General features: G+C 60.1%; 87 protein-coding genes, 2 tRNA genes, 1 pseudogene and 1 riboswitch (2 of these 91 running past the window's edge). Of the genes and pseudogenes, 52 read left to right on the forward strand and 38 right to left on the reverse strand.

The genetic code is table 11. From position 1 onward, the window contains the following. The 5 genes from OW493_RS02505 to OW493_RS02525 form a co-directional block, all read left to right on the forward strand. Positions 1-83, forward strand: partial view of a YqaE/Pmp3 family membrane protein gene (locus OW493_RS02505; protein WP_043334518.1) — the 3' portion only. It extends 79 nt beyond the left edge of the window; the window shows 83 of its 162 coding nt (coding positions 80-162); its start codon lies beyond the left edge, outside the window; it ends in the stop codon at positions 81-83. 432 nt (positions 84-515) lie between these two features. Further along, a complete protein-coding gene (locus OW493_RS02510) occupies positions 516-1,655 on the forward strand; it encodes an ABC transporter ATP-binding protein (protein ID WP_307722833.1) in 1,140 nt (379 codons plus the stop codon). Between the two features lie 100 nt (positions 1,656-1,755). Further along, the gene (locus OW493_RS02515) at positions 1,756-2,913 is read left to right on the forward strand and encodes an extracellular solute-binding protein (protein ID WP_240499558.1); all 1,158 of its coding nucleotides are present in this window, start codon (positions 1,756-1,758) and stop codon (positions 2,911-2,913) included. A 158-nt stretch (positions 2,914-3,071) separates the two neighbouring features. Continuing rightward, complete coding sequence (locus tag OW493_RS02520) at positions 3,072-4,373, forward strand: ABC transporter permease (protein WP_077372703.1); 1,302 nt, start codon at positions 3,072-3,074, stop codon at positions 4,371-4,373. Between the two features lie 3 nt (positions 4,374-4,376). Beyond that, on the forward strand, positions 4,377-5,228 hold the full coding sequence (locus OW493_RS02525; protein WP_077372706.1) for an ABC transporter permease: 852 nt from the start codon (positions 4,377-4,379) through the stop codon (positions 5,226-5,228). A 147-nt stretch (positions 5,229-5,375) separates the two neighbouring features. Here OW493_RS02525 and OW493_RS02530 read toward each other — a convergent pair whose 3' ends face one another. Further along, positions 5,376-7,439 (reverse strand): sigma 54-interacting transcriptional regulator, encoded by a 2,064-nt coding sequence (locus OW493_RS02530; RefSeq protein ID WP_289863140.1) that lies wholly within the window; start codon positions 7,437-7,439, stop codon positions 5,376-5,378. Positions 7,440-7,865: 426 nt separating this feature from the next. Between OW493_RS02530 and OW493_RS02535 the strand changes: the two genes are divergently transcribed. From OW493_RS02535 to OW493_RS02565, 7 genes are all read left to right on the forward strand, one after another. Beyond that, positions 7,866-9,032 (forward strand): ABC transporter ATP-binding protein, encoded by a 1,167-nt coding sequence (locus tag OW493_RS02535; protein WP_084209007.1) that lies wholly within the window; start codon positions 7,866-7,868, stop codon positions 9,030-9,032. After that, positions 9,032-10,246 (forward strand): ABC transporter ATP-binding protein, encoded by a 1,215-nt coding sequence (locus OW493_RS02540; RefSeq protein WP_289863141.1) that lies wholly within the window; start codon positions 9,032-9,034, stop codon positions 10,244-10,246. Before OW493_RS02535 ends, OW493_RS02540 begins: the two co-directional genes overlap by 1 nt. Beyond that, a complete protein-coding gene (locus tag OW493_RS02545; RefSeq protein WP_077372715.1) occupies positions 10,246-11,115 on the forward strand; it encodes a sugar ABC transporter permease in 870 nt (289 codons plus the stop codon). The genes OW493_RS02540 and OW493_RS02545 overlap by 1 nt, the downstream gene beginning before the upstream one ends. An 11-nt stretch (positions 11,116-11,126) precedes the next feature. Beyond that, a complete protein-coding gene (locus OW493_RS02550; protein ID WP_289863142.1) occupies positions 11,127-11,927 on the forward strand; it encodes a carbohydrate ABC transporter permease in 801 nt (266 codons plus the stop codon). Between the two features lie 73 nt (positions 11,928-12,000). Beyond that, positions 12,001-12,273 carry a DUF2160 domain-containing protein gene (locus OW493_RS02555; protein WP_043334560.1) on the forward strand — a complete coding sequence of 91 codons (273 nt, stop codon included), beginning with the start codon at positions 12,001-12,003 and terminating at the stop codon, positions 12,271-12,273. 210 nt (positions 12,274-12,483) lie between these two features. Further along, positions 12,484-14,520, forward strand: a complete 2,037-nt coding sequence (locus OW493_RS02560) for a DUF4955 domain-containing protein (RefSeq protein ID WP_289863143.1) — start codon at positions 12,484-12,486, stop codon at positions 14,518-14,520. 317 nt (positions 14,521-14,837) lie between these two features. Next, positions 14,838-16,490 carry an ABC transporter substrate-binding protein gene (locus tag OW493_RS02565; protein WP_240499748.1) on the forward strand — a complete coding sequence of 551 codons (1,653 nt, stop codon included), beginning with the start codon at positions 14,838-14,840 and terminating at the stop codon, positions 16,488-16,490. A gap of 156 nt (positions 16,491-16,646) precedes the next feature. On the opposite strand, the gene gcvP is transcribed toward OW493_RS02565, so the two are convergent. Both gcvP and gcvH read right to left on the reverse strand, forming a co-directional pair. Beyond that, positions 16,647-19,541 (reverse strand): aminomethyl-transferring glycine dehydrogenase, encoded by a 2,895-nt coding sequence (gcvP, locus tag OW493_RS02570; protein ID WP_289863144.1) that lies wholly within the window; start codon positions 19,539-19,541, stop codon positions 16,647-16,649. 208 nt (positions 19,542-19,749) lie between these two features. Then, positions 19,750-20,142 (reverse strand): glycine cleavage system protein GcvH, encoded by a 393-nt coding sequence (gene gcvH / locus OW493_RS02575; RefSeq protein ID WP_077372729.1) that lies wholly within the window; start codon positions 20,140-20,142, stop codon positions 19,750-19,752. A gap of 871 nt (positions 20,143-21,013) precedes the next feature. Between gcvH and OW493_RS02580 the strand changes: the two genes are divergently transcribed. Then, the gene (locus OW493_RS02580) at positions 21,014-22,381 is read left to right on the forward strand and encodes a sodium:alanine symporter family protein (protein WP_077372732.1); all 1,368 of its coding nucleotides are present in this window, start codon (positions 21,014-21,016) and stop codon (positions 22,379-22,381) included. Between the two features lie 145 nt (positions 22,382-22,526). Continuing rightward, complete coding sequence (gcvT, locus tag OW493_RS02585) at positions 22,527-23,660, forward strand: glycine cleavage system aminomethyltransferase GcvT (protein WP_077372734.1); 1,134 nt, start codon at positions 22,527-22,529, stop codon at positions 23,658-23,660. Between the two features lie 298 nt (positions 23,661-23,958). Here the strand turns inward: gcvT and OW493_RS02590 are convergent, their stop codons facing one another. From OW493_RS02590 to OW493_RS02600, 3 genes are all read right to left on the reverse strand, one after another. Then, complete coding sequence (locus tag OW493_RS02590; RefSeq protein WP_077372737.1) at positions 23,959-24,165, reverse strand: cold-shock protein; 207 nt, start codon at positions 24,163-24,165, stop codon at positions 23,959-23,961. Positions 24,166-24,751: 586 nt separating this feature from the next. Beyond that, a complete protein-coding gene (locus OW493_RS02595; protein ID WP_084209001.1) occupies positions 24,752-25,414 on the reverse strand; it encodes a 3-oxoacid CoA-transferase subunit B in 663 nt (220 codons plus the stop codon). Between the two features lie 92 nt (positions 25,415-25,506). After that, a complete protein-coding gene (locus OW493_RS02600) occupies positions 25,507-26,208 on the reverse strand; it encodes a CoA transferase subunit A (protein ID WP_289863145.1) in 702 nt (233 codons plus the stop codon). A 427-nt stretch (positions 26,209-26,635) separates the two neighbouring features. On the opposite strand from OW493_RS02600, the gene OW493_RS02605 reads away from it, so the two are divergent. Continuing rightward, entirely contained in the window at positions 26,636-27,559 is a 924-nt protein-coding gene (locus tag OW493_RS02605) for a LysR family transcriptional regulator (RefSeq protein ID WP_136938128.1), read from the forward strand. Here OW493_RS02605 and OW493_RS02610 read toward each other — a convergent pair. The 5 genes from OW493_RS02610 to OW493_RS02630 all read right to left on the reverse strand — a co-directional run bounded on the left by OW493_RS02610 (position 27,551) and on the right by OW493_RS02630 (position 32,246). Further along, positions 27,551-28,312, reverse strand: coding sequence for an alpha-ketoglutarate-dependent dioxygenase AlkB (locus OW493_RS02610; protein WP_279854933.1), 762 nt, complete (start codon positions 28,310-28,312; stop codon positions 27,551-27,553). The genes OW493_RS02605 and OW493_RS02610 overlap by 9 nt on opposite strands. 75 nt (positions 28,313-28,387) lie before the next feature. Next, positions 28,388-28,939: a phosphatase PAP2 family protein gene (locus OW493_RS02615; protein WP_077372749.1), complete on the reverse strand. Its 552-nt coding sequence runs from the start codon at positions 28,937-28,939 to the stop codon at positions 28,388-28,390. Then, a complete protein-coding gene (locus OW493_RS02620; protein WP_084208998.1) occupies positions 28,911-30,068 on the reverse strand; it encodes a glycosyltransferase family 1 protein in 1,158 nt (385 codons plus the stop codon). Before OW493_RS02620 ends, OW493_RS02615 begins: the two co-directional genes overlap by 29 nt. 338 nt (positions 30,069-30,406) lie before the next feature. Further along, positions 30,407-31,357, reverse strand: a complete 951-nt coding sequence (locus OW493_RS02625) for a LysM peptidoglycan-binding domain-containing protein (RefSeq protein WP_289863146.1) — start codon at positions 31,355-31,357, stop codon at positions 30,407-30,409. Continuing rightward, the gene (locus tag OW493_RS02630; RefSeq protein ID WP_289863147.1) at positions 31,344-32,246 is read right to left on the reverse strand and encodes an acyltransferase; all 903 of its coding nucleotides are present in this window, start codon (positions 32,244-32,246) and stop codon (positions 31,344-31,346) included. Before OW493_RS02630 ends, OW493_RS02625 begins: the two co-directional genes overlap by 14 nt. A gap of 274 nt (positions 32,247-32,520) precedes the next feature. On the opposite strand from OW493_RS02630, the gene nhaD reads away from it, so the two are divergent. Further along, entirely contained in the window at positions 32,521-33,828 is a 1,308-nt protein-coding gene (gene nhaD / locus OW493_RS02635; protein WP_077373243.1) for a sodium:proton antiporter NhaD, read from the forward strand. A gap of 363 nt (positions 33,829-34,191) precedes the next feature. Here nhaD and OW493_RS02640 read toward each other — a convergent pair whose 3' ends face one another. After that, positions 34,192-34,962: a DUF1338 family protein gene (locus OW493_RS02640; RefSeq protein WP_077372760.1), complete on the reverse strand. Its 771-nt coding sequence runs from the start codon at positions 34,960-34,962 to the stop codon at positions 34,192-34,194. A 149-nt stretch (positions 34,963-35,111) separates the two neighbouring features. Between OW493_RS02640 and OW493_RS02645 the strand changes: the two genes are divergently transcribed. Continuing rightward, a complete protein-coding gene (locus tag OW493_RS02645; protein ID WP_169477155.1) occupies positions 35,112-35,978 on the forward strand; it encodes a DMT family transporter in 867 nt (288 codons plus the stop codon). Between the two features lie 92 nt (positions 35,979-36,070). Here OW493_RS02645 and OW493_RS02650 read toward each other — a convergent pair whose 3' ends face one another. From OW493_RS02650 to OW493_RS02660, 3 genes are all read right to left on the reverse strand, one after another. After that, positions 36,071-37,825, reverse strand: a complete 1,755-nt coding sequence (locus tag OW493_RS02650) for a monovalent cation:proton antiporter-2 (CPA2) family protein (RefSeq protein ID WP_077372766.1) — start codon at positions 37,823-37,825, stop codon at positions 36,071-36,073. A 274-nt stretch (positions 37,826-38,099) separates the two neighbouring features. Further along, positions 38,100-38,366, reverse strand: coding sequence for a GrxA family glutaredoxin (locus OW493_RS02655; protein WP_077372769.1), 267 nt, complete (start codon positions 38,364-38,366; stop codon positions 38,100-38,102). 178 nt (positions 38,367-38,544) lie between these two features. Continuing rightward, positions 38,545-39,597: a YeiH family protein gene (locus OW493_RS02660; protein WP_240499556.1), complete on the reverse strand. Its 1,053-nt coding sequence runs from the start codon at positions 39,595-39,597 to the stop codon at positions 38,545-38,547. Positions 39,598-39,765: 168 nt separating this feature from the next. On the opposite strand from OW493_RS02660, the gene OW493_RS02665 reads away from it, so the two are divergent. From OW493_RS02665 to OW493_RS02675, 3 genes are all read left to right on the forward strand, one after another. Further along, positions 39,766-40,674: a LysR substrate-binding domain-containing protein gene (locus tag OW493_RS02665; protein ID WP_077372772.1), complete on the forward strand. Its 909-nt coding sequence runs from the start codon at positions 39,766-39,768 to the stop codon at positions 40,672-40,674. 148 nt (positions 40,675-40,822) lie between these two features. Further along, a complete protein-coding gene (locus OW493_RS02670; RefSeq protein ID WP_289863148.1) occupies positions 40,823-41,659 on the forward strand; it encodes an alpha/beta fold hydrolase in 837 nt (278 codons plus the stop codon). A 41-nt stretch (positions 41,660-41,700) separates the two neighbouring features. Further along, positions 41,701-42,951, forward strand: a complete 1,251-nt coding sequence (locus OW493_RS02675; protein WP_289863149.1) for an MFS transporter — start codon at positions 41,701-41,703, stop codon at positions 42,949-42,951. Positions 42,952-43,066: 115 nt separating this feature from the next. On the opposite strand, the gene OW493_RS02680 is transcribed toward OW493_RS02675, so the two are convergent. The 3 genes from OW493_RS02680 to OW493_RS02690 form a co-directional block, all read right to left on the reverse strand. Then, positions 43,067-44,254 carry an ABC transporter substrate-binding protein gene (locus OW493_RS02680; RefSeq protein ID WP_289863150.1) on the reverse strand — a complete coding sequence of 396 codons (1,188 nt, stop codon included), beginning with the start codon at positions 44,252-44,254 and terminating at the stop codon, positions 43,067-43,069. 65 nt (positions 44,255-44,319) lie between these two features. Beyond that, positions 44,320-45,087: an ABC transporter permease gene (locus OW493_RS02685; protein ID WP_077372781.1), complete on the reverse strand. Its 768-nt coding sequence runs from the start codon at positions 45,085-45,087 to the stop codon at positions 44,320-44,322. Beyond that, on the reverse strand, positions 45,084-45,836 hold the full coding sequence (locus OW493_RS02690; RefSeq protein WP_205700454.1) for an ABC transporter ATP-binding protein: 753 nt from the start codon (positions 45,834-45,836) through the stop codon (positions 45,084-45,086). The genes OW493_RS02685 and OW493_RS02690 overlap by 4 nt, the downstream gene beginning before the upstream one ends. A gap of 61 nt (positions 45,837-45,897) precedes the next feature. After that, a riboswitch (TPP riboswitch) is annotated at positions 45,898-46,011 on the reverse strand. A 125-nt stretch (positions 46,012-46,136) separates the two neighbouring features. On the opposite strand from OW493_RS02690, the gene OW493_RS02695 reads away from it, so the two are divergent. The 3 genes from OW493_RS02695 (at position 46,137) to OW493_RS02705 (ending at position 50,256) form a co-directional block, all read left to right on the forward strand. Continuing rightward, on the forward strand, positions 46,137-47,096 hold the full coding sequence (locus OW493_RS02695; RefSeq protein ID WP_084208992.1) for a hypothetical protein: 960 nt from the start codon (positions 46,137-46,139) through the stop codon (positions 47,094-47,096). Between the two features lie 121 nt (positions 47,097-47,217). After that, positions 47,218-48,927 carry a potassium/proton antiporter gene (locus tag OW493_RS02700; RefSeq protein WP_255303023.1) on the forward strand — a complete coding sequence of 570 codons (1,710 nt, stop codon included), beginning with the start codon at positions 47,218-47,220 and terminating at the stop codon, positions 48,925-48,927. A 198-nt stretch (positions 48,928-49,125) separates the two neighbouring features. Continuing rightward, on the forward strand, positions 49,126-50,256 hold the full coding sequence (locus OW493_RS02705; protein WP_289863151.1) for a GGDEF domain-containing protein: 1,131 nt from the start codon (positions 49,126-49,128) through the stop codon (positions 50,254-50,256). A 77-nt stretch (positions 50,257-50,333) separates the two neighbouring features. Here the strand turns inward: OW493_RS02705 and OW493_RS02710 are convergent, their stop codons facing one another. The 3 genes from OW493_RS02710 to OW493_RS02720 form a co-directional block, all read right to left on the reverse strand. Next, positions 50,334-51,545, reverse strand: coding sequence for a DEAD/DEAH box helicase (locus tag OW493_RS02710; RefSeq protein ID WP_289863152.1), 1,212 nt, complete (start codon positions 51,543-51,545; stop codon positions 50,334-50,336). 174 nt (positions 51,546-51,719) lie between these two features. Continuing rightward, a tRNA-Ser gene (locus tag OW493_RS02715) sits at positions 51,720-51,810 on the reverse strand. Positions 51,811-52,007: 197 nt separating this feature from the next. Beyond that, positions 52,008-52,098 (reverse strand) — tRNA-Ser (locus OW493_RS02720). 254 nt (positions 52,099-52,352) lie between these two features. On the opposite strand from OW493_RS02720, the gene OW493_RS02725 reads away from it, so the two are divergent. From OW493_RS02725 to OW493_RS02750, 6 genes are all read left to right on the forward strand, one after another. Beyond that, on the forward strand, positions 52,353-53,021 hold the full coding sequence (locus OW493_RS02725) for a Bax inhibitor-1/YccA family protein (protein ID WP_065392578.1): 669 nt from the start codon (positions 52,353-52,355) through the stop codon (positions 53,019-53,021). A 197-nt stretch (positions 53,022-53,218) separates the two neighbouring features. Next, on the forward strand, positions 53,219-53,608 hold the full coding sequence (gene tusD, locus OW493_RS02730; protein ID WP_077372797.1) for a sulfurtransferase complex subunit TusD: 390 nt from the start codon (positions 53,219-53,221) through the stop codon (positions 53,606-53,608). A gap of 10 nt (positions 53,609-53,618) precedes the next feature. Then, positions 53,619-54,047, forward strand: coding sequence for a sulfurtransferase complex subunit TusC (tusC, locus tag OW493_RS02735; RefSeq protein WP_255317648.1), 429 nt, complete (start codon positions 53,619-53,621; stop codon positions 54,045-54,047). A gap of 160 nt (positions 54,048-54,207) precedes the next feature. Next, positions 54,208-54,498, forward strand: a complete 291-nt coding sequence (tusB, locus tag OW493_RS02740; protein ID WP_084208989.1) for a sulfurtransferase complex subunit TusB — start codon at positions 54,208-54,210, stop codon at positions 54,496-54,498. Positions 54,499-54,576: 78 nt separating this feature from the next. Then, positions 54,577-54,930 (forward strand): TusE/DsrC/DsvC family sulfur relay protein, encoded by a 354-nt coding sequence (locus OW493_RS02745; RefSeq protein WP_077372803.1) that lies wholly within the window; start codon positions 54,577-54,579, stop codon positions 54,928-54,930. 210 nt (positions 54,931-55,140) lie between these two features. After that, positions 55,141-55,869: a YebC/PmpR family DNA-binding transcriptional regulator gene (locus OW493_RS02750; RefSeq protein WP_077372806.1), complete on the forward strand. Its 729-nt coding sequence runs from the start codon at positions 55,141-55,143 to the stop codon at positions 55,867-55,869. A 223-nt stretch (positions 55,870-56,092) separates the two neighbouring features. Here the strand turns inward: OW493_RS02750 and OW493_RS02755 are convergent, their stop codons facing one another. Further along, positions 56,093-56,779: a DUF4396 domain-containing protein gene (locus OW493_RS02755; RefSeq protein ID WP_084208988.1), complete on the reverse strand. Its 687-nt coding sequence runs from the start codon at positions 56,777-56,779 to the stop codon at positions 56,093-56,095. 312 nt (positions 56,780-57,091) lie between these two features. Between OW493_RS02755 and OW493_RS02760 the strand changes: the two genes are divergently transcribed. The 9 genes from OW493_RS02760 to OW493_RS02800 all read left to right on the forward strand — a co-directional run bounded on the left by OW493_RS02760 (position 57,092) and on the right by OW493_RS02800 (position 67,270). Next, on the forward strand, positions 57,092-57,721 hold the full coding sequence (locus tag OW493_RS02760) for a RimK/LysX family protein (RefSeq protein ID WP_084208987.1): 630 nt from the start codon (positions 57,092-57,094) through the stop codon (positions 57,719-57,721). A gap of 115 nt (positions 57,722-57,836) precedes the next feature. Then, positions 57,837-58,220: a DCC1-like thiol-disulfide oxidoreductase family protein gene (locus OW493_RS02765; protein ID WP_077372815.1), complete on the forward strand. Its 384-nt coding sequence runs from the start codon at positions 57,837-57,839 to the stop codon at positions 58,218-58,220. 129 nt (positions 58,221-58,349) lie between these two features. Next, the gene (fhuF, locus tag OW493_RS02770) at positions 58,350-59,216 is read left to right on the forward strand and encodes a siderophore-iron reductase FhuF (protein ID WP_289863153.1); all 867 of its coding nucleotides are present in this window, start codon (positions 58,350-58,352) and stop codon (positions 59,214-59,216) included. A 251-nt stretch (positions 59,217-59,467) separates the two neighbouring features. Continuing rightward, complete coding sequence (rlmF, locus tag OW493_RS02775; RefSeq protein ID WP_136938115.1) at positions 59,468-60,658, forward strand: 23S rRNA (adenine(1618)-N(6))-methyltransferase RlmF; 1,191 nt, start codon at positions 59,468-59,470, stop codon at positions 60,656-60,658. Between the two features lie 253 nt (positions 60,659-60,911). Then, a complete protein-coding gene (locus tag OW493_RS02780; RefSeq protein ID WP_289863154.1) occupies positions 60,912-61,883 on the forward strand; it encodes a glycosyltransferase family 2 protein in 972 nt (323 codons plus the stop codon). Continuing rightward, the gene (locus OW493_RS02785; protein ID WP_289863155.1) at positions 61,883-62,356 is read left to right on the forward strand and encodes a lipid-A-disaccharide synthase N-terminal domain-containing protein; all 474 of its coding nucleotides are present in this window, start codon (positions 61,883-61,885) and stop codon (positions 62,354-62,356) included. The genes OW493_RS02780 and OW493_RS02785 overlap by 1 nt, the downstream gene beginning before the upstream one ends. Continuing rightward, complete coding sequence (locus OW493_RS02790; RefSeq protein ID WP_289863156.1) at positions 62,353-64,146, forward strand: glycosyltransferase family 39 protein; 1,794 nt, start codon at positions 62,353-62,355, stop codon at positions 64,144-64,146. The genes OW493_RS02785 and OW493_RS02790 overlap by 4 nt, the downstream gene beginning before the upstream one ends. After that, the gene (locus OW493_RS02795) at positions 64,143-66,098 is read left to right on the forward strand and encodes a hypothetical protein (RefSeq protein ID WP_289863157.1); all 1,956 of its coding nucleotides are present in this window, start codon (positions 64,143-64,145) and stop codon (positions 66,096-66,098) included. The genes OW493_RS02790 and OW493_RS02795 overlap by 4 nt, the downstream gene beginning before the upstream one ends. Then, positions 66,095-67,270, forward strand: coding sequence for an NAD-dependent epimerase/dehydratase family protein (locus OW493_RS02800; protein WP_347882038.1), 1,176 nt, complete (start codon positions 66,095-66,097; stop codon positions 67,268-67,270). Before OW493_RS02795 ends, OW493_RS02800 begins: the two co-directional genes overlap by 4 nt. A 71-nt stretch (positions 67,271-67,341) precedes the next feature. Here the strand turns inward: OW493_RS02800 and OW493_RS02805 are convergent, their stop codons facing one another. Both OW493_RS02805 and OW493_RS02810 read right to left on the reverse strand, forming a co-directional pair. Then, complete coding sequence (locus OW493_RS02805) at positions 67,342-68,505, reverse strand: NADH:flavin oxidoreductase (protein WP_077372832.1); 1,164 nt, start codon at positions 68,503-68,505, stop codon at positions 67,342-67,344. A gap of 431 nt (positions 68,506-68,936) precedes the next feature. Further along, positions 68,937-69,377, reverse strand: a complete 441-nt coding sequence (locus OW493_RS02810; protein ID WP_279855693.1) for a hypothetical protein — start codon at positions 69,375-69,377, stop codon at positions 68,937-68,939. Positions 69,378-69,695: 318 nt separating this feature from the next. On the opposite strand from OW493_RS02810, the gene OW493_RS02815 reads away from it, so the two are divergent. Further along, positions 69,696-70,127, forward strand: a complete 432-nt coding sequence (locus tag OW493_RS02815) for an OsmC family protein (protein ID WP_077372838.1) — start codon at positions 69,696-69,698, stop codon at positions 70,125-70,127. Between the two features lie 170 nt (positions 70,128-70,297). Here OW493_RS02815 and OW493_RS02820 read toward each other — a convergent pair whose 3' ends face one another. Genes OW493_RS02820 through OW493_RS02830 form a run of 3 tightly spaced genes read right to left on the reverse strand, consistent with a single transcriptional unit; the run spans position 70,298 to position 72,688 of the window. Next, positions 70,298-71,320: a YihY/virulence factor BrkB family protein gene (locus OW493_RS02820; RefSeq protein WP_077372841.1), complete on the reverse strand. Its 1,023-nt coding sequence runs from the start codon at positions 71,318-71,320 to the stop codon at positions 70,298-70,300. Positions 71,321-71,357: 37 nt separating this feature from the next. Further along, complete coding sequence (rarD, locus tag OW493_RS02825) at positions 71,358-72,338, reverse strand: EamA family transporter RarD (RefSeq protein ID WP_176502661.1); 981 nt, start codon at positions 72,336-72,338, stop codon at positions 71,358-71,360. Then, positions 72,335-72,688, reverse strand: a complete 354-nt coding sequence (locus OW493_RS02830; protein ID WP_169477152.1) for a DUF1904 family protein — start codon at positions 72,686-72,688, stop codon at positions 72,335-72,337. Before OW493_RS02830 ends, rarD begins: the two co-directional genes overlap by 4 nt. Positions 72,689-73,092: 404 nt before the next feature. Here OW493_RS02830 and OW493_RS02835 point away from each other — a divergent pair, with 404 nt between their 5' ends. The 6 genes from OW493_RS02835 (at position 73,093) to OW493_RS02860 (ending at position 80,436) form a co-directional block, all read left to right on the forward strand. After that, positions 73,093-73,986, forward strand: a complete 894-nt coding sequence (locus OW493_RS02835) for a nitrilase family protein (protein WP_141391867.1) — start codon at positions 73,093-73,095, stop codon at positions 73,984-73,986. Beyond that, the gene (locus OW493_RS02840; RefSeq protein WP_176502660.1) at positions 73,986-74,687 is read left to right on the forward strand and encodes a pseudouridine synthase; all 702 of its coding nucleotides are present in this window, start codon (positions 73,986-73,988) and stop codon (positions 74,685-74,687) included. The genes OW493_RS02835 and OW493_RS02840 overlap by 1 nt, the downstream gene beginning before the upstream one ends. Before the next feature lie 293 nt (positions 74,688-74,980). After that, a complete protein-coding gene (locus tag OW493_RS02845) occupies positions 74,981-75,970 on the forward strand; it encodes an ABC transporter substrate-binding protein (protein ID WP_289863158.1) in 990 nt (329 codons plus the stop codon). 319 nt (positions 75,971-76,289) lie between these two features. Next, positions 76,290-77,612: a dicarboxylate/amino acid:cation symporter gene (locus tag OW493_RS02850; protein ID WP_289863159.1), complete on the forward strand. Its 1,323-nt coding sequence runs from the start codon at positions 76,290-76,292 to the stop codon at positions 77,610-77,612. 136 nt (positions 77,613-77,748) lie between these two features. Continuing rightward, on the forward strand, positions 77,749-79,299 hold the full coding sequence (locus OW493_RS02855) for an amino acid racemase (RefSeq protein WP_289863160.1): 1,551 nt from the start codon (positions 77,749-77,751) through the stop codon (positions 79,297-79,299). Between the two features lie 213 nt (positions 79,300-79,512). Beyond that, positions 79,513-80,436, forward strand: a complete 924-nt coding sequence (locus OW493_RS02860) for a LysR substrate-binding domain-containing protein (RefSeq protein WP_289863252.1) — start codon at positions 79,513-79,515, stop codon at positions 80,434-80,436. 104 nt (positions 80,437-80,540) lie between these two features. Here OW493_RS02860 and OW493_RS02865 read toward each other — a convergent pair whose 3' ends face one another. After that, a complete protein-coding gene (locus OW493_RS02865; protein WP_240499551.1) occupies positions 80,541-80,894 on the reverse strand; it encodes a hypothetical protein in 354 nt (117 codons plus the stop codon). Positions 80,895-81,870: 976 nt separating this feature from the next. Then, positions 81,871-82,215 carry a transposase gene (locus tag OW493_RS17195; RefSeq protein WP_354670118.1) on the reverse strand — a complete coding sequence of 115 codons (345 nt, stop codon included), beginning with the start codon at positions 82,213-82,215 and terminating at the stop codon, positions 81,871-81,873. 304 nt (positions 82,216-82,519) lie between these two features. Between OW493_RS17195 and OW493_RS02870 the strand changes: the two genes are divergently transcribed. Then, a complete protein-coding gene (locus OW493_RS02870) occupies positions 82,520-85,495 on the forward strand; it encodes an ATP-binding domain-containing protein (RefSeq protein WP_289863161.1) in 2,976 nt (991 codons plus the stop codon). 546 nt (positions 85,496-86,041) lie between these two features. Then, the gene (locus tag OW493_RS02875) at positions 86,042-87,121 is read left to right on the forward strand and encodes a hypothetical protein (protein ID WP_289863162.1); all 1,080 of its coding nucleotides are present in this window, start codon (positions 86,042-86,044) and stop codon (positions 87,119-87,121) included. 216 nt (positions 87,122-87,337) lie between these two features. Here OW493_RS02875 and OW493_RS02880 read toward each other — a convergent pair whose 3' ends face one another. The 8 genes from OW493_RS02880 to OW493_RS02915 all read right to left on the reverse strand — a co-directional run bounded on the left by OW493_RS02880 (position 87,338) and on the right by OW493_RS02915 (position 107,330). Further along, on the reverse strand, positions 87,338-88,447 hold the full coding sequence (locus OW493_RS02880; protein WP_289863163.1) for a hypothetical protein: 1,110 nt from the start codon (positions 88,445-88,447) through the stop codon (positions 87,338-87,340). Between the two features lie 138 nt (positions 88,448-88,585). Then, on the reverse strand, positions 88,586-89,557 hold the full coding sequence (locus OW493_RS02885; protein ID WP_289863164.1) for an Abi family protein: 972 nt from the start codon (positions 89,555-89,557) through the stop codon (positions 88,586-88,588). Positions 89,558-89,572: 15 nt separating this feature from the next. Next, positions 89,573-91,684, reverse strand: a complete 2,112-nt coding sequence (locus OW493_RS02890) for a UvrD-helicase domain-containing protein (RefSeq protein ID WP_289863165.1) — start codon at positions 91,682-91,684, stop codon at positions 89,573-89,575. Positions 91,685-91,814: 130 nt separating this feature from the next. Next, entirely contained in the window at positions 91,815-98,522 is a 6,708-nt protein-coding gene (locus OW493_RS02895; RefSeq protein ID WP_289863166.1) for a DEAD/DEAH box helicase, read from the reverse strand. Positions 98,523-98,571: 49 nt separating this feature from the next. Beyond that, the gene (locus OW493_RS02900; RefSeq protein ID WP_289863167.1) at positions 98,572-99,801 is read right to left on the reverse strand and encodes an HNH endonuclease; all 1,230 of its coding nucleotides are present in this window, start codon (positions 99,799-99,801) and stop codon (positions 98,572-98,574) included. Further along, on the reverse strand, positions 99,798-100,523 hold the full coding sequence (locus tag OW493_RS02905) for an OmpA family protein (RefSeq protein ID WP_289863168.1): 726 nt from the start codon (positions 100,521-100,523) through the stop codon (positions 99,798-99,800). Before OW493_RS02905 ends, OW493_RS02900 begins: the two co-directional genes overlap by 4 nt. Next, complete coding sequence (locus OW493_RS02910) at positions 100,523-102,382, reverse strand: hypothetical protein (RefSeq protein ID WP_289863169.1); 1,860 nt, start codon at positions 102,380-102,382, stop codon at positions 100,523-100,525. Before OW493_RS02910 ends, OW493_RS02905 begins: the two co-directional genes overlap by 1 nt. Before the next feature lie 142 nt (positions 102,383-102,524). Then, on the reverse strand, positions 102,525-107,330 hold the full coding sequence (locus tag OW493_RS02915; RefSeq protein ID WP_289863170.1) for a hypothetical protein: 4,806 nt from the start codon (positions 107,328-107,330) through the stop codon (positions 102,525-102,527). On the opposite strand from OW493_RS02915, the gene OW493_RS02920 reads away from it, so the two are divergent. Then, a complete protein-coding gene (locus OW493_RS02920; RefSeq protein ID WP_289863171.1) occupies positions 107,292-107,705 on the forward strand; it encodes a hypothetical protein in 414 nt (137 codons plus the stop codon). The genes OW493_RS02915 and OW493_RS02920 overlap by 39 nt on opposite strands. A gap of 81 nt (positions 107,706-107,786) precedes the next feature. On the opposite strand, the gene OW493_RS02925 is transcribed toward OW493_RS02920, so the two are convergent. Then, positions 107,787-110,678: a DEAD/DEAH box helicase gene (locus tag OW493_RS02925; protein ID WP_289863172.1), complete on the reverse strand. Its 2,892-nt coding sequence runs from the start codon at positions 110,676-110,678 to the stop codon at positions 107,787-107,789. Positions 110,679-111,353: 675 nt separating this feature from the next. Here OW493_RS02925 and OW493_RS02930 point away from each other — a divergent pair. The 4 genes and pseudogenes from OW493_RS02930 to OW493_RS02945 all read left to right on the forward strand — a co-directional run. Next, a complete protein-coding gene (locus OW493_RS02930; protein WP_289863173.1) occupies positions 111,354-112,046 on the forward strand; it encodes a hypothetical protein in 693 nt (230 codons plus the stop codon). A gap of 413 nt (positions 112,047-112,459) precedes the next feature. Further along, the gene (locus OW493_RS02935; protein ID WP_289863174.1) at positions 112,460-113,233 is read left to right on the forward strand and encodes a hypothetical protein; all 774 of its coding nucleotides are present in this window, start codon (positions 112,460-112,462) and stop codon (positions 113,231-113,233) included. Between the two features lie 134 nt (positions 113,234-113,367). Beyond that, positions 113,368-114,384, forward strand: a pseudogene (locus tag OW493_RS02940) (IS30 family transposase). A gap of 78 nt (positions 114,385-114,462) precedes the next feature. After that, a protein-coding gene (locus OW493_RS02945; RefSeq protein WP_289863175.1) for a hypothetical protein crosses the window boundary here: on the forward strand, positions 114,463-115,343 show its 5' portion. Its footprint extends 166 nt past the window's final position; the window shows 881 of its 1,047 coding nt (coding positions 1-881); the start codon lies at positions 114,463-114,465; the stop codon falls past the right edge of the window.

A 115,343-nucleotide genomic window follows, 5' to 3' on the forward strand; every position in this document is an offset into this window, starting at 1 on the left:
ATTTCTGGATCAACATCATCCTGACCTGTTTCGGCTTCCTGCCGGGGATCATCCACGCCGTGTGGGTCATCACCAAGTTCTGACCCGGTCTGGGCGACCCGATCCGGGCGGTCCGGGCCCCGTGTGGCGGGTTCGCATCCCGTGAGGCATTGCGAACTTGACCGGCTGATTCGACCGGCTGATTCGATCAGTGCCGCCACCTGGCCTGGAAAGTTGAAAGACCTGAAGCCCCGTCTGACATTCGTGCAGGCGGGGCTTTCTAGTGGGCGCTCGCCGGGCAAGGCCCTTGCCCCGTGAGTCCCGCGAGAGAGGTTCGCGGCGGGAAGCAACGTGCTCATAGTCCAATGTTCAGACTTTCGCATAGCCTGCTTTCAACGCTATTCAGCGGGAGTGCCGCTTGTCGCCTTTGGTCTGCCACCGTAGGGTCAAATGGGAGTGAGAGCAGTGATCACGGGGCGGGTGAAGCCCGGTCGATCGCGGGCTTCGCGATAACAACAACATGATGGATACCACGCATGGTCATGACTGCAGAGCCCGACGCGCCGCAGGAGACCAGCTCCTGCTTCGCGATCTTCAATGATGTGCAAAAGAGCTATGACGGCGAAACGCTGGTGGTCAAGGGCTTCAATCTTGAAGTTCGGCGCGGCGAGTTCGTCACCCTGCTGGGGCCGTCCGGTTCCGGCAAGACCACCTGCCTGATGATGATGGCGGGCTTCGAAACGCCGACTCATGGCGACATCCTTCTCGACGGTACCCCCATCAACGACTTGCCACCGCACAAGCGCGGCATCGGCATGGTCTTCCAGAATTACGCCCTGTTTCCGCACATGAGCGTGGCCGAGAACCTGGCATTTCCGCTGGAAGTGCGCGGCATGAGCAAGGAAGAGATTTCCACCAAGGTGGCCAATGCACTGGACATGGTGCGGCTCGGCGAATTCGGGGATCGCCGCCCGGGGCAACTCTCCGGCGGACAGCAACAGCGGGTCGCCCTGGCGCGCGCGCTGGTCTTCGAGCCGGAACTGGTGCTTATGGATGAGCCGCTGGGGGCGCTTGACAAGAATCTGCGTGAAGAGATGCAGTTCGAGATCAAGCGCATCCACCAGCGTCTCGGCGTCACCATGCTCTACGTGACCCATGATCAGACGGAAGCGCTGACCATGTCGGACCGCATCGCGGTCTTCAATGATGGCATCGTCCAGCAGCTGGCGACCCCCGAGGCGCTATATGAAGCGCCGGAGAATGCCTTCGTCGCCTATTTCATCGGCGAGAACAACCGCCTCAACGGGCAGGTCACACAGCTGGCAGCACAAGACGCGCATTGCACCGTGACCCTCGACAGTGGCGAGCAGGTGCGGGCACTCAAGGTCGCCGTCAATGAGATTGGCGAGCGTACCCAGCTGTCGCTCCGCCCGGAGCGGGTGCGTCTGCTGTCCAGCGAAGAGGCAGGTGTTTCATCCCCTCCCGACAATGTCTTTACCGCCGAGGTGCTTGAGGTGATCTATCTTGGAGATCATCTGCGCACGCGAGTGGCGGTATGTGGCAGTGACGAATTCATCATCAAGACACCCAATGCCGAAGGCTATCCACCCTTGCGGCCCGGACAGACATTGCAGGTCGGGTGGGATGCCTGCGATTGCCGAGCACTGGATGCCTGACGACAGCACAGGAGACGAACGCAGGCCTTACCCGAGAGAGCAACAGCACGATTCGCGACAAGAGTGCAGTACAACAACAAGAATTCAGGGAGATTCACCCATGTCAGTGATCAATCGATTCATCTCTTCACGTCGCATCGCCCAGGTGTCGCGTTCCTGCGCAGGGGCCAGCATGCCACTGCGTGCCGCTCTGGTCGTGGCGGTCGCCACGGCAAGCCTTGGCGCCACCGCAGCTCAGGCCGAGACACTCAATATCGTGTCGTGGGGCGGGGCGTACAGTGAAAGCCAGCTCAAGGCCTATCACGAGCCATGGGAAGAGAAGAGCGGCGATACCGTCGTCAATATCGACAAGTCGTCCAATGCGCTCTCGGGGCTGCGTGCCCAGGTACAGGCAGGCAACGTCACCTGGGATCTGGTCGACATGTTGCCCAGCGACGCGCTGATCGCCTGCTCCGAAGGGCTGATCGAGCCGCTGGACCCGGACACCCTGTTCGCGGCAGCGCCGGATGGAACACCGGCCAGTGAGGATTTCATCGAAGGCTCGCTCAGTGAGTGCTTCGTGCCGCAGATCGTCTATTCCAACATCGTGGCCTTCAATACCGAGATGTTCCCCGAGGACAAGCAGCCGGATTCCATCGATGATGTCTTCAATCTCGAGGAGTTCCCCGGCAAGCGTGCGTTGCAGAAGAAGCCGATCAACAACATGGAATGGGCACTGGTCGCTGATGGTGTGGCACCGGAAGAGGTCTACGACATGCTGGAGACCGATGAAGGCATCGAGCGTGCCTTCGCCAAGCTCGATACCATCAAGGACAGCGTCATCTGGTGGGAGGAGGGTGCCCAGCCGCCGCAGCTGCTGGCGGACAAGGAAGTGGCCTTCGCCTCTGCCTACAACGGCCGTATCTTCAATGCCGAGGTCAACGAGAAGCAGCCCTTCGCCATCGTCTGGGATGCTCAGGTGTTCGAGCTGGACGGCTGGGTCGTCCCGACCGGCAAGCTCGACAAGGTCAAGGATTACCTGATGTTTGCCACCGACACCCAGCGTCTGGCGGACCAGGCCAAGTACATCTCCTACGGCCCGGCACGTACCTCGTCTGCGGCGCTGGTCTCGACCCACGCCGATACGGGCATCGACATGAAGCCGCACATGCCGACCTATGGCCCCAACTTCGAGACCGCCATTCCCAAGGATGACGAGTTCTGGGCCGACAACCTCGATGAGCTGAGCCAGCGCTTCAACGCCTGGCTGGCACGCTGATTCCGCACTGACCCGATGGCCCCGGTGGCGCACGACCGCGCGCCGGGGCCTTTTTGATCATGCCTGATCGCCCGGCAGTTCGTGCTCGTCCCCGCCTTCACGTGCGGGAATCGGCTGACGGCTCAGGCATCCTCGGATAGCCGATCAAGGAGTGCAGGATGAGCGATTCCTCCGCCCCGGCCACGTCCGGAAGCGCAGAACATGACCCCAATGGAGCCCCCGGCGCGGCACTGACCACCGCCGACGGCGTGCCCCTGAAACAGAGTCTCAATCGTGCCATCCGCCGCAGCCGTCTCAAGGCGTTGCTGCTGGTGGCACCGCTGTTGATCTTCATCGGGCTGGCCTTCGTCATGCCCATCTTCGACATGCTGTCGCGCAGTGTCGACAACCCGGAAGTCTCCACCTATCTGCCGCGCACCAGTGAGGCGCTGGTTGACTGGGACGGCGAGGGATTGCCGGATGAGGCTACCTACGCCGCGCTGGCAGATGACCTTGCCGCGGGCCTCAAGGCGCGCAATCTCGGGCGTGTCGCTTCACGTCTCAACTATGAAATGTCGGGCATGCGCTCACTGTTCATGAAGAGTGCACGCAAGGCCGCTCGCATGGAGGCCCCTTACAAGGCGGCATTGATCGAGGCCGATGAGGACTGGCAGGACCCGGACATCTGGCGCTTGATCAAGCGCGAGTCCACGCCTTACACGGCTTCCTACTATCTGGCGGCGGTGGATCGTCAGTTCTCTCCCACTGGCGAGATCGTCGAGAAGCCGGAATATCTGCAGATCCATGTCTCGCTGTTCATCCGCACCTTCTGGATGAGCGCCGCGATCACCGGGCTATGTCTGTTGCTGGCCTATCCGGTGGCCTGGCTGCTGGCGACCCTGCCTGCCGGGCGCGGCAATCTGCTGATGATTCTGGTGTTGCTGCCGTTCTGGACTTCGCTTCTGGTACGCACCACGACATGGATCGCGATCCTGCAGCAGCAGGGGGTGCTCAACGACATGCTGGTGGGCGTCGGGATACTCGCCGAGGAGGCGCGCATCCAGATGATCTACAACAAGACCGGCACCATCATCGCGATGACCCACATCCTGCTGCCCTTCATGATCCTGCCGCTGTACTCGGTGATGAAGACCATTCCGCCCAGCTACATGCACGCGGCGCGCTCGCTGGGTGCCGGGCCGATCACCGCCTTCCGACGCGTCTACTTCCCGCAGACCCTGCCGGGTATCGGAGCAGGCTCGATTCTGGTCTTCATCCTCTCCATCGGCTACTACATCACGCCGGCACTGGTGGGCGGGCAGTCGGGCCGCTTCATCACCAACTTCATCGCCTATCACATGCAGACCTCGCTCAACTGGGGACTGGCAGCGGCCATTGGCTCGATCCTGCTGGTCGTGGTGATCCTCTTCTATCTCGTCTACAACCGCCTGATCGGTGTCGACAAGGTCAAACTGGGGTGACAGATGGCCATACCTTCCTATGCAACACGTGGTGAGCGGATCTGGCATTGGGTGTTCTGCGCACTCTGTGCGCTGATCTTCCTGTTCCTGATCGGGCCGATCCTGGTGATCATTCCGCTCTCGTTCAATGCCGAACCCTACTTCACCTTCTCGGAGAAGATGCTGTCGCTGGACCCGGAGGGTTACTCGCTGCGCTGGTATCAGGAGTTCTTCACGTCGGATGAGTGGATGCGCTCGATCAAGAACAGCATCTTCGTCGCGGTATGTGCGACGGTGCTGGCCACGGTACTGGGCACGCTTGCCGCGCTTGGGCTTTCGAGTCGCTTCATGCCGTTTCGCAATACCATCATGGCGATCCTGATCTCGCCGATGATCGTGCCATTGATCATCAGTGCCGCGGCGATGTTCTTTTTCTTCTCGAAGCTGGGGCTGACGCAGACCTATCTGGGCGTGATTCTGGCGCACACCGCGCTTGGCATTCCCTTCGTGGTGATCACGGTGACGGCGACGCTGTCTGGATTCGATCACTCTCTGACGCGTGCGGCGCACTCGCTGGGGGCCAGCCCGAGTCGCACCTTCTTCCGCATCATCCTGCCGCTGGTGACGCCGGGCGTGGTGTCCGGTGCGCTGTTCGCCTTCATCACCTCGTTCGATGAAGTCGTGGTGGTGCTGTTCATCGCCGGGCCGGCGCAGACCACCATCCCGATCCAGATGTGGTCCGGTATCCGCGAGGAGATCAGTCCGACGATTCTGGCGGTGGCCACGCTGCTGGTGCTGGTCTCGATCCTGCTGTTGACGACACTGGAGCTGATTCGCCGTCGCAATGAGCGCCTGCGCGGCCTGACGCCAAGCTGATCTTTTTCCTCTACCCTCTGCCCTTGAGTGTTGAGCGCTTGATGGCTGTGAGAAATAGGGGTCGCAAGAAACGCCCGTGCCCCCGCAGAGTCTGTCTGCGGGGGCACGGGCGTTTCAGGGCCGGGGCTTGAGGAGAAGCCTGCTGCGTCAGGCCGCGCCGAGTCGCTTGTAGAGCGTGGTGCGACTGATGCCCAGCTCCCGAGCGAGACGCGAGACGTTGCCGCCCAGCGCGTCCAGCGCGCTCTGCAGTTCCTCGGCACTGGAGAGATCATGCAGCGAGGGCAGGCCGGTCGGTTGCGAGGGCTGGTGGGCAATCTCGTTCTCTGATGCGGGACAATCATTCTGTGATGCGAGACAGTCGCCCGCCAGCATCACATGGCACGGCTCCAGGACCGGCCCATCGCACAGTGCCAGTGCCAGACGCAAGACATTGTCCAGCTCACGCACGTTGCCCGGCCAATCATGCTGCATGAGACGGTTCAGGAAATCAGGGGTGATGCGTGGCAGCTCGCGTTGCTGCTCCCGGCACAGGCGGGTCAGCAGGGCATGGCTCAATCCAGCCAGGTCCTGGCGATCGCGCAGTGGCGGCAGGGCGATGCTGGCACCACACAGTCGGTAGTAGAGGTCCGCCCGGAAGTGACCTGCCTTGACCAGCTCGCTGAGAGGCTGATGGGTGGCGGCCACCAGTTCGAAATCGACCCGCTGTGGCTTGCCGCCGCCCAGCGGGGTGACTTCACGCTCCTGCAGCACGCGCAGCAGACGCGCCTGGACATGCAGTGGCATGTCGCCGATCTCATCCAGAAACAGGCGTCCGCCATTGGCCTCGATCAGTCGGCCCTCGCGCCCCGCAGGGTCGGCACCGGTAAAGGCGCCGCGCCGATACCCGAACAGCTCAGCCTCGACCAGCTCATCGGGCAATGCCGCGCAATTGATGGCGACCAGTGGCTGATGGGCGCGATGACTGGCCTGATGCAGCGCCTTGACCACCTCTTCCTTGCCGACACCTGTCTCGCCCTGCAGCAGCAGTGGCAGGCGAGCGTTCACCAGCCGCGCCAGCAGTTCGCAGACTCGGGCCCAGCCGGCATCGCCATGATGCAGGCGCGCAAGGCTCGGATGGCAGGCAGCGGCCTGAGTGGCCAGCGGGGCAGTTCGCTCATCGGTGGGGTGAGTGGCTGGAGCGCGTGCCTGAATGCGTGGCCTGGGCAGGACACCGCACAAGGCGTAGCCCGTGAAATGCGGGTGTTGCGTGAGCGTCAGGCACTCCGCGTCATCAAGCTGGGCCAGCGGTGCCCAGTCCAGCTGCCAGCGAGCCAGGGGCTGGCCCAGCAACAGATGGAGGTCATCGCGCGTGGCGCAGCTGTCGTTGTCCGCCGGGTGTTCCGCGCAATCTGGCGATGGCGAGAGCTCAAGGTGCGCTGCCAGAAGTTGCAGCCCTCTGCGACTGGCGGCCGCGACCTGGCCCTGCGGCGTGACGGCCAGCAGGGCGGCGCTGGGCGAGTCCAGCTGAGAACGGTTGAGATGCAGGCGCAACAGATGATGATCATGCCCGAGCGCCTCGCCCAGACGGCGTTGTTCGATGTCATCCGCCAGTACGCCGAGCATGCCGAGACTGTACTGGCGGACGCGATAGGGATCACAGATCAGTCCCAGGCAGCCCTCGCAGGCACCGGGGGTCAGCCCGCGGCGGCTGCTCCAGCTCGCGGGCGCCAGCAGGGCGGCACTGGCACTGGCCAGCCCCTTGAGGCATTCGGCGTCATGCGCGTCGAGCGCGATGCGTGCCAGGCGATTGGCGCGCGGCGCATTCAGCGTCTCGGCGATGGCGTTATGCCCCAGCGATTCCTCGCGCCAGCGCGCGCCGGGGCGCAGCAGGGTGGCGTCATTGCCCAGCAGCTGTTGATGGCCGTAGCTTGCCAGTACCACACCGTCGCGATCCGTCAGCACCAGACACGCCTGCCAGTGGTCAAGAAGATTGAGGGTATGACCGGCCACCGCTGACGCCACCGTCGCCATCAGGCTGGCGGCCTGACGCTGACGCCAGACGAGCTCTTCCGGCGGACACACCAGTGAGGAATGCTGAAGTGCCACGGGAGCAGCGGCGGGATGGGGCGTGGAGTGAGCTGGGGTGGCGGCGATGTGGTTATCGACGTGGTTATCGACGTGGTTATCGAAGTGGTTATCGACGTGGCTGGCGGAATGATGGCGTGCTGTCATGAGACATCCCTTGTGCGGCGGGCCTTTCAGGCCTCTGTTGTTATTGATGCTGTTATCGGTGCTGTCATCGATGCTGTTTTCGGTCTAGGGGAGTGTTCACGGCAATGTTCACTTGTGCGTGGCGAGTGTTCAGTTCCGAGGACTGCAGTGTTCAGATACTGTTCATCAGAGTAGCGGGAGACGGGGTGGTTGGCGGGCTAGACCATGGTCTGCCCCTGCCTTGGTCGCATCTGGCAAGTGGCTGAATGATCAACGAAAGAGGGCGATCTGGCGGTATCCGAGGGCGTGTGGAGGGCGTCTGTGACGACGGGATTGCGCGCGGCTGGCACAGGGTTCGCTAGATGAGAGTCACCAGGTGGGTATGAACACTCGGCAGTGGTTGGCCGTGTCCCTGCCCCGATGACTTTCACCAGACGAGACAGCGCCATGTCCTTGAGCCTTGAGGCGGTCACCCGCCGGGTTGGCCGCGAGACCCATATCGACAGGGTGGACCTGACCTTCGAGCCCGGCTCCTTCAATGTGCTGCTGGGACGCACCTTGTCCGGCAAGACCTCACTGATGCGCCTGATGGCAGGCCTCGATGTGCCCAGTGATGGGCGAATCGTGATGAACGGCGAGGACGTGACCGGCCGCCCGGTGCGCGAGCGCAACATCTCGATGGTCTATCAACAGTTCATCAACTACCCGAGTCTGAGCGTCTACGACAACATCGCCTCGCCGCTGAAGCTGGCGCGCATGGCGCCGGAGGAAATCCGTCGCCGCGTGCACGAGATCGCCGAGATGCTGCATATCGAGCAGTTCCTCGCGCGTCAGCCGGCGGAGCTCTCCGGCGGTCAGCAGCAGCGTACGGCCATGGCGCGGGCGCTGGTCAAGGATGCTGACCTGGTGCTGTTCGATGAGCCGCTGGTCAATCTTGATTACAAGCTGCGCGAAGAGCTGCGCCACGAGATGCGCAGCCTGTTCGCGACCCGCAACACCATCGCCGTCTACGCCACCACCGAACCCGGTGAGGCGCTGGCGCTCGGTGGCACCACCACCCTGATGCATGAAGGGCGGGTGTTGCAGTCCGGGCCTACCGAGGCCGTCTACCATCATCCGGTGAGTGTCGAGGCGGCGAAGCTCTACTCTGAGCCGCAGATCAATCTGTTCGAGGCCGAGGTGCGTGGGCGTGAACTGGCGTTCTCCGGTGCCGCCAGTGCCGGCGAGCAGGGCAGCCGGTTCGTGCTGCCCACACCGCTGGTGGGGCTCGAGAGCGGGGCCTATCGCTTCGGTATCCGTCCCAGTCATCTGGGGTTGGCGCCGCTGGCCGACGATGATCTCGAGTTCGCCGTCACGGTGGATATCGCCGAGATCTCCGGCTCCGAGACCTTCCTGCATGTCAGCAATGACGATCACTCCCTGGTGCTGCACCTGTCCGGTATCCACGACTTCGCCGTGGATGATGCCATCCGGGTCTATGCCCCCGCGCACAAGTTGTTCGTCTTCGCGGATGACAAGGGCCGCGCTGGCGGTGAAGTGGCAGGCCCGGGCGGCGACGGGGCACTGATCCGCTCGCCCGAGCGACCCACCACGACTGGCGGAGGGCTGGCCTGATGGCGGAAATACACCTCAATGATCTGGCGCACAGCTACCTGGCGGCGCCTGCGGCTGACAGTGACTACGCCATCCGGCGCATGAACCATGTCTGGCAGCAGGGCGGTGCCTATGCGCTGCTCGGCCCGTCGGGCTGTGGCAAGAGTACGCTGCTCAACATCATCTCCGGGCTGCTGGCCCCCTCCGAGGGCGAGGTGCGCTTCGATGATCGCGTGGTCAATCGGCTGCCGCCGGAAGAGCGCAACATCGCTCAGGTGTTCCAGTTCCCGGTGGTCTACGACACCATGACCGTCTTCGACAATCTGGCCTTCCCGCTGCGCAATCAGCGCCAGCCGGAGCACAAGGTGCAGTCTCGGGTACGAGAGATCGCTCAGGTGCTGGAGCTGGAAGACCTGCTGACGCGGCGTGCCAGCAACCTGACGGCCGACGAGAAGCAGAAGGTCTCGATGGGCCGCGGGCTGGTGCGTGATGACGTGGCCGCCATCCTGTTCGATGAACCGCTGACCGTCATCGACCCCCACCTCAAGTGGAAGCTGCGGCGCAAGCTCAAGCAGATCCATGAGCAGTTCAACATCACCATGGTCTACGTCACCCATGATCAGCTGGAGGCCTCGACCTTCGCCGACAAGATTGCGGTGATGTATGAAGGCCGCATCGTGCAGTTCGGTACCCCGCGCGAGCTGTTCGAGGACCCCGCTCACACCTTCGTGGGCTACTTCATCGGCTCGCCGGGCATGAACCTGGCCAGCATCACGCTGGAATCAGAGGGCGTGCGACTCGGGAGGGGAGAGGATGCGCCCATGCTGCACCTTCCACGGGCGCTGCTGGCGACGCTTGAGGAGCGCAAGGGCGAGCTGAAGCTGGGCATTCGCCCCGAATTCGTCGAGCTCGAGGCCAGCGACAGCTCACCCGCTGCGGCGGTTTCCGACACCCGCGAGCATTGGCTCAGTGGTCAGGTCACGCTGGTGCAGGATCTTGGCACCTACAAGGTAGTGGATCTCGACATCGGCGGTGGCTGCATCTTCAAGGCACGTATCGAGGAAGATGCGCCTATCCCTGTCGGGGGTGTGCGGCTGCGGCTACCGGCCCGCTGGCAGCGCTTCTATCTCGATGAGCATCTGCTGGATCTGTCACAGGCCGGCGCGCCCGACAGCGGCGAGGCGGACAGCTTTGCCAGAGGGGAAAGTGGAGAGCAGCCGGGAGGAAACGCCTGATGCAACGCACACACAACAATCGCGCCTGGTGGCTGGTGCTGCCGGTGGTCATCGTGGTGGCGTTCTCGGCCATCATCCCGATGATGACGGTGGTCAACTACTCGGTGCAGGACATCTTCGATCCCTCCACACGCTTCTTCGTGGGAACCGAATGGTATCGCGAGATCCTGCGCGACGAGCGCCTGCACGACTCGCTGGTTCGCCAGTTCGTCTATTCCTTCGCGGTTCTCGCCATCGAGATTCCGCTGGGGATCGCCGTGGCGCTCTCGATGCCGCGCAAGGGCTTCATGGTCTCGCTGTGCATGATCCTGCTGGCCCTGCCGCTGCTGATTCCCTGGAACGTGGTCGGTACCATCTGGCAGATCATCGGGCGTGAGGACATCGGACTCTATGGCTGGGCGCTGGGACAACTGGGCATCGACTACAACTACGCCTCCAATCCGGCCGACGCCTGGGTGACGGTGCTGGTGATGGATGTCTGGCACTGGACGTCGCTGGTGGCATTGCTGTGCTACTCGGGGCTGCGGGCCATTCCCGATGTCTACTATCAGGCCGCGCGCATCGACCGTGCCTCACCCTGGGCCGTGTTCCGCTACATCCAGCTGCCCAAGCTCAAGAGCGTGCTGCTGATCGGCATCATGCTGCGCTTCATGGACAGCTTCATGATCTACACCGAGCCCTTCGTGCTCACCGGTGGCGGGCCGGGTACCACCACGACCTTCCTGTCCCAGACCTTGACCCAGATGGCGATCGGCCAGTTCGATCTCGGACGCGCCGCTGCCTTCTCGCTGATCTACTTCCTCATCATCCTGCTGGTCTCGTGGCTGTTCTATACCGCCATGACCCACCAGGACAGTGACGACGCCTGAGGAGACGAGTGATGAAAACACGCAAGCGTCTGGTAATGACGATCTACCTGCTGTTTCTGCTGGTGCCGATCTACTGGCTGTTGATCATGTCATTCAAGTCGAATCAGGAGATTCTCGGCGGCCTGACCCTGTGGCCACAGAACTTCACCTTCGACAACTACCGGGTGATCTTCACTGACCCCAGCTGGTACATGGGCTATGTGAACTCGATGAGCTATGTGGTGCTCAACATGGCCATCTCGCTGACGGTGGCACTGCCGGCGGCCTATGCCTTTTCGCGCTATCGCTTCCTGGGTGACAGGCATCTGTTCTTCTGGCTCTTGACCAATCGCATGGCACCGCCGGCGGTCTTCCTGCTGCCGTTCTTCCAGCTCTACTCCTCGGTGGGACTGTTCGATACTCCGCTGGCGGTGGCACTCGCGCACTGTCTATTCAACGTGCCGCTGGCGGTCTGGATTCTGGAAGGCTTCATGTCCGGTGTGCCCAAGGAGATCGATGAGACGGCCTATATCGATGGCTACAGTTTTCCGCGCTTCTTCCTGACGCTGTTCATTCCGATGATTCGACCGGGCATCGGGGTGACCGCCTTCTTCTGCTTCATGTTCTCGTGGGTGGAGCTGTTGCTGGCGCGAACCCTGACCTCGACGGAGGCGAAGCCGATCGCGGCGGTGATGACGCGAACGGTCTCGGCCTCGGGCATCGACTGGGGCGTGCTGGCCGCCGCCGGCGCCCTGACGCTGATTCCCGGCATTCTGGTGATCTACTTCGTGCGCAATCACGTCGCCAAGGGCTTCGCCCTGGGTCGGGTGTGAGCGGCGGCCAGACGAGCGCCGCTGTCATTGCCGCCAGCGAGTCGCTGCTGACGGCCTACAAGAGGACATGATGATGGAATGGATGGCCTGGACACTGCCCACGTCACTCTTCTTTGCCGGTATCGGCACCCTGCTGCTGGGCATGACCGCCTGGCAGTTCGTGACCCCGACGCTGAGTCGCCAGGGCTTTCTGCCCATCGCGACCACGCGTGGCGACAGACTGTTCATCGGCCTGCTCTCCAGCGGCTGGCTGCATCTGCTGTGGCTGGGCTTCACTGATCAGGTGCTGTGGATGATCAGCATCGTCTGTGTCGTCTGGATGCTGGTGTTGATGAAGTGGGGATGAGGTGAGGGTGAAGTGAGGGGGATGTGGGGATGAGAAGAAACGAGAAGTGAAGAAACGAGAGGTGAAGTGAGATGTGGGAATGGGGTGTGAGCGTTGACGACGGGCAGCGTCGCCTTGTGGCAACAGGGAACCCGAGGTGCTGACAGGAGTCCCAAGCGGTTCTGACTGGCCAAGCCAGTGTCATCTGTCATCGCTCTGGAACCCTGCTGCATGTCGTCTACCGAATCCTCGCGTCATTCGTCTACCACTGACTCTGTTTCTTCCGGCAGGAAAAGCCGTCGTGTCATTCGTGCCGGGCTGACAGGACTGGGCCTCGTCTGTGTCGTTGCCATCGGCTGGTGGGTCACGACCCCCGTGTCGGTGGAGGATCAGCAGGGCGGGGCTGGCGAGGGCCATTCTTCAGAGGGCCATTCTGCAAGTGGCGGGCAGCAGGACAAAGGGCAACCCCCCTTGTGGCAGGCGTATCAGCGGGTGTGGCAGGCCAATCAGGCGCTGCCGGCAGACAAGCGCGAGCCGCTGCCCTTGCCGGACTTCTCGCAAGCTGGCTATCACCAGGGAGAGGCTCTCCCGGCGGCGTTGGCGACGGGAGCCAATGCACAAGAGGCGCGGAAGCGGGAATCAGAGTCTCGCAGCGTCAGGCGCTTCGATGTCACGGATTATGGCGCTGATGGCACGGACGACGTGAGTGACCGAGAGGCGGTACTGCGCGCCCATGCCGCGATGCGTCGTTGGCAGCAGCAGGGGGAGCATGATGCGGACAGCCCTCAGCGCCATGGGGTGCTTTATTTCCCCGCCGGTGACTATGTGTTGTTCGGCCCCGCGGAGCGCGACTGGTTCTATGCACGGATGATCGCGCTCAAGGCGGCAGTCCCGGATGAGGCGCGCCAGCAGACGCTGCGCGAGGCATTGCTCAAGATGCAGGGGCTGAGCCTGGCCGGCAGTCATTGGACACTGGCGGGAGACGGAAGCGACAGGACCCGTCTCAAGCAGACCCGACCGATGCTGCCGTTGCACGCCAGCTGGTACTGGAGCACGCCCTGGTTGCTGCATCTTGGCAATCTGGAGGAAGGCAGGACGCTGGCCGAGGGCGGGAGTCAGGAAGCCTGGCAGCCGATCGCCGCGACGGCTCGCGTGCAGCCCGCCGATACGCAGGACACGGTGACACTGGCGGGCGTGGCACAGGCGGGCGTGGCACAGGCGTCATCGCTCAAGGCGGGGGATGAGGTATTGCTGGAGAGCATCGACAAGCGTCCGCAAGCGGTAGCGCGTGCTCTGGCACCCTATCAGATGGAAAAGGAGGCCAGGACCGGCAAGTCGCGCTGGCTGATCGAGCGGGATGGGGTCATCAAGCGCGCTCGCTACCGTGTGCTGGCACGAGAAGGCAATCGGCTGACGCTGACGTTGCCCGTGGTGCACGAGCGCTTCCCCGGTGAGCAGTGGCGTATCGCGCGCATCCATCCGGCGCATGAGGTCGGGGTCGAAGGCATCACGCTCAAGGGCAACTGGCGAGGGCGCTTCAAGCATCATCGCAGCGCCGAGGACGACAGCGGCTTCGGCCTGCTGGATCTCGATGGCATCACCGATGGCTGGGTGCGTGATGTCCGGCTCGACAGTTTCAATCAGGGAGTGAAGGTGCGCCACAGCTTCCAGCTGACGCTCGAGGACGTGAGGATGACCGGCAATCCGGGGCATATCGCGATGACGATCAGTGACAGCAATCAGGTGCTGGCAAGGCAGGTGGTCGACCAAAGTCATGCCTGGCATGCGCCCGGCGTGGCCCGCTACGCGACCCATAACGTCTACCTTGAACTGGAGCATGGCGGTGACAGTGGGATCGAACTGCATGGTCAGCAGCCGCGGGACAATCTCTTCGACCGCAAGCGAGGCGGCCATGTACGTGACCGCTGGGGCGCCAGTGTCGGCCATCAGCCCAATCATCTTCGCGGGCTGGTGCTGTGGAATCCGATCAATACCGGCAAGCCGCACGATGCCTGGCCCTTCATGCGCGCCGACTCACACTTCGGCAAGGTGATCATGCCGACGGTAGTGGGCGCCACCGGCCGCGCGCTGGGCATCGCCAGTCGTCATGATTACGAGAGGGTGATGAACGCCAAGGGCGTGACGGACTACCCGCAGCTTGAGGCGCTGGACAAGCTGCAGGCGCGAGTGGAATCCCCCGGCGAGGCTGTCAAGCCGGCTTCGCTCTACCGGGCACAACGCGAGCTGCTTCGCGAGACGCACCCGTGACCTGGAAAGCTTGAATCCGTCGGGCATCTGGCAGACGGACTGACAGTCAGATGCCCGGCCAGCCGAGCAGCAACGCAGCAAAGGCAAGACAGCGTACCCGGAACGACAGGAGGACAAGCAGTACCGGCAGGAGACGCGCGCGGCATCTCGCGCCGCGTGATACGTGATTGACGGAAGTGGTTGTTGGACGACGCGACACAACAATAACGCCAATGAAGGGACATCCCATGAGTCAGCACATCATTCGACCCGCACGCCTGCGTTACGCCATCGCCTTCGCCACGGCGGCGGGGCTCGCGGGTCTTTCCAGTCAGGCCATGGCCGATCAGTATCAGGATGCGGCAAGGAAGTGGATCGACCAGGAATTCTCACCCTCCACGCTGAGCAAGGACGAGCAGATGTCCGAGCTCGAGTGGTTCATCAAGGCCGCCGAGCCGCTGCGCGGCATGGAAATCAAGGTGGCCTCGGAAACCCTGACCACCCATGAATACGAGTCCAAGGTGCTGGCCAAGGCCTTCAGCGAGATCACCGGCATCAAGCTGACCCACGACTTGATCCAGGAAGGCGATGTCATCGAGAAACTGCAGACCCAGATGCAGTCCGGGCGCAACATCTACGATGGCTACGTCAATGACTCCGACCTGATCGGCACGCACTTCCGCTATGGCAAGGTCGTGCCGATCAGCGACATGATGGAAGGCGACGGCAAGGCCTTCACCTCGCCGACTCTGGATCTGGATGACTTCATCGGACTGGATTTCACCACCGGCCCGGATGACAAGCTCTATCAGCTGCCGGACCAGCAGTTCGCCAACCTGTACTGGTTCCGCGCCGACTGGTTCGAGCGTGAAGACTTGAAGAAGCAGTTCAAGGACAAGTACGGCTACGAGCTGGGCGTACCGGTCAACTGGTCAGCCTATGAAGACATCGCCGACTTCTTCACCAATGACGTCAAGGAAATCGACGGCAAGCGGGTCTATGGCCACATGGATTACGGCAAGAAGGACCCGTCACTTGGCTGGCGCTTCACCGATGCCTGGTTCTCCATGGCGGGCGCCGGCGACAAGGGCCTGCCCAACGGCCTGCCGGTGGATGAGTGGGGCATTCGTGTCGAGGAATGTCAGCCGGTGGGCTCCTCGGTGACGCGTGGCGGCGCGGCCAATGGCCCGGCGGCCGTCTATGCCACCACCAAGTATGTCGACTGGCTGGGCAAGTACGCACCGCCGGAAGCTCAGGGCATGACCTTCTCCGAGTCCGGCCCGGTGCCGTCCCAGGGCAACATCGCCCAGCAGATCTTCTGGTACACCGCCTTCACGGCTGACATGACAAGAGATGGCCTGCCGGTAGTCAACGACGACGGCACGCCCAAGTGGCGCATGGCGCCGTCACCGCATGGCCCGTACTGGGAAGAGGGCATGAAGCTTGGCTATCAGGACGTGGGTGCCTGGACCTTCTTCGACTCCACGCCGGAGAAGAATCGTCACGCCGCCTGGCTGTATGCGCAGTTCGTGACCGCCAAGACCGTCTCGCTCAAGAAGACCCTGGAAGGTCTGACGCCGATCCGCGAGTCGGATATCCAGTCCCAGGCGATGACCGATGCCGCGCCGAAGCTGGGCGGTCTGGTCGAGTTCTATCGCAGCCCGGCACGGGTGCAGTGGTCGCCGACCGGCACCAACGTGCCGGATTATCCGAAACTGGCCCAGCTGTGGTGGCAGTACATCTCCCAGGCCGCCAGTGGTGAAGCCACGCCGCAGGAAGCGCTTGATGGCCTGGCCAAGGCGCAGGACCGCATTCTCGAGCGTCTCGAGCGCGCCAAGGTGATGGACAACTGTGGGCCGAAGCTCAACGAGGAACGTGATGCGGAGTACTGGTTCGCCCAGCCGGGTGCGCCGAAGGCCAAGCTGGACAACGAGAAGCCCAAGGGCGAGACCATCGCCTACGACGAGCTGCTCAAGAGCTGGAAGGAGTGATCTCGGCTGGCGCGTCATTGCGCCACTGAGCAAGCGCTTGACGGACAGCTGCAACGACAACGCCCCTGCCGGTTACCCGGCAGGGGCGTTTTTTTGCCAGAGCGATCAGCGACAGCGTTTCAACACTGCCTCATTGCTGGCTCTCAATCGAGACTCTCAATCACGGTAGAGGTCGATGCTCGGGCAGGAGCAGATCAACTGGCGATCGCCATGCACGTTGTCGACCCGGTTGACGGCCGGCCACTGCTTGGCCGCCTTGACGTGTTCGCTGGGGAAGGCACCGATCTCGCGGGAATACCCACGATTCCATTCGGCGTCCATCAGGTCGGCCTGGGTGTGCGGCGCGTGCACCAGCGGGTTGTCTTGCAGGGTCCACTCGCCTTGCTCGACACGGGCGATCTCGGCGCGAATCGCGATCATCGCCTCACAGAAACGGTCGATCTCGTAGAGCGACTCGGACTCGGTGGGCTCGACCATCAGCGTGCCCGCCACCGGGAACGACATGGTCGGGGCGTGGAAGCCGTAGTCGATCAGGCGCTTGGCGATGTCTTCCTCGCTGATGCCGGAAGCGGCCTTCAGCGGGCGGATATCGATGATGCACTCATGCGCCACGGTGCCGTTCTTGCCGCGATAGAGCACCGGATAGTGCCCATCGAGACGCGTGGCGATGTAGTTGGCGTTGAGGATCGCAAGCTCGGTGGCCTCACGCAGCCCCTGCGCGCCCATCATCTTGATGTAGGCCCAGGAGATCGGCAGGATCGCCGCGGAACCAAAGGCGGCGGCGGAGACGGCGGTACATTCCGGCTTCACGCCTTCCAGCGGGGTGACCACGTGGTTGGAGACGAAGGGTGCCAGGTGTGACTTGACGCCGATGGGGCCCATGCCCGGTCCGCCGCCACCGTGGGGAATGCAGAAGGTCTTGTGCAGGTTGAGGTGAGAAACGTCGCCGCCGAAGTCACCCGGACGGCAGATACCGACCTGGGCGTTCATGTTGGCACCATCGATGTAGACCTGACCGCCGTGATCGTGAACGACCTGACAGGCCTCGCGCACGGTTTCCTCGAACACCCCATGGGTGGACGGGTAGGTGATCATGATCGCGGACAGCTTGTCGCTGTGTTGCTCAGCCTTGGCGCGCAGGTCATTGATGTCGATGTTGCCGCTGGCATCACACTCGACCACCACCACCTTCATGGCGGCCATCGCGGCGGAGGCCGGATTGGTGCCGTGGGCGGAGCTGGGGATCAGGCAGATGTCGCGCGCACCTTCACCGATGGAGGCCTGGTAGCGACGGATCGCGACCAGTCCCGCATATTCCCCCTGGGCGCCGGAGTTCGGCTGCATGGAGATGGCGTCGTAGCCGGTGATCTCGACCAGGAAGGCCGACAGCTCATCGATCATCTGCTTGTAGCCGACGACCTGATCCGAGGGCGCAAACGGGTGGACGTTGGCGAATTCGGGCCAGGTGACCGGAATCATCTCGGTGGTGGCGTTGAGTTTCATGGTGCAGCTGCCCAGCGGAATCATCGCGTGGGTCAGCGACAGGTCCTTGTTCTCCAGGCGTTTCAGGTAGCGCAGCATCTCGGTTTCCGAGTGGTAGCGGCTGAAGGTCGGGTGGGTCAGGAAGTCGCTGTCACGCAGACAGGCCGCCGGGATCGCGCTTACGCCCTTGGCCAGCAGGTCCTGGTCCAGCGCGGCGACGGACAGGCCGTGCTCCTCGCCGAGCAGCACGTCGAACAGCACGCCGACGTCAGCGGCGGTGGTGGTCTCGTCGAGATTGATGGTGATGCGGCCGTCGCCGTGGTGGCGCAGGTTGATCTCGTGGGTCAGCTCGCGACCATGGATCTTGCCGGCATCCACGCCGGTGACGGTGATGGCATCGAACCAGCTGTCGTGGGCCAGTGTCATGCCGCAGCGCGTGACGCCCTCGGCGAGAATGCTGGTCAGGCGATGCACCCGGGTGGCGATGCGCTTGAGGCCTTCGGCGCCGTGATAGACGGCGTAGAAGCCGGCGATGTTGGCCAGCAGCGCCTGGGCGGTGCAGATGTTGGAGGTCGCCTTCTCGCGGCGGATGTGCTGCTCGCGGGTCTGCATCGCCATGCGCAGCGCCGGGTTGCCGCGCGAGTCCTTGGAGACCCCGATGATGCGGCCCGGAATCGAGCGCTTGAGCTTGTCGGTGGTGGCGAAGAAGGCGGCGTGCGGGCCGCCGAAGCCCATCGGCACGCCGAAGCGCTGGGAGGTGCCGACGACGATATCGGCGCCGAGGCTGCCCGGCGACTTGAGCAGCACCAGGCTCAGCAGGTCGGCGGCCACCACGGTCATCGCGCCATTGGCGCGTGCCGCGTCCAGCAGCGGTGCGAGATCGCGTACCTGACCGGTATTGCCCGGATACTGGAACAGGGCGCCGAAGATGTCGTGCTCACCGACCTTCTCGGCAGCATCGATGACCAGCTCGAAGCCGAAGTAATCGGCACGCGTGCGCATGACGTCCAGCGTCTGGGGCAGGACATCGTCGGCGATGAAGAAGCGATTGCTCTTGTTCTTCTTGTTGCCACGCTGACACAGCGCCATGGCTTCGGCCGCGGCGGTGGCCTCATCCAGCAGGCTGGCATTGGCCAGTTCCATGCCGGTCAGGTCCATCACCGCCTGCTGGAAGTTGAGCAGCCCTTCGAGACGGCCCTGAGCGATTTCCGGCTGGTACGGCGTATACGCGGTATACCAGCCCGGATTCTCGAGCACGTTGCGCTGGATGACCGCCGGCAGGTGGGTGTTGTGATATCCCTGGCCGATATAGGTCTTGAATACCTTGTTCTGACGCGCCAGGCGCTTGAGATAGTCCAGTGCCTCGGATTCCGTGCGCGGCCCTTCGAGGTCCAGCTCGCGTCCCAGACGAATGGCCGCCGGCACGGTGCGGTCAATCAGCGTCTCGATGCTGTCTTCACCCAGTGTCGCCAGCATGCGCGTGACATTGGCGGCAGTCGGGCCATTGTGACGGGAAATGAAATCATCGTGCCCGGCCAGCTGGGCCAGGGTAAGCGTCTCGTGAGCCATGCAAGGAATCCTGTGCTGCTACGGGAACTGCAAGTGACAGTCCGCGGGAGGAACATCGCCTTGCCGGCGCAGGAGGGCGGGCAGGGCGTCGGGAATCGTGAAGCCTCGGCTGGGGGCGCCGAGCCAGCGTACTACCGGGTGAGACGGGCAAGCGGCCTCCAGCCATGTGACAGCGCTGTCTCGGACAGCGGCTGGAGGCCAACCGTGATCAGGCTTCGCTTTCCACCAGCTGGGTGTAGGCGTCCGCGTCGAGCAGCTTTTCCAGCTCGGCGCTGTCAGCGACCTTCATCTTCAGAATCCAGGCATCGTCATAGGGGCTTTCGTTGACGGATTCCGGCGCGTCTTCGAGGCTCTCGTTGACGGCGATGACTTCGCCGGCCAGCGGCGCGTACAGATCAGAGGCCGCCTTGACGGACTCGATGACACCGAACTCTTCTTCCAGCGCCAGTTCGCGACCGATTTCCGGCAATTCGACGAAGACGACGTCGCCCAGCGCTTCCTGAGCGTGGTCGGTGATGCCGATGGTCACGGTACCGTCACCGTTGTCCTGAACCCACTCGTGACTCTCGGTGTACTTAAGCGTGGCAGGAATGTTGCTCATGAGTGTTTTCCTATGTGAAAAGATTTTCTGATTCAGGGAATCGTTGCGCCATTATGCACGAAGGTCTCGACACGTGGCAGTAGCTGAGCGCGGCGTGCCTCTACGACTTTTGGCGAGTGGCAAGCGAGTTGCCCTCTTCATCGTGGTCCGTCGTGCTCCGGGCGTCCAGTGTCTCGCCTTGCCACGCCCGGTCTATCTGCGCCATGGCGCGAAGGTATCAGCGCACAAGGCCCATGAGTGCAGGGGGCAGACCGTTTTTTCACCGCTGGAAGTCAGTTCTCCAAGTCCTCATCCTCTGACGGGAGGTGGGTTTCCAGCGAGAATCCGATGCCACTTTCCTGCGCTTGCGAGCCCTGTTGAGTCGAGGTAGAGTGTCGCCTGTTTCGTATTGGAAACTTATTTCCCATGTTGTGTCCAGATTCGCGTGCTGTCAATGGTGTCGCAGGCAGGGACACCCACATTCGCTGAGAGAAGCTCCTTCACGCTCTGATCATCAGGCGTGTCCTGATGGCAGGCATCCCCGAGGAGAGCCCGCCGGAGCCTGCCTGTCGTCACGGGACTGCCCGCGAGAGGTGTGGGGGAAGACCCGGGAGAGGCTCAGGTTGCCGGCACAAGGGAAAGAGATATCCACTGAGTGACGCCCATCAACGGGCTGAATCCCTCAGGCGATTGACACATTTTCATGATTTTTGCGTGACGTTTTGCTCACATTCCAGCGTAAAGCCCTGTTGGGGTAGTGAAGACTGGAAGCTTCCGCTAATGTGAGCTGTCCGTTTGGCGTGCTGGCCGGTTGACCGGCTGGCCAGACGGGATTTCCGATGTGTCTCTCCTCGCATCGAGTCATAACAACAATTCAGCGGAGGAAATCTGCGTGGAAATGATCAGTTCTCTCTTTACCGCCATCAATGGCGTGGTGTGGGGCCCGGTGATGTTGATCCTGCTGCTCGGGGTCGGCTTCTATCTTCAGGCGGGCCTCAAGGGCATGCCGATCCGCAAGTTGGGTACCGGCTTCAAGCTGCTGTGGAGCGGGCGCGCGCCCGGCAAGGATGGCGATGGCGAGATGTCGCCGTTCAATGCCCTCATGACATCACTCTCCGCTACCATCGGTACCGGCAACATCGCGGGTGTGGCGACGGCGATCGCGCTGGGTGGACCGGGGGCGATCTTCTGGATGTGGATCACGGCGCTGGTCGGCATGGCGACCAAGTACGCCGAGGCCGTCTGTGCGGTGCGTTATCGCGAAGTGGATGACAACGGCAACCACGTCGGTGGTCCGATGTACTACATCCGCAACGGACTGGGGGCCAAGTGGGGTTGGCTGGGGGGCGCCTTTGCCTTCTTCGGCTGCTTCGCGGCCTTTGGCATCGGCAATACCGTGCAGTCCAACTCCGTGGCGGATGCCCTGGAAACCTCGTTTGCCATTCCGCACTGGGCCTCCGGTGTCGTGATGATGGTGCTGGCGGGTGCGGTCATTCTGGGTGGCATCAAGCGCATCTCCAGCGTGGCGGGCAAGCTGGTGCCGTTCATGGCGATTGCCTACTTCCTGTCGGGCATCGTCATTCTGGTGATCAATGCTGACCAGATCGGTCACGCCTTCGGCCTCATCTTCACCTACGCCTTCAATCCAGTCGCGGCGACTGGCGGCTTTGCCGGTGCGGCGGTGATGGCGGCCATCCGTTTCGGTGTGGCGCGCGGTATCTTCTCCAATGAAGCCGGCCTGGGCAGTGCGCCCATCGCCCACGCTGCCGCGCAGACCAAGAACCCGGTACGTCAGGGGCTGGTCGCCATGCTGGGCACCTTCATCGATACCATCGTCATCTGCACCATCACCGCGCTGGCCATCATCACCTCCGGCCTGTGGTCTTCTGGTGAGACGGGGGCGGCGCTGACCTCCATGTCCTTTGATCAGGCCTTGCCGGGTGTCGGCAACCATCTGGTCGCGATCGCGCTGGCCGTGTTTGCCTTCACCACCATCCTTGGCTGGTCCTTCTATGGCGAGAAGTGCTTCCAGTACCTGTTCGGTACGCGCGCCATCATGCTGTATCGCATCGTGTTCGTGATCGCGATTCCGGTGGGCGCGATGGCCAAGCTGGATCTCATCTGGCTGATGGCGGATACCTTCAATGCCTTGATGGCGATTCCGAACCTGATTGGTCTGGCGCTGCTGTCGCCCGTGGTCTTCAAGCTGACCCGCGACTACTTTGACGGCAAGGAAGTGCTGGCGGGCGAAGACCGCTGATCGCATCAGGAGTCCCCCGTCGCTGGCAGGCGCGGCGGGGTGAGCCCCCTCAGATTGTCCTATCTCGATCACTAGCCTCCGGCAGCACAGGGCCAGATTCACCTGGCTGTCGGAGAGATGTTGCATGCCACTCTGGAGAATGATGATGTCCGATTCCGCCGCTGTCACCGGTCTCAAGCAGACCGCGCTTCATGACCTGCACGTCGAGCAGGGAGCGAAGATGGTCGAGTTTGCAGGCTATTCCATGCCCGTCCAGTATCCGCTGGGCGTCAAGAAGGAGCACGAGCATACGCGTGCCAAGGCGGGGCTGTTCGATGTCTCGCACATGGGGCAGCTGATCCTGCGCGGAGAGAACGTGCAGGCGGCGCTGGAGACGCTGGTACCGACGGACATCGTCGATCTTCCGGTGGGCATGCAGCGTTACGGACTCTTTACCAGTGATACCGGCGGTATCCTCGATGACCTGATGATCGTCAATGGTGGCGATCACCTCTATGTGGTGGTGAATGCTGCCTGCAAGGATCAGGACGTCGCGCATCTGCGTGTGGGGCTGCCGATGGAGATCGAGCTTGAGGTGCTGGAGGATCGGGCACTGCTCGCCCTGCAGGGGCCGCTGGCTCACGCGGTCATGCAGCGTCTGTCGCCCGAGGCCTGCGAGCTGACCTTCATGCATCATGCCCATGTCACCATCGATGGGATCGAGTGTTGGGTCAGTCGCAGCGGGTATACCGGTGAAGATGGTTTCGAGATCTCCGTCCCCGATGCTGAGGCGGAGCGCTTCGCGCGTCTGCTGCTGGCGGCGGAAGAGGTGGAGTTCATCGGTCTCGGGGCGCGGGATTCACTGCGTCTCGAGGCTGGCCTGTGCCTGTATGGTCATGATCTGGACACCACGACGTCGCCGGTGGAAGCCAGCCTGATCTGGGCGCTGGGCAAGGTGCGTCGTCAGGGCGGTGCACGTGAAGGCGGCTTCCCGGGGGCGGACGTCATCCTGACCCAGATCGCCAACAAGGATCACACCCGCAAGCGAGTCGGTCTGGTGGCTGAAGGGCGTGCTCCGATTCGCGAAGGTGCCGAGCTCTTCGACGGCGAGGGCAACCGCATCGGTGTCGTGACTTCGGGCAGCTTCGGCCCGAGCTACGGCAAGCCGGTCGCCATGGGCTATGTGGCGATCGCGCACAGCGTGCTGGACACTCAGGTCTTCGCGGACGTACGCGGCAAGCGACTGCCGATGACCGTGACGAAGATGCCCTTCGTCGAGCAGCGCTATTACCGCGGCTGATGATGGGCTGAAGACAGGCAAGGCTGGACGGGAAAGGGGCTGCTTCGGCGGTCCCTTTTTCGTTGCCTGTGACAGGCGTCAGGCAGCAGGCGTCAGACGTCAGGCAGCAGGCTCGGCTCTGGTCCGGGAGAACTGGATCGTGTCGTGGGTTGCAGGCAAGTGGCGCTGAGGCACGACGGAACTGGCTGGCAGGGGAGGGGCCGTCACGGCTTTCGAGGTAATCTCCAGACGCAGAAAAGCCCGCCGAAGCGGGCTTTTCCGTGGAAAGAGAGGTTAGTCTCTTTCAGCTAACTCATGATCAGTCGATGATCTTGATGTTAGCGGCCTGGAGGCCTTTCTTGCCCTGGGTGACGTCGAAGGAAACCTTCTGACCGTCTTGCAGAGACTTGAAGCCTTCAGCCTGGATTTCGGAGAAGTGTGCGAACAGGTCGTCACCGTTGTCGTCCGGAGAAATGAAGCCGAAACCTTTGGTGTCGTTGAACCACTTGACTGTACCAGTTGCCATGATCGTAATTCCTTACTGATGATATTGCCGGGAGTTACCCGATATACGTGGGTAAAACAAGGAGGATATGCACCAGGTACCGAAGTGTTTCGATCACGACTGACGATATACGACTTGCTAACCAACGAGATCAATACTGCGCTGCCGCGCCTCCAAGGTCAAATGAAATATCAAAAACTTCGCCTTTGGTCGGGTGTCTCGTGAGCAGATTCTTCTCGAATGGACGGCATTGCGCCAGTCAGTTTTCCAGATTTCGCAAGGATTGACAGTGACTTGCTTTTATCCCGTTATCCTGGTTTCTGGTCGGTGTGGAACCTCGCCGTATATCGCTCCGCTTGAGAGGTTGCCAAGGTGAGTCATCGTCGTGGGGATTGGGCGTGCGTGCGGGCTTTCAAGGCAGTGGGCAGCTCCTCGCGAAGGATCCGCCAGGTCGTCATGCTTGGTGAGGGGAAGAGATAAAAAAACCGGCAGCGATGGCAGCGCTGCCGGTGGATGGTCTTGCAACCATCAAGACTCTCGGAGAGCGGCGATGATGCGCCCATCATCGCCAGAGAGATGGAGTGTCAAGCGATGCATCTGGGCCGTCTCAGGCGTCCAGCTGCATCTCGGGGACATTGTCGGGCACGATGAGCTTGCCTGCGGTCAGGCGCTGTATCTCCTCGACACTGACGCCTGGCGCGCGTTCCAGCAGGTGGAAGGCACCGTCCTTGATCTCGAGGAAGGCCAGGTCGGTCAGGACACGGCGAATGCAGCCGGCACCGGTCAGTGGCAGCTCACACTGGCTGAGCAGCTTGGACTCACCATGCTTGGAGGCGTGGGTCATGGTGCAGATGATGTTCTCGGCACCCGCCACCAGGTCCATGGCGCCGCCCATGCCTTTCACCAGCTTGCCGGGGATCATCCAGCTGGCGATGTTGCCGTTCACGTCCACCTCGAAGGCGCCGAGTACCGTCAGATCGACGTGCCCGCCGCGAATCATCGCGAAGGATTCGGCGGAATCGAAGATGGCGGCGCCATCGATGGCGGTCACGGTTTCCTTGCCGGCATTGATCATGTCGGCGTCGACCTCGTCGTCATAGGGATAGCGTCCCATGCCAAGCAGGCCGTTCTCGGACTGCAGCATCACGTCGATGCCATCCGGGATGTAGTTGGCGACCAGGGTCGGAATGCCGATGCCCAGATTGACGTAGGAGCCGTCCTGGATTTCCTGTGCCACTCGCTGGGCCATCTGTTCGCGTGTCAAAGCCATGATGTATTCCTTGTCTGAAGCGCCATCGAGGTGACGCCTTGCCGTGTCGGGGAGTGTCGTCGCGAGAAAACGGATGCAGGCGGAGCCTTGGCTCAACGCGAGCGAACGGTCCGTTTCTCGATGCGCTTCTCGAAGCTGCCCTTGATGACGCGGTCGACATAGATGCCCGGAGTGTGGATCTCGGTCGGGTCCAGCTCGCCGGGTTCCACCAGCTCTTCGACTTCGACCACGGTGATCTTGCCTGCGGTTGCGGCCAGCGGGTTGAAGTTGCGTGCCGTGTGACGGTAGACGACATTGCCGTAGCGGTCGGCCTTCCACGCCTTGACGATGGCGAAGTCACCCTTGATGGCTTCCTCGAGAATATAAGGGCGACCGTCGAATTCGCGGACTTCCTTGCCTTCTCCGATGGGCGTCCCGTAGCCGGTCGCGGTGAAGAAGGCGGGGATGCCGGCCCCGGCGGCGCGCATCTTCTCGGCCAGCGTGCCCTGGGGGGTCAGGATGACCTCGAGCTCTCCGTCCAGCAGCTGGCGCTCGAACAGGGCGTTCTCGCCGACGTAGGAGGCGATCATGGTCTTGATCTGGCGATCTTCCAGCAAGATGCCCAATCCGAAGCCGTCCACGCCGCAGTTGTTGGAGACGACGGTCAGGTCCTTCACGCCACGACGCTTGATCTCCTGGATCAGGTTCTCGGGAATACCGCAGAGTCCGAATCCGCCGGCGATCACCGTCATGCCGTCTTCCAGGCCCGCCATGGCATCGGCGTAGCGGGTCACTACCTTGTTGAATCCTGCCATGAAGTTCTCCTTGAGCATCTTGTGTAGTCGTTTAGACGGTGATGAGTCGTTGCTCATCTTCCGTGGCCGGCGCCTGGGGCAGGCGTCTGGCAAAGGCTTGAGTGCATCATTGCCGACAATCTGGTGGCTGTATATATTTGATAAGTTTGTTTTTTCTATCTATTGATAAGTTTTCATGAAGAGTCTTGGGGCAGTACGATATCGCCTTGCCCGCTCGTTTCCTGCACAGATCCGCCTGTGGTGCGGGTCAGCGGCGGATATGCACGACAAGACTGGACGACTCGCGGTGCAAGGCTGCGCAAGCGGCTCTGGTCACCTTGGACCAATGGTGTAGAGGCCGACGGGTCTCCCGGCGACGGGTTGAGCCTGTTTCCCCGAATGTCATCTCAAGGCGCGTCCCCCAGGGACCCCACAGGAAGGATGCCGCATGACCTTGAAACAGTTGAAAGCCTTTGTCGCAGTGGCCAGAACCCTGTCCTTCGTGGAAGCGGGTACGTTGGTGCATCTTTCCCAGCCGGCATTGTCGCTGGCCGTCAAGAATCTGGAGGAGTCGTTGGGTGGGCGTCTGTTCCAGCGTTCCACTCGACAGGTCAGCCTGACGCCGGAAGGACGGGCCTTCTTCCCGCTGGCTCGCAGGATACTGTCGGATTGGGAGCATGCTGAGGACGAGATGCGCCAGCGATTCAGTCTCGGACGCGGGCGTGTGGCACTGGCTGCCATGCCGACCTTCGCCGGGAATCTGCTGCCAGGAGTACTGGCGGATTTTCGACGGCAGTTCCCGGAGATCACCATCGAGGTCAATGACGTGATCGCCGAGGAAGTCGTGGAGCGTGTCACCGATGGGCGCGTGGAACTGGGGATCTGTTTCGATCCCGGGGTGCGCGAGGACCTTGTCTTCGAATCACTCTTCGAGGATCGCTACATCGCGATCATTCCCGAGGGGCACGGCCTGTTGCAGGGCGCTCCCGAGACCATCCATTGGGATCAGCTGCTGGAAGAGGATTTCATCACCCTGCAACGTCCCTCGGGAGTGCGACATATGCTGGAGCGGCGCCTGGCAGAGGCGGGGCTCAAGCTCACCGTCGCCTTCGAGACCCATCAGCTGGTGACCTGCGGACGCATGGTGGCAGAGGGACTTGGCGTCAGCGCGGTGCCGGCGATGAGCGCCGATCAGATGTCAGCGCTGGGATGTCGGTGCCTGGGGCTGGAAGGGCCGGTCATCGAGCAACGGGTCGGCGTGATTCGCCGCGGCCGTCATGAGCTGTCGGTCGCGGTCCAGGCGATGCTGGACACTCTGCGGGCCCGCTATCCCGTCTCGCCGCCGCCCGTGCCTGATGAGGATCTAGCGTGACGCCGTCAATAGCTGTCGGTAGGTCAGGCTGATGCGCACGCCCTCGAGCTTGCGTGGCGGCAGGGCGTGATGCAGTCGGTCCTGACAGCCGCGCCCCATCACCAGCAATGAGCCATGGGGCAGCCACAGGTTGAAGGCGGGGTCCTGTGCGTAGGGGCTGCGGGGGTGTCCCTTGAAGCGCAGTGGCCGCTCTCTTCCCAGTGACAGGGCCAGCACGATGGGGCGGTCGCCAAGCTCCGGTTCATTGTCACTATGCCAGCCCATGCGGTCATTGCCATCGGCGTAGCGATTGGCCAGCAGGCTGTTGAAGTGCTGGTCGATGTGGCGTTCCTGCCCCGGCTGCGCGCTCAGCTCGCGGTTGATGGCGTGACGGGCAAGCTCCCCCAGGTGCCAGGCCATCGGACGCCAGGGTGCTGGCTCGAACAGGCTGCCGGAATAGCGATAGCGAGCCCCGGCGTCCCCCATCCATACCTGACGGCGAGGGATGGGATGCGTCTTGCCATGCACGCTCAAGCTCGGCCGCTGCCAGTCGAGCGTGGTATCCAGCGTGACCAGTGCCTGGTCGGCCTGCAGGGGAGTCAGAGCGGCTGGCTTGAGATAGAGCGGGTGCAGTGGATGGCGATACCAGCCATGGGCCAGTGTCTGCCAGTCGTCCGGCAGGCCGGCCGGTCGCTGTCCGCTTGGCGGGGTGCGGGAAGGGGCGTGTTGAGGATGCGTGGCGAACAGGTCGCCGGCCTCGGAGGATATCGTCATGAGGCGAGCTTGCCAGAGCGAATTGACTGTCGGCAAGTCGAAGGTGGCCTGCCGCCGACAGAGCGTGCACTGGGCTCAGAGTCCTGTCAGGGACTCAAGACTCAGAATGGCCACTTCAGCCAGCCCGAGTCCCAGCAGCGCCCCCGCCAGTACGTCACTGACGTAATGCAGTCCCAGGATCACGCGGGAAAGCGCGATCAACATGGCAAGCGGCGTGACGAGAATGGCCAGTTCCGGTAGCTGCTGAGCCGTCAGGCTGGCAAACAGCACCGCATGCAGTGTATGGCCACTTGGAAAGCTGTAGCGATCCAGCGGTGGCATGGTGCATTGGATGGTCGTGAAGGTGATGAAGGGGCGTTCCCGGCACAGCCGGGTCTTGAGGGCGCGATACAAAAGGGCGCCGGCCCCCGCCGCCAGTCCGAATTCCAGCATCAACCAGCCACCTTGCACGTGATGGAAGGGCAGGCTGAGTGTCAGCAGCAACCAGACGGGCCAGTCACCGAGGCGCGAGACCACGCGAAAGAGGGTCAGGATCGGCCGATACAGCGCCAGACGTGCCACCTGGCGACACAGCCGCCACTCCAGCAGGTCGAGTCGCTCAAAGACGGGAAGGCTGCGATCGTGCATCGGGCTTCTCCTCGGCGAGGCGTAGACAGGCAAGAAAATGCTCGGCGACCTGGCTCCAGGCCATGGGCTCGACGCGTACACGGGCCGCTCTTCCGAGACGTGCGATACGCGCTGGTCGCTGGCAGACTTCCACTGCCTGTTCGATGAATCTGTCCGGCTGGGTGCAGGGGGCCAGCAACCCCTGGTGGTCATCGCGGATCACTTCTGCAGCGGCCGCGTAGTCGAAGGCCACTACGGCCAATCCACTGGCCATGGCTTCCAGCACCACGTTGCCGAAGGTCTCCGACAGCGAGGGGAACAGGAACAGGTCGGCACTGGCGTAATGGGCAGCCAGCGCCTCGCCGGTCTGGAAGCCGGCGAAGATCGCCTCCGGCAGGCGTTGCTCAAGGCGTTCGCGCAGCGGGCCATCGCCCACCAGTACCAGCGCGATATCCGGCTGCACGGCCTGCATGGCCTCGTAGCTGCGAATCAACAGCTCGATGTTCTTTTCCGCCGCCAGGCGGCCGACATGCAGTGCGACGGGCTGCTGAGGGCCGACGCCCCACTGGCGACGCAGCGCTTCACTGCGATGAACGGGCGAGAAGCGCTGACAATCCAGCCCGCGTCCCACGACCCGGACATGCTTGAAGCCCTGTTGCGCGAGAGTGGCGGCCTGGGTGCGTGTCGGGACCAGTGTCAGGTTGGCGGCATTGTGGAAGTGCTTCAGCCCCTGACGTACCAAGGGGCGTAGCGCCCTGAGATGATAGTGGGTGCTGTACTGGTCGAAATTGGTATGAAAGCCTGCCACCACGGGCACGCCGAGGCGACGCGCGACCATCAGGGCACTGACCCCCAGCGGTCCTTCGGTGGCGATGTAGATGACGGAGGGCGGATGCTGGCGCCACAGGGCCGTCAGCCGTCTCAGGGCAGGGGCGCCGATCTGGACGGTGTCATAGCCCGGAAGACGGAAGCCGCGTACCTGAAGCTCCTGCGCGACTCGTGGTTCATGGCTGCCGTCGCGGGGTGCGGGCCGCACGAGCTGCAGCTCGCAGCCACGCGTGATGAGTTGATCGCACAGATGGCTCAGCGTGTGAGCCACGCCATTGATTTCCGGGTGCCAGGTTTCACTGACAAAGGCGATACGCTCCATGACGGCTCCTGATGACCTTTGAACGAAGTATTGGCCATGGGAGTGACGCCTGCATAACAGCGAGGTGACGAAGTGATGACACCCCACGCAGGTGTCGTTGCAGCCGCGGTCACTCCAGCGGGCAATCTCCCGCGGGCAATCTCCAGCAGGCAATGCTGCCAGGAGGCAGCGGATTCAAGGCGGTCACAGGTCACAGCTCAAAAACCAATCACGCTGGCCGAAACTGACACGGGGGCGACAGGCGCGGCATGAAGGACGCCGTGGGCGAGGCATGCCCGACGCTCGTTTGGCAAGGCGAGCCCCTGAAGGGCTCGCCAGTGAGACCGGCAGCCCCAGTTTCAGCGTTTCTCGAGCAGCTCGCGTGGATTGATCGGCTTGCCGCCATGGCGCACGTCGAAGAGCAGCTCAGGCTGGCCGTCATTGCGACGTGCCACGCGACACAGCGGGGTGCCCGGCGTGACCTGCTGACCGACCTTGACCAGTATCTCTCCGCACTGCGCCAATACGCTCTGCAGATTGCCTGAATGGTGGAGGATGACCACATTGCCCAATTGCCGCATGTTGTCGGCAAAGCGGACTTCCCCGCTGGCCGGCGCGCTGGCGACCCCATTGCTGGCCGTGCGAATCCGCATCGGGGCCAGTTGGCCATTGCGGTTGGTGCCGAATTCGCTGATGACTTCGCCGGCGGCAGGCCAGCGCCACGATTGACGCGGTTTCTTCAGCGGACCCGGATCCGGGCGTGCCACGAGACTGCCGCCGCTGGCACGCGCATTGGAAGCGCTTCGGCTGGGGCCACCATTGAGGGGAACCGAGATCAGGGTGCCGACTTTCAGGTCATTGGGGGGAAGCCCCGGGTTGGCGGTCTGGATGCGCTGAGGATTGGCACCGAAGTAACGGCCTATCTTCGAGTAGGTGTCCCCAGGGCGCAGCTGATAGCGATAGGGGCCACCGGAGGGGGCACGCTCACGCGCGGTGGGCACCAGGATGCGCTGCCCGACCTTGAGGTCACGGATCTTGACGCCGGGGTTGAAGCGGGTGAGGCGCAACAGGGGAATGTCAGCGTCGCGTGCGATCTGCCCCAGGGTGTCGCCTTTCTGGATCGTGATCCATTGGCCTGCCGGTGAGCCGGAGTAGCTGCCGGTGGCGCAGCCTGTCAGCCACAGTGCCAGGCTCAGCCACGCCAGTCGCCGCAGCGGCGCGCGAGATGTCCTGTGGAGAAATGTCGAGATGGCGCCCACGGCCAGGCGCACAGCGCCCAGCGGCTCGTGGGGCATGTCAGAGTTGTTCAATGTCGTGTCCTGCACGTGACAGTCGGGCATCCTTGTCCTTCCAGACCTGATTGAGCCATTGCTGAAACCGTTCGCGGTAGGCAGTGTCCGCATGATAATCCCCGTTCAGCATCCAGGGTTCCACCGGGCGTTGCACGATATCCAGATGGATATCTCCCCCCTTGCCACACAGAAACTCCCAGAAGCTCGCGCTGGCGTGACGATAGTCCAGCGTGGCGTCGAGTATGCCTGACAGGCGGTCGCCGAGAATGCTGATCACCTGAGCGCTGCCGCCGGCGCGCGGCCTGAGCAGATGAGTGTACGGGCTTTGCTGTTGATCATGCTTGCCTGACGTGAAGCGCGTGCCTTCCACGAAGTTGAAGATCGACATGGGCGACTGGCCCGCTCGCTCACAGATGCGGCGTGTCGCGGCACGGTCGCGTTCCGCCAGACGCGGGTCATTGGCCAGCCGTTCCCGGCTGTAGCGGCGCATGAAGGGGAACTCCAGCGCCCACCAGGCCAGGCCGATGACGGGGACCCAGATCAACTCGCGCTTGAGAAAGAACTTGGGCATGGGCGTGCGATGATGCAATGCATACTGCAGCACGAAGATATCCGTCCAGCTGCGGTGGTTGGAGATCACCAACCACCAGCGTCGCCTGGCGGAGCCATCCTTCAGGGCGTCCGGCACGTTGACCTGCCAATGGGGGCGTATCCAGGCGCGAATCCACAGATTGTTGGTGCCGATCCACCCCATGGCGAGACGGTTCAGCCCTTCGAGAAGATGAAGCTGCAGACGACGGGACGGGCTGAGCAGCTTGAGCAATGCCAGCAGGTACAGCGGTACCGACCAGAACAGGGTATTGGTGATCAGAAACAACAGGCTGATGACGCCTCTGATACTCGACATGAACGACTCCTTCAGCAGATCGCGCCATCCTAATTCACCCGTGACAGGAAACCCACCCCGCTTGCGTGGAGGACAGCAACTCGACGTTGCGCAAACCGTACGCATCTGATGTCGAATGGTGGCGGTTCGTGAGCTGTGGTGTCATTCGCGCGCCGACTTTCCTGTCGGCCGGTGCAAGGGAAGGCCTGACATGGCACTCGGCCATCGTCGTGAGCATGCACCGCCACTCGACGTCCTCTCACGAGATGGACGCCCTTTCAGGGAGCAGAGCGACATGTGGTTGCAGGGAGTGTTGGTGGGGCTGGCGATCGGGGCCTTCGTGTTGATCGCCATCGAGGACGTGATTCATCTCAACAAGGCCAAGACGACCTTGTTGCTGGGGACGTTCAGCTGGTTGCTGCTGTTCATCTTCGGCCCCGGTGCGTTGGGAGTCGATGACGTCGGTGAGTCGCTCAACGAGAATCTGCTGGAAATCGCCACCTTGTGGCTGTTTCTGATGGCGGCGATGACCTTCGTGGCGTTTCTCAATGCCAAGGGACTGATCGCCAATCTCATCTATCGATTGCTGCCGGGCCGCATCGGTGAGCGAGGCCTGCTGTATCTGACCGGCACCTTCGCCTTTGCCTTCTCCTCTCTGGCCGACAACATCACCGCTACGCTGGTGTCGTTGACGCTGGTGCTGTCTCTGGGATTGCCGCCGAAGAAGACGCTGCGTTTCGCGGTGCTGGCGGTGTTTGCCGTCAATTCCGGCGGGGTGGCGTTGATCACCGGTGATGTGACCACACTGATGATCTTCCTCGCCGACAAGGTGCGTATCAGTGAGCTGATGCTGCTGGCCATCCCGGCCTTCGTCAGCGTGATGCTGCTGGCGACGCTGCTGCTGCCCGGGCTTGGGGGAGAAGTCCATCTGTCGCGTGAACGCCGTCCCACCCGGCGTCTGGACCGCTTTGTGGCCTGGCTGTTTCTCGCCACCATCCTCTCCACGCTGGGCCTGAACGTGCTGTTCGGTATCCCGCCCTTGCTGACCTTCCTGTTCGGGATGTCGATCATGTTCCTGCTCGGGCATGTGGCCGAGCGACGCAGTGACAGCGAGGAGCGCAGAATTCTTGATTACATCAGGATAATTGAATTCGACACTCTGCTATTCTTCCTCGGCATCCTGCTGATGGTGGGAGCGCTCAAGGAAGCCCGCCTGCTGGAAGGGCTGGCACAGCTCTATGACGTGATGCCTGCCATGCAGGCCAATTATCTGATCGGCCTGTTGTCGGCATTGGTCGACAACGTGCCGTTGACGGCTGCGGTGCTGAAGGCGGATGTCGGCATGAACGATGCTGAGTGGTTGGCGCTGACCTACGCCGCTGGCGTGGGCGGATCACTGCTGATCATCGGGTCGGCCGCTGGAGTGATTGCGCTCTCCAAGGTGCGCGAGGTGACCTTCATGAGCTACCTGCGCTTCTTCCCGGCGCTGCTGCTGGCGTACAGCGTCGGATACGTCGGCGCCTACTGGCTGGGGGGCCAGGTCACCGACACGCCGATGGACCTGGGAGTGGCGCTCACGTCACTGGGCTCATTGCTGCGCTAGGCGAGGTGGTTTCGGAGGCTTTTTTCGTGACAGTCAGGCGCTCAGCGGTGAAGTGGTGAATTTTTGATCAATCTGACATCGGTCGCCAGATCGCGAAGCCGATGAGTGGATGTACAGAGATTCTTCACAGCTTTTTCCACAGCTTCTGTTGATAACCTGCTTGCGACCAACGTATTACGGCTCTGAGCCACCAGCAGACCTCATGGGGCACCCGAGCATGGCGCACGACAGCCAGTGGCTCGCGAGGGGAGCCCATGGCGGTGAGTCATGACATGGCTTGCCAATGAAAACGCCCCTGGCGCCAGAGGCGTCAGGGGCGTTGCGGCACTACTGCTTGCGAATCTGGCTCGTGAATCTTGTCCGTCAGGCACTCAGCTGGCAGAGCGTGTGCTCTGGCAGCAGTTGCTCGGCGGCGCGCTGATGCTGGCCACTGTCGGCCGTTGCCAGCAGGGCCAGCCCTCCCAGCACCACCATGTGCTCATCACCTTCGGCGAATACCATGCGTTGTGCGTGCGCGGGATAGTAGTGGTATTGCAGCTTGGGGTTGATGGGGAGTACGGCATGGTGGCGCCCGCTCTGCGGCGACATGCCGTGCATCAGCATGCCTTCGCAGACAGCTTCAAGCGTTTCTCCCAGCTCGTCGGCGTTGAAGCCCACGTGATGCAGGCGCGGGCCCATCACCGATAGCCATGCCGCCAGCGGGTTGGCTTCCAGCAGACGCTCGAAGGTGGGCCAGTCCGGCATGTCCCATGGGCGGCACGGCGCCAGCAGGTTCTGTCCCTTGCAGTCGTCACGGTGACTCTGGCTGATGAGCGTCTTCAGCAGGTCTCGGTGAAGGGGAGGCAGGCTATTGGCCTGAAGTTCGGCCAGCATGACAGCCGAGCCGCCATCCGGCGGCAGCAGCAGATCCACCAGTAGGCCACGGTCGGCCATGGCGTACTGCTTCACGCGTCGATAGCCCTGATGATAGAGGCTGGGACGCAGTTTCTCGCTGCGAAATGGCCCCTGATCCAGTGTCACGAACATCAGATATTCGGGCCTGATGCCATCCGGCCAGATGTCCAGCGCTCCGATATCCGGATGGCGGTGAACGAAGTCCAGCCATAGCTGTTGTAGAAATTCCTCGCGTTGCATGAAGCCTCCTTGACGGGATATCGGCACCCTGTGCTGGAGCGATTATAGGTACCTGCCAGATAAGGCCATTCAACGACATTGTCCTTTTTTTCTGACCGACTGTTCGGAGTGTGAAAATGCCAGTGCTGGTGGCGTATTGCGTGGTTCTCATGGTGTGGTCAACCACACCGCTGGCGATTTCATGGAGTGCTTCCGGGTGGCTGCCGGCCTGGTCTGCCATGGGGAGAATGTTAATTGCCGCGTGTATCGGTTACCCATTGTTACGCATGCTCGGGCTGAAAATGGATTTCGGTCGCGTGGCAATTCGCAGCTACGTGGCGGCTGCACTGGGGATATGGGGTGGGATGTACTTCGCCTATATTGCTGCCGGTTGGTTACCAAGCGGTATCATGTCGTTACTTTTCGGCTTAGCTCCTCTGCTATCAGGACTTTACGCGCGCTGGTGGTTGAAAAGTGCGCCTCTTGACAAGCTGCAATGGTTAGGTTTCGCATTGGCATTGGGCGGACTGGCCATCGCCGTCTCGGACTCGCTGGCGCTACCACCGGGCAGCTGGAAGGGGGTGGTGACCATGTTGCTGGCGGTCAACTGCTTTGCCGCTTCCGGCGTGCTGGTCCAGCGAGAGCGAGCAGGGCTTCATCCGCTGGTGCAGACCGAGGGCGCGCTGCTCGTCTCGCTTCCGCTCTATCTTCTCGCGGCCCTGCTGGTCGATGGTGTGCCGCAGGCATGGCCGACACAGCGCCCGCTGGGGGCGATCGTCTACCTGGGTATCTTCGGCTCGTTGATCGGGTATCTGTGCTATTACTTCGTGCTGGCACGCCTGTCCGCCAGTACCGTGGCATTGGCCACCCTGATCACGCCGATATTCGCCATGAGTCTCGGCGCTGCCCTGAATGGCGAGATAGTCTCCAGCCGCGTGCTGGCGGGGGCGCTCTTCATCGTCGTGGGTCTGTGTGCCTATCTCTTCGGGCCGCAGTGGCGCGCTCGCCTGCGCGGGGGAGCCGTGACTCGCAGCTGAATGGCACGCCAGTGGATGCCAGAACCGATAACGCCGCCCCTAGAGGGCGGCGTTTTCGGTTCTGGAGCGACAGCAGCTGGCGAGAGTGGACATCAGCCCTTGGTCTGGAACAGGCGCTTGAGCTCTTCCATGGCGCTCTTGGCGCTGGTGACCAGCGCCTCGGGGTCATGGCGGTTCTCGAAATCGCTCTTGAGCATGGTGTCATCCATCTCGCGGAAGGCGCGGACCACTTCGGCGGCACGTGCGCTTGGATAGCCCATGGCAACCAGCAGTTCGTTGCCCATTTCCAGGCTGCTGGCGTAGGTCTCGCGGATCACGTGTTCCACGCCCAGCTCCATCAGCTCCCAGGCATGGTGGCGATTGCGGGCCCGCACGAACAGCTTGAGATGCGGGAACTGTTGTCGAACGGTACGCACGATCTGGGTGGTCATCCTGGCGTCATCGACCGCCACCAGCATGATCTGTGCGTGCTCGGCGCCAGCCGCTCGCAGCAGCTCCGATCGGCTGGCGTCGGCGTAGAAGATGCGCGAGCCGAACTGACGCACGAACTCGACCTGGGTGATGTTGGGGTCGAGGGCGGTGAAGTTGATGCCCTGTGTCTTGAGAATGCGCGCGCTCATCTGACCGAAACGTCCGAAACCGGCAATCAATACCGGCGGCGCTTCCTGGCCGAAGTCTTCATCGTAGGGACGCTTGGCTTCGCGCGCGGCACCGAACTTGCGCGCATAGCGATACAGGAAGGGCGTGGCGGCCATGGACAGTGTCACGGCGCTGATGACCAGACTGGTAAGCGTCTGATCGAAGATGCCGGCGGCCATGCCAGCGGTCAGCAACACGAAGTCGAATTCTCCGCCCTGAGCCAGTACGGCGGCCAGTGGCAGTGCCTCGGCAAGCTTCAGGCGTGCGACGCGGCCCACCAGCGTGATGACCAGCACCTTGCCGACCATCAGCGCCAGTGTCAGGCCCAGCACCGTCAGCGGGCGTTCCATGACCAGCGAGACGTCCACCGACATCCCGACCGCCATGAAGAACAGCCCCAGCAGCAGGCCCTTGAAGGGGTCGATGTTGGCTTCGAGTTCGTGGCGATAGACGGTATCCGCCAGCAGCACCCCGGCGAGGAAGGCCCCCAGTGCCATGGAAAGCCCGACCCATTCCATCAGCAGAGCGGTACTGATCACCACGAACAGTGCCGCGGCAGTGAAGATCTCGTGGATCTCGCTGCGTGCCACCATCTTCAACAGGCGCGGAACGACGAAGCGGCCAACGATGATGACCGCCGCCACCATGCCGATGCCCTTGGCGACACCGGCCCAGCCGGAGCCGGTGGAAGCGTCGAAGTTGTCGGCGAACAGCGGCAGCAGCGCCAGCAGCGGAATCACGGCCAGGTCCTGGAACAGCAGGATGGCGAAGGTTGACTGGCCATGGGGTGTCGCCAGTTGTTGATTCTCGCTGAGCACCTGCAGCGCAAAGGCGGTAGAGGACAGCGCCAGAATCAGGCCCAGCAAGGCGGCGGCCGGCAGTTCAAGGCCCAGCCATAACCCGACGGGCGTCAGCAGCGCTCCGCATAGCAGCATCTGTGCGCTGCCAAGCCCGGCAAGCTTGAGGCGCATGTCCCACAGGCGCTTGGGTTCGAGTTCCAGTCCGATCATGAACAGCAGCATGACCACGCCGAACTCCGCGAAGTGCAGCACCTCGGTCGGTTCCGAGATGAAGCCGATCAATGACGGCCCCAGCAGCACCCCGATCGCCAGATACCCCAGGATGGACCCCAGCCCCAGGCGCTGAAAGAGCGGCACGGCAACCACGGCGCAGCCCAGCAGCACGGCGCCTTCCATCAACATGTTCATGTTTGCTTCCTTGTCCAGCTACATGCGGAGAAAGGCGAATTGTCGCCGCAGCTTGCAAGCGCCGCAAGCGCTCCGCTGCGCACTTTCCCGTTGCCGTGAGTGGCTGCCCTGAGGGAGGCACGAGTCAAGGCACTGGCGAGAGGTGGGAAGCTGGCCCCTTGATTGACGGCGCGCGTGGCAGGGGCATCAGCTGAGCAACTGGCATGCCGGCTGCAAAAAAAGCCCCCGCCATGGGCGAGGGCTTTTCAGAATCAGACAGAAGTCGAGGCGATGATCAGGCCTGCGGCATCAGTGCCTCGTCCTGAACGTACTGGTTGAACTCGGTGAAGCCACCGATGTGGGTCTGATCGACGAAGATCTGCGGCACGGTTTCCACCGGCTTGCCGATGGTCTTTTCCATGTCGGCCTTGGTGATGCCCTCGGCGTGGATGTCGATGTAACGGAAATCGAAATCATCGCGCTTGGCGGTAAGTTCTTCCGCGAGTTCCTTGGCGCGGACGCAGAACGGGCAACCCGGACGACCGAAGATGACTGCCAGCATGAGATTCTCCTTGGAGGGTACGTGATACTCGTCAAGCCCACCGTGACGTGATGTTCGTGGGCTTCCGGCAGAACCGGTGAGTCAATGGATGGATGCCATTGTGCTTGAGCCTCACCGGGTTTGCCAATTGAGCGGCGCTAATTGGGTGATTGCGACACTCAATCATTGCCGACGTGTATCACCCCATCAACAGCAGGTTGGCCCCGAAGCCGCCGACCATGAGCAACACGAACAGGATCAGTGCCAGCAGGAAGGGCTTCATGCCCAGTGAGCGCAGGCGATCCATGCGTGTCTCGACCCCGAGTCCCGCCATCGCCATGGTCAGGGCGACGCTCCCCAGCACGGACAGGTTGGCGTGCAGGGCGGCAGGAATCTCGCCGGTGCTGTTGATCCCGGCCATGGCGATGAAACCGAGGGCGAACCAGGGAATGGTCATGCTGCCGCCGGCATCGCGGTCATCCCCCTCGCTGCGGCTGCGCATGGCCCACAGCTTGGGCAGCAGGAGCAGGAAGGGGACCAGCATCATCACGCGCATCAACTTGACGATCAGGGCATTGGCCAGGGCATCCGGGCCTACCGCCTCACCTGCCGCCACGACCTGAGCGACCTCGTGAATGGTCGAGCCGATGTAGATGCCGAACAGCCCCTCATGCATGCCGGTCAGCGGGTAGAGCAAGGGGTAGGCCAGCATGGCCAGCGAGCCGAACAGTACCACCGTGGCCACGGCCATGGCGGTGGCTGCCGGGCGTGCCTTGATCATGGATTCCGTCGCCAGCACGGCCGCGGCGCCGCAGATGGCAGAGCCGGCACTGGTCAGCAAGGCGGTATCGCGATCCAGACCGAGCCAGCGCGTGCCCAGGAAATAGCCGCAGCTCAACACGGCGGCGATGACGATGACATCCAGCACGACCACGCTCCACCCCAGGCCGAGAATCTGCTGCAAGGTGATCGACAGTCCGAACAGGATGATGCCGAGTCGCAGCAGCTTCTTGGTCGCGACATGCAGCCCTGGTGCCAGTGCCCGGGCATGGCGGCTGGTGACGGGCAGGTTGCCGACCACGATGCCGCACAGCAGCGCGAAGACCAGCGGACTGACGCCGGTCGCGGCGAGGGTCGGAATGGCGTGCAGCCCCAGCCCCGCCAGTGTCAGCCCGCCGCACAGCGCGAGTCCCGGCACCATTCGGCGCAGCCGTTCCGTGACAGGGGGGGCAGTCAGCGTCTGTGCGTCCATTGGCTTTCTCCTTGGTGGGCGTGTCGGGTCAGGTCTTGTCGTGTGAAGATCTTGAGTGCATGTGAGGGCGTTGCATGCTTAGTGCTTCTGGTTTGATGAATAGTTTATGCAGGAATATCATTGGGCAGTTAGTCGATTATTCCTTTACCACTTACCGGAAAAACCGATATGCAGATCCATATCACCCTGCGCCAATTACAGGTCTTCGTCGCCGTGACTCGCCAGGGCTCGGTCAGTGGTGCCGCCCGAGAGATAGGGCTTTCGCAGTCGGCGGCGAGCCAGGCGCTCTCAGAGCTGGAACGCCACCTTGACGTCGCGCTGTTCGAGCGGCTCGGGCGCCGGTTGGCCCTCAATGCCAATGGCCGTCGTCTGCTGGCGCGTGCCGAACAGCTGCTGGAACAGACCCATGCACTGGAGCTGGAGGCCCGTGAGCCCGGGCTGGAGGAGGGGTTCCTGCGAGGCGAGCTGGAAATCGCCGCCAGCGCGACCATCGGGACCTGGCTGTTGCCCGGCCTGGCAGGGGCCTTCATGCGTGAGAACCCCGGGACCGAGCTCAACCTGCGCCTGCGCAATACCCATCAGGTGGTGGAGGCGGTGCTCAACTACGATGCCGAGCTGGGGCTGATCGAAGGGGATTGTCACGCGCCACGCCTGATGAGCCAGACCTGGCGCGAGGATGAACTGGTGGTGGTGGCGCCGCCGTCCCACCCGCTGGCGATACGTGCAACGGCACTCGATGACGAGGATCTGGCCAATGCCGACTGGATTCTGCGCGAGGGAGGGTCGGGCACGCGGGCGGTCTTCGAACGTGCACTGCACGGGCGAATCGAGCGCCTCAAGGTGCGCATGGAGCTGGGGCAGCATGAGGCCATCAAGCAGGCTGTGTTTGCCGGCCTCGGGTTGGGCTGCCTTTCGCGCCTGTCTGTGGATGCGGAGCTGTCGCGCGGGGAGCTGGTCGTGCTGGAGACGCCCCAGCTCAACCTCAAGCGGCATTTTTCCATGCTCTGGCATCCGGAGCGCTATCGAAGCCCCCTGTGGCAGGCGGTCAAGGTCTATCTGGAAGCCAGTCCGCGGTGAGCCGCGCGGCGGCTTGATAGTCTGCTAACATGAGCGTTTTCTGACACTCGGCCACGAGGTTGCCGCTTCGCACTGGCGCCTGCCATCGCGGGCGATGCGTGAGGGTCGGGAGCGTCTGAGGGTCTGTCTAGCGTCCATGGAGATGATGATGAGCACTGCGACAAGCACGACGGTCGAGCTTTTCTACAACGAGAGTGATGCCCGTGAAGCCGCACAGGGCAATGGGGCGGGTGAGCAGGATGCGACGCCGCTGGTGATTCTGCATGGCCTGTTCGGGAGCGCGGACAACTGGCGCTCGCATATCAAGTTCTGGTCGCAGTCGCGTCGCGTCATCGCGGTGGATCTGCGCAATCATGGTCGCAGCCCGCATGTGGCGGGCATGAGCTACCCGGAGCAGGCCGCTGACGTGATCGCTCTGCTCGATCAGCTCGATATCCCCACCTGTGATCTCATGGGGCACTCCATGGGGGGCAAGGTGGCCATGCAGGTCGCACTGCAGGCACCTGAACGACTGCGCAGTCTCGTGGTGGCCGATATCGCGCCCATCGCCTACGGACACGGGCACGATGAGATATTCGCGGCCTTCGAGGCCGTGCGTGAGGCGCGTCCTGCCTCGCGCAAGGACGCTGACAACGTGATGGCACGCCATGTGGAAGCGCCGGCTATCCGTCAGTTCCTCGCCACCAACCTGGTGCGCGATGAGGACGGCAGCATGGGCTGGCGAGTCGGGCTCGATCACATCGCGGCGGGTTACCCCCAGATCGTCGAGGCGCCTCAGGCACACGGCGAGGTGGAACTGCCGGCCCTGCTGCTGTGGGGCGAACGTTCCAGTTACGTGCAGGCCGACGGGCTCCAGGCAATGCGCGAGCACTTCCCGCGCCTGGAAGATGCCTCGCTGGATGCCGGCCACTGGCTGCATGCCGAGCGAGCAAGCGAGTTCCAGCAGACCGTCGAGACGTTTCTTGAACGCGTCGCACGCGCTTGAGCGGCTCACGTCATACGCCTGCGCCGCTGGCGGCGCCCCGCGTGCCTGACGAAGACGGCACGATACCGGTGACGCGTCACGAGCGTCTGGTGATCGCGCTGGTCACGCTGCTGCAGTTCGCCGTCATCATGGGTTTCACCATGGTGATGGCATTGGGGCCGGATTTCGCGCAGTCGCTGGGCATTCCGCTGGACCACCTGGGCTACATCGTCGGCAGCTACCCGCTGGCGGCGGCGGTGGGTACCTTGCTGTGGACGCGGCATGCGGATCGTTTCGATCGTCGCTGGGCCGTGCTGGGTTTTCTGTTCGGTGCTGCGCTGTGTCATCTGATCGCGAGCTTCGCCACCGGATTCGAGACGCTGCTGGCCGCGCGCATGCTGGGCGGGCTGTTCGGTGGGCCGGCGGCGGCCACGGCACTGGCCATCGTGATCGATGTCGTGCCGGGAATCCGGCGTGGGCGCGCCATGGGGATGGTGATGGGGGCCTTCTCGGTGGCCTCGGTGCTGGGGCTGCCCTTCGCGCTGTGGTTGTCCGAAGGCTTTGGCTGGCAGGCGCCGTTCCGGGCCGTTGCGCTGCTGGCGTTGCTGGTCTGCGGGTTGCTGGCCTGGGTGCTGCCGCCGATCCGGGGGCATCTGGACAATCCTCGCAGTCGCGCCGGTACCTCCATCGCCACCATTCTCGCGCAGCCGAATCACCGGCTCGGGCTGGCGCTGATCGCCACCGCGATGTTCAGCAACTTCCTGGTGATTCCCAATCTCTCCAGCTATCTGCTGTTCAATCTCGATCTGCCTCGCGAGGATCTCGGCGGGCTCTACATGATCGGAGGCGGACTGTCGCTGGTGGGCATGCAGCTGACCGGGCGGCTGTGTGATCGCTTCGGCAGTGTCTGGCCCGGCACCATCACCTGTCTGCTGACGGCGCTGGTGGGCTGGGCCTTCCTGCTTCATTCGCCCGGGCCGTCGCTGGTGTGGGTGGGGTTCGGTGCCTACATGCTGTTCTCCTCGGCGCGGCGGGTGGCACAGAACACGCTCAACAGCTTCATTCCTGCCGAGCACGAGCGGGCCGCCTTCACCAGCACCCAGAGCGCCGTTCAGCACCTGAGTTCTGCCGCGGGCAGTTATCTCGGGGCGGCGCTGCTGGTCAGCTCGCCGGGTGGCGCCCTTGATGGCATGCCGCTGCTCGTGGCGGTGCTGGTGGTCGCGCTGGTGATCCAGCCTGTGCTGATGGCGTGGTTGGCGCGGCGTCTGGCCAGGCGGGCGTCAGCCGGCAGTCCGGTGGATGGCAGGCGCTGACAGGAAGGTCTCGGGAGGCTAGGGGCAGGGCATCCTCGCGTCATCTGGCAGAAAGCAAACGACGCCCTGTCGGGAAACCGGCAGGGCGTCGTCGTGTCTGTCATCGGCCGTCTATTCAGGGCGCGTTGACGTCGATGGCCAGGTGGTCGAGTGACTGGCGCTGCTTGATCATGCCGCGCTCGTACAGGAAGTTCTCGAAGTCACGGTAGCGGCCGGTATCCAGTGCGGCCGGACGCAGGGCGAAGCGCGGCAAGGTGGCATACCAGGCTTTCTTGTTGAGCGCGGTATCGAGTGCCGGGTCGGACTCGCGGAACAGCTTCCAGCCCTTGTCAGGGTGGTTGATCATCCAGGCGGTGGCTTCACCGACGGCGGACAGGAAGGCGGCGTACTGCTCGTGCTTGCGAGAATAGCTGTCGCTGTTGGCGACGAAGATCAGTTCGTCATAGGTCGGTACGCCTTCTTCCTCGATGTAGAAGGCGCGGCCCTTGACGCCTTCCTGTGCCATCTGGGCGAGTTCGAAGTTGCGGAATGCCCCGGTGACGGCGTCGACCTTGCGGGTCAGCAGTGACGGCGTCAGCGAGAAGTTGACGTTGGTCAGGGTGATGTCATCCAGTGTCAGGCCGCTGTTCTGGAGCATGGTGGACAGCAGGACTTCCTCCACGCCACCGACGGAGTAGCCGACACGCTTGCCCTTGAGGTCGGCCATCGACTGGATGTCACTGTCCGCGCGCACGACCACCACGTTGAGCGGGGTGGCCACCAGCGTGCCGATGCGCACCAGCGGCAGCCCTTGATCCACCTGCAGGTGCAGCTGGGGCTGATAGCTGATGGCGATGTCGACGCGCTCCGCTGCGGCAAGCTTGGGGGGGACGCTGGGGTCTGCCGGAGCGATCAGCTCTACGTCCAGACCATGTTGCTTGAACAGGCCCAGTTCCTGAGCCAGCACCAGCGGCCCGTGGCCGGGATTGGTGTACCAGTCGAGCATGACCTTGAGGTGCGTGAGGGGCTTGGCATCGGTGGCGGCCGCTTGCGGGTCCTGCGCATCGGCAGCGGCGGGGCGGGTCTGTTGCTCGGTCTCGGCAGCCTGCTTGGCAGAGGCGTGTGGCTCGAGGGTGGCACCGTCCTGCCCGGTCTTGGTGACCGCTGCCGCTGCACTGTCACTGGCGGTCGGGGCCTGGGGCTCGGCGCTTGCGCCAGTCTCGGCTGACAGGGCGAAGGTGCTCAGGCTGAGGGTTGTCAGCAGCGTCGCGAAGAGGCAGGACAGCTTGCCGGAACGGCGGATCGCCGATGGCGAGAATGGCATGGCGGTATTCCTTGTGGTGTCGAGAATGTGAGGCCGTCAGGGCATCGCCTGACAGCCGGAAGCGCTCAGTTCAAACGGGTCAGGCGATCCCGATGCCAGGGCATCAGGCGACGCAGCAGGGCATCCAGCGTGAAATACAGCAGCAGCGAAAAGGCGACCAGCACCAGCAGAGCGGCGAACATCAGGTCGATTTCCATCCGGGCATTGGCATTGAGCATCAGATAGCCGAGGCCCTGACTTGCGCCGGCCCACTCACCGATGACGGCCCCGATGGGAGCGGCTGTCGCTGCCATGCGCACGCCGGAGGCCAATGCCGGCAGCGCGGCGGGCAGTTGGACATGCAGCAGCAGTCGCCACGGGCTGGCGCCCAGGGTGTGGGCGAGATCCAGCCATCCCTGAGGGGTCTGGCGCAGGCCGTCGTAGCCGGTGGAGGCCACGGGGAAATAGATGATCAGCGTGGCCATCACGACCTTGGAGAGCATGTCATAGCCCAGCCACAGCACCAGCAGTGGGGCGATCGCGAACAGCGGAATCACCTGGCTGATCAGCAGCAATGGCAGCAGGGTGCGCCGCAGACGGGGGATGAACGCCAGTGCCAGCGCGGTGCTCAGCCCGAGAAGGACCCCCAGTACCAGCCCGCCAAGAATCTCGGCGAAGGTGATGCCGGCGTGGTGTGCCAGCATCGGGGCCTGACGGACCAGCACCTCCGCGACTGCCAGTGGCGCTGGCAGGATGTAGGGCGGCACGGCCGTGGTGATGATCACCAGTTGCCAGAGTCCCAGCAGGACGGCGGCGCTGATGGCGAGATGACGCAGGGCATGCAGGCGTTTCATGGCGTCTCCTCGCCGTCGCGCAGGCGTGTGATCAATTCGGACTGGGCCTGCTGCAGGGCGGGCAGGTCCAGCGGCACCGGGCGAGGCGGCGAGAGCCCCGGCAAGCGGTCGAGCACTGCCCCCTGCTGGCTGTCGCGGCCCGGACGCAGCACCAGCAGTTGGTCGGCCAGGCGCAGCGCCTCGAGCGGGTCATGCGTGACCATCAGCACGGTGCGTCCGTCCAGCAGCCGGCTGGCGAGATCATGCAGTTCGAGTCGCGTGATGGCGTCCACTGCGGAGAAGGGCTCATCCATCATCACCACCGGAGCCTGCTGGTAGAGCGTTCGCGCCAATGCGACGCGTTGGCGTTGCCCGCCGGAGAGGGCGTCTGGCCAGGCCTGCTCGCGCCCCTCCAGACCCACCGCTGCCAGCAGTTCGCGAGCCCGCTCGGTATCGCGAGGGCGACGATGGAGATCATCTCCCAGACACAGGTTGTCCAGCACCCGGCGCCAGGGCAGCAGCAGGTCCTGCTGCGCCATCCAGGCGACGCGACCCGCCAGTGGCTTGCCATCATCGGTGGTGAGTTCCAGCGTGTGATGGTCGGGCATCTCGAGGCCGGCCAGCAGGCGCAGCAGTGAGCTCTTGCCACAGCCCGAGCGGCCCAGCAGGGCCGTCCAGCTTCCGGCATCCAGACGCGCCGACAGATCACGAAACAGCGTATGGCTGGCGTAATCGATGCGGGCGTTGTTGAGGGAGAGTCCCAGCGACACAGTGTCATCCGTGGTCAGGCGGCATGCCGAGGGGAGGAAGCACGCAGGGCGCCTGACGCTTGGGCAGGTGACCGGAATTCCCTCCGCCGGTATCAACCGGATCAGGTTCCAGGGGTTGCCATGCGACGTGACGCATCGGCTCTCAGCCCACTTTCGGGCACCCCCATCCAGGCCGACAGTGTACCGTCACCTGCCCGCCGGTTGCATCCCTGCCATCGTCGGGGTGGCTGTCGTGTGGCTATGCTGCATGGCCCGGTGTTGGGTATGCTATCGAGGTATCGCAGCCTCAAGGAGATCAACATGCCTGATACCCCGGATCTCTCGACCTGCTCCAGCGGTTATCCCGTGCCACCGCGGCGACCCGTGATGCCAGACGCGACATCCGTGCCCAATGGCTGGCCGGAGGATGCGCTGACTCGCCGTCTTTCCACCTATCTGGGGCATGCGCTGGAGCCGCTGGCACTTGCCTGGCCGGATAGTGCCAACTGGTTGTGGCGACAGCGTGGCGGCACCCCCGGCCTGATCAAGCTGGCGCGGACCGGCCCGGATCACGACCCCTTCTGGCGAGCGATGCGCGGTGTCTTCGGCGCCGATCGCTGGGCGCAACCTGAGGCCCTGACACGGCTGGCGGGCGCGCTGCCGGCGCGTTTGCCCATCCCTCCGCTGCCGCTGACCTATCTGGGGCGTCTCGATGGCGCGCCCGTCTGGCATCTGCCGTGGTCCAGCGGTCAGCCCAGTGATCTCAGTGACACCTTCTGTGAGTTGCTGGGAGATCAGGTCGGGCGGCTGCATCAGGACACCGTGTCCGGCTTTGGCCAGCCCCTTGCCCAGCCCATGCCGTTGCTGCATTGGAATGCCCGCGTGACGCGTTTTCTCGCGCGCCATCCCCTGTCACACGAGCTGGGGGACCTGCCATCACGCACCTTCTCGCATCCCGCTCGCGCCGTCTGGAGTCTGCCGGACCTGCGCGCGGACCAATATCTGTGCGCCGCCACCGGCTGGGTATGGAGCGACTGGGAGGCACTGGTGTGGGCCCCGATCGAGTTCGACTGGGCACTGATCGAGTTGTTGCTGGAGACGCCGAGTCAGCGTGAGGCCTTCCTCGCCGGTTATTCGCGTCATGGGCGCATGGTCGATATCGACGGTCAGCGTGAGCTGTGCCGAGCCCTGTTGTGGGCGATGGAAGCCTTCGGTCCGACCCGCTACGCCGAGCTGGCGGCAGCCCCGGCCTGGGTGTCGCCGAGAAGCCTGACATGTTGATCGCAAGTCCATGAATATTTGAGAAATTTCTCTGCAGCCTCGTCGCTGACATGGAATACTGTCTCTGGGCCGTCGCAGACGTGATTCGAGACTTGGTGCCGGGAATGGCGGGGGAGCACACGTGGTAGAGAATCTGAACTATTACTTCTTGCTGGCGGGCATGCTCATCGCCTTGAGCGTGCTGGCAAGTCGGGTCTCGGCTCGTCTCGGCATGCCCCTGCTGTTGCTGTTCCTGGGACTCGGCATGCTGGCGGGGGAGGATGGCGTGCTCGGCATCCAGTTCGATGATGCCTCTACCGCGTACCTGATCGGCAATCTGGCGTTGGCACTCATTCTGCTCGATGGCGGTCTGCGCACCCGTCTCTCGACCTTCCGCGCGGGTCTCAAGCCGGCATTGGTGCTGGCGACCGTCGGGGTCTTCATGACCAGCGGGCTGGTGGGGCTGCTGGCCATGTGGCTGTTTGACCTCACCCTGATCGAAGGCCTGCTGGTCGGGGCCATCGTCGGCTCTACCGACGCCGCGGCGGTCTTCTCGCTACTGGGCGGGCAGGGGGTGCACCTCAACGAGCGGGTCGGGGCGACGCTGGAGATCGAGTCCGGTACCAACGACCCGATGGCCATCTTCCTCACCATCACCCTGGCCGAGATACTGACCGGACAGCTGTCGGGGGTCGCCGCCGGACTCATGAGCTTCGCGCTGCAGTTCGGGGTCGGTGCGGGCATGGGGATCGCCGGTGGCTGGTTGATCGCCCGTCTGATGCGCTATCTGGATCTGGCGCCCGGCCTCTATTCCCTGCTGGCGCTGGCGCTGGGCCTGAGCCTGTTCGCGACGACCAATGAGCTCGGTGGCAGTGGCTTCCTGGCCATCTATCTGTGTGGCCTGATGATCGGCAATCATCCGGGGCGCCACCTCGAACACATCCTGCCGGTGCATGACGGACTGGCCCACCTGTCCCAGATCGTGCTGTTCCTGATGCTGGGTCTGCTGGTCTCACCCTCCACGATGCTGCAGTTCGCGCTGCCGGCCGCCATTCTGAGCGTGGCGCTGATCCTGTTCGTGCGCCCCCTGGCCGTGATCCTGTGTCTCAAGCCTTTCTTCCGCTTCCGCTGGCGAGAGCTGTGGTTCATCAGCTGGGTCGGGTTGAGAGGGGCGGTGCCGATCGTGCTGGCGATCTTCCCGGTGATCACCGGGGTCGAGAATGCCGGCGTCTACTTCAATGTCGCCTTCTTCGTGGTGATCATCTCGCTGCTGGTGCAGGGCTCGTCGCTGGCTCCCATGGCGCGCAAGCTCAGGGTGGTGGTGCCGCCGGGCGCACAGCCCAGCCGCCGCAATCTGCTGGGCATCATGCCCGTCAACGATTACGAGATGCTGGTCTACCGGGTCGACAACACGGCGCTGGAAGGCGTGGCATTGCGCATGCTGCGCTTCCCCTCCGGGGCCAAGGTCGGGGCACTGTTCCGCAACAAGGTGCTGATCCATCCCAAGGGCAGCACCTGTCTGCATCAGAAGGACGTGCTGTGCGTCGTCGGGCGCTCCTGTGATGTGCCAAGCCTCAATCGCATGTTCAATGGCGAGAGTCTGCAGCATGAACAGCGCGCCTTCTTCGGCACCTTCACCCTGGAAGGGGATGCCAACATGCAGGATATCGCCGATGTCTACGGACTGACGCTCTCTCAGGGCGAGCAGCACCTGACCATCGCCGAGTTCATCACCCGCAGAGTCGGCGGGGTGCCGGTGGTCGGGGATGATGTCGACTGGCATGGCATTCACTGGGTGGTGAATGAGGTCGAGGGCAATCGCATCACCAAGGTGGGGCTGCGCCTGCATTGACGCGGTTCTTTGCGGCGTGGCCCGGTTCTGCCTGTCGTGACGCCAGACTGGCACGGCGCTTGGTGGCGGGTTTATGCATTGCGTGTAATGTGCTGATCTCCTTTCGACTGAGGGATGACGTACCCTTGGCTAGTCAGGCCTTTACCCGCCTGGTCTGGCTGGCCACGAATGGTGGTCAGCAGCCAAGGAGATAGTCTCATGGGCAGTCCACATCCACACCTTGCGCGCTGGCTGTTGCGATTCGAGGATTTCCCACCAGGCCTCACCGAGGACGAGAAGACCTTCCACGCCACCTTCAATGTGGTGTATGTGCTCGCGATAGCGAGTCACCTGCTGTATGCCGGTCTGATGCTCTGGCTGGGAGAGATGGGCATTCTGGCGCTGGATCTGGGCATGCTGGTGGTGGACCTTGTCTGTCTACAGCTGCATCGCGCGCGCCGAGAGGTACTGGCCGCCAACCTGCTGGCATTGGGTACCTGTGCCCAGATAAGTCTGTCCCTGGGCTATTTCGGTCCAGCCCCCGGTTTCGATTATTTCTATTTCGGTGCGCTGCTGTGCATCTACTGCATTCGCATGCCCTTCACGCGACGTCTGCTGCTGTGTCTCATCTGCCTGAGCATGCCGCTGCTGGCCTATGTCGTGCTGATGTTCCAGGGGGTGGCCAATCCGCTGCCGCCCGGGTGGGCATTCGCGTTCCGACTGATCAATCTCTGCGTTCTGACCGTGTTCTTCACCCTCGTGCTGGTACAGATGGGGTGGTCGGCGGATCGCTTGCGCCAGCGTTTCGAGTCACGCGAGCGGTTCGATGAGTTGACCGGGGCGCTGAGTCGCGCGGAACTGATCGACAAGGGGCGTGAGATGTTGATGGGAACACAGCCCATCAGCGTGATGATGGTGGATGTCGACCACCTGGGGCTGATCAACGAGACCTGGGGACGCGCGGCGGGCGACCAGGTGCTCAAGGAGCTGGTGAAGCGCATGCGCAGTATCCTGCGCGGAGAAGATCTGATCGGTCGCTATGGCGGGGAGGAGTTCGTGCTGCTGAGTCCGCGGCTGCATGGTGAGCGCGCCGACCAGGTGGCGGAGCGTCTGTGCAAGGGGGCCTCGGCATTGCCCTTCGTCATCAATGACGGCATCAACAGTCTCGATGTCAGTCTCTCGATCGGCGTCGCCCAACGCCAGTCCGGGGACAAGGATCTGGAAAGCCTGATCGCCAAGGCGGACGTCAACCTGTTCCGCGCCAAGCGCGAAGGCTGCAATCGTTTCGTCAGCGACAACCAGCTGGGGCCGGTATCGCGCAGCAGCGAACCTCACGGCAGCAGGTCGTGAGGCGGTGATCAGCAGTGAGAGCGACAGTGGAGGAGGCGGTTCCACTGTCGCGATGTCGTGTACGGTGCGCGAATGGCTCAGCGCTTGCCGGCAGGTCGGCGGCGAGCGCGGGCCGGCTTGCGTGGCAGCGGGTCCATCGTCGAGGCGGGCACGGCGAGTCCGGGCTCGAACCCTTCGATCACCACACGCTCGATGAAGTTGCCCAGATGCTGCTCGATGGCGCACAGGTTGCGGAAATCATCACGCGATACCAGTGAGATGGCTTCACCGCTTGCCCCGGCGCGTCCGGTGCGTCCGATACGGTGCACATAGTTCTCTGCCTCATCCGGCAGGTCATAGTTGACCACCCGCTGCAGGTCATCGATGTCGATGCCGCGCGCCGCGACGCCCGTCGCCACCAGAAATGGCACCTTGCCTGCCTTGAAGTCTGCCAGCAGCTGCTCGCGGACCGCCTGGCTGCGTCCGCTGTGGAAGGATTCGGCGGCTATGCCGCGCTTCTCCAGCTGGCTGACCAGCTTGGCCGCACCGCGCTTGGTCTCGATGAAGATCAGCGCCTGCTGCCACTCGCCACTCTGGATCAGGTGGCTGAGCAGCGCGGATTTGAATTCCTTGTCGACCGTGATCAGGCTCTGGGTGATCTCGGGAGCGCTGGTGTTTTCCGGCGCGATGGAAATCTCCACGGCGTCCGTCACCGCGGTTCTGGCCAGCATGCGTACCTGGGGCGACAGGGTGGCGGAGAACAGCAGATTCTGACGTTGGCTGGGCAGTTTCTCGACGATCTTGTTGATGTCGGCGATGAAGCCCATGTCGAGCATGCGGTCAGCTTCATCGATGACGAGGGTGCGTGTCTCGTCGAGATGGATCGCGCGTCGGGTCAACATGTCGAGAAGACGCCCTGGCGTCGCGACCAGAATGTCCACGCCTTCGATCAGACGCTGTTGCTGCGGGGCGATGTCCACGCCGCCATACATCGCCATGGAGCTGAGCGTGAGATGTGCGGCATATTGGCGGATGTTGTCTTCCACCTGGATGGCCAGCTCACGCGTCGGCGTCAGGATGACGGCATGCACTCGCTTGGCGCGAACCTCGGGGGCGTCTATCAGTTGTTGCAGCAGGGGCAGCACGAAGCTTGCCGTCTTGCCGGTGCCGGTCTGCGCGGCGGCAATCAGGTTGTCGCCGGCCAGCACGACGGGAATCGCCTGCGCCTGAATCGGGGTCGGGGTCTGATAACCCTGCTCGGTAACGGCCTTGACGATGGGGTCGCTCAATCCAAGGGCGGAAAATGGCATGGTGTCTCGATTTTTCAAGGGGAGGAGGGATTGTACGACCACGGGGTGTCGCAAGGCGTTGAGTGATCCATTGTACCTCCCCGGGAGGATGCCATGAGGAATGGCCACTGCAGGCAGGTGTGCAATGAAAAAGCCCCGTCTACCTGAAGTAGACGGGGCTTTCGGAATTCAAGGTGGTGGAGGGACAGGGATTCGAACCCTGGGTAGGCTATTAACCTACGCCGGTTTTCAAGACCGGTGCATTCAACCGCTCTGCCATCCCTCCGACTCACGGAGCGAAATACTACCGAAACTGATGAGAATAGCAAGAGGTGGGCGAAGAAAAATCTTCGGAAAAGCCATCGCGGACAATCACTTGCGGTGATCATCAAACGCCTCTTGAGCGCTGCCGGCTGCCAGGCGACAGGGCGAGCACGAAAAAGCCCCGCCTACCTGAAGTAGACGGGGCTTTCGGAATCAAGGTGGTGGAGGGACAGGGATTCGAACCCTGGGTAGGCTATTAACCTACGCCGGTTTTCAAGACCGGTGCATTCAACCGCTCTGCCATCCCTCCGACTCACGGGATGAAATACTACGGATTTCTCTGGCCGCGTCAAGGACTTGGGGTAAATTTCCTTTCCGTTCAGATGCTTGAAAGGTAGCGAGTGCCACACTGTGCGGGGAGAGCGAGGATGAGGTTGCCTTTTGCGCGCTGGATAGTTGCATGAAACGGGCTTTTCATCGTCCTGTCTCTTGATTAGGGAAACCCCGACGGGCATGCTGGGGTCAATTCGATGCATCCATCGTAGCAACCTGAGGATAGACACCATGGCTAACAGCTCCTGGCAGGTCTCGCAGGATACCGCGAGCCGCTCACTCAGTACCCACCGGGTACTGCGCAACACTTACATGATGCTGGCGATGACGCTGCTGTTCTCTGCGCTCACCGCTGGCGTGGCGATGAGCATGGGCGTGGGCCGCATGAACATCTTCGTGCTGCTGATCGGTGCCTACGGTCTGATGTTCCTGGTCCACAAGACCGCGAATTCCACCGCCGGCATCTTCGCCACCTTCGCCTTCACCGGCTTCATGGGCTTCACGCTCGGCCCGGTGCTCAATGCCTACCTGAGCATGCCCAACGGCGCTCAGCTGGTGATGACGGCACTCGGCATGACAGGCATCACCTTCGCCGGTCTGTCCGCGGTCGCACTGGTGACGCGCAAGGACTTCTCGTTCCTTGGCAACTTCCTGTTCGCGGGTGCCATCGTGCTGATTCTGGCGATGCTGGCGGCGATGATCTTCAACATCAGTGGTCTGGCGCTGGCAGTATCGGCCGGCTTCGTGCTGTTCGCCTCCGCGGCGATCCTGTTCGAGACCAGCCAGATCATCCATGGCGGGCAGACCAACTATCTGCTGGCGACGGTCAGCCTGTACGTCTCCATCTACAACATGTTCGTCAGCCTGCTGGCGCTGCTGGGCTTTGCATCCGACGATTGATCGTCAGACGCTACCCCGCAAGCCTTGCATCAACGACCCCGCCTCGGCGGGGTCGTAGCGTTGTGGGGCATGGACACGGCGCGGTGACAGGGAACGGCGGTACGTCGCGGCGGCGGTGGTGGCGATGCGGGGCTCTGACAGATGCCACCACTCGCGCTAGAATGTCGCCCTCAATGCGCAGCCGACTCGAGGTTCACATGCGTTACGCTCTGGCCGTCTACGGCGGTCCCTACAGTCAGCAGGCCAGTCATTCGGCCCTGCGCTTCGCCGAGGCGTTGCTGGCCCGCGGGCATCGTCTGAGCACGGTGTTCTTCTATCACGACGGCGTCTACAACGCGGCGACGATGATGGCACCTCCTCAGGATGAGCCACATCTGCGGGACCGCTGGATCGCGCTGGCGGAGCAGGGCGAGACCCGTCTGCAGGTGTGCGTGGCAGCCGGGCTCAGGCGTGGCATGCTCGATGAGCGTGAAGCCGCGCGACACGGCAAGCAGGGGGCGACCCTCGAGGCGCCCTTCGAGTTGACCGGACTCGGGCAGCTGGTGGAAGCCACGCTCGAGAATGACCACCTGATCACCTTCGCCTGAGGAGAGCACCATGAGTGATGCGATGTCACAGACAGCGACGCACGCTGCCGACCTTGGGCAGGTGAGCGATGACCTCGCGCCGGGCGATCTGTTGATCCTGTTGCGTCACGCGCCGCATGGCAGCAGCTGGCTGCGCGAGGGGCTGGAGGCGGCGATGGTCGCGGCGGCCTTCGGGCGCGAGGTCGGGTTGCTGTTCAGTGGGGATGGCGTATTGGCCCTGCTGGAAGGCCAGCAACCGGGCGCGCTGGGGCAGAAGGGCAGTGACAATCTCCTGGCAGCGCTGGACATGTACGATGTCCAGCGCTGTTATGTGGATGCCGCCGCCCTGCGCGCACGGGGCCTGAGCGTCGAGGATATCGCCTTGTTGCCGGTGACCCTGATGGAGCACGACGATATCGTGGCGCTGACCGGCGCCTTCTCGCGGGTCTTGAGCTTCTGAGGCCTGCCTGACGCCCGGGCGTGCGGCTGGTATGCTCCGCCATCATCACCCTCGCGCTCGCGCTTCGGGCGCAAGATCGCACTGGCGGGCGTGCGGCTCACGCCTTTCGCAGGCGCGTCTCTGTCCCGCGCACTCCTGCCTCCCTTGACTGGATAATTGCATGAATCTTCATCTTCTCAATCGCTCGCCATTTTCCAGTCGCATTCTGGATGATGCGCTCAATGCCATGGGGCCCGAGGACCAGCTGCTGCTGATCGAGGATGGTGTCAACGGCGCATTGGCTGGCGCGGAGCACTATTTCGTCGGCCTGGAAGGGCGTCTGTTCGCCTTGCGTGAGGATCTCGAGTCACGTGGCCTGTCGGGCCGTTGTAGCGCGAGCGTGATCGTGGTGGACGTGGATGGCTTCGTCGCGCTGACCGAGGCCGCGGACAAGACGATCTCCTGGTTCTGAGCGGCGCGATGTGTCACGTCAGCCGGACAGACATGTCGCATGTCATTTCTTGAGTGGAACGAAACATCAGGATGAGCAATGGCCAGCAGTGAAACGGTACGTACGCTTTCTCTCGACGGACGTGAGATCGGTCTGGATGCCGAGGGGTATCTGGTGGATCTCGAGGACTGGAGCCCTGCGCTGGCCGAGCGGCTGGCGGCGGAAGAAGGCCGTGAGTTGACCCCCGAACACTGGGAGGTCATCGAGGTATTGCGGGATTTCTATCAGCGTTTCTCGCTTTCCCCGGCCATGCGGCCGCTGACCAAGGCGATGACCCAGCGCTTCGGGCCGGAAAAGGGGCGCTCGCTGCATCTGATGCGCCTGTTTCCAGACAGCCCCCCCAAGGTGGGCGCGCGCCTGGCAGGACTGCCCAAGCCGACCAACTGCCTGTGAGGCAGTGCCTTGCCGCGCCGACAATCGCGCCGGGCACATGCACACAACCCTCAAGTCCGCGCCGAGCAGGGCGGCGCGATGGCGACGCAGAGCGCGGTCTGCGTTACTATCCCCTGCAGCAATGCATCGCGGCCAGGTGGCGGCGGTGCATCAGGTCCCGCGACACGATCGCAAGGGCATTTGAATTCAGGCGGACAAGAGTCGACTTGCATGGGAAGAGCATTCCAGAACCGTAAAGAGTCAATGGCGCGTACTTCACTCAACAAGGCGCGCGTATATTCACGCTACGGACGCGAGATCTACGTCTCGGCCAAGAGCGGTGGTGTCGACCCCAACGGTAACCTGAGCCTGCGTCGTCTGATCGAGAAGGCCAAGAAGGATCAGGTGCCGACTCACGTCATCGACAAGGCCATCGACAAGGCCAAGGGCGCCGGCGGTGAAGATTTCGCGCTGGCCCGCTATGAAGGTTTCGGTCCGGGCAATGTCATGGTCATCGTCGATTGCCTGACCGACAACAACAACCGTACCTTCGGTGAAGTGCGTACCTGCTTCAACAAGGGCAAGGGCAAGCTGGGCGCCCAGGGTTCGGTCTCGCACATGTTCGATCACCGCGCCATCCTGTCCTTCAAGGGTGCGGAAGACGACGAGGAGAAGGTGCTCGAGGCACTGATGGAAGCTGACGTCGATGTCAGCGACATCGAGCTGGATGACGGCATCATCACCGTGTTGACGCCGACCACCGAGCACTTCAAGGCCAAGGGCGCACTGACCGATCTCTTCGGGGAAGACCTTGATTTCGAAGTCGACGAGATCAGCTTCATCCCGCAGATCCACACCGAGGTCAGCGGTGACGACGCCGAGCTGCTCAACAAGATGCTCGAGATGCTGGACGATTGCGAAGACGTGCAGCAGGTCCATCACAATGGCGAGTTCGTCTGATCGAGCTGTGCATCAAGGCAGGTCCCGTGGCATGAGCCATTGAGACGATAGCCCGCAAGGCCCCGCCGGTTTCCCCGGCGGGGCCTTTTCCTGTCTGCTCTTTCAAGAAGGCGGTACGTTCAAGGAAGCGGTACGTTCAAGAAAGCGAGGCGAGATCGTCGCAAGAGCAGCACGAGGAAAGCGTGAGGGCAGTGCAGACCAAGCCACCATCACGGCGACTGGCTCAGCAGTGCGCGTGATGCTGGGCATGCGGGTCCGTCTCGCGTGGGTCGGCCATGCCTCCCTTGATGCCACGCTTCACCAGCCAGACATTGACGGGCCAGGCGGCGAGCAGGCCAAGGCTCAGCGAGATGACCATCGAATTCCAGAACAGGGCGTCATGCATGCCTGATCTGCCTCCCAGCCACAGGTCGACCGAGATGGCCACCAGCTCCATGACGAAGATCGAGGCGGTCTCGCTTCTGAACGCATCCTGGATGACCTTGCGCTTGTCATCGCTGCCGGCCTGAAGCATCGGGCCGACGGTCAGCAGGAAGCCGAACAGGTAGGCGAAGAGGAAGGTGATGATCGCCGTCGCGAAGTTGCCCAGTGCCAGCAGACCCACCGCCAGCACAACCCCCACGAACTCCCCGAGTCCACAGCCCGAATAGCAGTGCGCGACGCTTCTCAGTCCCTTGCGTGCATCACGGTTGTCCGCGATCTGGCGGCGCCCGGCAAAGCGATAGACGAGAAGGCCCACTATTCCGGAGTACAGCGTGGTCAGCCCCCAGACCCACTTCATCATCGGCGCCAGATGGGCATTGCTGGTCGTCAGGTCACGCAGGACCCAGACCAGTGACGGCAGCATGAGCAGTAACCAGCCGAGAAACAGGCTCCAGTCGGAAAGTAGATCACGCAGCGCGGATTGCATGGGACCTCCTGTCGTATCGGGCATTCTGATGGGATGGCACGGATGGCCCGGCGCCGGTGTTCCTGCAGTGATGACATGGCGCTGATCTCAGCAAGGCGATCTCAGCAAGGCGATCTCAGCGAGGCAATGCCCGGGCACTCAGTGATACCTGATGGACAAGGCGCGCGAGATCAAGGGAGCACAAACGCAACGTAGCGGCGCGATGACATGTCATGTGGTGCTCTCATGGCTTGTTAACCTTGGTGCAAACCTCCATGGTGAAAGATGTTGGACGTTGCGCTGGCAATGTCGCCACCTTTATCAGGAGTCACGATGTCGAGACACGCTGCTACCTTTCTTTCACGTTCTCTTTCACGCTCTCTTTCGCGCGTCACCCGTCAATTTGCCGGGGCTGCCGGGCTCGGGCTGATCGCCTCGCTGGCATTGCCAACGGCGGCTCAGGCCGAGGAGGACAAGGTCTTCGGCTGGGTGGAGAAGGCGACCATCGAGCCCTGGGGCGTGCTGGTCAAGGCCAAGCTGGACAGCGGCGCGCTGACGTCCTCGATGCACGCCGAGAACATCGAGACGTTCACGCGTGACGACGAGGAATGGGTGCGCTTTGACGTGGAGGTCGAGGATGAGGCCAGCGGCGACATGGTCGAGAATTCCTTCGAGCGCCCGCTCTATCGTGACCTGACCGTCTCCGGTGCCGGCGGACGTGATACGCGCCCGGTGGTCCTGATGACCCTGTGCATGGGGGGCGAACGTTACGAGGAGCAGTTCAGTCTGCGGGATCGTGATGGCATGAATTACCCGGTACTGCTGGGGCGACGCACCATCCAGAGCCTGGGCGTGCTCGACGTGCGCAAGACCTTCCAGACCACGCCGGACTGTGGCGAGGATGCGCCGCTGCATCGCTATGAAGACAAGCAGTATTCCGAGCGGATCGGCGCGGCTTCCTGAGCCGTGGCCCTGCGCCAGCCCCGATCACCGGCCCCGATCACCAGCCCTGATCGCCAGCTCTGATCAGCAGCCCTGATGGCCAGACGCTGACATTCATCCCCCGGAGAGTCAGAGCATGTCGGATTCCGCCCGGCCGCCATCTCGGGCGGCCCTCAAGGTCTACTACGATGCACGCTGTCCCGTATGTCGGCGTGAGCGTGCACGCTATGAGCGACTGTCGCGCCACGATGCTGGCGTCGAGTGGTGGGATGCGACGGAGCATGCCGAGCGTCTCGCCGCGCGGGGCATCCCCCTGCAGCGCGCGCTGCTGTCATTGCATGTCGAGACGGCCGATGAGCGGATCTGCGATGGCATGCCGGCGTACCGTCTGCTGCTGGCCCGTCTCCCCGGCCTTGCCTGGCTGGGGTGGTTGATCACTCGTCCGCTGATCGAGCCGACCTTGACCCGTCTCTATGATGCCTGGGTCAGGCGTCGGCTATGCCGGGATGGCAGGCTCTGACGGGCGGCAGGCTTGGCGAGAGAGGGAAGACACGCCTGAGGTCCATCACGCTTTTTTGATATGCAAATGCTAATAGTTTTCGTTAGTATGTGAGGCACCGTCCGTCTCCTCATGTCTGCGAGCCTACCGATGATCGACGCGCTTTCCCCGCTCTTTGCCGGTCCGATGGTTGCCTATCGGGACCTGATCACTACCAGCGCTCAGGCGCAGGCAGGTGGCGAGTCATCGCTGGACCGTGTCGTGCCGGCACGTGATGTGCTCAGCCCCGGCTGGCTTTCGGCCTGCATCGCCGCACATGGCATGCAGTACGAGGGGCAGCAGGGCGCGGAGGCACCGGATGAGCGGGCACTGCTTTCCCAGTGGTCCAAGTACCTGTTGTCCTCGATGGTATCGTTGCCACTGGCGGCCAATCTGCTGCTCGACCATCAACTGCCGCTGGAGCTGCGCCATCTCTCGCTGCGCCTTGGCGAGCATGGTGTGGTCACCCAGCTGATACTCGATGACGCGGCAGGTCAGGGCGTCAGCCTCACGGCGGATATCGCGGCGGCAGAGGAAGAGGCGCGGCTGCAGGTGCGCTTCCAGGGCTATCTGGCGAATCTCGAGGCCGTCATTGAGCGCCTCGTGCCGCATACCCCGCTGGGCCCCAAGGTCTTCTGGAGCAACGCGGCACATTACTTCGTGTACATCGTCGGCATGCTGGAGGAGCAGGGGTGGGTCGCGCAGGCCGCGCCGGCACGCCAGCTGATGGCGACCAGGGTGCTGGCGGACGGGCGGCGCAATCCGCTGTATCAGCCGGTCAGCGAGGTGATGGACCGCCATGGCGAACGGCATGTGCCCCGCAAGGTATGCTGCGTGCGTTACCGTATCGAATGCCTTGGCTATTGCAGCAATTGCCCGCTGGCCATCGAGCGTCCCGCGGCACGCCGGGCCCAGGCGCGCCGAGTCGACCAGCGTGCCAACGCGCGTGGGGCACTGATCGGCAGTGACCTTGGTTGAGCAGTGACCCTGGTTGAGCAAAGCCATGGCTGAGCCGCGCCTCGTCTGGCGGGCCTTCGCTTATCGCACTTGTGGCTCTCGCAGCTCTCGCGGCTCCCACCGGATGGTGGTGAGTTCTCGCCGTGGACGTCCTCCCATGGGTGTTTTCCAAGCACAGGACGTCTGCGGTGGGCAAAGTTGCCCGAGGGTAGCCGCCTGTCACTGCGCCCTCTGGTAAGATGGCGGGCCCCGTCATTGCCTGGTATGTCGTCATGTCCTCCTCTTCGCGCCGCCCACGCGGTGCTTCCCCGTCCAAGTCCGATGCCTCTTCCCGACACGATTCGCCCGCCAGGCGGCAGCCGGCCTCCCGAGGGAAGCCCGCCACCTCCAACGCGGCGCCCGTCAAGGTGATGCCGGCCCGCAAGGGAGAGCTGCACCCGCGCAATCCCCATCGGGGGCGTTATGACATGTCGGCGCTGACTCGGGTCAGCCCGGAACTGGCGGCCTTTCTCATCACGACACCGGGCGGCAACGCCTCGATCGATTTCTCGGACCCGCTGGCCGTCAAGGCCCTCAATCGCGCCTTGCTCCGTCATCACTACGGGGTGAGCGACTGGGACATTCCCGCGGGCTATCTGTGTCCGCCGATTCCCGGCCGGGCCGACTATCTGCACTATCTGGCGGACCTGCTGGTCGAGGCCAACGGGCGGGGGCAGTTGCCCCCGGGGGAGCGAGTCAGGGCGCTGGATGTCGGTGTCGGTGCGAATGTCATCTATCCGTTGCTGGCCAATCGCAGCTTCGGCTGGCAGATGGTCGGCAGTGACATCAGCGCCACGGCGCTGGAATCGGCCCACCGCAACGTGATGGCCAATGTGGTGCTGCGTGGTCAGATCGAGCTGCGTCTGCAACGGGATCGGCGTGCGCTCTTCGCCGGGCTCTGGGGGCAGGCGGAACGCTTCGATCTGGTGCTGTGCAATCCACCATTCCATGCCAGCGAAGCTGACATGGCGCGTGAGGCGCAGCGCAAATGGCGGGGGCTGGACAAGTCGCGCCAGCAGCGCGGCAATGCCTCGCGCAAGGGCAGGACTCGCCAGGAGCGGGCTGGTGACGACAGGTCCAGGGTCGACAGGTCTCGCAGACACAGCGCCCAGTCGGCACCCGCGCTGAATTTCGCAGGTCAGGCGGCCGAACTCTGGTGTCCGGGAGGAGAGGAAGCCTTCGTGACGCGCATGGTCAGCGAGAGTCGTGACGTGGCGTCGCGCTGTCTGTGGTTCAGCTCGCTGGTGGCGCATGCCAGCAGTCTGCCGGGGATCAAGCAGGCACTGGCGGCAAGCGGTGCCAGCGAGGTGCGGGTGATCGAGATGTCCCAGGGACAGAAGATCAGTCGCTGTGTGGTCTGGTCATTCTTGACGCCTGCCGAGCGCCGGCAGTGGGGGCGGGACCACTGGCAGAATCACGACTGACCTTGACGCCGGCTCTCGCCGAGGCCTTTGCAGCATAGTCTACGGCAGCATCATGGACCCTTGAGAAAGCCCTCGTCGCCCCGCGCGACGGGGGCTTTCTGCATTGGCGGGTGTCATCTGAGCCTCACTTAATGCTGTCTTAATGGTTCGCGCGCAGTCTCTGCTGCAACGCGCGGCCTGCCTGCCCAGATCAACAGGGGCATCGGCAACTGGCCGTCATGTTCTCCGCCCCATCCTCGCCAGGAGCCGTTCCATGCCGTCCTCAACCGCAATGCCCACCCCCAGCTCACCGCATGTGTCAGCGCAGGAGGATTCCTCGAGCGAGGGAATTTCGGTGCTGATACCCGGGCGTGATGAGCGAGACAACCTGCCGAAGCTGATCGCCGAGGTGCATGCGGCACTCGCCGGTCGGCGTTACGAGATCATCGTGGTCGATGATGGCTCCAGCGATGACAGCTGGCGTTGGCTCACGCAGGCAGCCCTGGAAGATTCGCGTCTGCGTCCCTATCACCATGACACTAGTTTCGGGCAGAGCACCTCTTTGTGGCAGGCCGCACGTCTGGCGCGTGGCGAATGGCTGGCGACCCTGGATGGCGATGGCCAGAACGACCCGGCAGACCTGCCGGACATGCTGTCACTGGCCAGTCTCGAGGGGCTGGACATGGTGGCGGGGCATCGCACCGAACGCCGCGATGACGCCGTCAAGCGCGTGTCCTCCCGCCTGGCCAATGCCATCCGCCAGGCGCTGCTGCATGACGATACGCCGGATACCGGCTGCGGCATCAAGGTCACACGTCGTGACATCTTCCTGCGTCTGCCGTATTTCGATCACATGCACCGTTTCCTGCCTGCGCTGGTGCGGGCACAGGGCGGCAAGGTGCAGTCCTTGCCGGTACGCCATCGTGAGCGTGTCGCCGGGGTTTCCAAGTACGGCTTCTTCGATCGATTGTGGGTCGGCATCAGCGACATCATCGGCGTGATGTGGCTGGTACGTCGCTCGCGCCTGCCCTCGCCGCTGCAGAATCTCTCCGGCAATGCCGTCAGTGAGACGCTGTCGCCGCTGGAGGTCGCGCTCCATCCCGCCTGCAGAAGTCGCGATGTACCGGAAGTCGGCGAACATGCCGCCAGAGACATGCCGGGGATCGATACCGGCAGGGCGACTGGGGCGGTCGATCTCTCTGGCATCGCCACACCTCACGCCGGCGTGGCGCGGGGAGCACACTGATGGATGTCAATCCGTGGTGGGTGGCCATCGGCTTCGGTGGTCAGGCGCTGTTCTCGGCGCGCTTCATCATCCAGTGGCTGGCCAGCGAGAAGGCGCGTCGTTCCATCGTGCCGCGCGCCTTCTGGTGGTTCTCGCTGGCAGGCGGCATGACCTTGCTGGCGTATGCCATCCACCGCCAGGACCCGGTGTTCATCGCCGGCCAGGGGGCCGGACTCCTCATCTATCTGCGCAATCTGAGCCTGATCAAGCGGGACCGCGCCTCACGCCAGCAGGCGGCCAGTGACGATGCATCGAGCGTCGAGAAGCCCACCGCTTCCTCAAAGGCCTGCGAGCCGGAGGGCTCACCCCTCGCGGCCGGCGACAGTCGGCTGCGGGCCGAACACGCTCGACTCGCGGAGGAGAATGCCCGGCTCACCCATGAGGTGGCGCGACTCGAGGCACGAAGTGCTCGGCACAAGGCATCGTGCGCATGACGACGATGCTTCAAGCCCGTCTCTATCAACGCCTCGCCCGCCACCCCTGGTGGAGCCTTGCGCTGCTGTATCTGCTGGTGTCGGCCATCGGGCTCGGCATGCGCATGCCCTGGCCGGCGGATGAGCCACGCTTCGCGCTCAACGGTCTCGAGATGTGGGTCACTGGCCACTGGTGGCTGCCGCATCGCGGGGGAGAGCTGTATCCCGACAAGCCGCCGATCTTCATGTGGCTCAGTGGCCTGGCCACCGGCGTGAGTGGCGACATTCGCATCGGCTTCGCCTTGCCGTCGCTGGTCGCCGGGGTGGTGACGCTGGCGCTGAGCGTGGACCTGATCCGTCGCCTGCACGGGAAGCGCGTCGCCTTCATCGCCGGCCTGTGGCTGATCGCCACGCTGCAGTTCGTGCTGCAGGCACGTACCGCGCAGATCGACATGCTGGTCACCGCCTTCATCATGCTCGGCTGCTGGGGGATGCTGCGCCATGCACTGCTCGATGATGGTGTGCGCTACTTCCATCTTGGCTGTTTCGCGATGGGGCTGGGCATCATCACCAAGGGAGTCGGCTTCCTGCCGCTCCTGATGTTGCCGTTCTGGCTGCTGGCCATGCGCCGAGCGTCGCGCTGGCGCAGTGGTGGCCAGCGTGCCGGTCAGCTGTCCTGGCGTGAGCTGTTGATCGGGCTCTGCTGGTTGCTGGCAGCACCACTGGTCTGGGTCGGGCCGATGCTGGTGATGTCGCTGCTCTCTGCCGACCCGGAGCTGGCAGCCTATCGCGACAACATTCTGCTCAAGCAGACCGCCGAGCGCTACGCCGACAGCTGGCACCACCTCAAGCCCTGGCACTACTTCCTGACCCAGGTGATTCCCTGGGCGTGGATGCCGCTGCTGTTGACGCTGCCCTGGTGGCCGAAGGCTCTCGCCACCCGCTTGTGGCGTCGTGATCTACGCGTCTGGCTGCCGTTGAGCGGTGCGGTCTTGATCGTGGTGTTCTTCTCGCTGTCCCCCGGCAAGCGGGGCGTCTACCTCCTGCCGGCGCTGCCGCTGCTGGTGGTCGGCCTGGCGCCCTTGTTGCCCGGCCTGTCCAGAAAGCGGCATGTCGCCTGGCTGGCCTTCGCGCTGTGCGCGGGACTTGCCGGCATCTTTCTGGGCGCGGCACTGCTGGGGGCCGCTGGACTTCCGGCATTGACGAGGCTTGCCGAGCAGGAAGGCCTGGTGCCCTGGGGATGGTGGGGGCTTCTGGGTGGGGCTGGCGTGGCGCTGTGCGCGTGGTGGAAACCGCGCGGTGGCCTGCTCGCGCTGGGCAGCTGGCTGGTGGTCTTCTGGGTCCTGTGGGGGACCTGGGGCGCGCGACTGATGGACCCGGTGCGCAATCCGGCGGCACTGATGGCTCAGGTCGCCGAGCAAAGTGATCACCAGGCGCTGGCGATCCCTGACTTCCGGGAGCAGTACCTCCTGCAGGCGCGCCAGCCGCTATGGCACTTCGGCTACAAGACGTCGGAGGCGGACCAGTTCTCGCGGCTGTATGCCTGGCTGCAAGCGGCGCCGCAGCATCGCTGGGTCCTGATGACTCCCGGGATGCTCAAGCGGCATGCCTGCCTGGAGGCAACGCAGGCCATCACGCTGAGTGAACCGGATGAACATTGGGCTCTGCTGCCCGGAGGAGCGGCGCTGGCGTGTCGTGGTGATGCCGATGCCGCGCCGATGTATCTGGCGCCGACCTCGGTCTCCGAGGAGGCGGCGCGGTTGATCGGTCTCCCCGGGCGCCATGACGTGATGACGGAGGCCTGCCCATGAAACGTCAGACACCCCGCTCACGTGTGATCAAACGCAGCGAGACGGAGCCCGCCACCCGGGCTGGCCGCTGGCGCAAGGCGATGGCGCTGGCCGAAAGCGCCGTCAGCTCAGGGGCCAACCTGTGTGCCAGCGAGCGGCTGTGCTGGGCACTGTGGCTGACTTTGCTGATGGCAGGAGCGCTGGCGCGACCCTATCTGCCCATCGATGAAACCCGCTATGTCTCGGTGGCGTGGGAGATGTGGCATTCCGGTCACTGGTTCGTCTCGAGCATGAATGGCGCTCCCTACGCGGACAAGCCGGTGCTGTTGTTCTGGTTGATCCACGCTGGCTGGGCGGTCTTCGGAGTCAATGAAGTCTGGCCGAAAGTACTGATGCCGCTGGTCAGTCTGCTGGGGATCTGGCAGCTGGGACGCGTCGCTCGCACCCTGTGGCCGGTGGCCGCGGGGGAGGGCGATGAATGGCAGGTGCGTGAGCAGTGGGTCTCTCTGACCCGCTGGACGCTCGCCGGTTGCCTGATGTGGATGCTCTACAGCCAGGCCTTGATGTTCGATGTACTGCTGACCACCTGTCTGCTGGGGGCGCTGCGGCCCTGGTGTTCGCCGCTGGGGGCTCAGCCCTTGCCTTGGAAGGCGGTGGCGGAGAGTGGGCTGTGGCTGGGACTTGCCCTGCTGGCCAAGGGGCCGGTGGCGCTGTTGTGGTTTGCTGTGGTGGTCGGCTCGCGCCCCTGGTGGACTCAGGCGAAGGCCCGCCAGGTCTGGGCCGGCGAGTGGCGCGGCTGGGGAATGAGTCTGCTGCTGGGTCTCGTGGTGCTGTGCGTGTGGTTGCTGCCCGCCGTCATCACCGGGCCGGCCAGCTACGTGGAGGACCTGCTGTGGGGGCAGACGGCGCATCGGGTCGTCGCCGCGCAGGATCATGCGCGGCCGCTGTGGTGGTATCTGCCATGGCTTGTGGTGTTGATCTTCCCGTTCAGCCTGCGCCCGCGTTTGCTGCTGGAAGGCTTTCTGGCCTCGATTGCCCAGCGGCCGACGGCCGAGCAGCCATTGCTGAGGCTGGGACGCGTCTGGGCGCTGAGTGGCCTGCTGATCTTCTCGCTCATCTCCGGCAAGCAGGTGCATTACCTGATGCCGCTGCTGGTGCCGCTGAGCCTGTTGCTGGCCTGGGCGGCGCTTCGCCAGCCACCGGCTCATGGGGCGCTGCGGCTGCTGGCGATGACAAGTGGTGGACTGGGCGTTGCCAGTCTGGCACTGGCGGTCATCGTGATGCCGTCACTGGCGCCGACAGGCCTTGCACGATGGTCGGCGGACTCTGCACTGGTGGCCTCAAGCAGTACCAGCCTGTCGAGTTTCCTGGCTGGCGCAGGCTTGCTGGCATTGATGTCAGGTCTGTGGCCGTCCAGCGCGACGTCTGGGGCAATCAGTGCGCGTCAGGTGTCGGGTGAGCAGACCCGCCACGACGGCGTCCTGATTGCGCAGCGCCGTCTGGTGCTGGGCAGCGTGTTGCTGGTGACCTGTCTGTTGAGCCTGACATTGCGCCCGCTGTGGCCGCGTCTGGATCAGACCGCCATCGCGCAATGGATCAATGGCCGACAGCAGGCTGGCCAGCAGGTGGCTGTCGTCGGCTGGGACTATCAAGCGACCTGGCAATTCACCGGCCGTCTGACCCGGCCACTGGAGACGCTCACGCGGGATGCAGGGTCGCTTAGCGCCTGGCAGGCGGCGCATCCGGATGGCTGGCTGGTGATCGAGGCGGAGAAGTGTCTGCGTCTGCCAGGCACGCAAGGCCCGCTGGCCGGCATGCGCGACTGGTGTCAGGCGGCAGCGGATGGCAAGGCGGATACCTCACGGATCTTCCATCAGGGACGCCATCGAGTGATGACGATTCCCGCAGCGGCGTTGGGCGGCTTGCCGTCCGCGTCATCACAGCGGGACATGTCCGCGCAGGAGAGACAATGAGCATGAAGATTCTGGTCACGGGAGCCGCAGGCTTCATCGGCGCCGCGCTGTGCGAGCGCCTTTTGCAGGAAGGCATGCAGGTCGTCGGACTCGACAACCTCAATCCCTATTATCCGCTGGCGCTGAAGAGGCATCGTCTGGCGCGCCTCGAGACGCTGGCCAGCCAGTGTGCGGGAGAGTGCGGCGATGGCCGCCGGCCGGGCAGTTTCCGCTTCGTGCCGCTGGATCTGGTCGAGCGCGAGGCGTTGCTCGCCTTGATGAAGGACGAGGGCTTCGAGGTGGTCGTCAACCTGGCCGCCCAGGCCGGGGTGCGGCATTCCATCAGCCAGCCCTTCGATTACGTCGACAGCAATCTGGTCGGCTTCGTCAACCTTCTCGAGGCGTGCCGTGCCGCGCGTCCGAGTCATCTGCTCTACGCCTCCAGCAGCTCCGTCTACGGGGATGACGCCGCTCAGCCTCTGCAGGAAGCCCAGGTGGGGGAGCGGCCGCTGTCGCTGTATGCCGCCACCAAGCGAGCCAATGAGCTGATGGCCTACAGTTACTCGCACCTCTATGGCATGCCGGTGACGGGGCTGCGTTTCTTCACTGTCTATGGCGCGCGCGGCCGACCGGACATGGCGCCGCTGAGATTCGCGCGCAAGCTGCTGGCCGGTGAGGTGATCGATGTCTACAACCGGGGGCAGATGGCACGTGACTTCACCCATGTCAGTGACATCGTGGAGGGCATCTTCCGTCTCATGCCGCTGCCACCCGCTCGGGTGTCCAGCGCGGCACCGTCACGGGTGCTCAATCTCGGCCGTGGCGAGCCCATCGCGCTGGGAGACTTCATCAACGGATTGGAAGCGGCGCTTTGCATCACGGCCCGAAGACGTCTGCTGCCGATGCAGCCGGGCGATGTCGAGCGCACCTGGGCTGACACCTCGGCACTCCAGGCGCTGACCGGCTTTCGGCCAGTGGTCAGTCTTGCCACGGGGCTTGAGGAGCTGGCCGAGTGGGCGCGGCACTATCCGTCGCTGCTGAGCGAGACGCAGGATGAGCGAGAGCACGAGGCGTCGGAAGCCGCGAGGGGCCTGACGGCGCAGCACTTGAGCACCTTGCGCGGCATGACGAGCATCAGACCGCCGGCATCGGCGGGGCTGGCCTTCAGTGCAGAAGCGCCCTTCAAGGCTTGACGGGTTTCCAACGCAGCGGGCCCCGCCACTGAGTGGCGGGGCCCGCTGCGTCCTGCTTCAGTCTGCCGACATCAGCAGCGGCCTTCGCAGTTGGCCGGCTTGTCGTTGGCGATGCGCCAGTCTTCCTCGTTGGCCAGGGTGGCCAATGGAGACAGCATCGCGAAGTCGAAGGGCGTCAGGCAGGTGTCGCGTTTCACGCGCTTGGGCCAGTCGTGATTGGCCAGTGCCGAACGCCCGATCGCGACCAGGTCGGCGTGCTCAAGCGCCGCCACTGCCTTCTCGGGGCTGTCCACGCCGCCATTGGTGATCAGCGTGATGTCTGACTCCAGTGCCTTGCGCGATTGGTCGGCAAGCGCCGTCAGGCTCAGCGAGCGCTCGTCAGCATTCGCTGCCTCGGGGAAGGCGGGTGCGGCGACATCGCCACCCGTCAGGTGCAGGAAGTCCAGGCCAGCCTCGATCAGATGCGAGAAGCGCGCACGAGCCGCGTCAGGTCCACCGGCCCAGCTGAGGTCCGGCTCGGTCACGGTGCCCTGCGACAGCCGCATGCCGAGTGGGAAGTCGTCGCCGACGGCCTCACGCACACTGCGGATCACCGCGAGCGGGAAGGCCAGCCGGGCAGTGGCATCGCCGCCCCAGGCATCGTCGCGCTGATTGAAGCGCTCACTGATGAACTGGTGGATCAGGTAGCCGTTGGCACCGTGCAGCTCGACCCCGTCAAAGCCAGCTTCCCTGGCCAGGCGAGCACTGGTGGCAAAGCCGGCGATGGCCTCGTGAATCTCCGATTCGCTGATCTCGCGAGCCAGCGGGAAGGGGCCGGAGCCGCCGTAGAAGCTGAGCATCTCGCCACTGGCCCGGCTCTCTGAGGGCGCGACCACCTCATCCTTGAAGCGGTTGTGCTGAGTCTGGGCGCCGGCATGCATCAACTGGGCGATGAGTCGGCCGCCTTGTTGATGCACGGCCTCGACCACCGGGCGCCAGCTGTCCTGCTGGGCCTGAGTGGCCAGTCCCGGCTGATTGGCGTAGCCCTGGCTGAAGGCCTCATCGGTGTACAGGCCCTCGGTGACCAACAACGAGAAATCGCCGCGCGCGAAATCGCGGTAGTAATCGACCATGTCGAAGTGGACCAGGCCATCCTCCTGGGCGCTGGTACGGGTCATCGGCGCGAGCACCAGGCGATTGCGAAGCTCAAGCTCGCCAAGCGTGTGGGCGGTGAACAGTGTCTTGGTGTCTGTCATGCGTAACTCTCCTGCGGAGATGACTCCGCTGTCGTATCCGGTCGTGGGACCTGCACTGACTGCGTACTGAACAAGACGGAAATCGATGCAGTGCTGGCGTCATGCAGACGCCGTGCAGTGGCCTTGAGGGATGATCGACGGATCATCTGTATGCGATATATCGTGCCTGCCGAGGTGGGGTGTCACAAGCGGGATCGCTGGAAGGAGAGTGTTGTCGTTTCGACAACTTGATTGCGTAATTGCCTGAATATCAAGGGATTTTCGTAATCACTTCACGGTTGCTGCATATTGTGGCAACGGTGTACTGCTTTCCATGCACATGCCCTTCACCCACGCATGTGCATGCAACGAAACAGGCCCCGCAACCAAGGGTTGCGGGGCCTGTTTCATCCGCGGGAATCGTGTCTAGCGCGAGGGCTCAGTCCGGGCGATCACTTGCCGTCACATTGGGCAGTCTGCTTGCCGCCGGAAGGTGGGCAGCCGAACCAGTTCTCGGTCGGCTTGGCCTGGCCAGTATTGGCATGTCGTCCCCCCTGGCTTCCGATATCTCCGCCGTCGAGGCTTTTCTGTACCTGACGCTTGGCCTCATCCTTGGATTGCTGGCTGGCCTCGGGCTGCTGGTGCTGCTGGTAGTTCGCCCCATTGTCGCGGGAATCATCAGCGGTACGCGTGGAGTGGCTGGTGGTCGGCTCGCCGTTCGAGGAGTGCTGGGAGGCAGCGGCGCCACTGACTCCTGTCTCGGTATTCATCTCGTCGAAGGCATAGGCCGGGGACAGGCTCAGGCAGCCCAGCATCACGGTAGCGATGCCGACACCGTAGCGCGTCTTGCGTGAAGTGCCTGCTCGGAAGGGCGAAGGGGTCGTGAATGACATGTCGAGTGCTCCTTTGGGGAAACGGCGTGGAGCATGGGCCAGGCCATTCCGTGAGCAAGTCAATGAGCGCTTGCTCGTTGTGCAAGAGACATCCAGCCGTTGCGCTGTACTGGACGCTGATGGAAGAGAGATCGGGGCAGATGACGAGAAATCAACTCTCGCTGACGTTCCTGCATCGCTGGCAGGTGAGGTGGCTGGCGTATCCGGTGGTCAGGGCGGTTATCTGGTGTCGGACCCTTGAAGTCGTCGCCTGGCATGACAATGTGATGGGGAGAGGGCAACGGCCCCCTGAGAGTTCACCCAGTCAAGGAGACACGCATGACGATCAAGAAAACCGGTTCCGCGCATTGGGAAGGTAGCGTCAAGCAGGGTAAAGGTACCGTCAGCAGTGAAAGCGGTGCCCTCAAGGATCAGCCCTATGGTTTCAATACGCGTTTCGAAGACGGCGCGGGTACCAATCCTGAAGAGCTGATCGGCGCAGCACATGCCAGCTGCTTCTCCATGGCGCTGTCGATGATGCTGGGAGAGGCAGGCCATGAGCCGAGCGCCATCGATACCCGCGCGACTGTGCATCTGGACAAGGATGACAGCGGTTTCAGCGTCACCAGGATCGCGCTGGTGACCAAGGCCAAGGTGCCGGGTATCAGTGACGCGGACTTCCAGGCGACCGCCGAGAAGGCCAAGGCCGGCTGCCCGATCTCCAAGCTGTTCACTGCCGAGATCACCCTTGAGGCGTCTCTCGACAGCTGAGACGCTCGCCAGCTGCCCTCGGCTCTTTTGGGTGAGGCGGCTATGGCGTGAAGGCGCATCCCCTCAGCAGGGGGTGCGCCAATGAAAAAACCGCCCTGAGGGGCGGTTTTTTGCGTGGTATCTCTCTTTCCATTTCTCTCTAGCCCTATCTCCATCCGCTTCCATTCCGGTCAGCGTTCGTCGGGCCTTTTCGCATCATCTGGCTCATCGGGTGGCAGTTCCTCTTCGCTGATCGCCCCGGCATGTTGCATGGCGTTGCGACGGGATTGCAGACGCGTCAGAGGGGTGCGACTGGGCGTACGGTACCAGCGGATGTTCTCGCGTGAGCATTGCTCGAGTTCCGCGATCACCTGAGCGCCAAGCAGCAGGATGATGGCGCCAACCTCCAGGCCCAGCAGCAACACGATCAAGGTGGCCAGCGAGCCATAGATGGCGCCCACGAAGGACAGGTGAGTGAAGTACCAGCTCAGCGCCAGACGAGTCAGCTCCCACAGGGTCGCCGCGACCAGCCCGCCGACCAGTGCACGGCGAGTGGAGACGCGTGTCTGGGGCAGGATCTTGTAGATGGCGCTGAACAGCCCGAACATGCCGACGATGCTGATCAGGTAGATCACTTCACTGCCCGCTTCGCCGAGGGTGACCTCGATACCGGTCAGCAGGGTCAGGGCATCATTCATCGCCGAGGCCAGTGCCACCAGCAGGGTCAGTGCCAGCAGGCCGGCCCCCAGTACCATCACGAAGGCATAGGGCAGCAGGGCCGAGATCCAGGCACTGCGTTTGCGAATCACCGGGTGCTGATGAAAGATCAGCGCGATGGCATCCTCCAGCATGCGAAAGGCCAGCCCGGCGAAGAACAGCAAGCCTCCCATCCCGATCCAGCTGATCACGTCACGGTTGTCCAGCAGCTTGCGCACGGCATCCAGCAGCACGTCCTCCTGCCCGGGTCCCAGATGCTGGACCTGGATGGCGATGATGCTCATCAGACGTGACTCATCGACCAGATGCGTCAGCAATACGCAGCTCAGGGCGAACAACGGCACGCTGGAGAGCAGGATGTTGTAGCCCACACCCCCCGCCAGCAGCACGCCACGATTGGCGATGAACTGGCCCAGCACCCGCCAGGCGAAGGCGATCAGGCGGGGGAGAAAGCGCAGCAGTCGCGCGCGCCAGGTATCGTCAGCCGTGTCCGGCATCAATGGCCTCCTGGAGTGTCGGTGGGCTGGCAAGGCGTCACGAGGTGCCGCCCTTGAGTGCCCGTCGGCTGCGGCTTTCGGCGCGATGTGCCAGCAGGGTCGAGGTCGAATAGAGCGCCAGCCCTGACCAGATCAACACGAAGGTGAGCAGCATCGAGGGCTGCAAGGTCTCGTGGAATACCAGCAACGCGATGGCGAACTGCATGCTCGGGTTGATGTACATCAGAAAGCCGACGGTGGCGAGGCGCAGGCGGCGTGCCGCGCCGGCAAAGGCCAGCAGCGGAAGCGCCGTCAGGATGCCGCTGGACATCAGCAGCACGCTGGCGGGCAGCTCCAGCGGGCCGATGCCCGTGGCCAGAAAGCGTGACTCGCCTGTCTGCCACAGACCCGCGATCAACAGCAGGGCGAGGGGCGCCAGCATCAGCGTCTCGACGAACAGCCCCGACAGGCCATCCAGCGCGACACGCTTGCGCAGCAGCCCGTAGGTGCCGAAGGACAGCGCCAGCGAAAGGGTGATCCAGGGCAGCTCGGAGAGATTGAGAAACTGCAGGCTCAGGCCCAGCGCCGCCAGCCCCAGCGCCACGCCTTGCAGGCGAGTCAGGCGCTCCTTGAGCACCAGCATGCCCAGTGCCACGTTGACCAATGGCGTCAGGAAGTAGCCGAGGCTTGCCTGCAGCACTTCATGCTGTTCCACCGCGAAGATGTAGATCCCCCAGTTGGCCGCGATCAACAAGGCGCACGCCAGCCCCGGCCATAGTTGCCGTGGCCTGGACAATGCGCTGCGAATCGGTGACCAGCGCTTCAGCAGGCTGATCAGGAGGATGAGAAACACGCAGCTCCACAGGATGCGGTGCAGCAACACCTCCCAGGCGGGGATGCCGGAAAACAGCGCGAAGTACAGCGGAAAGCAGCCCCACATGGCATAGGCCGTCAGGCCGTAGCCGACCCCCTTGAGGCCTTCGCGACGGGCCAGGGCTGCCGCTTCATCGCTCTCGGGCGTGCTCTGCGCCTGGCTCATCGCGAGTCACTCTCGCCATCCTGAGCCAGTGGCTTGCCCGCGATGTAGTAGCCCGAGGGGCTCAGCGCGAGGAAGAAGGTCTCGGCCTCGGGGTAGCCGGCTTCGCGCATTGCCTGGTGGATGGCCTCGCCACAGACGTCACGGACCTGCTGGCCGCGTTCGAACCACAGCACCTCGACGAAGGGAAAGGCATCCACCGTCTGGCCGTCGAAGACATATTGCGTGCTGATGCACTCCAGCGTGAACTCATCGCGCGGCGTCGCCGTGGCCTCACTGAGCTGGTCGACAAGCGTGCGCGAGACGGGGGCGAGACGGGCGGGGGTAACGCCATGGAAGCGAAGCTGAGGCATGCAGGGCTCCTGGAGCACGAATGAGTGGGGGTGACAGCGCGCGTGGGCGACAAGCGGACCGAGGTCCATGCGCCGAGCTTCATCAGCCGGTGCTGACGGAGCCGGCATCAAGCCCCGCGCAACATCAGCATAAGGGGAAGCGATGGCCTGCGTCGCGCCTTCAGGCCGCGTCAGCATGTCGATGGTCAATATATCATCGGCGACTCATGCACACATCCGCTGGCTGAGCCGCGCGGAGTTGTGGGCCAGTTCCCGCATTGCCTCTCACATCTGAGCGCCACAGACGGTAGAATGGGCGCATTCATGCTCGCGATGGCATGCAGGCCTCACACCCTCCATCACCCGCAAGGCGTGTCCCGGGAGGGCGGCATGAGGGCAAGATGACCGAGGATCAGGGAGACGGCATGACAGTGACGAATCCATCAGCAACGTGGGAAGACGCAGGCAAGTTGCGCGTCAGCCTGGTGCAGGCCGATCTGCGCTGGGAAGACCCGGCAGAGAACTGTCGCCTGCTGGGCGAGCAGCTGGACGCCGCTGGCCTGACGACCGGCCCTGACGGCCACAATGCCCTGACCGACCTCATCGTGCTGCCCGAGATGTTCGCCACCGGCTTCACCATGAATTCCCGTGAGATGGCCGAGCCGATGGAGACCAGCGAGAGTGTCGCTTGGCTCAAGGCGCAGGCTGTCGCGCGCGGTTGCGTGATGACGGGCAGCATTGCGGTACTCGAGGGAGACGAGTGCTACAACCGCATGCTGTGGGCCACGCCAAGTGGTGAGCTGAGACATTACGACAAGCGCCATCTGTTTCGCATGGCAGGCGAGCATGAGCGTTATGGCATGGGCAATGAGCGGGTGATCGTCGAGCTCAACGGCTTCCGGATCCAGCTGTCCGTCTGCTATGACCTGCGCTTCCCGACCTGGCTGCGTCAACGCCCCGTGATTGGCGGCATGAGCGCGGCGGAGTGTGCCACCGGCAGCGCCTTCGAATATGACCTGCTGCTGTGCGTGGCCAATTGGCCGGGCGTGCGGCGTCACCCGTGGCGCACCCTGCTTCAGGCGCGCGCCATCGAGAATCTGGCCTATGTGGTGGGCGTCAACCGAGTGGGTGACGATGCCAACGGGCTGCACTATACCGGCGATTCCATGGTCTGCGATTTCAAGGGCGAGCCCATCCTCGACCCCGCGCCAGACCAACCCTTCATCGAGACGGTGACGCTTGAACGCGGCGCCCTCGACGAGTTTCGAACCAAGTTTCCGGCGTGGATGGACGCCGATCATTTCACTCTGGAGGCCTGATGCGCCTGGACAAATTCCTTACCGAAACCACGGATCTCAGCCGCAGCGATGCCAAGAAGGTCGTGCATCGCGGCGATGTCACCGTGGATGGTGAGGTAGTCAAGAACACCGCGCGTGCCGTCAAGGATGGCATGCGCGTCGAATGGAACGGCGAGCACCTGGAACTGATGGGCCTGCGCTATCTGATGCTCCACAAGCCGGCCAATGTCGAATGCACCACCAAGCCGGGCCTGTATGAGCGCGCGCACGACCTGATCGAGCTGCCCAATGTCGAGCGCCTGAGCATCGTCGGGCGTCTCGATGTCGACACCACCGGTCTGGTGTTGATGACGGATGATGGCCAGTGGAACCACCGCGTCACCTCACCCAAGAAAGCCTGTGCCAAGCGTTATCGCGTGACCCTGGCGCGCCCGTTGGAAGGGGATGAGCTGGCGCGTGCGGTGGAAGATTTCGAACACGGCCTGATGCTGGATGGCGAAGAGAAGCCGACGCGTCCGGCACGCCTGGAGATGGAAACGGCCACCGTGGGTCTGCTGTGGATCACCGAAGGCCGCTATCACCAGGTCAAGCGCATGTTCGCGGCCATCGGCAATCATGTCGAAGCCCTGCACCGTGAAGCCATCGGCGACGTGGAGCTGGACCCGGAGCTGGAACCCGGCGAATGTCGCTTCCTGCGTCCGGAAGAGGTCGCCAGCTTCTGATTGTCAGCGTCTGATTGTCAGCGTCTGATCATCAGCGCCATATCGTCATGAAAAGCCCCCGTCATTTTTCCTCAATGGCGGGGGCTTTTTCATGCGCGTCGTTGGCCGCCGAGCCTTGTATCGATCCAACGATCGCGCTTAAGGTAAGCGTTGTCTGCTCGTATTGTGATTTCTTTGCGGGAAGTGCGTTTTGCAGAAGTGAAATTTATACTGAGATCGTCTTCAATCAAACGCTTGTTTCCAGTATTTTCATGACAATGGCGTCTCCATAACAACAACGAGGAAAACCCACTATGTCGTCCCCCTTCACCAAGTCCCACCTGATGAAACCCCTGCCGCTGCGCATGGCGCTGGCGGGCAGTGGCCTGCTGCTGGCGACCCTCTCGGCACCGGCAAGCGCCGCGGAAGATGCCAGTGTGGTATTCGCGGCGCCGCCGTGGCCGGGCGTGACCATGAAGACCGAAATCGCCTCCGAGATCTTCGAGGCGCTGGGCTATTCCCCCACCACGCGTCAGCTGGGCGCGCAGATCACCTATGAAGGCATCTCGCTCGGGGAAGTGGATGTCTATCTGGCCGCCTGGCTGCCGGGGCAGAGCACCATGTACAACGCGGCGATGGAAAAAGGCGCCATGGTCGATCTGGGCAACAACGTGAACGGCGCGCGAGCCAATTTCGCCGTACCGCGTTATGTGGCCGAAGCCGGCGTCACCTCACTGAACGATGTCGACAAGCCGGAATTCGCCGACAAGTTCGACAAGACCATCTACTCCATCGAGATCGGCTCGGGCTCCAGCGAGATCGCCAACCGTGCCGTCGACGAAGACATCTATGGCCTGGGTGACTGGGACCTCAAGGAATCCTCCACCGCCGGCATGCTGGGGACGGTGGCCAATGCCATCAAGCGCGATGAGTGGGTCATGTTCGTCGGTTGGACCCCGCACTGGATGGGGGTCGAATACGACATGGTCTTCCTGGAGGACCCCAAGGACCTGTGGGGCCCGGGTGGCGGCGCCAGTGACGTGAAGACGCTAGCCAACAAGAAATGGTCCGAAGCGCATCCCAACGCCACCGTCTTTCTGGATCAGATCGCCTTCACCTCCGAGGAGCAGAGCGAGCTGATCTATGGCTTTGGCAAGGAAGAGCGCCCGCAGGAAGAGGTGGCTGGCACCTGGATGAAGGCCAATCCCGCCAAGGTCAAGGGCTGGCTGGAAGGCGTGACCACTCGAGATGGCGAACCCGCCTGGCCTGCCGTGCAGAAGGCGCTTGGCCTGCCGGACGCCTGACGTGTCGATCCCGAACCTGTCGCTTCCGTCTGCACGGCTGAACACTCGGTCTTGAAACTCGGCGACACTGGATGACACGGCCTGCGTGCCTGTTGTCGCCGGCAATGTCTGATCAGAACCCCGCTCCTGGAGCGGGGTTCTCGCGTTTCTGGCACCTTCTCACTGCCCGTCGAGCCCCATCGCGGCATCGTCATGCAAATCTTGCATGGAAAATCAAAATAAAGAATTGGTCGGACCTGTTCGCGCTGTATCACCATGACCCCGCCTTCTGCGTCGCCTCAACGCGCAGCAAACAACAATGACAAGCAGGGTTTACCTCATGGCTGATACTGATTCGTTCGCCGAGCGCGATTCGCGCACCCCCGGTCCCGTCGCGCGCTTGCTGTCCCCGTGGACAGGCTTGCCGCTCTGGAAACAGATCTTCATTGCACTGGTGCTGGGCCTTGGGTTGGGCATCCTGCTCAACCAGACCGGCCGCGCCGATATCGCCGCCGACATCAAGCCGCTGGGGGATCTGTTCATCCGCGCGATCAAGATGCTGATCGTGCCGCTGGTCTTCGTCTCGCTGGTCACCGGCGTGGCATCGCTCGACAACCTTGCCCGCCTGGGGCGACTGAGTCTCAAGACACTGGGGCTGTATCTGGGCATGACGGCGGTGGCGATCACCATCGGCCTGGGGCTGGCGGCTCTCTTCCAGCCGGGCGTGGGCATCGACCTGGGCAGCGCCGCCGGTGTCGAGGTGCGGGAAGCGCCGACCGCCGTCGAGACATTGCTTGGCCTGGTGCCGACCAATGCCGTCGAGGCCTTCGCCGAGGGCAATGTGCTGCAGATCATCGTCTTCGCGATCCTGTTCGGCCTCTCCATCACGCTGGTCGGGGAGAAGGCGCGTCCGGTACGGGTATTCTTCGAATCCGCGGCGGAAATCATCTACCGCATGACCAGCATCGTCATCGCCTTCACGCCCTACGGTGTCTTCGCGCTGATGGCCTGGGTCGCCGGAACCTACGGGCTGGCGATGCTTGCGCCGCTGGCCAAGGTGATCGCCATCGTCTATCTGGGCTGCATCGTGCACGCCGTGGTGGTGTATGGCGGCCTGCTGCGCTTCGTCGCGCACCTCAATCCCGTGCGGTATTTCCAGGGCAGTGTCGAGCCGATCATGCTCGCCTTCACCAGCACCTCAAGCTCCGGCACCCTGCCGGTGACCATGATGGCCGCCGAGCAGAATCTGGGCGTCAAGCGCAGCGTCTCGAGCTTCGTGCTGCCGCTGGGCGCGACCATCAACATGGATGGCACCGCGCTGTATCAGGGTGTCTGCGCGCTGTTCATCGCCCAGGCCTACGGTGTCGATCTGGGCATGACCGAGTACGTCACCATCATCATGACCGCCACTCTGGGCTCCATCGGCACGGCGGGCGTGCCGGGGGCGGGGCTGATCATGCTGTCGCTGGTGCTGACCTCCGTCGGCCTGCCGCTGGAAGGGGTCGCCATCATCGCCGGGATCGACCGTGTGCTCGACATGGCACGTACCGGGCTGAACGTGGCCGGTGACTGCGCCGTCAGCTGTCTGGTTGCCAAGAGCGAGAAGGCACTCGATGAAGAGGTCTTCAACACCCCGCACGTGATGCGTTCGACCTTGAGCTGAGCGTCGCGCTGATGGAGGGAAGTGGCCTTCACTTCCCACTGACCGGCAGCCAGGAGTCGCTGCCGGTCTTCCTTCCCCAGGAATCTGTCGCCCTCAGGCCGACAGGCATGTCAAAGATGGTCAGGAGAATCGCGCCATGGAAGCTTCTGCCACACGGCTTTCTGTCAATCGGCATTCTGCTGCTGGACTCGCCACTGGCGGGCCCCGCAACGCGCCGGACACCGTCACCCGCTACGGTGTGGTCGGCGGGCTCGGGGCGCTGGGCAGCGCGGATGTATTGCTCAAGACCGTGCGTGCGGCCCAGTACTGCAAGCCCCCGCGCCGGGTGGACATCGCCTTCGAACAACGTCACTTCGAGGATGGCCCCAGCATCGCGGAAGAGGGCTATGACCCGCTGCGCCGCAAGTTCTATGTCTACAACGTGCTCAAGGACATGCAGGGCAAGGTCGAGAATGCGCTGGTGCCATGCTTTCTCTCGCATACCTTCCTGGCCGAGATCACCCCGGAAATCAGCGTGAACGTGGTGGATATCTTCGAGGCACTGCAGGACCGCATTCGCCGCGAGTACCCTGACGTTCGCAAGATCGGCGTGCTGACCTCAAGCTACGTGCGCGCCTCGGGCATCTTCACGCGCCGTCTGTCCGGGCCCGTATCCGAGCCCATGTCCCGATCGGAATGTGGCGAGCCCGGCGCGGAGCTCGAGGTGCTCTACCCGGAGGCGCGCGTGCAGCGTGAGGCGTTGATGGAGGCCATCTATGGCCCGACCGGCATCAAGAGCGGCCATCATGGCGGTGAATGTCTGCAGCAGCTGATGGAAGCCTGCGATGATCTCATTCGTCAGGGTGCGGAGATCATCGTGCCGGGCCTGAGCGAGATCCCGGTGATGATGGCCTCGCTGCAGCCTCTGATTCCGGTGCCGTTGCTGGATTCCAATCGAATCTACGCCGAGTACGCGCTGGGACATGATCGCGAGCAGGAAGGGCGGCAGTTCAAGCTGGGCGTGCTGGGCGGCGTCGGGCCCGCCGCGACGGTGGACTTCATGCGCAAGGTGGTGGGACTGACACGCGCCGAGCGCGATCAGGATCACCTCAAGATGGTGGTGGAGCAGAATCCGCAGATACCCGATCGTACCGCCAATCTGATTGGCAACGGGGAAGACCCGAGCATCCCGATGCTCGCCACCTGTCAGCGACTGGAAGCGGATGGTGCCAATGCCATCGCGATTCCCTGCAATACCGCGCATGCCTTCGTGGCGCGTATCCAGCCCTATATCAACATCCCCATCGTCAACATGCTCGATGCGGTGGTGGAGGATATCGCCGCGCGGGAGACGCCCGTATCGCGTGTCGGCCTGCTCGCGACCAGTGGCACCGTGGCCAGTCGGGTCTACCACGACATCCTCGAGGCCTCGAGGCGTGAAACGCTGGTGCCGGACGCCTCCCATCAGGCTTGCGTGATGGACGCCATCTACGGACAGCAGGGCGTCAAGGCGGGTCACACCTCAGGCGAATGCAGTCTGATGCTGGAAGCTGCCATCGAGCACCTGCTGGCCCAGGGGGCAGAGGTGGTCATTCTGGGCTGTACGGAGCTGCCGCTGATCGAGTTGCCGAAAGCGCTGCGTGAGCGCGTGGCCTTGCTGGACCCCTCGGAGATACTGGCCCGCCGCTGCATTGCCCTGGCGCAATAGCCCGATGACCTCGTGCCGCTGACCTCGTGCCGCTGACCTCGTGCCAAAGACGTCGAGGTGGAGAATATGGCGCTGTGAAAACAGCGAGGGAAACAGATAGCACCGCCTTCGCGGAAGGAAGGAAAGAAGGAAGGAGGGCATGCAAGAGGACATGAAGACCAGCCACGCTATACTGCGGCGCTACATGCCTCACTCCAGGAAATCGCCGTGGAAATGAACTGGCTGGAAGACTTCCTCACGCTGGCCGTCACGCGCAATTTCTCGCGCGCGGCTGAGTTGCGCAACGTGACTCAGCCGGCCTTCAGCCGCCGGATACGCAATCTGGAATACTGGGTGGGCGCGACCCTGATTGATCGCAGCCTGTTTCCGGTAGGGCTGACACCGGCCGGCGAGTCCTTCCAGCGGACGGCGCAGGATGCGCTCTCGGTATTGCGGGTCGGGCGGGAAGAAGCACTGGGCTTCGTGCCCAAGATCGAAGAGGTGGTGTCGATTTCCGCCTCCCATACGCTGGCGGTCAGCTTCTTCGTCGACTGGCATGAACAGCTCCAGACCCGACTGGGCAAGCTCAAGGCGCGTATCGTGCCGGACCACGTCGCCGGCTGTGTCGATGCGCTGATCAGCGGCAACTGTGATCTGATGCTCGCCTACAACAGCCCACTGCTGCCGACGCTCACCGACATGGTGCGCTATCCCTCCATCGTGCTGGAATCCGAGCGTCTGGTGCCGGTGAGTGCAGTGGATGGGGCAGGGCAGGCGTTGTTCTCGCTGGAAAGCGATATTCCGCAACCGTATCTCTGCTACTCCAGTGACAGCTATCTCGGTCGGCTCACTGCGCTGATCCTCAATCGGGAATCCCTCTCGGCACGCCTCAACTTCTGCTACGAATGCTCGATGTCAGACGTGCTCAAGCGCGGGGCCCTGGCCGGCAGCGGTATCGCCTGGGTACCGGAGCGCGCCGTACGGGATGAACTCAACGCCGGCCGCCTGCGCATCGTCGGGGATGACCGCCACACCGCTCCGCTGGATATCTGCCTGTTTCGGCATGCCGAGCACGAACAACAAGTCGCGGAGCGCATCTGGCAAGCCTGCCTGGACACGCAAGCCAGCCGCACAGCCACCTCCGCCACTCAAGGGTGACCTCTCGCCCATAACGCCAGTGGCGGTGAGCGTTATCCGCCCACCGCCACTGATTTTCGCTCTCATCCATCATCTCGCCAGGCTCGCGCAAGGGTATCGCAGACTTATGACAGGCGCCGTGAATTGGCCGTCGTGCGCTTGTGCAGCGGCTTGATGAACTGCGTACCCGTCGTCCACCACGGCACGACCTTGCCACCCGACATCGCGTTCATCCACGCCTTCTGCATCACGAACCACATCTCCCAGCTGGCGGCGATCTTCTCCGACACCATCTTCTGGTTCTCCGCGATCATCTTCGGATCCAGCGGCGACTGCGTCCCCCACAGCTGCGTGCGCGACATGATGGTGGACATTGCCGTCGACCACATCTCCACCGATGTCGTCCCCAGCTTCCAGACATCGAACATCGCAGCAGGTGTCGTCGGGACCAGCTCAGACCAGGCAGGTTGTTGAGTCATTGTGCTCTCCACGTAAAGGAACCTCATGACAGTCTTACGCCTGTTGATGCTGCAGTGCAACATTGGTTTTTTATATCCCTGAATGTGAGCGCGAGATAGAGCCTCCCTTATCACCACTTTCTATATAAAACAATGATTTATCGGTAGGTGATGGCTGGAGGATCCGGAGTTTTCCAGGCTTGGACGGAAATGTCCCATGGATCTAGGGAAAGTGGATTTTTAGGATTTGGAGGCAATGTCTTACGTGAGCGTATGAATTTTATGAACTTGGGTGTCAGTTCAATCAGACAGGGCGCGTAGGAGTTGGCGAGTGGGACGGAAATTTCCGGCGTGAAGTTGTGAAGCGATAGTGGGGAGGGCGCGGCGAGACGCGCTGGATATCGAGCTTAGTGTCTTGTTAATGCGACGCGGGGTGTCGCACTGAACTAACAATTCCTTCTCGCGCTTGCCTCGACTCGGCTATTATTAGATTTCTTGAAGTTTCCTATATTCACATATGTATTTCTCGCCAAGGCAGGACGCCATGGCGCGGGACCATAAGACGGAGCTCGCCCTACCGGTAAGCCTCGTGCGGTAGCCGTGGAGCATCCTTTCAGCTTGATAGTGCGGGGAAGGGGCTGAAAAGAAAACTCACGGGCCACCACGAGGAGATCGTACGGCCTTGGGCGAAGAAATATTCTGGCGACGGTGAGCACTTCTTCCTGCTCCCTGTTGAGGCTAGCCAGGAGGCTATGACGTGTGTAAGAACCGATCATATACGTCCGCTCGATGTCGCCACCGGCGAATGGCCATATCTCTCACGTTAAAGAGCTTCGCCAACACCGCGTCTGGGATGTGTGCATGTGTAGCATAGATCTCAACACGGATTCTGAGTGTGGCTTATGAGGCTTGATTTCCATCTCGATACTCTTAAACGAACTGTCGAGAAACCCTCTAGCAGTAATCGAAGGGTAGCTTTTTCTGGTTCTCCGACGTTTCATGTGGATTTGACTTCATCCAGCATGCGCTCCATGGGACTGCCGATCAGGTAGATCCTCGCAATGAAATTACTTTCGTTTCGGTAGCCGCGAGCCCAAGATCTGGCAGTCTGAAAGAGGTCATTCACGCCTTCTAGGCGTGCGTTAGTCAGGCCTGAGTACCAGCGCCTCACAACTTGGTCAGCGTGTCGTTGCAACGTATTGAGTGTTTTTGCCATTGTTTTGAGATCCGTGTGGTCGGCCACTGCTTCACGCATCACATTGAGGTAATTCGTGATACACCAACGGGCCCCGCGCGTCGTCGATGCGCTACGATCCACCTCAGCTTGTCCTTGATGACCCATGCATTCGCGGTAGCCCCTTGGTCAGCAAACAGCTCCTAGAGGGCGACCGGCTGCTTTTCTGTCAGGTTGTGGTTATCCATGCTTTACAGCACTACTCAGCGCAGGTCCTTGGGATGGGCTTTTTCTCGTCAATTTCACATTCGGGGCCCTATATATAAAGTTGCACGATCAGTAAATAAGAGTACTGGGGCTAATGTTGGTGAAATTAGGAGTTGGGAAGCTCTTATGTTGCACTCAGAATCTGCAGCCAAGAAGTATAAAATATACTGTTAATATTTTAAGTAATTTATAGTGAAGGTGCCATATGGATAAAAAAGAGAAAATTCAGCGTGTAGAAGAAGAACTTAATGTGTTAAAAGGTGTGATAGACTATGCTGATAGAATGATCTGTGAAGATGCTAATAAAGGAGTGTATTTATCGCTTAGACGCCACGCCTATGGAAAAACAGTGCTTATAAGCACTGAAAATCAAGGAGTTTTAATTTTTCGTCTTAGTTCGACATCTGCAGTTTACCCTAATCGTTCATCTGGTTATGCTACTCCACATTCCCCTGTGGGTCGCTTGTGTGCAGTTCTACAAGTAGGAGATAAAAAAGAATCACTTCAATGGGGTGAATATATAGTTTTAGAAACTCGTCTTTTTGATCGTTTTGATGGGATAGAATTTGCAAGCAATGTACGCAATTTTCTTCGCATGATCATACGTCAGCAACAAGACAAAGATGAAGTAATTGATCTTTCGAACTTTTTAAATATACACTCACAAGTATCCGATACTATAAGTTCAGAGAAGTTATATTTAGACTCCTCAATAACATCTGATATTTCACATTCGAAGAAAACAATATCTGATAAGGGTGTTGTTGAACTAGCTGCATCTAAGAATTTCTCTTCTATTTATGAAGTTGATGAAGAGCTAGATGATGATGTTTGGTCTTCATTAGATTATTCCGAAGAAGAAGAAGGCAAAAATATTAGTCTGTCTAATACAGAAGAATATTTTGGACTCAATGAGACATTCTATTTAGATCGTACACTCCTACAGGATCGTGTTATATCACGCTCGCCTACAGGAGCTCTATATGTGCAAGGTGTCGCAGGGTCTGGGAAAACTTCAGCTGCTTTAGGTCGCACTAAGATGCTTTGCGACTTTAATAATGAGAAAGTATATAGTCAAGAAGAATTCAGAAGCATCGTTGGTGATTCAGATGATTATTGGTCTCAAAAGTTTGCTGGTAAATTTTCTCAAGAAGGTAGTGTAGGTTTTGTTCGTACAGGAGAATTAATTCAATACTTGAAAGAAACTTGTCGTCGCCTTGATTTACCTAACCTACCAATACAAGAATATTCTGAGCTTCGCAGTAGACTTTTGAAGCTTCGCCATATTGAGAAAGTACGGAAAGGGTCACGTCGGTGGGTTGGCATTGGAAAGTTACGGGAAACGCATATCGATTCTACTATTCAATGGCTTAAAGTGGCGGATTGCACTATAGCTAAACAATGGGCATCTGACTTACTGGAGTTCGCGCCCACAACGAATTTTTTGGTGAGTACATTTAAGAAGCAAGAACTTATTAATTTGTCTGAAGTTATACAGCCAGCAGTAGATCGACTGTACGAAGAACTGAAAAAGATAAGCAAAAGCTTACTAATCCCCAGTAAAAACTCTACTTTTATTCTTGATGGCTTGGCTAAAAGAATAGATAGCTCTATAGAAAAAATTAGTAATGAAATTCTAGGTGGAAATGTCTTTTGGATGATAGCAGGCGGAATATATTACTATGCCAATAGTGAGTATGAGCTTGCCAAGCTCCTTGTTTCTAGAAGAATTCCTCTCTATCTAAACGACAATGCAACTAGGCGTTTAGTCATATTTGATGATTCTGGTTTGATCGATTCTAGTCTTACTATTCTTGACCAGTCTGGGAGAGAGTTATCTGACGAGTTGATTAATAAGGATTATTTGAAAGAAAATTTATGCATGGTTCTTGAAAATAACTCAGGAAATGTTTTTCCTGCAGTCATCTCTGACACTGATGAACTATATCTTCGTCTTCTATCTGAATCCTCTCAAAAAGTGTATGGGCGTGATAATAAAAAACTAATAAAGATACGAATAGTTCGTGGGTTGGGACAAGTTAAATTTCCGATAATGTCTGTAGTGTCGGATGTTCATAGTCAAGTGAGTGAACAGTTTGTCAATACAGAATCAAAGTATAATTCAAAGGAAAAAGATCGTAGTATTTCTGTTTTGTCTTTATTTAAAAATACATCGCGCAAGAAGTTAATAGAGCCACTCATGTATGTCGCCGACGCCTATGCTAATGCTTTAAAAAATAATATTATATTGTTTCCTGATGAAAATGTTGCTGAAAAAGTTTCAGCGCAACTTGAAGATAGACGACTTACATCAGAAGATATAGATCTTTTACTATGTCTTATCCATATTATTGGTCGCGGTTTTGAAGGTAATCCTAAAGAGTTATCAACTCCACAATTTTATCAGTCAGTTTTTATAGATGAAGTTCAGGATTTTACTGAGCAGCAAGTCTACTTGATGTCAGAGCAAGCTGATCCAGATTATGCTGCTGTCACAATAGTCGGAGATTTATCTCAGAAACTACATAATGGTAATGATAGTGACATATCAGGTTGTTTTCCAGGGAAACATTTAGAAATAGTTCAGTTGTCGAAGAATATGCGTCAAGCAGAGTCTCTCGGAATCGCTTGGTTTAGTGCACGGTTTCGTATGGAAATGCATAATAATGAGCTGGGTCAGTTACCAGAAGACGAATTACTTGAAGGATTGGCTAATGCACCAGAAAAGATAAGGGGGCCAGAGGTCTTTTCTTATATCAATCAGTCTGATTTAGTTGAGCATACAGTGAAGCTGCTTATCTCCACACAAAGTAAGCAAACTTCTGTAGTTATTCTGCCGACCCCAGAAATCGCGAGAATATTCTTTGATGCCTGTAAGCCAAGCTTGGACGAAGAGATGATCGATGCCGAGCTTTCTGATAAAATAGACCTTTCACGGAGATATGTGAGGCACTTTACTTCCATACAAAATGCCAAAGGCCTAGAATTTGATCTAGTTATATTGCCATTTTTTGAATGCTATGATATGACGCTCCCATTACATCAGAATCAGATATATGTGGGCTTAACTCGAGCAAAGCAACGTATGGTATTAATTGGTCATGAAGCAAGACCTCACTCATTGATTGATCATATTTGGAATGAGTATCAAGATATTGTAACTCCTAAATTGATGCAATAAGTGAAGTACCTGCGATATCCAGACCATTCGTGTTCTCGTTGGTCCCACGCTGTCTAAAGCAAGTAGGAATTATAGAAGTAAACCGCCGCCGTCACCGGCCTTAGCCACCGCTTCCCGACGCGGCTTCAACAAGCGGATCATGGCTCCTTGCTTCAACTCGGCCGAGATCCTGGGCAGTCGTGCCGGCAGTAAATAGCCAATGCGATACTCTACCAGTGTGACTAGGCATGGTTGCTTGTGGCCTTGGATCACGGTGTCTCCCTCCCAATGTCCGATGAAGCGCTGGTCATAAATCTCATCTGGGTTGTACTTGATTCCGGCTCAGTTGGGGATCTTGCCCAACTCGGCGCTCTTGGCGTGCGTGCAGCGCTTATTGCGGCGTTTGAGCTGACGGAGATGCCTCCAAAGTTCACCACCCCGTGCCTTGTCGTCCCGGAGTTCATAAAATTTATTGTGCTTTACCTGTCAGTAATTAATATCAATTGTTAAGTTTGAAATAAACTACTATTTGATTTGCGGATGTTATAGAATAAGGTGTATTGATTCATGGGTCTTATAAAGAATATATCAAGGGCAGTTACTTCTACTTGTCATGCTATAGATAATGGTGCAAAAGAGTTAGATAATATTGCAGGTGAACTTGAGAAGTCTTCTGTCAGGTATCTTCACCGCAATCAGATTTCAAGACTAAAAGACGAAATTAAGAGGCTGCAGGCTCTACCTGATCAATATGATTTAATAATAAATAAAAAAGAGGAAATGTTAATTGAGTATGATATGTATATAGAGGTTGCAACTGGTGATGAGATCAAAAATTATATTGATGAGAGGAGACTTTTGGAAATTGAGCTCACTGATGAAAAGTTAAAGAAAACCTTCATTCGCTTGAATGCTATGGAGACAAAAATATTAGCTCGGAAAAGTAGATTAGCTATTGAACAAATACAAGCTCTCAACAATCTATCTGGTAAGTTTATTAAGTTGATGGATGACTCGAATGCTAGTGTTGTATTAGGTTCAGAGTATGCAAAAAATATTTTTCAAAAATGTAGAGGTGAGATTAATAATATCAGCGTTCTGATTAAAAAATTAGAAACGGAAAGAGTTACTGAAGATATAGAAATATACTCCTCAGGGGAAATGAATTTTAAAATATCAAAGCGGGATGACAAACCACACGGTAGATCGGTATACTACTTTCATAATGGTAGTAAGAATAAGATCTTTTCTTTTAATAATGGATGCTTAGAAGGTCTTTCAAGATGTTGGAGAGAAGATGGTAGTCTGGCAGTTGAATATAACTTCTGTAGTAATTTAAGTTCTGTAAAAATAGCAACATATACATCGTATGGAATAAAAGTGGCCGATGGTGAAATAAAAAATAATGCTGGTGGACTAAGGCTTTGGCTATGGGGTGGAGTTTATATTGGCAATATTAAAATAAAAGATGGTAGAGTAAAGAGAAAAACAGCTATCTTGAAAATTTTAATGAATCCAAAGTTTATCGCGCTAGTATGTGAAACTTTGAGGTCATCTGAAATGAAATTAGAGTATAAAGAGTTTATTGATACTGTCAATCTTTTCCACGACTTTTCTGAAGAGATTTTTAGTATGTCTAAATCTTGATTCTGTAGCCATGACAGTTTCGGTGATTTTTAATCAAATTGGTTCATATTATCCGACCTTAATGTAGAGGCTGTTTCTTGAAGTGCTTCAAGAGATAGAACTACGAATATAATGGTGGTTATACACCTATTGACTGGCAGAGTCTTCATCAGCTGCTCTGCCAGGTTGCGGTTCGCGCCTTTGCGGCTGACATATGAAACAACCACAGTTGATATATCAGTCTATGTCCCATGCTTGTTTCAACCTCGTCACGGTATGCTCCCATTTCAGTGTTGTGGGCTTGCAGATAGTGTTCTGATTGCCGAATAGGCCGACTTCGCTAAATGCTTGCGAGGCACTGTACGAAGCGATCCAGCGGACTGGCACGAGATATTCCGCTGCCTCTTCATCATCTTCATCAAAGGTTTGGTGGAGCTGTGGGTAAGCGGTAGCTGTAGCAATGTCTTGAAGTCTCTGAATCCCTTGATCGGTCTGGACCATGAAATGCTCGCCTCGGCAACGCTCTCCGCTCACCTCAGCCACGCCTACGTAGCCGGTCTTGGGGATGTTGACCCAGACTCGGTCTCCCTCTGAGAGCATAGCGAGGGTCTTCGAGTACCAGGCAGCGCCACCACCGGCAATGAAGCCATAGCGTCGTGCCAACTCCCATGGACGGTTATCACCGAAGGAGGCGTAAAACTCGCCATTCCAAGGCTCCTTGCGTGCTTTGCGTGTGACAGGCAGGGGTGGTTCGTCCGGGTCGATCATCCAGGCACGACTCAAATAATGATTTCCCTGGTCCTCGAAGGCGCTGAAGAACATGGCGTTGATCGAGAGCTGGGCATGTTCGTTGAGATAGTTGATGATTCTCTCGCTGCTGGCGTCGAGCTGGGTGGCCACGACGACTAGTTGATGATTCTCGTTGAGGGTGACACTGTTCAATGTAATGCCGAACTTGGCTTCGAAGGCGTCCTCGAGAGATATATGAGGGCGATGATAACGTTCGGCAAAGGCTTGGTAGATTTCTACCAGCTGGTAGTCGGCCAAGGTGACGACCCAGGAGGCATAGTCGATGGCCTGAGCCACCACGTCGCGGGGTGTCTTGTCGCGTTTGAGTTCGATGACGATAACTGTGCCGTCGGCAGCAATTGCCAGCAGATCGATCAGCTTGTTGAAGTCCGTGCGTACCTGTCGACCAATCAACAACCAGTCCCGATTGAGGATCGAGACATCCTGCATGATCTGCTCCTCTAGCTGCCCCTCGTCAGCTAGCCCAGTGGGCCGCAGCTTTTGCGGCATCTCGCCTGCAGTACCTGCCAGCTTCCAGATTCCTTGCTCGATGGCCATCAGGCGCCTCCTTGCGTTTGTTGGAGAAGAGCGTTGCCTCACCCAAGGCGATGCTCTACCATGGATACCAACACGGCCCCCGCCTCTTGGCTCTCACGAGCTTACGCGGGGGTTCTTTTTTGTGTGCTCCCACCTTCATCATACCCACCAGCGCTCCCAGCCCGGTGGAGCTCCCATGTCCTCCAGCGCTAGCCCTCGCCTGGAATGAGGCACCGGGAAAACCTCCAGATGTGCCTGTAGGCGTCGATGCCATTCGGTTTCGGGGCAGACCATCAACGCCATGTGCCGCACGATACTCAATAGCAGGAAGGGGCGGGCAAGGCGCTTTGCGTCCCTGAATTCATCGCACCACGGTACCTCACCTTGCTTGGGCAGCCTTGGCTGGTCAATGACATTGCGGTTCCAGAGCCGGCTGTGGTGTGCGCAGACGTTACGCAGGTAATTCAGCGAGCGAAGCCAACTCTGGAAAACCTTCCAGTCCTGAACGCCGTATTTCAGAGCGATCCGTATCTGGTCTGGCACCTTCATCATGGCGAAGAGCTGGGAGAGGGTGCCGAAGTCCCAAGTCTCGACGGCGACCCAGATCGGCAGCCGCGACTCGTGCTTTTTCCGATAGTGCTTGACGAAGTCCTCCTTTGAGCGTCGCTCCATCCCCTCGCAGCGCTCCTGCCACTTCTCGAAGCTGTCGCGCGGGTCACGACCGGATTTTCGGCGGGCGAAGGAGGGATGGAAGGTGGCGCGATGCAGGTGTGCGAAGGCATCGCTCTCGCCCAATAGGTAGGCGATATCCACTCGCAGCGTGATCTCGATACGTTCCAGGGCATCGGTCAGGCGCAGCCGAAGCTCCTTATCGAAGAGATATAGCCGCACCGCATCGATGAACTGGGTGTCGGGAACGAACTGATCCGTTGCCTGGGTGATTGGCCGGTCATGTTGGTCATTACCGGCCGTCTCGAAGACCCGGAAGGGATACCAATAAGCGCTTAGTCGGTAGTAACCGACGTGCTCCAGGTATTCCAAAGCGGCGCTTTCATCGCCGACCTGCATCCCGCGCTCAATGAGCAGGCTCAACTGCTCTTGAAACGACTTCCAGGGACGGTCGTAGGCCATCGACTCACCATCCTTTTATTGGTTTGCCGACGTCAGATAAGGACTCGGTTCCCCAAAGCTTGAGACGTGCAGACTCTCGATGGCACGTGTGGCTGCTACGTGTACCAATGCACGCTCATTGAGCTCCCGGTAACGCTTCTCGACCGGGTCTTCACTGTCCATGGAACGTGGGGCAGGGACGACGCCTGCATTGATCCCTGCGAGACACACCTTGCGGAATTCCAATCCCTTCACCCGGTGCATGGTGGCGAGCCGGACTGCGTTATCGGTTGCCTCATCGCCGGACTCTTTCTCCATGATGGCCACCGGAATTCCACGCGCCTTGAGTGCCTGAGCATATTGATCACGCAAGCGCTGGGTTCGGGCAACGATGCAGCAGTCACGACGCAGGGTAGGGCGTTGCCCGTCACCGGCTTCCGTATCGGGCTCTTTATCCAACCCTTCGAGAAGCTGCACAAGCGCATCCACTTCTTCATCGAAGCTATCGAAGTGCTGCACGGAAGGTGCTTCGCCCTGCAGGAGCGAGCGATAGTCACTGCTGGAGTCTTGGCCATCATCAAGGTCATCGACCTCCACGCCTTCCAGCAATGCTACGGCATAGCGGCGGGTCTGCTCAGTCGTGCGGTAGTTGATTCTCAGCTTGCGTCCACGACGGCCGCGCACATTGATACCACAGCTTGAGAGAGTCGCACGGCGGCCATAAATGCGCTGATGTCCGTCACCTACCAGGAAGAGGTCGTTGGCGTCTTCAGGCACAAGAGCGCGCAGTAGTTTGAGAGACTCCGCACCGAAATCCTGGATTTCATCTGCAATGACATGACGGTACTGGCGTGTCAGCTGCCCCTGCTCTGCAAGCTGTACGGCCTCGAACGTACAGTCTTCGATCGTACGCAGTCCGGCATTGTTCAGCTGATTACGCATTTCCTCGAATACCGGCCAGATAGCGGCGCGTTGCCGGCGGTTCAGCGGCTTGCCACGGCCTACACGTCTGGCCCGGAAATATTCCTGGCGTGTGCGAGCATGCTGGGGGAGGACGACCTGTTGCCATTCCTCGTCGTAAAAGCTCTCTGGCAGGTCCAGTTCATCGGGAATCAGCTGCAGTGCTGCGCGCCACGCCTTGCGGTATCCCGCTTGATTGGAATAGGCAAGCCTGGCCTTGCCTTGGCCACTGGTCAGACGATGGATGAGTCGGTCGATATTGATGACTTCGATACAGGCCATTTCCTGGCGTGTGCATAACTGATGGAGCTGTTGCTCGATATCCTGCGCGAGGTTACGCGTGAAGGTCGTGAACAGAATGCTGCGTTCGTTACTCTCGCCGCGTCTCACGGCATGGCGCGCCAGGTAGCGCGCTCGATGCATCGCAACGACCGTCTTGCCAGTCCCTGCGCCCCCTAGTACGCGCACGGCACCATTCCAGTCGCGCTCGACCAGTTCACGCTGCGAGGGGTGGAGGAAGACCCGCCAGTGCTCCAGTGGCGCATTGAGCATTCGCGTCAGCTCATCGTCGTCTTCCACCACGTGGAAACGACGCTGACTATCAGCCTGCTGCAAGGCCTGCACGAAATCTTCGGTATCGATGCTGGGGGCTTCATCCGGCGCACCATACATCTCGAGTATTTCCTGCTTGTCCTCACCTTGCGCCAGGAAGAGCAGTGCCTCGTAGGCCTCATCCGGCAACACGAACTGCATTGCATCCAATGCGCTGGAGCTCTTGATCTCACGCACTCTTCCCAGCAGGGCCTCTGGTACGCCCAACCGTAGAAGCTCTCTATCGCGCACATCGTCAAATAGCGGGCTTGAAGACTCATTGACTGGTGCCGTCAGCGGGCTCGACTCAGGAGCATCTTCGTAAACCTCACGTGTGACGGTGGCCAGTACCTGGAGGCTACCTGTCTGGGGGTTGATGCTGGCTTCATGGCGGCGTGCCCAGTCATAGGCATCATCATGCTTGTCGACCCACATGAAGACGTAGACATTGCCCTTCTCAGGCTTGAGCACGATCGCGCGATATTCCTGGTCCACGCGGACCGAGCGCATGTTCTTGTCACGGGCATCCCGGATAATCTCGTAATTGATACCCGAGGAGCGGGGGGTGCTGCGAAACTTGCCGATCAGGTCCTGCACCTTGTTCTGCTTGGCACGCGGAATGTTGCTCAGCGCGCCGAGAAATTCCTGCGCGAGAGCGATGGTCGGCTGATGCTGCGTGTCTGAGGGTACTGTCATGTTGCTGCGTCCTTGTCCGGTACTTCTACAGTCAGGCTGTCATGGCGAGCCAATGGCCCAGCTGAGTGAGTGCATCCTTGTCGATGGGCAGCCCCGTACTGTCATCAAACAGGATCACCTGCCAGTCAGCAAATGCCTCGGGCAGTGGTGTCGAGCTGATGGCAACCTTGTCATCCGGCCAGCTTAGCTCGAGCATGATGCTGGCCTCGCCAGCGGCATCCAGGATGTCCTCACCACTCTCTGGTACTGTCACCCCCAGGGCGATCAAGGCTTCCAACCATTCTGGGTCCAGCAGGCTGTTGGCACGGATCTCCTTCCAGGCATTGTCGGTCTGCGTATCGTCATGCCCGGTATTATTCGTGTCATCTTCTACTGCTGGCCACCAGCAGGAAGGTTCGAGCAATCCTTCACCAGCCGCCACACCACGCGTACTGCTGAGAGACAAGCGTGGAGCGAATTGCAGAAGATTGGCTTGTTGCCAGAAGCGGCGCCAATGGTCCTCGTCCTTGAGGGTGGCTTCCAGATCCCTGTCATCCAGCGAAAGATGCAGGTGCAGGTGATCGCGGAGACCACTGACTGATTGCACCTGTGTTTGAGGAATGCTCACTAATATCTCACAACGCCCCTTGCTGTTATCGAAGCTGTTCAGGACGCCCCCGAAGAGACGTGGCCCCATTGAAGTGTCCAGCAAGTTGATGGCCAGAGGCTCCAGCAGATTTTCCTGCAATTCATTGCTCAAGCGAGTGAACAATGAGGGATTGTTGTGCGTCTGCATGGTCAGCCAGGCAAGTGACTGCGTCAGGCAAGCTTGATGCCACTCCTTGCTCTGCAGGTCGGGTTGCGCAGCATACGTGAGCAGATCGTCAAAGGCAGAGCCATCCATCAGCTGGCGAGCCTGATTCACGGCGAGTGGTGCGAGCGTCTTGAGCCACTCTTGCTTTTCGGGAGTACTCGCCTTGGCCTGGAGCACCTTGAGCAATGATTGAGGTATCTCGATATCCGCGAGGCTGGCGCATTGATGCTTTTCTCCCATCAGGTCGCGCCACGTCAGTGTCCAGACCCGATAACGTCCACTGGCCAGCACTGCCTGACGTTTCTCGGCATCATCGCCGACTCGCTCACGATGATATTGATAACCATCGAGATAGATGGCGATCGGTTGCGTACCGTCGGGTGCGCTGAGCGGGGTCATCAAGAAGTCCGGGCGTGTCGTGCGCGAGACTCCCTGGCCTGGTCCAAGTACGGCCTGCGGACGAATCTGCCAGCTGACCAGCGGGCCATTGCCCTTGCCCTGGCCCTTGAAGGTCAGTCGCCAGCCCGGTGTGCCATCGACCAGTTCCTGCCCGAGACTGTGTTCGGTCGAGGGCAGGTTGAGCAGGTCGATGAAGCGTTGTTCCAGTTCGCTCTCCACCAGCACATTGAGGTCGATCTTCTCCAACCCTTCCGTCGCCGTCAGCAAATGACGGCGCGAGGTGATGCGCTCAAGCAGGCTCAGCGCTGTGTCACGCGATGTATCCTTGAGGTGACGGCTCTGGCGGTAGGCCAGCAGACAGCGATAACACCCGTCTCGTCCTGGTTCATCTTCACAGGGACAATCCCGCATGTAGTCGTGTGCCAGCGCCAGCATGTCCATCAGTTTTTCCGGAGCCAGCATCAGTTCCTTCAGATAGCCGGTACCGCCGGGGACAGTATCGTAGAGCACCAGATAATGGCGGGCGGGTTGCTGCTGAGTGGCCGGCACTTCCTGTTCGGTCAGGCGCAGATGGTCCACGCTGCCACGGAAGTAGCGCTTCAGCCCCAGATGGAGACTGGCGATCAACGACTGACGAGCACGTTCCGACATTGCCACATCAGAAAGCGGCAACAGCAGACGCAAGGCTTCTGAATGAAGTTCGCGATACAGGAAAAGCCCACCATGCAGATTCTTAGGTGTGTCGGGCAGCTTGTTGCGCACCACCTTGCACCATGGCGTGTGCTGATCTTTTTCCTTCTGGCCCTTGTAGCGAACCTTGCCGCAATGCGCGCACACCGCGAAGCCCGGGCGCGAGGCTTCCTTGCCCGCGACACTCAACGTATCGCCGGCATCATCACCACGACCGAAGTTGATCTCCACGAAGCGTGCATCCGCGATGAATTCAAAGCCGAACGGGCAGGCGGGGTCATCAATGCGCATGGCATGGCTGGCGCTGTTCGGTCTGATATCCACCAGCATCTGGCGGTTATAGAACGCAGGCTGGCGCTGATCACTGTCATCGCCGATGCGACTGTCCCGGTCGCGTACCGTGGCAGTGACTTCCTTCAGGCGTAGCAAGCTGCGTTTCTGAGCGGAGTCCCCCCATTGTGGGCTGCCGCACCGCGGGCAGCTGCCATGAATATCTCCCTCAGCCAGTGACTCGCTGTAGTGACATACGCTGCAGAGTCGCCAATGTTCGATGTCTTGACCGCGCAGGTTGATCTGATCAATCGTCAGCGTGCGGCCCAGGGCATAGAAGGTGTTGAGAGGCGCCAGCTCTACCAGGGCGCTCTGCGCCGGGCGCTGGAACTCATGATGTACCACTTCGTAGCTCTTGCCGCTGGCAGCCTGTGCCTTGCTGACGTGACGGATCACCATGCCATTGAGCGTCACGCCTTCCTCCGGGAAGGCGTAGTTGGGCAGCAACCCTTCATCCGTGAAGAAGTTGAGGGTCTGTTGCTGGCCCAGTTGTTTCAACAGGCTCATTCGCCCATGACGCTCGACCTCGATGGCCTCGATCTCGTTGCGAACATGCTCGTCTTCTGGCTGAGCCTTCAGCTGCTCCAGTGCGCGGTCGTACTCCTTGATCTCCAGCTTCCAGGCACGGCGTTGCTCGGCACGGCGTGTCAATGTGGTGATGACACGGGACTTCAAGCCTGAGGGAAGCGCTACCGTGGCCGCAGTGGCATCCGGCATCAGCTGCTGGCCCAGGTAATCACGGTCTTCCTCATCCAGATGCGGGAAGCGGGCAAGAAAGCGTGCCAACAAGTCAATGTGATGCTGTTCGATGAAACTGAGCATGGTGTAAGGGAAGCGCCCGGTATTGGGGCCCTCACTGGCCTTGTGATTCACCGCATCCAGCACTTGAGTCAACCGACTGGGGAGCAGAGACGCGGCCAGCGTACCGCTTCTGGCATGGCTGGCCATCCACGCATCAAGGCAGAAGGCCAGTAGCTGACGTTCCAGTACTGCGCGGGCTTTCAGGAAGACTCCGGGCGTTGCGACTTCGCCACTCATCATCTCCTGCGGACGAGAGAAGAAGTACAGATCATGCGGCGCACCATTGGCGATGGTCAGGTTGAGCGCATTGCCATCGCGGCGCCCGGCACGACCGATGCGCTGCAGATAATTGGCCTGTGCCGGAGGGGTAGAGCACAGCAGTACGGTGGAAAGATCCCCGATGTCGATGCCCATTTCCAGCGTCGGGGTGGCGGACAGTAGATTGATGTCCCACGGACGCTTGCCCTTGATGAAGGAGTGTTCCACGCGTGCGCGGGTATCAGCGTCCAACAGGCCGGTATGTTCATGGCTGACCAGGCGCGCCCCAGATTGATGTGCCGGTGTCAGGCTCCAGTGAGCAGGACGAGCTGCCTGCAGCTGGCCCTGGCAATGTGGCTGCAGGCAATGCATGTTCAGCCAGTTGGGCAGCGCCGTCAAAGGCACCTGCACGCGCTGACTGCACTGGGTACACCGTAGCGGGAGGAGTTGGGTACTGGCGTGCCAATGCCCCGGGACAAGCCCCCAGATGCTGCGGCCCTGGCTCTGGCCTTGTTCTTCCACCAGGCCAGCGCGAGATAGTGCTTCAAACGCCAGTCGATACGCCTGGGCCACGTCGCCAGCGCTGCTGAGACTATCAATGGGCAGGTGATGAGTCAGCCAATGGCGATACCACAGGCTGGCACTGCGTGCGCTGCCTTGACTGCCACCGGTGACACAATCGACGAACTTTCCGATGGGCTCCAGGCTGACGAAAGCTGGCGGCTGGCGACGCGTGCCGTAGTTGGGCAGAAACAGCGATTGCTGAGTTCGGTTGAGCATGAACGAGTTATCACCGCCCTGTGCGATGAACTCGCGCATGGCAGGGTGCACGAAAGCGCCTCGCACGCGCATGCGGTGCAGGACGCCAAGCAGCCACTGTTCCAGCGCCTGAGAATGTGGCTCAGCCATCGCAGCCAGATGGGGCAATTGCTCACGCCATTGGTGACGCAACTGGTTCAGCGCCCGTTCGAGACGCGAGACATCGACACCTAGCCCCAGCAACCCCTGACGCTCAAGCGTCCGGCCGATACGACTTCCCAGTCCCAGCTCGCTGCGCACCTCCCAATCCAGACGTTTCGCGATCAACTCCGGTAGCTCACTGCCTGAGGGGAGGACACCGGTTTCCTGCAGCTCACGAGCATCCTGCAGCCAATCCAGATTGGGTGGCAACCAACGGCCCACGAAATCGGCATCACTCCCCGCGCGCTGACGTTCATTGTCAGCAAAGCCCTGGGCCAAGGCATCGAGATCCATTGGCAGCCGTTGTTGCTTGGCCCAGCCTATCAAGGCCTGGCGCAGCGATTGGCTCCAGGTACGTGCCTCGAAGAAGCCGGCGCGGTGCGCGGCATCCTGGACGGAGTCCGAGAAGGCAATCACCTTGCGGTCATCATTGAAATCGGATTGGTACAGGCGCGACAGCATCACGCTGGAAAGCGAGGCCGCACGCGACCCCACGATGGCCAGGCCGTTATGCGCCTGACAGCACGGGCACTGATCGACGGCACTGACCGTCTTTTCCTTGCGCGTTTCGATCAAGGCCGGCATCCAGACACGGATTCTGCCGGGTTGCTGGCAATGCAGGCACTCATCACTGCTATCGCGATTGGCGCTACCCATACGCTTGCAGGACGGGCACAGGTGGCGAACTTCCCCCTTGCTGGCCACAGGAGGTGTCTCGCCTTCCTTCAGGGGGTAAAGCAACACCATTTCCGGGTCTTTGGCGAAGTACGCCGTATAGATACGGCTCAAGTCATCGCTGACCTGAGGAGAGTCGATGGACTTGAGTGTGCCCCACGCCGCGGAATGACACTCACGACAATGCACCAATGGCAGTGCGAGTCCGGACATTTGGCTCTCCGCGCCGTCGTTGCTGGCGGGCAGAGAAGCATCGCGCTCGTCATCATCTGCGGCGGGGGCATCTGGTAGTTCATTGCCGCCGCTCAGTGCATCCCCGCTCAGGTCATCACTGAACAGCAGTGAAGGCTGAGCATCGACACTGACGACCATACGAGACAGCTCACGTAGCCACAGCTGTACGCGCACGTTCAGAAGCGGCGTCGTGCATAGCTTGCCACTGGCATCACTGACCTGATCACGTGCCGTGCATACGAGGGCGACCAACCCTTGCAGCAGCAAGGCGGCATCCCGTCGTGATGTGCCCAGGCGACGCTGCCAATCACAGGCAAGCGCCTGCATGTCGGTGACACTCGCCAGGCGTCCCAGCAGATCATGGAAGGCCGAGTGACGACGCAAATCATTACCCAGCAGAATCCGGTGCCGTTCGTATTCCGTGTGGCTCGGGTCGCCGAGAATGGCGGGGTTGCAGGAGGGCGCTTCGCCTTCCGTATCACTGTCCTGTAGCGGGAACCAACTGGCTGCCAGCATGGCCAGATAATCGGCGGCGTTCTCGTGGTCGCGGGTGGTCAGAGAATCCAGTTCAGCAGGGCTGCGGGGGACATGCCGGAAAGCGATCTCGCCCAGTTTCTCTTGAGCGCCATTCAGGTACTCCTTCGCCGAAAGACGGTCCTCGCGAACCAGTGACGAAGCATCGAAGGGCGTGGCAAAGACATCACTGGCATAGGCCAGCATGTCGCCGCTGCCATTTTCGCCGCCAATGGTGGCAGAGGTACCGACGCACGCCATCTCGTCGCCGATGGCGAGTCGCTCACGCAGCCGGCGGATCAAACAGGCGAGGTCTGTCCCTTGTGCGCCATCGAAGGTGTGCAGCTCATCTACCACCAGATAACGCAGCATGCCCGGCGTGTTGTGCTTCCACAGTGACTGGTCCTGCGGGCGCATGAGCAGGTAGTCCAGCATCTTGTAGTTGGTGAGCAGGATATCGGGCGGCGAGCGACGCAGTGTGTCCTTGCAGGTGATGACACTGTCTTCACGCATGACCGTGCAGGGTTCGCTCTCGGTGTCGCCGGTAAACAGGCCTACGGTCAGTTTGGGTGACAGCCGCGCGCATTCCTTGGCAAAACGGCGCGCCTGATCGGTCGCCAGGGCATTCATCGGATAGATGATCAGCGCCTTGATACCATTCTTGCCCTGGCTGCCCGGCGCGCTACGTACCCGTGCGCAATGCTCCAGCAGGGGATAGAGAAAGCATTCCGTCTTGCCCGAGCCCGTACCCGTGGCGACCAGCGTAGACCCCAGTGGCGCATCCAATGTCTGGCCGCACAGGCGATCGAAGGCCTGCTGCTGATGCTTCCAGGGCGGGAAGGCCGGCTTGACGTGCTTGAATGGCACCGTGCCTTCTCCACGTCGGAAAGGCAGCGCCAACGAGAGATAAGGGCCCTTGAACAAGGTGTCCGGGCTATCGGTCAGCTGCTCGATCAGCCAGGTATTCTCACCATCACCATTGGCGCGTTGCGGGCCACGAAAATAGGGCGTGCTGACCGGAAAGGTCGCGCGCAGAAAGTCTCTGAGCGAGTGAGTCAATTCATCTGCCACGACACTGGGTAACATGGGCGTCCTTGTCCTTCGTTATCTGGTTCAGCTGTATTATTAAATCACGTCACGTAAAGCGTGATTGGCGTAGTGCGCCCAACACGTGCTCCGGCGTGGCCAGCGCCTGTTCCACAGAGAAAATGTTCCAGCCCTGCTGGCGGGCGGCTACAGCATCCTCGACCGTAATCGCAATCGCGAGTTGCGCAGTAGGCCATGCTAGCTCCAGGGTGGCGACGACAGCTTCGCTCTCATCCTGAATGTCCTGCCCGACCACCGGTATCGGGGCATGATTGTGCTGCAGGAAATGCATCACACCGTTCATGCCGGGGTCTGCCAGGTCGAACACATGACTCCAATTTGCAGGCGCAGGCATGTTCTGGCGTTGGCGCAGCTGTGCAATCAAGTGTCGGTCTTCGACACTCACCAGCATGTGGTCGTGATAGGGCTGCTTGCTATGACAATCAATGCAAAGCGCACGCAGGTTCTCGTTACGATTATCCTGCTTATTGGCATTGACGTGATGAGAATGAAGCAAGTACTGGTAGTCATTGAGGTCTACCGTGCACTCTTCACAGCAGTAATTGCGTGACGCACGATATCGACGTGAAACCTCCGCCCAATCTTTCGTGTAGCCTTTCTCTTGTGGGGTTCTCGGGACTTCACGTAGTGGATGAGAAGAGAAGAATGATGCATAGCGTTCGAAGAAAGCCTCAAAGGAGAAGTCCTTGAAGATGGCTCCCTTGCCGCGCCCGGGTACGGCATAGCCGTCGTAGTTGAGTTTGTTAAGACAATATTTGCAGACTTTCAGAGCAGCATGGCCCTTGCGATCGCTTTTGTTGTCATGAATAGAGAATTGATCATCAATCCGTTGGGTCGCGAAGTACTTGGTATCGTAATTCCCATTCTGTTTCATCTTTTCCAGGTGTATACAGAAGGCAACATGCATACGGTTGCCGTCGTTACCATCCTGTAGAGCTTTCTCGAAACGTTCCGGGTAATGGCCCGGCATATACATCATGATCTGCTGGCCATCTTTCTGAAGAAGGCCACCAGGACCTTCCACAATCTTGAAAGATTCTTCAGATAATGCTCCGCCCTCAATAGGCACCGCAGGCTCGTGCTTTTGGCGTGATCTACCACCTCCATCACCTTCAGGGCCGCCAGAGCCTCCAGAGCCGTTAGGGCTGCCAGAGCCGCCAGTATTAACAGGAGCTGGTTCAAGCGTTATCTTGGCCTTATCCCGTCCCATCTTGTTGACATTGCTCCAGAGCTGTCCAAGATCGATCTCCAGCTTCATTGGCCGACCTCATCGAGAATCGCGCGAATCTGGCTTTCGGCATTGGTCAGAATGCGAAAGCTGACACGCCTAGAGCGCTCGGCATTTTCCTGCTGATTCTCATCCAGTTCCGGATGGGCCGAGGAGTAGCCGACTGCAGCGGTTGTTTGCTTGACCCATGACTTGTCAGCCTGTGTCTCTGGCAGCTGATAAAGATATCCCAGCACGGAACGCGTTCGGTCCTGCGAGAGCTGCATGTTCAGAAAGTAAGCCTCGTCATCGCTGACACGATGGTTCCAGCGGCTGGAGGTGTGGCCTTCGATACGTACTTCCTGAATTCTGTCCTTGAAAGGTGCAAGCACCTTGAGATAACGCGGATAGAAATCGCTCAGAATCTGTTCGAAGCGTGGGCGAAGGCTGGCCGAGCCGGTGGCAAACAGCACCTCCGGTGACTGGAAGGTGAAAGCCAGCGTTTCAGGATCTATCTCTGCTTCCCAGCCCGAGAGGTCATCCGAGAATTCATCCTGCAAGGCCCTCAGGATAGCGACCTGAGTATCCTGATAGGCCTTGGCGACATCGGTGACTCCCTGGCGTACCTGATTGGCATGCATCATCAAGGCGACGGCGATCAGCAAGAACACCATCATCAGCCCAGCCATCAAGTCAGAGACGCTGAGCCAATGGTGTTCCTCTTCGCTACCGGCCGCGCTGCCACGACCGAAGACGGCATCAAGACGACTCATCAGAAGGCTCCTTCCTTGTCAGCCTGCTGAATGATGCGATGCATCTCGTTGGTCAAGCGCCCGTAATCATTGGTGAAGCCTTGAGTAATGGTTGTCAGTGCGCTTCCCATTTCATTCATGACTTTCAGGAGTTGAACCTGTGTTTCTTTATTGAGTGTCTCAAACTGGCCATTGAGTGATTTCTGAGTATCTTCAGATACTTTATTAAGTGCGCTCTGTAGTTGCTCCTGGGCCGCTTTCAGCTGGCCTTGATATTGCTTCAGGCCGCTTTCCAGCGTTTCGCGCAGTTGCTTCTGATTGGTTTCTCCGGCTTCGCCTAGCTGGCGGGTCAGCTGAGTGGAGTGTTCGCCCAGCTTGTCGCTGAGGGAGGTCACTTGCTGTTCCGCAATCTCGATTCCCTTGCGATGCGTCTCGCTCAAGCGCGCGGAGCTTTCAGACAATTGCTCAGCAATACGCTCATTGCCTTCGGTAATATTCTTGCCCATGGCTTCATGTTGCTGCTGGAGGTGTTCGACCATCGTGCGCACTTGCGTATTGACGGTTTCATGGGCGTCACGGAACTGACCGGCGATCTGCTCGGACTGGGTGGCAAGGTGATCAGAGGTGCCTTGCAGTGACTGGTGAACGCTGTTGTAGCGTTCGTTGAGGCCGGAGGCGCCTTCGATCATCTCGGCGTTGATCCTGGCGGTGCCATCGACCAGTTCCTTCTTGAGTTCTTCACCCCCGCTGACCAGCTGGGTTGCGGCATTGAGAGCGGCCTGGGAAATATCGGCTACCGTCTTCTCGACCTGCGCATTGATCTGCGGCACCGCCTCGATGGCCTTGTCGCGCATGTCAGCGAAGGCGGCGAGGTGGGCTTCGAGGTCTGCCAGCTGGCGCTGGGTCGCGGTCAGCAGTGTTTCCAGACCTGACATCGTTTCCGGAATGGCGCCGGCACTGGAGCTGATGTTGGCGACGCTCTTTTCGGTATCGGTGATCGCCGTCACGCCTTGAGCGTACTGATCACGCATCTCGCCCAGCTGCTGACGGTAGTTTTCCTGCCATTCCACCAGCGACTTCACCGAAGCATCCAGTGCCTTGAAGTTCTCGCCGAACTGTTCCGTCAGCTGGTTGTTGAAGTCCTGGATGACTTCCTTCAGGGCATTGATGACCTGCTCGGTGGCGGATTTCGACATCATCTCGGCGAACTCATGCATCTGCTCGCTCAGCTCACGCGCGAAGGCGTCAAAGCGCTGACGTTGGGCTTCAGCGTGGGCACCCAAGGTTTCAGCGGCGGTGGACTGGCGGTCTACCTCGCGCACCAGCGCCTTGTGATTGTCATCCTGGTTCTGTCGCAACAGGCGAATCTGTCCCGTGAGGGTGTCGCTGTCATCGCCGGCAATCACCAGGTGCAGCTTTTCCAGATTGGCGGTCTGCTGAGCGAGTTGCTCATTCTGCTGCAGCATCACCTGATGGATGTGCTCCGGGCCGACTTCATCCGGACCGGAGGCGACATCCGTCTTGGGCTGCATGAACTTCAGACCGGTGGTGACCTTGTAGACCATGGCCAGCGCCATGCCGAACAGACTGGTCATGAAGGCGGTCTTCAAGCCATCCAGCAGCAGGGCGATGCTGTCCTGGATATTGGTGGTATCGAAGTGCAACAGGCCAATGACGATACCGATGAACGTCCCCAGCATGCCCAGCGAGGTGAGCAGGTTAGGGGTGTAATGGGTAAAGCTGCGCGCCTTGTCCTGCCTATAACACATCAGGGCGACTATTCCGATCACGAGTATTGCCCAGCAGAAGATACCGGTGATGGTATCGGCATTGCTGCCGTACAGCTGGCCTTCCAGATGGCTGGATATCAGTTCAATCATGTTGGTTGCTCCCTGCGGGCCTCTCTGGGCCTTGTCCAAGTGGTGCCAACCGCTGACGGGGGGGCCGACAGCGGCTGTTATTACGTGAAATACGGTGTGTGGCATGCATTCAGTACGGGGCGATCAAGGTGTTACCGTCACGCTAGCCCGATTCACTCACTGCGATGTCGTTTGTGTCTTTATCGCCCATCTCTGACGCAAAGAAGGCCCATGCCTCGCGGTAATCCGCTTCTCTGTCTGGGCGAGTGAAGGGCGCGTGGTACTCCACCGTGGTTTCATAGGGCCCGCCGGGCAGGGTGTCATCCTGATAGGTCTTGCGGACGACGCCTTGCTCCAGGTGCTGGATGTCCTCCCAGCCCAGGGCAATACCGTATTCGGTCAGCTCCGGTGATGCGATGGAGTAGTGAATGCCTTCATTCAGCTCTGCCTTGCGTGCCTTGCGCGGCAGGCCTACGCCTACCAGTCCCTTGCTGGGCGTAAAGACGATCCGGCCCTTGGCGTCGTACCAGGTATCGGCCTCGTTCTGGCGCATCACCGAGAACTGTACTCGATAGATGGTGATCAACTGCTCCAGGGTCATGCCCAGCGCCTGTGCCACGAGCACATCAATTTCCACCAATGCCTGACGGCGGGCGTAGTCATATCGCAGGGCGCAATCGCGCTGCCATTCCGGGGTCAGCTTGGCGAAGAAGTCGTGATCTAGCATCGGGCTGGTGCTAGCCCATTGTTGCTGAGTAAAGCTGGAGTTGAATACCTTTTCCCAAAAATTACTATAGAGTTCAGTTATGGTAGAGAGGCAAGCTAATCTTGCGCGGCCTGAAGTGCTTAGCGCTGGTAAGGGTAAATATCGTGCAGTATCATCACGAAAATTCTGCTTCCCTGTGGATTTTATATAGAAGTCAAAAGGTAATGAGCTACAAGCTGCAGTGAAATCTATAAGCTGTAAGGCATCAGAAAAAGTAATTGAAAAACATCCATCCATATGAGCTGTTGCAGGTGGTATTATGCTCCCGGATAAGGTTCTTTCGCTAGATGAGCCGATCATTTTTCTAAATACGCTACGATAATACTCCGTCACTTTTCTCGACTCACTCTCGCCTTCTTCCACCCAGCTGACGCGCGGCGTGCGGGCAGCATAGGTTTCCGCATCGCAGGCGGGCACGTAGTTGGTACGCGGCAGATAGTCAGCGGGCAGGGTGGTGAGATCCAGCACATCGTAGTGACTTTTTTCGGTACAAACAGCACGGGGTGTCTTGTAGAACGGACTACCGACATAGAAGTGTGGACCGCTGAGAACCCACTCTTGGCTGAATTGCGGGAAGCGTGTTTCGCGACGCATGGTGCCATCTTTCTGGGCATTCGTTTCATGCCACATTTCGAGCGATATATATTCGCCTTTCAAGTCACCCAAACGCTTGGGTTGGCGGGCAAAGCATTCCAAGACCTCGATCAATTGACGAGCATGTAGAGCCGGCAAGCGTGCCTTGAGTGCAGGCGTCCCTTCGCTATCATAAAGTTTTGCGAACAGTTCTAAAGCTTCTGCATCTACGAGAATTTCCCGATCTTTATGGCCTTTTTCATTCCAATCACTCCCATCGTCGAGTTTGATGCCTCCTATGATCCCTTGCCCTGAGTGTGTAAAGCTTTCATCAATGGTCTTGGGCATAAACAGGTTTGCAATGTTGCCGAAATTTACAGAACTTTTAGGAGTGCAGTTATATAAATTAATGCTGAATTTTACGCGATGCCCAATTGGGAAAAGCATGCGCTGATTCTGAAATTGAAAATGCGCGCGCAGACGCGGATACACCGCTTCACGGAGTGTTCCACCTTTAGGGTCGTCATAGATACCTTCCGGATGCAGGAAGCCGGAGATCGCCTTGTCATTGCCTAGCCGCCAGGCGGTCGGCAGGAAGCATTTGTACAGATTGGTCTGTACACCCTTGAGCAGCGGGTAATTGCTGACATGGTTGAGGAAGGCTTGGGTGGCATCCGACTGTTGGTAATCAGATAGCCAAGCATCCTGCAGGCCGGGATGTTCGTGCATGGCCTGTTCGCGCAGTGTATTCAATTGGCTTGCCGAGAACTTCTGCAGCACGAAGCGTGGTTGGTGATCGCCCAGCACGCCGCTTTCTTCCCATTCCACCTTGAGCCAGGGCGGGTTCCCCAGTATCAGGTCAAAGCCCTGGCGGCCGTTGTGCAGGCCGGCGAAGAGATCGGCAAATTCCAGCTCCCAATGGAAGAAGCGCTCGCGCTCGGCAATATTCGCCGCCATGGCAAAACGTGGACACGCCTTGAGCAGCAGGTCGCGATTGACGACGCCGAAGCGGTCGACGAAGGAGCGGCCTTCCTGCTCGACATCATAGGTGCCGTCGGGCTGACTGATGGCGAGACTTGATGAGAATAGATCCGGCGTGGCGGTGGTCGGGCCCTGGCCGAGGGTGTCTCCGGCCAGCAGTGTTTCAAGATCGAACAGCCATTCGGCGCGTGAGGGTAGGGCTTCGTGCTCCTCCAGCGGCCAGAACCACAGCGCACACCAGTAATCCATCGCCAGTTTCAGGCGCTGATAGGCGGGGGCATTGTTCTGCTCCGGGCGGCTGATGGCGTGATGGGCGGCGTCCTTGTCGGCCATGCTGCTCCGCCGACCCTTGGCCGGTTGGCCGTAGATGGCGTAGGGGTCTGAGGTGTTGTCACGCAGACGATGCAGCTCACGGGCGTGCTCATCCCATAGTGCGCTGACCTTGCGGCTGAGTGTCTCGAGACGTGCGATTTCCTCTTGCGCGAAGGGCGCGACGAAGTCCTTGCGCCACGCTTTCAGCGCCTTGATCTGCTCCGGGAAGAGCGTCTTGGCGACCTTGTCGTCATAAGCCGCCATGCCGTCGAAGGGCAGCAGGAAGTGCCAGATACCGGCTGTCTCTTGCGTAGGTTCGGGCGCCGTCTGTGGCTCAAGCCCTGTCTGTGATTCGAGCGCCGCCTGTGATTCGAGCGAAAAGGGTACGGCCTTGGGCGCCGTCTTCAACCAGCTGCCGGCGTTGTTGCCCTTGAGGGGCAGGCTACTGGCGGGGTAGCTCTCACGGCGTGCGCCGATCAATGAGTTGCCGTTATGCAGCTGGAAGCCGAACCAGGGCACGAAGCGGTCATCGGAGAGGGCGGCCAGCCACAGCGAGACCTCGGCCAGCTCCACGGCGACCGGGTTCAAGTCGACCCCGAACACGCAATGGTCCGCCAGATACATCTTGACGCGTTGCTTGTGGGCAGCGTATTCGGCCTGAGAGATGCGGTGTCCCTGGGCTGCTGTGCTGGTGTCGGTGTCAGTGCTGATGGCGCCAAGGTTGGCATCACTGTGGCCTGCAGTGGTCCGCTCGCCTGTCAGTGATGTCTCATCCAGTGCCAGGCCGGCACTCTGGGCCAGGGCGAGATACTTGTCGGCCAGCTGGTCAATCGCTTCATTCAAGAAGGCGGCGCTGCCCATGGCAGGCTCGCACAGGGTGAGGCTGAGAATATGACGGGCGCGGGCGGCGTCATCGGCGAGGGGCTCCAGCTGCTCGCGGTACAGCTCCTTGAGGGCGTATTTGACCAATGAGCGAGTGAGGACCTCCGGCGTGTAATAGGAGGCACTCTTCTGACGGTCACGCCCGGCCAGACGATAGAGGAAGCTGCCGCGCTCATGGCGCTTGTGGACTTGCTCGCCATGCTCGTTGCGCAGCATGACGCGTTCGTTCTCGGCATAGTGATGCAGCTCGTGCTCCGGCACGAAGTAGCCGGTTTCCAGGGCATCCGGGTTGGCTTCGCCGGCCTTCTTGACCTCGAAGAGTGTCTCGGTGGCGAAGAAGCCACGATAGGAGAGCAGTGCCTCATAGACAGCACCCAGCTGGTTGATGCCCAGGCGTGCATAGCTGATGCGGCCACGGCGCTTGCCGCGCCCACTGGCACGAGAGAGTGACATCAGCTCGATGATGCGCTGCCACAGGTAGTTGGGGAACACGACCTGATTCAGCAGTGGCGTGCGGGCCGGCTCGAACAGGTGCGAGCGCAGGGGGCTCATCTCGAAGGCCGATGCACCATCGCGCGCGCTCATCGCCTGGGTCATGTCCATCTGGTGGCCAGTGTTTACCCCTTCGTAGACGAGAGTGAACAGCTGAGTGATGGAGTGATGCAGGTAGCTGCCCTGACGCTCACGTTCGCTGGTCAGCGGGGTGAGTTCGAGCTCGCGTAGGCGTTCAAGCGAATAGCCGTTCAGGTAGATGCTGTTGGCGACCGGAGCGTAGTTCAGCTCCGGGCGGGCCTCGATGTAGAACAGGAACAGCAGGCGATACATCACACGCAGGCATTCGCGAGAGAGCTCGTCCGGGTCCAGCTCGTTGGCACCTGAGTAGATGCCTTTCTTCTGGCTGCGGGCTTTCTCGACCAGTTGCCGGGCGGCCTCATTGCCGAGCAGCTCGATACATTCGCGCAGTGCGTACTTGAGGTCTTCGCTGACACCATAGGCGTGCTTGTGGGCGTTCTCGTCCAGGGTGTCCAGCAGGCTCTGGCCGCTTTCTTCGCTGATGGCTTCGCGGGAGAGCAGCACGCTCGCGGCCTTGAGGGCCGGGTCTTCACGACGGCCGAGCAGCTCTACCCAGTCAAAGCGCAGCAGTTGGGCACGTGCAAAGCGGGCGCGGTCAATCAGAATCCACTGACGCGGTGACACCAGCAGTACCCAGCGCGGCGGACGAGCCAGCGTGAAGATGTCCCGTGAGATCAACGCCTGCCAGTTGGCCTTGCCGTCAGCGAGACGCTTGCTCATGGCCTCCGGCAGCGGTGTTTCATCGCGACCTTCGCTGGTGGTGCGGTACTGCGCCGGGTGCGGCTGTGCCTCCAGCGGGTCGCCTTCGGCAGCCTCTGTCGAGAAGGCTTCGACGACCCACAGATGCGGATGGCCATCGGCGTTGGTCAGCTCGGCCAGCAACGGGATTTCGCAGTCATCCGACAGCAGCTGGCGCCTGGGCGCGGCGTGGTAGCCGAGAATCGACAGCAGCGGGGCATTCAGTGCTCGCGCGGCGGCAACACGTGCATTGGCGTCTGCACCACGCAGGCCTTCCAGCTGCTCGATGTCACGCAGGTGCTGGTGGCCGCGACGGCTCAGGGCACTCCACGGCGTGCGGGTGTCGTCCTGGCTGGCCTGCTGCTTCCAGCGCTCCAGCACGTCGGAGATGTTGGATTCGAAGATGTCCGCGAGGTAGTGCTCGCTGTAGAACTCGTTCTCGTTGCTGATCCCGGCGTAGGCCATGATGCTTTCCTTGCCTTGTGCCCGGCGCGAGTGGCCGGGCGCAATATTGAATAGACGAATCTTGTGATGGTCTGTCTCACGCGGCTGGCCGGTTTGCCAGAGAGGCGACTGGCCAGACGTCTTGCATGCTGAGAGCTAGTTGGCCCTTGTCGCGGGCTCGCCCGTCAGAACGGCAGCCACCTGAATGAAGGGCAGCGACTCCAGCATCTGGGTGTCTTCCAGCCAGGCCTCGTAATCATCGAAGGTACGTTCGATGTTGGCTGTGGCCTCGTCGCGGCGCTGTTGCTTGCGACCGGCGGCTTCTCGACTGCCCTCAAGCGTCAGGTCCAGCTGGCGGTGATGGCGCTTCTTGAGGTCATCCATGGCGCTCATCTGCACGTTGAGACGTTCATTCAGTTCGTTCTCGCGTACCTTGCGCAGTGCAAAGAGTTGCACGCGGGCACGATCCACCACCGCGGGCAGCGCGGCGGCGAGGGCACGGGTATCGCCTTCTATTCCCGGGTTGGGGAGGGCTTCGGGATTCAGTTCAAGGCGTTCCAGTGCCTCTTCGAGAGCCTCCGGCGTACCGGCCTGCCATTTGCCCTCTACCAGGGTGGCGGGCACGGCGATCCAGGCCTCCATCAGGCTCTGACCGCGTTTGTTGGGATAGCCGCCATGCAGGATATAGAGCGCTTCGTTCTTGGCCATTACCGATGGCACACGAATGACGGGCGCACTATGACGCCCGAAGGCATTCAGGACACGCTGGCGCAGCCACTGCATCACCGGATGCAATGGCCACAGGTATTGCACGCTTGGCCACGGGCTATCTTCCTGACGTGCCAGTGCAAAGTGCCGCTTGAGCGTGTCGATGTCATCGCTGAGGATGAAACGATCGTGTGCCGGGCGAATCTCACGTGGCAGCCATTTGAGCTGCTGGCGGAGATCCGATGGGGCGGTCAGTTCGATACGTCGCGCCTTGCGGTCAACCTGCATCTGCAGCGATTGATGGTTGTCGCGCATCTCGGCATCCAGCCAACGCAATGCGTGGTCCGCCCAGTGCAGAGTGTCCTCATAGAGGCCTCGTGAGCGTTTGGCCGGAGCAGCCGGGACCACTTCCGGCGTGAACTGAGCCAGGGTGTCTTCCATGGGGTTGTCCAAGTCGAACAGTCCCTCGAAGAGGCTCTGGCCGGCATCGCTGGTGGAGTCGGCCGCCATGACCTCGGCGACCTTGTCCTCCTGCTCCTGTTGGGTCAGGCCGGTGGCAAATTCGGAGGGGTCTCCGATGTTGCGGCTGGCCTGGTCATCCTTGTCGATCAGCACCTCCAGCACGCGTTGGTCTCCGCGCACGCGAGCGTTGTCACTCTCGGTGAGCAGGTAGCGAATCTGGGGCGTATGGCGCTGGCCGTAACGATCGATACGGCCATTGCGTTGCTGGAAGACCATCAACGACCAGGGGATGTCGAAGTGCACCATGCGATGAGCGAGGTGGTGCAGGTTGATCCCCTCGGAGGCGACATCGGAGCACAGCAACAGACGCAGCGGACTGTCGCCGCGATTGAAGCTCTCGACGGTCGCCATCAGATCGCGATCACTGTCAGTCCCCTTTAGCACCCCGATCTGCTTGGCTTTGAGGCCGCAGTCACGCTCGATATGCTCGCGCAGGAAGTCGAGCGTCTTGAGGCTTTCGGTAAAGATGACGAGACGGTCGTCTTCTGCACGACTCCACCCCAGCCCCCCTTGGCCGGCTTTCTTGCCGATCAGCTCACACAGCGCCTGATATTTGCCGAACTTGTCGGGAGTGATTTCCGAGATGACATCGCGCAGGGTTTCGAGGTTCTCGATGTCGGCATCACGCTCAGGGGATTGCTCGCGCTTGCCAAGCGCCTTGAGTCGATTGGTCAAGATGCTGGTACAGGCAGCCGGGCTTGAGAACAGGGCTTTCTCCAGCGTGGTGCGGAAGAGCCCTTGGCGGCCACGTCCATCCAGGCTCTGGAAGGGCGTCTCCATCAATAGGTCATACGCTCGCTCTTCCAGCGGGCTGGCGGTCGCGAAATGCTTGTCGATCTCGCGGTCCGGGAATTCGCCCAGCTGGTCGCGGACATCATTCTTGAAACGGCGGATGACCAACCCCTTGTCACGGAAGTCCTCGTGCGCGTAGTTCGAGGCATCGGCGATGGCGGTGGGGTCCAGCATGTTGACCAGACTGGCGAAGCTTTCCGCCTTGCCGTCATGCGGCGTGGCCGAGAGCATGATGAGGGTGTCCGAGCGTGTCGCCAGCAATTTGGCCAGACGCGCACGCTGGGAGTGACTGCCGCGCTCGGCAACGTTATGTGCCTCATCGATGATGATGATGTCCCAGTAGGCCTGCTCGAGATAATGACGGTACTCGAGGTCCTGTTTAAGGGTATCGATGGAAACGATGGCCCGATCATAGTAGTGGAAGGGGTTGTGGTTGCTGGGAATGTGGCGACGCACACGTGCCAGCCCCACGGAGTCCAGTCGTGTCAGCGGGATGGTGAAGCGATTCCAGAATTCCTGCTGGAACTGGGACAGCATGGATTTCACGGCAAGCACGAGAATGCGCTTGCCGCGGCCACGGTGAATCAGCTCGCTGGTGAGGACGCCGGCTTCCAATGTCTTCCCCAGACCGACTGAATCCGCGATCAGGATGCGCTGGCGCGGCTGGCGCAGTGCCTGACGAGTCGGCTCGAGCTGGAAGTCCAGCGTATCCATGGCACCCATATGACCGAGCTGAACGGCATCATCAGCTGGCGCAGTGGCGCGCAACTGTGTATCCAGGTTCAACAAGCCAGCACGGAAGCCTGGTGAAAGGTCATCTACCAAGGCTGTCTTCTCAGGGGCGAGCACGCGAATGCTGGGCTCAAGCCGGGTAAGAAAACTTGCCTCCTTGCCACGCACCAGCTCCGAAAGACCAGTGCAGTGGAGAACGTACTCACCATCACTGCTGTGATCCATTCGGGTCAGGCGCCACTCGGCATCACGAATCTCCAGGCGCATCCCCGGAGCGTACTGTGGCTGACTCATGCCTTCTTCCTTGTGTGACGTGTTGCTTAGCGATATCTGATTAACAGGGTAGCAGGGCGCTGACTTGGCACGTCAGGCTGTAGATTCATTCAGTGTGACTGAAAATGCGGAGCACATTTCCTCTTGCTGGATGTCTCTCGAGCGCCGCAGTCACTGGGCTAATGACCATGATGTCAAGCAGGAGGGTAGTATAGTCGCATGTTGACGGTGCTTACCCTTTCGTCTCGATTGTGCGACGCTTGTGTCGTTTCTTTGCACATTATCATATATTGGTTACGTGCTGTAGTTAACACTGATGTGCTTCTTGTGAGCACTGCGGTAGCCGTGGTTCTGCAGAGCTAAGACATGTGAGGGGAAAGCGAGTGCTGTAAGTTTCGTGCGATCTGTTTTAATTGTTTTCTATATGGCGTTGGAAATTGTTTAACGTAAAATTTTAACTAACTGGCGACTGCTTAAGTATTACTAGTTGATGTGTGTAAGAGGGATCGTGAGCCGAGTATAATCATGTCGATATATATAGCGCTGATATATTTATGCTCATCCTAGATCGTATTTTAATACTGTATAAGTTTGATGTAATTTTAAATATTAAAGTGTGTTTATGAGCATTTTCTAGGTGTGTTGTATTGATATGGCGCGCTAATCGAAATCGCTAACAGGACAGTGGGATATAAAATGATAAAGTTATCAGAGAGCGAACTTTCCAACAATCATCAGAAGTTGATTGCTTTGACTTCTGGCATTTTGGCATTCTTGTTAGGCTGTTTTTATTATGACACTTTGACTACAGCGGAGCTCTTGTTTAATCCGGTATTTTTTCTGAAGCTTGATAACAAGCTTGTTTTTAATATTCCTGGGTTGATTCATGGCCTTATTGCCTTGGGAATGCTTGTTCCTTTATATCTCAGAAAGATAATAGCCTATAGAAATATGTCTATTGCATCCATTTTATTTTTTGTGATTAATTTATATTTGTTCTCAGCATGGATACAGTTGGCTGTTGGTGTAGAAGGGGACTTTTCAAATACGATCATAAATATTGGTTTGATGTCAGCGCTACTATTGGGATGGTTAGGCATTAGAGCCATAGCTGGATATTGCTGGATTATTATCGTACTTTTATGCGGTTATAATATGTTGAATTCATCAGAAATGCTTGCAGCTTGGGGATTATTGTTTCTGGTATTATCTGTAATCTCTGTATGGTTTCAAACCAAAATGGCGCTAGATGATTTTTTTCTGACAATGAAGTCAGAGTTTTCTAATTTACATGAATCTAATATTGCCATGTCCGCTAAAGACAGCATGCAAGCAGGAGCTTCCGAGATAATAAAGCAAGCTGAGACTAATTGGAAGAAGAAACGTTAGATAGAAAATCTCATTACCACTATAATGGAGGTAAGCATGGTTACGTTATTTTTGATACTAGCGGCTGTTGTGTTGTTGCTTTTCGTCATCATGAGATAATAAGTGCGTACTTTTTTCCTAAAGTTCCCGGAACCATAGAATAAGTACAGCGCCTTGGAACACTCGATAGAAGTAGGAGGGTCAGCGCCGGTACCCTCTATGCCTTACCGACCAAGTGAAGCTGAGCATGAGCTACCACAGGTGGCCCAGACCCATGCACGTCATTATGTGGATTGAATCGACGTCTGCGTTAGGTGTTTAGTCCCGGGAAGTAATGGACGGGATTGTGATGATAAAATCGAATATTTACATACTGATGCCAATATTTTTATGAAATGTAATAGATATTTGTCATTAGTGTAACGGAGATTTTTATGTCCTATCTGATTAGATGCTCAGGTGAAGAAATTTCTGTTGATTATATTTTTAATATTGATCCATCTTGCATCAGTCATTATATTTTTGTGTTGAAGGATATAGTGACTAATGACGTATGGAAAAGGAATATTAGTCCTGAGCAAGTTTCAAGTTGTTCTTCAGAAAATATTAAAGGACTAGAGTCGTTACTAAGCGAAATTGATTCTAGAGTAAAGTTATTACTGAAAGAGGAAGTTGGAGGTTATAATGTTTTAGATGTTGGTAGGGTTCATTGGTCTTGTTCAAGCTTATTCTATAGCTTTGAAGATAAAATAATAAACCTAGATCCTGATGATCATGAATTTTTGACATTTAAATTAAACCAGGAGAGTCTTGGTTTTGCTTCACCATCGTTAAGCCTACATTATACTATGCGTGATGAAAGCTTAAAAAAAGGTAAGCGACAATTAGTAAAAAACGTTGATTTTAAAGATATTGGTTTATCGCAAGAAACATATATTGTACTTAATCAGGATGAATTGAAGCTAAAGTTTAAATATATGTCTGAAGTAGAGGCTATAGAAAGAAGGAGAGCATTTTATAAGGCAATTACTTTACTAGATGTTAATCATAGTCTTGGGTTATTGCATGATGTGGCAAAGTATAAAGCTGCTTATAAGCTGTCAAGATTTCACGGGCATAGTGTGACTTCTATCGATGAAGCTTATAAAGTCTTAACAGGATCTAAAGTTGTTTTATCTTTAGGGGAAGATGAATGTATTGATTTATAAAAGGTATGCTGTCGATAATTTATAATTTGATTTTTTAGTAAGCGGTTATTGTTTAATAGCACTGTGATTTATTATAGGGATTGGCCGTAGATTCTGAGTGAAACACCTAGGCTTCCCTGTAAGGTATTGCGCTCATGTCACACTCAGAACTCAGCGTTACCGATCGTGCCACTATCCAGGTTTGCCTCTCTCAAGGCTCAAGCCTTCGAGCTATTGCTCGATGCCTGAGTCGCTCCCCCTCCACTATCAGCCGAGAAATTCGCCGAAATAGTATCTTGGGTGACGACTACCGGGCTGAACGCGCGCAAGCGTCACGATTCAAGCGTCGGCGCTTTTGCCGGCCCAAAATAAAGCTAACCATCGATAGCGAGCGGTTCAGGCTTGTTGAGTACCTTCTTCGGCGCTACTTGTCTCCGGAGCAGACCGCCGGCAAGCTGCGACACATGAACCTACCTAAACTTGAAGACGCCTACGTCTGTCGCGAGGCAATTTAAACCGCCATCTACGCACTGCCGGCTGGGCAACTGCGCAAAGAGCTCATCCATTGCCTGCGGCACGGAAAAAGTACGCTTAAGCCTCGCCGTGTTGAGACGGATCGTCGAGGTCAGATCCCCGACATGGTCAGCATTCACCTTCGTTCGCCCGAGGTGGACAAACGCGAGATGCCGGGGCATTGGGAAGGCGACCTGATCAAGGGCAAAGGAAATACCTCAGCGGTTGGCACTCTCGTAGATCTCAGTAGCGGATACTTGATACTGGCAATGATGCATGATGCGACCGCGACTTCTGCTGTAGAGGGCTTCAGTGCCGCCCTGAACCGAATGCCGTTGGCAGCACGAAAAACTCTGACATATGACCAAGGGTGAGAAATGGCTAGGCATGCCGCTATCACGCAAAATACTGGCGTCGCCATCTACTTCTGTGATCCTCACAGCCCTTGGCAAACAGGCAGCAACGAGCATATCAATAGCCTGATTCGCCAGTACCTCCCCAAGGGAATGGATCTGTCACTGACCAGTCAGGAAGAGCTGGATGCCATTGCCTTCGAGCTGAATATGCGGCCTCGAAAACGCTTCGACTTCAAATGCCCTATCGAGGTGATGAATGAACCGATGGCAAAGCACAATGAAGCACCACCCTCAATTCAATAGGGTGTCACACTCAGAGCTTGCATCTGCCGTGTTAAACTCAGCGTTTGCATCCGCCTACTATTTCATAGAATGGAAAATATGAAAAACAAATTTAAAAATAAAATCATTGAGCTTGATACGAGAGAACAGTGGCGTAAAGATTTTTTAGGAACGACATGGATATATGAAAATTGTTTGTTTAATAATGAAAAATTTTCGATAAAAAAAGTAAGTGGTTTGTCACTTTTTTGTTATGAGTTGAAACGTGTTTACGCGGAGTATGCTTTTATTTTTAAAGTAATGATGGGTAAAGAAAATGGTCATCTGATTAAAGATTTTGATTTGGACTGTAAAAGTGTTTCTTCAGCTATAAAGAGATATAAGATTGAAATTCTTGAGTTAAATATATTCTTAAAGATATTTTTACTTCCTGTAATATTGGGAGTGTTATTCATTGTTAGTGGTTTTTTATTTTTGCGCTCCATTTATACTGTTTTTCGTCAAGTGTATAGACGAGTAATGTCCAGTAGAGTTCTTGGGAGTTTTAATTCAGCAGTTGATGAAGATGTAATCATTATATATTCAAAGAGAATTCCTAAACAAGCTGAATGTGTTGTCGAAGCGGTTATAACTCATGAGCACTTTCATCTTATTCAATATAAATATACAGAGTGCCATGCATTAAGAATCAAGCACGTAGACAAAGATAGCGTTAATAGATTTTTTTCAATTAATGATGATTCGCATAAATTTTATATGTATCTACTGGACAGTAAGGAGTTTGAAGCAAGATTGCATGAAATGCTACTATGTTATTTTCGCACTACAGAGCGTTTTCCCGAGAGTATAGATGAATTAGAGATTTGTTATTTGGAGTACATTTATGGAAAATCATTTGAGGTAAATGATATCGATAGCGATAGAGATTTTTTCTTTAGAAGCGAAAGCCTTTCACTTGATCTTTTTAGTATATATACGCA

This window comes from Cobetia sp. 14N.309.X.WAT.E.A4, assembly GCF_030397495.1.
Taxonomy (GTDB): domain Bacteria; phylum Pseudomonadota; class Gammaproteobacteria; order Pseudomonadales; family Halomonadaceae; genus Cobetia; species Cobetia marina.

What these genes read in the sequence shown, in the direction of transcription:
- OW493_RS02510 (WP_307722833.1), top strand. Translation starts at nt 516, where the DNA reads ATGGTCATGACTGCAGAGCCCGACGCGCCGCAGGAGACCAGCTCCTGC.
- OW493_RS02515 (WP_240499558.1), top strand. Translation starts at nt 1,756, where the DNA reads ATGTCAGTGATCAATCGATTCATCTCTTCACGTCGCATCGCCCAGGTG.
- OW493_RS02520 (WP_077372703.1), top strand. Translation starts at nt 3,072, where the DNA reads ATGAGCGATTCCTCCGCCCCGGCCACGTCCGGAAGCGCAGAACATGAC.
- OW493_RS02525 (WP_077372706.1), top strand. Translation starts at nt 4,377, where the DNA reads ATGGCCATACCTTCCTATGCAACACGTGGTGAGCGGATCTGGCATTGG.
- OW493_RS02530 (WP_289863140.1), bottom strand. Translation starts at nt 7,439, where the DNA reads ATGACAGCACGCCATCATTCCGCCAGCCACGTCGATAACCACTTCGAT.
- OW493_RS02535 (WP_084209007.1), top strand. Translation starts at nt 7,866, where the DNA reads ATGTCCTTGAGCCTTGAGGCGGTCACCCGCCGGGTTGGCCGCGAGACC.
- OW493_RS02540 (WP_289863141.1), top strand. Translation starts at nt 9,032, where the DNA reads ATGGCGGAAATACACCTCAATGATCTGGCGCACAGCTACCTGGCGGCG.
- OW493_RS02545 (WP_077372715.1), top strand. Translation starts at nt 10,246, where the DNA reads ATGCAACGCACACACAACAATCGCGCCTGGTGGCTGGTGCTGCCGGTG.
- OW493_RS02550 (WP_289863142.1), top strand. Translation starts at nt 11,127, where the DNA reads ATGAAAACACGCAAGCGTCTGGTAATGACGATCTACCTGCTGTTTCTG.
- OW493_RS02555 (WP_043334560.1), top strand. Translation starts at nt 12,001, where the DNA reads ATGGAATGGATGGCCTGGACACTGCCCACGTCACTCTTCTTTGCCGGT.
- OW493_RS02560 (WP_289863143.1), top strand. Translation starts at nt 12,484, where the DNA reads ATGTCGTCTACCGAATCCTCGCGTCATTCGTCTACCACTGACTCTGTT.
- OW493_RS02565 (WP_240499748.1), top strand. Translation starts at nt 14,838, where the DNA reads ATGGCCGATCAGTATCAGGATGCGGCAAGGAAGTGGATCGACCAGGAA.
- gcvP (WP_289863144.1), bottom strand. Translation starts at nt 19,541, where the DNA reads ATGGCTCACGAGACGCTTACCCTGGCCCAGCTGGCCGGGCACGATGAT.
- gcvH (WP_077372729.1), bottom strand. Translation starts at nt 20,142, where the DNA reads ATGAGCAACATTCCTGCCACGCTTAAGTACACCGAGAGTCACGAGTGG.
- gcvT (WP_077372734.1), top strand. Translation starts at nt 22,527, where the DNA reads ATGTCCGATTCCGCCGCTGTCACCGGTCTCAAGCAGACCGCGCTTCAT.
- OW493_RS02590 (WP_077372737.1), bottom strand. Translation starts at nt 24,165, where the DNA reads ATGGCAACTGGTACAGTCAAGTGGTTCAACGACACCAAAGGTTTCGGC.
- OW493_RS02595 (WP_084209001.1), bottom strand. Translation starts at nt 25,414, where the DNA reads ATGGCTTTGACACGCGAACAGATGGCCCAGCGAGTGGCACAGGAAATC.
- OW493_RS02600 (WP_289863145.1), bottom strand. Translation starts at nt 26,208, where the DNA reads ATGGCAGGATTCAACAAGGTAGTGACCCGCTACGCCGATGCCATGGCG.
- OW493_RS02605 (WP_136938128.1), top strand. Translation starts at nt 26,636, where the DNA reads ATGACCTTGAAACAGTTGAAAGCCTTTGTCGCAGTGGCCAGAACCCTG.
- OW493_RS02610 (WP_279854933.1), bottom strand. Translation starts at nt 28,312, where the DNA reads ATGACGATATCCTCCGAGGCCGGCGACCTGTTCGCCACGCATCCTCAA.
- OW493_RS02615 (WP_077372749.1), bottom strand. Translation starts at nt 28,939, where the DNA reads ATGCACGATCGCAGCCTTCCCGTCTTTGAGCGACTCGACCTGCTGGAG.
- OW493_RS02620 (WP_084208998.1), bottom strand. Translation starts at nt 30,068, where the DNA reads ATGGAGCGTATCGCCTTTGTCAGTGAAACCTGGCACCCGGAAATCAAT.
- OW493_RS02630 (WP_289863147.1), bottom strand. Translation starts at nt 32,246, where the DNA reads ATGTCGAGTATCAGAGGCGTCATCAGCCTGTTGTTTCTGATCACCAAT.
- nhaD (WP_077373243.1), top strand. Translation starts at nt 32,521, where the DNA reads ATGTGGTTGCAGGGAGTGTTGGTGGGGCTGGCGATCGGGGCCTTCGTG.
- OW493_RS02640 (WP_077372760.1), bottom strand. Translation starts at nt 34,962, where the DNA reads ATGCAACGCGAGGAATTTCTACAACAGCTATGGCTGGACTTCGTTCAC.
- OW493_RS02645 (WP_169477155.1), top strand. Translation starts at nt 35,112, where the DNA reads ATGGTGTGGTCAACCACACCGCTGGCGATTTCATGGAGTGCTTCCGGG.
- OW493_RS02650 (WP_077372766.1), bottom strand. Translation starts at nt 37,825, where the DNA reads ATGAACATGTTGATGGAAGGCGCCGTGCTGCTGGGCTGCGCCGTGGTT.
- OW493_RS02655 (WP_077372769.1), bottom strand. Translation starts at nt 38,366, where the DNA reads ATGCTGGCAGTCATCTTCGGTCGTCCGGGTTGCCCGTTCTGCGTCCGC.
- OW493_RS02660 (WP_240499556.1), bottom strand. Translation starts at nt 39,597, where the DNA reads ATGGACGCACAGACGCTGACTGCCCCCCCTGTCACGGAACGGCTGCGC.
- OW493_RS02665 (WP_077372772.1), top strand. Translation starts at nt 39,766, where the DNA reads ATGCAGATCCATATCACCCTGCGCCAATTACAGGTCTTCGTCGCCGTG.
- OW493_RS02670 (WP_289863148.1), top strand. Translation starts at nt 40,823, where the DNA reads ATGAGCACTGCGACAAGCACGACGGTCGAGCTTTTCTACAACGAGAGT.
- OW493_RS02680 (WP_289863150.1), bottom strand. Translation starts at nt 44,254, where the DNA reads ATGCCATTCTCGCCATCGGCGATCCGCCGTTCCGGCAAGCTGTCCTGC.
- OW493_RS02685 (WP_077372781.1), bottom strand. Translation starts at nt 45,087, where the DNA reads ATGAAACGCCTGCATGCCCTGCGTCATCTCGCCATCAGCGCCGCCGTC.
- OW493_RS02695 (WP_084208992.1), top strand. Translation starts at nt 46,137, where the DNA reads ATGCCTGATACCCCGGATCTCTCGACCTGCTCCAGCGGTTATCCCGTG.
- OW493_RS02705 (WP_289863151.1), top strand. Translation starts at nt 49,126, where the DNA reads ATGGGCAGTCCACATCCACACCTTGCGCGCTGGCTGTTGCGATTCGAG.
- OW493_RS02710 (WP_289863152.1), bottom strand. Translation starts at nt 51,545, where the DNA reads ATGCCATTTTCCGCCCTTGGATTGAGCGACCCCATCGTCAAGGCCGTT.
- OW493_RS02725 (WP_065392578.1), top strand. Translation starts at nt 52,353, where the DNA reads ATGGCTAACAGCTCCTGGCAGGTCTCGCAGGATACCGCGAGCCGCTCA.
- tusD (WP_077372797.1), top strand. Translation starts at nt 53,219, where the DNA reads ATGCGTTACGCTCTGGCCGTCTACGGCGGTCCCTACAGTCAGCAGGCC.
- tusC (WP_255317648.1), top strand. Translation starts at nt 53,619, where the DNA reads ATGAGTGATGCGATGTCACAGACAGCGACGCACGCTGCCGACCTTGGG.
- tusB (WP_084208989.1), top strand. Translation starts at nt 54,208, where the DNA reads ATGAATCTTCATCTTCTCAATCGCTCGCCATTTTCCAGTCGCATTCTG.
- OW493_RS02745 (WP_077372803.1), top strand. Translation starts at nt 54,577, where the DNA reads ATGGCCAGCAGTGAAACGGTACGTACGCTTTCTCTCGACGGACGTGAG.
- OW493_RS02750 (WP_077372806.1), top strand. Translation starts at nt 55,141, where the DNA reads ATGGGAAGAGCATTCCAGAACCGTAAAGAGTCAATGGCGCGTACTTCA.
- OW493_RS02755 (WP_084208988.1), bottom strand. Translation starts at nt 56,779, where the DNA reads ATGCAATCCGCGCTGCGTGATCTACTTTCCGACTGGAGCCTGTTTCTC.
- OW493_RS02760 (WP_084208987.1), top strand. Translation starts at nt 57,092, where the DNA reads ATGTCGAGACACGCTGCTACCTTTCTTTCACGTTCTCTTTCACGCTCT.
- OW493_RS02765 (WP_077372815.1), top strand. Translation starts at nt 57,837, where the DNA reads ATGTCGGATTCCGCCCGGCCGCCATCTCGGGCGGCCCTCAAGGTCTAC.
- fhuF (WP_289863153.1), top strand. Translation starts at nt 58,350, where the DNA reads ATGATCGACGCGCTTTCCCCGCTCTTTGCCGGTCCGATGGTTGCCTAT.
- rlmF (WP_136938115.1), top strand. Translation starts at nt 59,468, where the DNA reads ATGTCCTCCTCTTCGCGCCGCCCACGCGGTGCTTCCCCGTCCAAGTCC.
- OW493_RS02780 (WP_289863154.1), top strand. Translation starts at nt 60,912, where the DNA reads ATGCCGTCCTCAACCGCAATGCCCACCCCCAGCTCACCGCATGTGTCA.
- OW493_RS02785 (WP_289863155.1), top strand. Translation starts at nt 61,883, where the DNA reads ATGGATGTCAATCCGTGGTGGGTGGCCATCGGCTTCGGTGGTCAGGCG.
- OW493_RS02790 (WP_289863156.1), top strand. Translation starts at nt 62,353, where the DNA reads ATGACGACGATGCTTCAAGCCCGTCTCTATCAACGCCTCGCCCGCCAC.
- OW493_RS02795 (WP_289863157.1), top strand. Translation starts at nt 64,143, where the DNA reads ATGAAACGTCAGACACCCCGCTCACGTGTGATCAAACGCAGCGAGACG.
- OW493_RS02800 (WP_347882038.1), top strand. Translation starts at nt 66,095, where the DNA reads ATGAGCATGAAGATTCTGGTCACGGGAGCCGCAGGCTTCATCGGCGCC.
- OW493_RS02805 (WP_077372832.1), bottom strand. Translation starts at nt 68,505, where the DNA reads ATGACAGACACCAAGACACTGTTCACCGCCCACACGCTTGGCGAGCTT.
- OW493_RS02810 (WP_279855693.1), bottom strand. Translation starts at nt 69,377, where the DNA reads ATGTCATTCACGACCCCTTCGCCCTTCCGAGCAGGCACTTCACGCAAG.
- OW493_RS02815 (WP_077372838.1), top strand. Translation starts at nt 69,696, where the DNA reads ATGACGATCAAGAAAACCGGTTCCGCGCATTGGGAAGGTAGCGTCAAG.
- OW493_RS02820 (WP_077372841.1), bottom strand. Translation starts at nt 71,320, where the DNA reads ATGCCGGACACGGCTGACGATACCTGGCGCGCGCGACTGCTGCGCTTT.
- rarD (WP_176502661.1), bottom strand. Translation starts at nt 72,338, where the DNA reads ATGAGCCAGGCGCAGAGCACGCCCGAGAGCGATGAAGCGGCAGCCCTG.
- OW493_RS02830 (WP_169477152.1), bottom strand. Translation starts at nt 72,688, where the DNA reads ATGCCTCAGCTTCGCTTCCATGGCGTTACCCCCGCCCGTCTCGCCCCC.
- OW493_RS02835 (WP_141391867.1), top strand. Translation starts at nt 73,093, where the DNA reads ATGACAGTGACGAATCCATCAGCAACGTGGGAAGACGCAGGCAAGTTG.
- OW493_RS02840 (WP_176502660.1), top strand. Translation starts at nt 73,986, where the DNA reads ATGCGCCTGGACAAATTCCTTACCGAAACCACGGATCTCAGCCGCAGC.
- OW493_RS02845 (WP_289863158.1), top strand. Translation starts at nt 74,981, where the DNA reads ATGTCGTCCCCCTTCACCAAGTCCCACCTGATGAAACCCCTGCCGCTG.
- OW493_RS02850 (WP_289863159.1), top strand. Translation starts at nt 76,290, where the DNA reads ATGGCTGATACTGATTCGTTCGCCGAGCGCGATTCGCGCACCCCCGGT.
- OW493_RS02855 (WP_289863160.1), top strand. Translation starts at nt 77,749, where the DNA reads ATGGAAGCTTCTGCCACACGGCTTTCTGTCAATCGGCATTCTGCTGCT.
- OW493_RS02860 (WP_289863252.1), top strand. Translation starts at nt 79,513, where the DNA reads ATGAACTGGCTGGAAGACTTCCTCACGCTGGCCGTCACGCGCAATTTC.
- OW493_RS02865 (WP_240499551.1), bottom strand. Translation starts at nt 80,894, where the DNA reads ATGACTCAACAACCTGCCTGGTCTGAGCTGGTCCCGACGACACCTGCT.
- OW493_RS17195 (WP_354670118.1), bottom strand. Translation starts at nt 82,215, where the DNA reads ATGGGTCATCAAGGACAAGCTGAGGTGGATCGTAGCGCATCGACGACG.
- OW493_RS02870 (WP_289863161.1), top strand. Translation starts at nt 82,520, where the DNA reads ATGGATAAAAAAGAGAAAATTCAGCGTGTAGAAGAAGAACTTAATGTG.
- OW493_RS02875 (WP_289863162.1), top strand. Translation starts at nt 86,042, where the DNA reads ATGGGTCTTATAAAGAATATATCAAGGGCAGTTACTTCTACTTGTCAT.
- OW493_RS02880 (WP_289863163.1), bottom strand. Translation starts at nt 88,447, where the DNA reads ATGGCCATCGAGCAAGGAATCTGGAAGCTGGCAGGTACTGCAGGCGAG.
- OW493_RS02885 (WP_289863164.1), bottom strand. Translation starts at nt 89,557, where the DNA reads ATGGCCTACGACCGTCCCTGGAAGTCGTTTCAAGAGCAGTTGAGCCTG.
- OW493_RS02895 (WP_289863166.1), bottom strand. Translation starts at nt 98,522, where the DNA reads ATGTTACCCAGTGTCGTGGCAGATGAATTGACTCACTCGCTCAGAGAC.
- OW493_RS02900 (WP_289863167.1), bottom strand. Translation starts at nt 99,801, where the DNA reads ATGAAGCTGGAGATCGATCTTGGACAGCTCTGGAGCAATGTCAACAAG.
- OW493_RS02905 (WP_289863168.1), bottom strand. Translation starts at nt 100,523, where the DNA reads ATGAGTCGTCTTGATGCCGTCTTCGGTCGTGGCAGCGCGGCCGGTAGC.
- OW493_RS02910 (WP_289863169.1), bottom strand. Translation starts at nt 102,382, where the DNA reads ATGATTGAACTGATATCCAGCCATCTGGAAGGCCAGCTGTACGGCAGC.
- OW493_RS02920 (WP_289863171.1), top strand. Translation starts at nt 107,292, where the DNA reads ATGCGGATGGCCATCGGCGTTGGTCAGCTCGGCCAGCAACGGGATTTC.
- OW493_RS02925 (WP_289863172.1), bottom strand. Translation starts at nt 110,678, where the DNA reads ATGAGTCAGCCACAGTACGCTCCGGGGATGCGCCTGGAGATTCGTGAT.
- OW493_RS02930 (WP_289863173.1), top strand. Translation starts at nt 111,354, where the DNA reads ATGATAAAGTTATCAGAGAGCGAACTTTCCAACAATCATCAGAAGTTG.
- OW493_RS02935 (WP_289863174.1), top strand. Translation starts at nt 112,460, where the DNA reads ATGTCCTATCTGATTAGATGCTCAGGTGAAGAAATTTCTGTTGATTAT.